Source organism: Thalassospira tepidiphila MCCC 1A03514, from assembly GCF_001662875.1.
GTDB lineage: Bacteria > Pseudomonadota > Alphaproteobacteria > Rhodospirillales > Thalassospiraceae > Thalassospira > Thalassospira tepidiphila.
In genome coordinates, this window is the sequence record NZ_JPVZ01000001.1 from 115,343 (window position 1) to 230,685 (window position 115,343).

Annotated in this window: 101 protein-coding genes, 6 tRNA genes and 1 other RNA gene (2 of these 108 running past the window's edge); 44 read left to right on the plus strand and 64 right to left on the minus strand. The window is 54.9% G+C overall.

The genetic code is table 11. The features are described 5' to 3' along the window. Nucleotides 1-1,503, minus strand: the 5' portion of a protein-coding gene (locus TH4_RS00525) for a CYTH and CHAD domain-containing protein (protein ID WP_064779528.1). 45 nt of this gene lie to the left of the window's left edge; 1,503 of the gene's 1,548 nt are visible here — the first part of the coding sequence; its start codon is at nucleotides 1,501-1,503; its stop codon lies off the left edge, out of view. Between the two features lie 419 nt (nucleotides 1,504-1,922). On the opposite strand from TH4_RS00525, the gene TH4_RS00535 reads away from it, so the two are divergent. Beyond that, a complete protein-coding gene (locus TH4_RS00535; protein WP_157097678.1) occupies nucleotides 1,923-2,378 on the plus strand; it encodes a hypothetical protein in 456 nt (151 codons plus the stop codon). A gap of 70 nt (nucleotides 2,379-2,448) precedes the next feature. Here the strand turns inward: TH4_RS00535 and TH4_RS00540 are convergent. From TH4_RS00540 to infA, 5 genes are all read right to left on the minus strand, one after another. Beyond that, nucleotides 2,449-2,524: transfer RNA gene (locus TH4_RS00540), tRNA-Phe, on the minus strand. A gap of 117 nt (nucleotides 2,525-2,641) precedes the next feature. Continuing rightward, nucleotides 2,642-2,842, minus strand: a complete 201-nt coding sequence (locus TH4_RS00545) for a DNA gyrase inhibitor YacG (protein WP_008891756.1) — start codon at nucleotides 2,840-2,842, stop codon at nucleotides 2,642-2,644. Continuing rightward, nucleotides 2,835-4,244 (minus strand): ribonuclease E/G, encoded by a 1,410-nt coding sequence (locus TH4_RS00550; RefSeq protein WP_064779531.1) that lies wholly within the window; start codon nucleotides 4,242-4,244, stop codon nucleotides 2,835-2,837. The genes TH4_RS00545 and TH4_RS00550 overlap by 8 nt, the downstream gene beginning before the upstream one ends. Before the next feature lie 2 nt (nucleotides 4,245-4,246). After that, nucleotides 4,247-4,828 (minus strand): Maf family protein, encoded by a 582-nt coding sequence (locus TH4_RS00555; RefSeq protein ID WP_064779532.1) that lies wholly within the window; start codon nucleotides 4,826-4,828, stop codon nucleotides 4,247-4,249. A 149-nt stretch (nucleotides 4,829-4,977) separates the two neighbouring features. Then, nucleotides 4,978-5,196, minus strand: a complete 219-nt coding sequence (gene infA, locus TH4_RS00560; RefSeq protein ID WP_007092059.1) for a translation initiation factor IF-1 — start codon at nucleotides 5,194-5,196, stop codon at nucleotides 4,978-4,980. Between the two features lie 254 nt (nucleotides 5,197-5,450). Between infA and TH4_RS00565 the strand changes: the two genes are divergently transcribed. Continuing rightward, a complete protein-coding gene (locus TH4_RS00565) occupies nucleotides 5,451-5,945 on the plus strand; it encodes a GNAT family N-acetyltransferase (protein WP_064779533.1) in 495 nt (164 codons plus the stop codon). A 9-nt stretch (nucleotides 5,946-5,954) separates the two neighbouring features. On the opposite strand, the gene TH4_RS00570 is transcribed toward TH4_RS00565, so the two are convergent. The 7 genes from TH4_RS00570 to TH4_RS20575 all read right to left on the minus strand — a co-directional run bounded on the left by TH4_RS00570 (nucleotide 5,955) and on the right by TH4_RS20575 (nucleotide 11,138). Further along, on the minus strand, nucleotides 5,955-6,401 hold the full coding sequence (locus TH4_RS00570) for an arsenate reductase ArsC (protein ID WP_064779534.1): 447 nt from the start codon (nucleotides 6,399-6,401) through the stop codon (nucleotides 5,955-5,957). Nucleotides 6,402-6,407: 6 nt separating this feature from the next. Then, complete coding sequence (locus tag TH4_RS00575; RefSeq protein WP_008891761.1) at nucleotides 6,408-6,884, minus strand: UPF0262 family protein; 477 nt, start codon at nucleotides 6,882-6,884, stop codon at nucleotides 6,408-6,410. A gap of 43 nt (nucleotides 6,885-6,927) precedes the next feature. Beyond that, entirely contained in the window at nucleotides 6,928-8,223 is a 1,296-nt protein-coding gene (hisD, locus tag TH4_RS00580) for a histidinol dehydrogenase (RefSeq protein WP_064779535.1), read from the minus strand. Continuing rightward, nucleotides 8,213-8,872 (minus strand): ATP phosphoribosyltransferase, encoded by a 660-nt coding sequence (gene hisG, locus TH4_RS00585; protein WP_008891763.1) that lies wholly within the window; start codon nucleotides 8,870-8,872, stop codon nucleotides 8,213-8,215. The genes hisD and hisG overlap by 11 nt, the downstream gene beginning before the upstream one ends. Nucleotides 8,873-8,917: 45 nt before the next feature. Then, on the minus strand, nucleotides 8,918-10,210 hold the full coding sequence (gene murA / locus TH4_RS00590; RefSeq protein WP_064779536.1) for a UDP-N-acetylglucosamine 1-carboxyvinyltransferase: 1,293 nt from the start codon (nucleotides 10,208-10,210) through the stop codon (nucleotides 8,918-8,920). Between the two features lie 81 nt (nucleotides 10,211-10,291). Continuing rightward, nucleotides 10,292-10,846, minus strand: a complete 555-nt coding sequence (dcd, locus tag TH4_RS00595; protein ID WP_062956196.1) for a dCTP deaminase — start codon at nucleotides 10,844-10,846, stop codon at nucleotides 10,292-10,294. Between the two features lie 130 nt (nucleotides 10,847-10,976). Further along, nucleotides 10,977-11,138, minus strand: coding sequence for a hypothetical protein (locus TH4_RS20575; protein WP_157097679.1), 162 nt, complete (start codon nucleotides 11,136-11,138; stop codon nucleotides 10,977-10,979). 201 nt (nucleotides 11,139-11,339) lie between these two features. On the opposite strand from TH4_RS20575, the gene TH4_RS00600 reads away from it, so the two are divergent. The 4 genes from TH4_RS00600 (at nucleotide 11,340) to TH4_RS00615 (ending at nucleotide 12,662) form a co-directional block, all read left to right on the plus strand. After that, nucleotides 11,340-11,414: transfer RNA gene (locus TH4_RS00600), tRNA-Thr, on the plus strand. A 28-nt stretch (nucleotides 11,415-11,442) separates the two neighbouring features. Beyond that, nucleotides 11,443-11,517, plus strand: a tRNA-Thr gene (locus TH4_RS00605). Between the two features lie 28 nt (nucleotides 11,518-11,545). After that, a tRNA-Thr gene (locus TH4_RS00610) sits at nucleotides 11,546-11,620 on the plus strand. 226 nt (nucleotides 11,621-11,846) lie between these two features. Next, nucleotides 11,847-12,662: a hypothetical protein gene (locus TH4_RS00615; protein WP_157097680.1), complete on the plus strand. Its 816-nt coding sequence runs from the start codon at nucleotides 11,847-11,849 to the stop codon at nucleotides 12,660-12,662. 42 nt (nucleotides 12,663-12,704) lie between these two features. Here TH4_RS00615 and TH4_RS00620 read toward each other — a convergent pair whose 3' ends face one another. Next, nucleotides 12,705-13,736, minus strand: coding sequence for an NAD-dependent epimerase (locus TH4_RS00620; RefSeq protein WP_064779538.1), 1,032 nt, complete (start codon nucleotides 13,734-13,736; stop codon nucleotides 12,705-12,707). A gap of 236 nt (nucleotides 13,737-13,972) precedes the next feature. Here TH4_RS00620 and TH4_RS00625 point away from each other — a divergent pair, with 236 nt between their 5' ends. Together TH4_RS00625 and TH4_RS00635 are read left to right on the plus strand one after the other, a co-directional pair. Further along, nucleotides 13,973-14,716 (plus strand): putative metalloprotease CJM1_0395 family protein, encoded by a 744-nt coding sequence (locus tag TH4_RS00625; protein ID WP_064779539.1) that lies wholly within the window; start codon nucleotides 13,973-13,975, stop codon nucleotides 14,714-14,716. Between the two features lie 297 nt (nucleotides 14,717-15,013). Continuing rightward, nucleotides 15,014-15,667, plus strand: coding sequence for a response regulator (locus TH4_RS00635; RefSeq protein WP_008891795.1), 654 nt, complete (start codon nucleotides 15,014-15,016; stop codon nucleotides 15,665-15,667). A gap of 115 nt (nucleotides 15,668-15,782) precedes the next feature. On the opposite strand, the gene TH4_RS00640 is transcribed toward TH4_RS00635, so the two are convergent. From TH4_RS00640 to TH4_RS00680, 9 genes are all read right to left on the minus strand, one after another. Then, entirely contained in the window at nucleotides 15,783-17,747 is a 1,965-nt protein-coding gene (locus TH4_RS00640) for a hybrid sensor histidine kinase/response regulator (protein WP_064779975.1), read from the minus strand. Nucleotides 17,748-17,836: 89 nt separating this feature from the next. Further along, complete coding sequence (acuI, locus tag TH4_RS00645; protein ID WP_064779541.1) at nucleotides 17,837-18,835, minus strand: acrylyl-CoA reductase (NADPH); 999 nt, start codon at nucleotides 18,833-18,835, stop codon at nucleotides 17,837-17,839. Nucleotides 18,836-18,929: 94 nt separating this feature from the next. Continuing rightward, nucleotides 18,930-19,289 carry a YkvA family protein gene (locus TH4_RS00650; protein ID WP_064779542.1) on the minus strand — a complete coding sequence of 120 codons (360 nt, stop codon included), beginning with the start codon at nucleotides 19,287-19,289 and terminating at the stop codon, nucleotides 18,930-18,932. Nucleotides 19,290-19,325: 36 nt separating this feature from the next. Further along, nucleotides 19,326-19,634 carry a hypothetical protein gene (locus TH4_RS00655; RefSeq protein ID WP_064779543.1) on the minus strand — a complete coding sequence of 103 codons (309 nt, stop codon included), beginning with the start codon at nucleotides 19,632-19,634 and terminating at the stop codon, nucleotides 19,326-19,328. A gap of 91 nt (nucleotides 19,635-19,725) precedes the next feature. After that, nucleotides 19,726-21,498, minus strand: a complete 1,773-nt coding sequence (asnB, locus tag TH4_RS00660; RefSeq protein ID WP_064779544.1) for an asparagine synthase (glutamine-hydrolyzing) — start codon at nucleotides 21,496-21,498, stop codon at nucleotides 19,726-19,728. Then, nucleotides 21,498-22,523 (minus strand): glycosyltransferase, encoded by a 1,026-nt coding sequence (locus TH4_RS00665; RefSeq protein ID WP_064779545.1) that lies wholly within the window; start codon nucleotides 22,521-22,523, stop codon nucleotides 21,498-21,500. The genes asnB (TH4_RS00660) and TH4_RS00665 overlap by 1 nt, the downstream gene beginning before the upstream one ends. 24 nt (nucleotides 22,524-22,547) lie before the next feature. Further along, entirely contained in the window at nucleotides 22,548-23,312 is a 765-nt protein-coding gene (locus TH4_RS00670; protein ID WP_064779546.1) for a glycosyltransferase family 2 protein, read from the minus strand. Continuing rightward, a complete protein-coding gene (locus TH4_RS00675; RefSeq protein ID WP_245227659.1) occupies nucleotides 23,305-24,159 on the minus strand; it encodes a glycosyltransferase family 9 protein in 855 nt (284 codons plus the stop codon). The genes TH4_RS00670 and TH4_RS00675 overlap by 8 nt, the downstream gene beginning before the upstream one ends. 120 nt (nucleotides 24,160-24,279) lie before the next feature. Beyond that, the gene (locus TH4_RS00680) at nucleotides 24,280-25,320 is read right to left on the minus strand and encodes a glycosyltransferase (protein WP_064779548.1); all 1,041 of its coding nucleotides are present in this window, start codon (nucleotides 25,318-25,320) and stop codon (nucleotides 24,280-24,282) included. Between the two features lie 149 nt (nucleotides 25,321-25,469). Between TH4_RS00680 and ygfZ the strand changes: the two genes are divergently transcribed. Continuing rightward, nucleotides 25,470-26,384: a CAF17-like 4Fe-4S cluster assembly/insertion protein YgfZ gene (ygfZ, locus tag TH4_RS00685; protein WP_064779549.1), complete on the plus strand. Its 915-nt coding sequence runs from the start codon at nucleotides 25,470-25,472 to the stop codon at nucleotides 26,382-26,384. A 125-nt stretch (nucleotides 26,385-26,509) separates the two neighbouring features. Further along, entirely contained in the window at nucleotides 26,510-27,187 is a 678-nt protein-coding gene (locus tag TH4_RS00690) for a hypothetical protein (RefSeq protein WP_157097681.1), read from the plus strand. Between the two features lie 62 nt (nucleotides 27,188-27,249). Here the strand turns inward: TH4_RS00690 and ppdK are convergent, their stop codons facing one another. From ppdK to TH4_RS00720, 6 genes are all read right to left on the minus strand, one after another. After that, on the minus strand, nucleotides 27,250-29,910 hold the full coding sequence (gene ppdK, locus TH4_RS00695) for a pyruvate, phosphate dikinase (RefSeq protein WP_064779551.1): 2,661 nt from the start codon (nucleotides 29,908-29,910) through the stop codon (nucleotides 27,250-27,252). 75 nt (nucleotides 29,911-29,985) lie between these two features. Further along, nucleotides 29,986-32,049 (minus strand): glycine--tRNA ligase subunit beta, encoded by a 2,064-nt coding sequence (glyS, locus tag TH4_RS00700; RefSeq protein WP_064779552.1) that lies wholly within the window; start codon nucleotides 32,047-32,049, stop codon nucleotides 29,986-29,988. 3 nt (nucleotides 32,050-32,052) lie between these two features. Then, nucleotides 32,053-32,943 (minus strand): glycine--tRNA ligase subunit alpha, encoded by an 891-nt coding sequence (locus TH4_RS00705; protein ID WP_064779553.1) that lies wholly within the window; start codon nucleotides 32,941-32,943, stop codon nucleotides 32,053-32,055. Nucleotides 32,944-33,469: 526 nt separating this feature from the next. Then, nucleotides 33,470-33,694: a hypothetical protein gene (locus TH4_RS00710; protein WP_064779554.1), complete on the minus strand. Its 225-nt coding sequence runs from the start codon at nucleotides 33,692-33,694 to the stop codon at nucleotides 33,470-33,472. Between the two features lie 75 nt (nucleotides 33,695-33,769). Then, on the minus strand, nucleotides 33,770-34,555 hold the full coding sequence (locus tag TH4_RS00715; protein WP_064779555.1) for a tRNA1(Val) (adenine(37)-N6)-methyltransferase: 786 nt from the start codon (nucleotides 34,553-34,555) through the stop codon (nucleotides 33,770-33,772). A gap of 38 nt (nucleotides 34,556-34,593) precedes the next feature. Next, nucleotides 34,594-34,851, minus strand: coding sequence for a putative signal transducing protein (locus TH4_RS00720; protein WP_064779976.1), 258 nt, complete (start codon nucleotides 34,849-34,851; stop codon nucleotides 34,594-34,596). 253 nt (nucleotides 34,852-35,104) lie between these two features. Here TH4_RS00720 and TH4_RS00725 point away from each other — a divergent pair, with 253 nt between their 5' ends. The 6 genes from TH4_RS00725 to TH4_RS00750 all read left to right on the plus strand — a co-directional run bounded on the left by TH4_RS00725 (nucleotide 35,105) and on the right by TH4_RS00750 (nucleotide 40,304). Further along, the gene (locus TH4_RS00725) at nucleotides 35,105-36,142 is read left to right on the plus strand and encodes a polyprenyl synthetase family protein (RefSeq protein WP_157097682.1); all 1,038 of its coding nucleotides are present in this window, start codon (nucleotides 35,105-35,107) and stop codon (nucleotides 36,140-36,142) included. 99 nt (nucleotides 36,143-36,241) lie between these two features. Further along, nucleotides 36,242-36,318: transfer RNA gene (locus TH4_RS00730), tRNA-Pro, on the plus strand. Between the two features lie 211 nt (nucleotides 36,319-36,529). Then, nucleotides 36,530-36,606 (plus strand) — tRNA-Pro (locus tag TH4_RS00735). Nucleotides 36,607-37,134: 528 nt separating this feature from the next. Beyond that, nucleotides 37,135-38,196, plus strand: a complete 1,062-nt coding sequence (locus TH4_RS00740; protein WP_174713873.1) for a TRAP transporter substrate-binding protein — start codon at nucleotides 37,135-37,137, stop codon at nucleotides 38,194-38,196. A 110-nt stretch (nucleotides 38,197-38,306) separates the two neighbouring features. Beyond that, entirely contained in the window at nucleotides 38,307-38,891 is a 585-nt protein-coding gene (locus TH4_RS00745; RefSeq protein ID WP_008889658.1) for a TRAP transporter small permease subunit, read from the plus strand. 21 nt (nucleotides 38,892-38,912) lie between these two features. After that, entirely contained in the window at nucleotides 38,913-40,304 is a 1,392-nt protein-coding gene (locus TH4_RS00750; protein ID WP_064779556.1) for a TRAP transporter large permease, read from the plus strand. A gap of 144 nt (nucleotides 40,305-40,448) precedes the next feature. Here TH4_RS00750 and spbR read toward each other — a convergent pair whose 3' ends face one another. Then, nucleotides 40,449-41,585 carry a SpbR family protein gene (gene spbR, locus TH4_RS00755; protein WP_008889656.1) on the minus strand — a complete coding sequence of 379 codons (1,137 nt, stop codon included), beginning with the start codon at nucleotides 41,583-41,585 and terminating at the stop codon, nucleotides 40,449-40,451. 473 nt (nucleotides 41,586-42,058) lie between these two features. Here spbR and TH4_RS00760 point away from each other — a divergent pair, with 473 nt between their 5' ends. Next, on the plus strand, nucleotides 42,059-42,457 hold the full coding sequence (locus TH4_RS00760) for a c-type cytochrome (RefSeq protein ID WP_064779557.1): 399 nt from the start codon (nucleotides 42,059-42,061) through the stop codon (nucleotides 42,455-42,457). A 127-nt stretch (nucleotides 42,458-42,584) separates the two neighbouring features. On the opposite strand, the gene TH4_RS00765 is transcribed toward TH4_RS00760, so the two are convergent. The 9 genes from TH4_RS00765 to TH4_RS00805 form a co-directional block, all read right to left on the minus strand. Beyond that, complete coding sequence (locus tag TH4_RS00765) at nucleotides 42,585-43,325, minus strand: DUF6969 family protein (protein WP_064779978.1); 741 nt, start codon at nucleotides 43,323-43,325, stop codon at nucleotides 42,585-42,587. 135 nt (nucleotides 43,326-43,460) lie between these two features. After that, nucleotides 43,461-44,327, minus strand: a complete 867-nt coding sequence (locus TH4_RS00770) for a formylglycine-generating enzyme family protein (protein WP_063088883.1) — start codon at nucleotides 44,325-44,327, stop codon at nucleotides 43,461-43,463. A gap of 208 nt (nucleotides 44,328-44,535) precedes the next feature. Further along, the gene (locus tag TH4_RS20580; RefSeq protein WP_064779558.1) at nucleotides 44,536-45,036 is read right to left on the minus strand and encodes a hypothetical protein; all 501 of its coding nucleotides are present in this window, start codon (nucleotides 45,034-45,036) and stop codon (nucleotides 44,536-44,538) included. 39 nt (nucleotides 45,037-45,075) lie between these two features. Beyond that, complete coding sequence (locus tag TH4_RS00780; RefSeq protein ID WP_064779559.1) at nucleotides 45,076-45,504, minus strand: universal stress protein; 429 nt, start codon at nucleotides 45,502-45,504, stop codon at nucleotides 45,076-45,078. Nucleotides 45,505-45,518: 14 nt separating this feature from the next. Further along, on the minus strand, nucleotides 45,519-48,122 hold the full coding sequence (locus TH4_RS00785; protein WP_008889650.1) for a TRAP transporter permease: 2,604 nt from the start codon (nucleotides 48,120-48,122) through the stop codon (nucleotides 45,519-45,521). Between the two features lie 198 nt (nucleotides 48,123-48,320). Continuing rightward, nucleotides 48,321-49,298, minus strand: coding sequence for a TAXI family TRAP transporter solute-binding subunit (locus tag TH4_RS00790; RefSeq protein WP_008889649.1), 978 nt, complete (start codon nucleotides 49,296-49,298; stop codon nucleotides 48,321-48,323). Between the two features lie 206 nt (nucleotides 49,299-49,504). Further along, a complete protein-coding gene (locus TH4_RS00795; protein WP_064779560.1) occupies nucleotides 49,505-50,335 on the minus strand; it encodes a beta-keto acid cleavage family enzyme in 831 nt (276 codons plus the stop codon). Beyond that, nucleotides 50,335-51,723, minus strand: coding sequence for an aspartate aminotransferase family protein (locus TH4_RS00800; protein WP_064779561.1), 1,389 nt, complete (start codon nucleotides 51,721-51,723; stop codon nucleotides 50,335-50,337). The genes TH4_RS00795 and TH4_RS00800 overlap by 1 nt, the downstream gene beginning before the upstream one ends. A gap of 22 nt (nucleotides 51,724-51,745) precedes the next feature. After that, nucleotides 51,746-52,621, minus strand: a complete 876-nt coding sequence (locus tag TH4_RS00805; protein WP_064779979.1) for a MurR/RpiR family transcriptional regulator — start codon at nucleotides 52,619-52,621, stop codon at nucleotides 51,746-51,748. Between the two features lie 279 nt (nucleotides 52,622-52,900). On the opposite strand from TH4_RS00805, the gene TH4_RS00810 reads away from it, so the two are divergent. Further along, the gene (locus TH4_RS00810; RefSeq protein ID WP_064779562.1) at nucleotides 52,901-53,980 is read left to right on the plus strand and encodes a response regulator; all 1,080 of its coding nucleotides are present in this window, start codon (nucleotides 52,901-52,903) and stop codon (nucleotides 53,978-53,980) included. On the opposite strand, the gene asnB (TH4_RS00815) is transcribed toward TH4_RS00810, so the two are convergent. Then, nucleotides 53,948-55,807: an asparagine synthase (glutamine-hydrolyzing) gene (asnB, locus tag TH4_RS00815; RefSeq protein WP_064779563.1), complete on the minus strand. Its 1,860-nt coding sequence runs from the start codon at nucleotides 55,805-55,807 to the stop codon at nucleotides 53,948-53,950. The two genes, TH4_RS00810 and asnB (TH4_RS00815), sit on opposite strands and share 33 nt — an antisense overlap. 11 nt (nucleotides 55,808-55,818) lie before the next feature. After that, nucleotides 55,819-56,091, minus strand: a complete 273-nt coding sequence (locus TH4_RS00820) for a ribbon-helix-helix domain-containing protein (RefSeq protein ID WP_064779564.1) — start codon at nucleotides 56,089-56,091, stop codon at nucleotides 55,819-55,821. A gap of 75 nt (nucleotides 56,092-56,166) precedes the next feature. On the opposite strand from TH4_RS00820, the gene TH4_RS00825 reads away from it, so the two are divergent. Then, the gene (locus tag TH4_RS00825) at nucleotides 56,167-56,952 is read left to right on the plus strand and encodes a phosphodiesterase (RefSeq protein WP_064779565.1); all 786 of its coding nucleotides are present in this window, start codon (nucleotides 56,167-56,169) and stop codon (nucleotides 56,950-56,952) included. Here the strand turns inward: TH4_RS00825 and queG are convergent, their stop codons facing one another. The 7 genes from queG to TH4_RS00860 all read right to left on the minus strand — a co-directional run bounded on the left by queG (nucleotide 56,953) and on the right by TH4_RS00860 (nucleotide 67,071). Further along, a complete protein-coding gene (gene queG / locus TH4_RS00830; protein WP_245227660.1) occupies nucleotides 56,953-58,119 on the minus strand; it encodes a tRNA epoxyqueuosine(34) reductase QueG in 1,167 nt (388 codons plus the stop codon). A 103-nt stretch (nucleotides 58,120-58,222) separates the two neighbouring features. Further along, entirely contained in the window at nucleotides 58,223-58,690 is a 468-nt protein-coding gene (queF, locus tag TH4_RS00835; RefSeq protein ID WP_064779566.1) for a preQ(1) synthase, read from the minus strand. A 3-nt stretch (nucleotides 58,691-58,693) separates the two neighbouring features. After that, on the minus strand, nucleotides 58,694-59,836 hold the full coding sequence (gene tgt, locus TH4_RS00840; protein ID WP_064779567.1) for a tRNA guanosine(34) transglycosylase Tgt: 1,143 nt from the start codon (nucleotides 59,834-59,836) through the stop codon (nucleotides 58,694-58,696). 6 nt (nucleotides 59,837-59,842) lie between these two features. After that, entirely contained in the window at nucleotides 59,843-60,895 is a 1,053-nt protein-coding gene (gene queA / locus TH4_RS00845) for a tRNA preQ1(34) S-adenosylmethionine ribosyltransferase-isomerase QueA (protein WP_064779568.1), read from the minus strand. Between the two features lie 123 nt (nucleotides 60,896-61,018). Beyond that, on the minus strand, nucleotides 61,019-61,564 hold the full coding sequence (locus TH4_RS00850; protein WP_064779569.1) for a VUT family protein: 546 nt from the start codon (nucleotides 61,562-61,564) through the stop codon (nucleotides 61,019-61,021). A gap of 231 nt (nucleotides 61,565-61,795) precedes the next feature. Then, nucleotides 61,796-63,322, minus strand: coding sequence for an inorganic phosphate transporter (locus TH4_RS00855; protein WP_040822812.1), 1,527 nt, complete (start codon nucleotides 63,320-63,322; stop codon nucleotides 61,796-61,798). 170 nt (nucleotides 63,323-63,492) lie between these two features. Next, nucleotides 63,493-67,071: an AsmA family protein gene (locus TH4_RS00860; protein ID WP_064779570.1), complete on the minus strand. Its 3,579-nt coding sequence runs from the start codon at nucleotides 67,069-67,071 to the stop codon at nucleotides 63,493-63,495. A gap of 467 nt (nucleotides 67,072-67,538) precedes the next feature. On the opposite strand from TH4_RS00860, the gene TH4_RS00865 reads away from it, so the two are divergent. Continuing rightward, nucleotides 67,539-68,375 (plus strand): DUF2189 domain-containing protein, encoded by an 837-nt coding sequence (locus TH4_RS00865; RefSeq protein WP_064779571.1) that lies wholly within the window; start codon nucleotides 67,539-67,541, stop codon nucleotides 68,373-68,375. A gap of 272 nt (nucleotides 68,376-68,647) precedes the next feature. After that, on the plus strand, nucleotides 68,648-69,736 hold the full coding sequence (locus TH4_RS00870) for a lipid A deacylase LpxR family protein (RefSeq protein ID WP_064779572.1): 1,089 nt from the start codon (nucleotides 68,648-68,650) through the stop codon (nucleotides 69,734-69,736). Between the two features lie 66 nt (nucleotides 69,737-69,802). On the opposite strand, the gene TH4_RS00875 is transcribed toward TH4_RS00870, so the two are convergent. Both TH4_RS00875 and TH4_RS00885 read right to left on the minus strand, forming a co-directional pair. Then, entirely contained in the window at nucleotides 69,803-71,206 is a 1,404-nt protein-coding gene (locus TH4_RS00875; protein WP_064779573.1) for an FAD-linked oxidase C-terminal domain-containing protein, read from the minus strand. A 275-nt stretch (nucleotides 71,207-71,481) separates the two neighbouring features. Next, nucleotides 71,482-72,189: a TIGR00266 family protein gene (locus TH4_RS00885; RefSeq protein ID WP_063088864.1), complete on the minus strand. Its 708-nt coding sequence runs from the start codon at nucleotides 72,187-72,189 to the stop codon at nucleotides 71,482-71,484. A 282-nt stretch (nucleotides 72,190-72,471) separates the two neighbouring features. On the opposite strand from TH4_RS00885, the gene TH4_RS00890 reads away from it, so the two are divergent. The 3 genes from TH4_RS00890 to TH4_RS00900 all read left to right on the plus strand — a co-directional run bounded on the left by TH4_RS00890 (nucleotide 72,472) and on the right by TH4_RS00900 (nucleotide 74,598). After that, on the plus strand, nucleotides 72,472-73,473 hold the full coding sequence (locus TH4_RS00890; protein ID WP_245227661.1) for a sensor domain-containing diguanylate cyclase: 1,002 nt from the start codon (nucleotides 72,472-72,474) through the stop codon (nucleotides 73,471-73,473). Nucleotides 73,474-73,630: 157 nt separating this feature from the next. Next, nucleotides 73,631-74,107, plus strand: a complete 477-nt coding sequence (locus tag TH4_RS00895; protein WP_064779575.1) for a GNAT family N-acetyltransferase — start codon at nucleotides 73,631-73,633, stop codon at nucleotides 74,105-74,107. A gap of 233 nt (nucleotides 74,108-74,340) precedes the next feature. Further along, nucleotides 74,341-74,598 (plus strand): YjhX family toxin, encoded by a 258-nt coding sequence (locus TH4_RS00900; RefSeq protein ID WP_063088860.1) that lies wholly within the window; start codon nucleotides 74,341-74,343, stop codon nucleotides 74,596-74,598. A gap of 51 nt (nucleotides 74,599-74,649) precedes the next feature. Here TH4_RS00900 and TH4_RS00905 read toward each other — a convergent pair whose 3' ends face one another. From TH4_RS00905 to TH4_RS00935, 7 genes are all read right to left on the minus strand, one after another. Then, nucleotides 74,650-75,753 (minus strand): XRE family transcriptional regulator, encoded by a 1,104-nt coding sequence (locus tag TH4_RS00905; protein ID WP_083996918.1) that lies wholly within the window; start codon nucleotides 75,751-75,753, stop codon nucleotides 74,650-74,652. Then, a complete protein-coding gene (locus tag TH4_RS00910; RefSeq protein ID WP_064779577.1) occupies nucleotides 75,728-76,342 on the minus strand; it encodes a hypothetical protein in 615 nt (204 codons plus the stop codon). Before TH4_RS00910 ends, TH4_RS00905 begins: the two co-directional genes overlap by 26 nt. A 178-nt stretch (nucleotides 76,343-76,520) precedes the next feature. Next, nucleotides 76,521-78,197, minus strand: a complete 1,677-nt coding sequence (locus tag TH4_RS00915; protein WP_143588657.1) for an FMN-binding glutamate synthase family protein — start codon at nucleotides 78,195-78,197, stop codon at nucleotides 76,521-76,523. Nucleotides 78,198-78,525: 328 nt separating this feature from the next. Beyond that, complete coding sequence (locus TH4_RS00920; protein WP_064779578.1) at nucleotides 78,526-82,167, minus strand: hydantoinase B/oxoprolinase family protein; 3,642 nt, start codon at nucleotides 82,165-82,167, stop codon at nucleotides 78,526-78,528. Between the two features lie 69 nt (nucleotides 82,168-82,236). Beyond that, a complete protein-coding gene (locus TH4_RS00925) occupies nucleotides 82,237-83,538 on the minus strand; it encodes a TRAP transporter large permease (protein WP_008889618.1) in 1,302 nt (433 codons plus the stop codon). A gap of 9 nt (nucleotides 83,539-83,547) precedes the next feature. Continuing rightward, nucleotides 83,548-84,060 carry a TRAP transporter small permease gene (locus TH4_RS00930; protein WP_008889617.1) on the minus strand — a complete coding sequence of 171 codons (513 nt, stop codon included), beginning with the start codon at nucleotides 84,058-84,060 and terminating at the stop codon, nucleotides 83,548-83,550. A 141-nt stretch (nucleotides 84,061-84,201) separates the two neighbouring features. After that, complete coding sequence (locus TH4_RS00935; RefSeq protein ID WP_008889616.1) at nucleotides 84,202-85,176, minus strand: TRAP transporter substrate-binding protein; 975 nt, start codon at nucleotides 85,174-85,176, stop codon at nucleotides 84,202-84,204. Nucleotides 85,177-85,445: 269 nt separating this feature from the next. On the opposite strand from TH4_RS00935, the gene TH4_RS00940 reads away from it, so the two are divergent. Beyond that, complete coding sequence (locus TH4_RS00940) at nucleotides 85,446-86,198, plus strand: SDR family oxidoreductase (RefSeq protein WP_064779579.1); 753 nt, start codon at nucleotides 85,446-85,448, stop codon at nucleotides 86,196-86,198. 64 nt (nucleotides 86,199-86,262) lie between these two features. Here TH4_RS00940 and TH4_RS00945 read toward each other — a convergent pair whose 3' ends face one another. From TH4_RS00945 to TH4_RS00955, 3 genes are all read right to left on the minus strand, one after another. Continuing rightward, nucleotides 86,263-86,772, minus strand: a complete 510-nt coding sequence (locus tag TH4_RS00945) for a winged helix DNA-binding protein (protein ID WP_008889614.1) — start codon at nucleotides 86,770-86,772, stop codon at nucleotides 86,263-86,265. A gap of 139 nt (nucleotides 86,773-86,911) precedes the next feature. Continuing rightward, the gene (locus TH4_RS00950; protein ID WP_064779580.1) at nucleotides 86,912-88,855 is read right to left on the minus strand and encodes a methyl-accepting chemotaxis protein; all 1,944 of its coding nucleotides are present in this window, start codon (nucleotides 88,853-88,855) and stop codon (nucleotides 86,912-86,914) included. A 328-nt stretch (nucleotides 88,856-89,183) separates the two neighbouring features. Then, nucleotides 89,184-91,181 carry a methyl-accepting chemotaxis protein gene (locus tag TH4_RS00955; RefSeq protein ID WP_083996920.1) on the minus strand — a complete coding sequence of 666 codons (1,998 nt, stop codon included), beginning with the start codon at nucleotides 91,179-91,181 and terminating at the stop codon, nucleotides 89,184-89,186. A 270-nt stretch (nucleotides 91,182-91,451) separates the two neighbouring features. Here TH4_RS00955 and TH4_RS00960 point away from each other — a divergent pair, with 270 nt between their 5' ends. The 5 genes from TH4_RS00960 to rnpB all read left to right on the plus strand — a co-directional run bounded on the left by TH4_RS00960 (nucleotide 91,452) and on the right by rnpB (nucleotide 96,401). Beyond that, on the plus strand, nucleotides 91,452-92,189 hold the full coding sequence (locus TH4_RS00960; RefSeq protein ID WP_064779582.1) for a TerB family tellurite resistance protein: 738 nt from the start codon (nucleotides 91,452-91,454) through the stop codon (nucleotides 92,187-92,189). A 123-nt stretch (nucleotides 92,190-92,312) separates the two neighbouring features. Beyond that, the gene (locus tag TH4_RS00965; protein ID WP_064779583.1) at nucleotides 92,313-94,136 is read left to right on the plus strand and encodes an ATP-binding cassette domain-containing protein; all 1,824 of its coding nucleotides are present in this window, start codon (nucleotides 92,313-92,315) and stop codon (nucleotides 94,134-94,136) included. A gap of 177 nt (nucleotides 94,137-94,313) precedes the next feature. Continuing rightward, on the plus strand, nucleotides 94,314-95,186 hold the full coding sequence (locus tag TH4_RS00970; protein ID WP_008889609.1) for a DMT family transporter: 873 nt from the start codon (nucleotides 94,314-94,316) through the stop codon (nucleotides 95,184-95,186). A 5-nt stretch (nucleotides 95,187-95,191) separates the two neighbouring features. Then, entirely contained in the window at nucleotides 95,192-95,944 is a 753-nt protein-coding gene (locus TH4_RS00975) for an N-acetylmuramoyl-L-alanine amidase (protein WP_064779584.1), read from the plus strand. A 61-nt stretch (nucleotides 95,945-96,005) separates the two neighbouring features. After that, nucleotides 96,006-96,401: RNase P RNA component class A (rnpB, locus tag TH4_RS00980), an RNA gene on the plus strand. A gap of 78 nt (nucleotides 96,402-96,479) precedes the next feature. Here the strand turns inward: rnpB and TH4_RS00985 are convergent. From TH4_RS00985 to TH4_RS01000, 4 genes are all read right to left on the minus strand, one after another. Continuing rightward, complete coding sequence (locus TH4_RS00985) at nucleotides 96,480-97,100, minus strand: pyridoxamine 5'-phosphate oxidase family protein (protein ID WP_064779585.1); 621 nt, start codon at nucleotides 97,098-97,100, stop codon at nucleotides 96,480-96,482. Nucleotides 97,101-97,168: 68 nt separating this feature from the next. Beyond that, on the minus strand, nucleotides 97,169-97,717 hold the full coding sequence (locus TH4_RS00990) for a cysteine hydrolase family protein (RefSeq protein WP_064779586.1): 549 nt from the start codon (nucleotides 97,715-97,717) through the stop codon (nucleotides 97,169-97,171). Nucleotides 97,718-97,812: 95 nt separating this feature from the next. Next, nucleotides 97,813-98,874: a magnesium/cobalt transporter CorA gene (gene corA / locus TH4_RS00995; protein ID WP_064779587.1), complete on the minus strand. Its 1,062-nt coding sequence runs from the start codon at nucleotides 98,872-98,874 to the stop codon at nucleotides 97,813-97,815. Between the two features lie 94 nt (nucleotides 98,875-98,968). After that, on the minus strand, nucleotides 98,969-99,658 hold the full coding sequence (locus tag TH4_RS01000) for an EF-hand domain-containing protein (protein WP_245227662.1): 690 nt from the start codon (nucleotides 99,656-99,658) through the stop codon (nucleotides 98,969-98,971). 633 nt (nucleotides 99,659-100,291) lie between these two features. Here TH4_RS01000 and TH4_RS01010 point away from each other — a divergent pair. The 14 genes from TH4_RS01010 to TH4_RS01075 all read left to right on the plus strand — a co-directional run. Next, nucleotides 100,292-100,795 carry a division/cell wall cluster transcriptional repressor MraZ gene (locus TH4_RS01010; RefSeq protein ID WP_064779590.1) on the plus strand — a complete coding sequence of 168 codons (504 nt, stop codon included), beginning with the start codon at nucleotides 100,292-100,294 and terminating at the stop codon, nucleotides 100,793-100,795. Then, nucleotides 100,792-101,778, plus strand: coding sequence for a 16S rRNA (cytosine(1402)-N(4))-methyltransferase RsmH (gene rsmH / locus TH4_RS01015; RefSeq protein WP_064779591.1), 987 nt, complete (start codon nucleotides 100,792-100,794; stop codon nucleotides 101,776-101,778). The genes TH4_RS01010 and rsmH overlap by 4 nt, the downstream gene beginning before the upstream one ends. Further along, a complete protein-coding gene (gene ftsL, locus TH4_RS01020; RefSeq protein WP_064779592.1) occupies nucleotides 101,775-102,206 on the plus strand; it encodes a cell division protein FtsL in 432 nt (143 codons plus the stop codon). The genes rsmH and ftsL overlap by 4 nt, the downstream gene beginning before the upstream one ends. Further along, nucleotides 102,203-103,921, plus strand: coding sequence for a peptidoglycan D,D-transpeptidase FtsI family protein (locus tag TH4_RS01025; protein ID WP_008889600.1), 1,719 nt, complete (start codon nucleotides 102,203-102,205; stop codon nucleotides 103,919-103,921). Before ftsL ends, TH4_RS01025 begins: the two co-directional genes overlap by 4 nt. After that, entirely contained in the window at nucleotides 103,908-105,368 is a 1,461-nt protein-coding gene (locus TH4_RS01030) for a UDP-N-acetylmuramoyl-L-alanyl-D-glutamate--2,6-diaminopimelate ligase (RefSeq protein ID WP_064779593.1), read from the plus strand. The genes TH4_RS01025 and TH4_RS01030 overlap by 14 nt, the downstream gene beginning before the upstream one ends. A 59-nt stretch (nucleotides 105,369-105,427) precedes the next feature. Beyond that, nucleotides 105,428-106,837 (plus strand): UDP-N-acetylmuramoyl-tripeptide--D-alanyl-D-alanine ligase, encoded by a 1,410-nt coding sequence (locus TH4_RS01035; protein WP_064779594.1) that lies wholly within the window; start codon nucleotides 105,428-105,430, stop codon nucleotides 106,835-106,837. A 45-nt stretch (nucleotides 106,838-106,882) separates the two neighbouring features. Next, on the plus strand, nucleotides 106,883-107,971 hold the full coding sequence (gene mraY / locus TH4_RS01040; RefSeq protein ID WP_063088838.1) for a phospho-N-acetylmuramoyl-pentapeptide-transferase: 1,089 nt from the start codon (nucleotides 106,883-106,885) through the stop codon (nucleotides 107,969-107,971). Nucleotides 107,972-107,983: 12 nt separating this feature from the next. After that, nucleotides 107,984-109,390 (plus strand): UDP-N-acetylmuramoyl-L-alanine--D-glutamate ligase, encoded by a 1,407-nt coding sequence (murD, locus tag TH4_RS01045; RefSeq protein WP_064779595.1) that lies wholly within the window; start codon nucleotides 107,984-107,986, stop codon nucleotides 109,388-109,390. Next, complete coding sequence (ftsW, locus tag TH4_RS01050) at nucleotides 109,387-110,526, plus strand: putative lipid II flippase FtsW (RefSeq protein WP_008889595.1); 1,140 nt, start codon at nucleotides 109,387-109,389, stop codon at nucleotides 110,524-110,526. Before murD ends, ftsW begins: the two co-directional genes overlap by 4 nt. A 154-nt stretch (nucleotides 110,527-110,680) precedes the next feature. Beyond that, nucleotides 110,681-111,880, plus strand: coding sequence for an undecaprenyldiphospho-muramoylpentapeptide beta-N-acetylglucosaminyltransferase (gene murG, locus TH4_RS01055; protein ID WP_064779596.1), 1,200 nt, complete (start codon nucleotides 110,681-110,683; stop codon nucleotides 111,878-111,880). Continuing rightward, nucleotides 111,877-113,286 (plus strand): UDP-N-acetylmuramate--L-alanine ligase, encoded by a 1,410-nt coding sequence (gene murC, locus TH4_RS01060; protein ID WP_064779597.1) that lies wholly within the window; start codon nucleotides 111,877-111,879, stop codon nucleotides 113,284-113,286. Before murG ends, murC begins: the two co-directional genes overlap by 4 nt. Nucleotides 113,287-113,293: 7 nt before the next feature. Continuing rightward, nucleotides 113,294-114,238, plus strand: coding sequence for a UDP-N-acetylmuramate dehydrogenase (gene murB / locus TH4_RS01065; RefSeq protein WP_064779598.1), 945 nt, complete (start codon nucleotides 113,294-113,296; stop codon nucleotides 114,236-114,238). Further along, a complete protein-coding gene (locus TH4_RS01070) occupies nucleotides 114,235-115,149 on the plus strand; it encodes a D-alanine--D-alanine ligase (RefSeq protein WP_064779599.1) in 915 nt (304 codons plus the stop codon). Before murB ends, TH4_RS01070 begins: the two co-directional genes overlap by 4 nt. Beyond that, a protein-coding gene (locus tag TH4_RS01075) for a cell division protein FtsQ/DivIB (RefSeq protein ID WP_083996921.1) crosses the window boundary here: on the plus strand, nucleotides 115,137-115,343 show its 5' portion. Its footprint extends 657 nt past the window's final position; the window shows 207 of its 864 coding nt (coding positions 1-207); it begins with the start codon at nucleotides 115,137-115,139; its stop codon lies beyond the right edge, outside the window. The genes TH4_RS01070 and TH4_RS01075 overlap by 13 nt, the downstream gene beginning before the upstream one ends.

Here is a 115,343-nt window from a genome sequence, read left to right on the forward strand (position 1 = left end):
TTCGATCCCCTCAAGACGATGATCAGCACGTGCGCCGAACCAGCCCGATATCAGACCGACCGCAATCATCCCGTCCTTTGAAAGTTGTGGTGCCAATGCCATCAAACGCGCTTCGGCAACGGCAGCGTCCTGAAGCTGGCCGAGGATTTCCTGCATCGTCGTCAATTTACTGCGGAACTTCTTGACCTTCTTCGGCCCGTAAATGGCCCCGAAGAACTCCGTCCCATAGCGCATCTGCTTCACATCAAGACGAAGCGCATGAAGCTGCGGCGTCGTCAGCCCCGCAACGTGGTCACCGCGTTTGGTGACCCGTTTATAGGCCTGCTCCAGAAGCGGTTCTGCCATTTCCGACACAGGTGCGGCCATCGCCTTCATTTGCGCGGCGCTGGCACCGGATGCCCAGCGCGAATAGCTTGCCCACGCGCCAAGCAGCAAAAGCAACTGTCCGTATTCCGGCTGATCGAGCATATGCCGCGCGTTGGCAAGGGCGGCTTCGCGTTGCTTTTCAGCCGCCTTGCGCAGCTCCGCCACACCTGCATGGTCCGGGAAGCGTTCCTCGATCATCGGCAGTGTTTCGGTCAGGAACACATCCCAATCGCGCAGGCCATCAAGCCCCTTGCTGCACAGTTTCAGCAACCGGCGGAGCAATACGGCCTCGCCCGCAGGCAGGTTTTTCTTAAACAGGTTCAGGGCAACACGCAGGCGGCGCATGCCAACCCGCATCTGATGGCACCCTTCGATATCAAGGTCCTGACGTACGCAGACCTCGTTACTCAGGATCATGCGAAGCCCCTGCGCGATCACGGCACGAAACGCGGTTTCCGCCGACATATCCGGGGTCAGTTGCACCGCCGCCGCCCGATAGGCCCCCGGCCCATTGCCAAGATAGAGGTCGCGTCCGCGCGATGCCTTGGACCGCATGCTCAGCAACAGCGGCACGGTGCGTTGCAGCTCAAGTGCAAGGTCAAACAGGGCTGCCGGGTGGCCTTCCTTGAGCTCGAACTCGACCTCGGAGATCGGCACTTCCTTCTCGCCGGATCGGACAACACCCTGATCGATGGCAAGTTCAATCACCGCATCACGATAGGTCAGATCCACGGCCCCGCGTTTAAGGTCGCTTTCGAAAATGCGGTCGATCTTCTTTTTCTTCACAAACTTCTTCAGAAGTTTTTTGACGTCCTTGTCGGTGAAACGGTCAAGATCAAGAACACCTTCTTCAAGCTCGACCGTCCATTCATTGCGTTCGGGAAGCGCCTCGCGCAGGCCGTTGGTCGCCTTGATGGTCTGCTCCCAACCATTTGTACCCTTCTTGCGCAGACGGACCGCCATGCCCTTTTCAGCCAGCGAGAGTTTCGGCGTGTCATGATAGATGGAGACAAGGTGGGTGGTCACCAGACGACGACCTTCCTTGACCTCGCGCAGGACCGGCGCGTTTTTAAGACGCGCGACATGTTTCGGATCGATGCGAAGTTTTAGTTCGATCTCGATCTGCTTCTCGGCCATCTGGTTCCCCTAAGCGAGTTATTGTCACAGCGCGACGTCGCGCTGTTCCGCCACCAAGTAGTAACCAATTTTATGTTTCAGCGGGTTGAAACAAGAAGCGGGAATGATGGTAGCGGAATGTAAGATTTTCGCAACAAAAGGCAGAAACGCCCCCAAAATCAAGCCTTAAAAGACCGATCAGTATTTTGCACAACCCTCTGTTTTCATTTGAAAACAAATATGGGCTATCAGGTTCATTTGATACAGGTTGCTTACACATACCTTACGCATTCACCCCTGACACAGGCCCTATCAAGTCGTTGATGCAAGGGCGATTCTGAACGGTTGCACCGTCATATATTGATAACAGTTTCGCACCGTTTGCGAATTGCGTTTTGTCAGTTACAGTCTGTTCAAATTCAATCTGCCAGAGGGCGAAGATGCTTAGCCGTAGCCACAATTTCAAGACCACCCTGATCATGGGGATTGCCATGCTGATCAGCGGCTGCAAAACCACAACCACCACAAGCGCCCCTGAAATCAGCTATGACGCCTGGCAGGCCAAACAATCGGCATCGACTGTGCCCTACAGCACCAACACCATGGTCAAAATCAATCTGAACTGGTCACGGATCGGGCCGTTTTCGCGCTATGACACCTGGGTGCGGGCCAATGCCTTTGGCGGGATGTTTGATGTTTATGGCGCCCAGACCTGCCTTGGCAAATTTGTCCGCGATGATCGACTGGCCCCTGCCCATGGCTGGTGGGAACTGATTTGCCAGGATGACAGTTACGCCGCCGGGAAATTTCAGCTGACCGAACAGGGAAGCATTCTGGGCATCGGTAATGCGATCAATGGGGAAAAGGTCGGGTTTGACCTGCCCATCCCGAATTAAATCGACCGGAAAATGAGATGAAAAACAAAAAACCCGGCCAGAAGGCCGGGTTTTTTTGGCTACCGAAAGATGGTGCCCAGGGGCGGACTCGAACCACCGACACGCGGATTTTCAGTCCACTGCTCTACCAACTGAGCTACCTGGGCAAATCCGACTTTCGTCTCCGTTTCCGGAGTGTTCCCTGCGGAACGAGCGGGGTTATACAAACTCCTTTGGGGCTTGTCCAGCCTCAAATCGCATTTTTTTTGCGATCACGCGTCGGATTAAAATTCTTCTTCATCTTCAAGGTCTTCGAGATACTCGGGCGGCTCGGCGGCGGGGATGGCGTAGCTTTCATTCATCCATTTGCCAAGGTCGAGATCCGCACAGCGTTTGGAGCAAAATGGCGTGTATTTTTCATCAGCCGGTTTGCCGCAAACCACGCAGTCGGAGCTGGCTGTTTTCGTTATCTTTTTTTCATTCATGGTGGTTTTTCTCCAACCGATAGGCATCGTCTTCAAGGGTCGGGTCCGCGACAATTTTCGGCGTACCCCCAAATGCATTTGTCAGGATCTGGATCGCATCGGCCTGATCCGCAAGTGCCTTCGCCACACCGGGGTTTACGGACAGATTTACCATCCCGGTCACCCCGTTTCGGCTTTCGGCGACAACGGCGCGTACAACAGCATTCAGCGCAGCATCGCGCAAAAGAGGGGCGCGTTCCTGTTTGGCAAACAGCGTGGCACGAAGCGATTCGCCCGCCCGCTGGCGGCTGAATTCATAAAGGCCCAATCGCGTAAAGCCACCAATCTGAACCGCACCGTCAAGCTCACTGCCAAAGGCATCACGGATTGCGGCATCAAACTTGTCGCGCCCTGCCCGTGATTTCATGCGAAGCGGATCAATCACCACAAGACCACCGATGTTGCGAAGGCGGATTTGATGCACGATTTCGGCTGCGGCCCGAAGGTTGACTTCGACCGCGCGGGTTTCGCTATCACGCCCGGCATCTGCCCCGGCAGCATTGACGTCAATGGCACAAAGTGCGGTTGCCGGGTCAATCGCAACCCAGCCGCCGCCTTGCAACTCGACACGCGGCGCCAAGGCAGCGGCAATCTCGTCTTCGATATCCTGATCATGGAACAACAGTCGGCTGCCGACATGACGCGCAAGATTGTCATCGGACTTGCCAAGCATGGTCAGCAAGCCACGCAGCCACACGAATTCGTTTGTACCATCGACAACGCATTGCCCACCCGCCATCAGATGCCGTTCGATCACCTGATCGGTTTCTGATTGCGCCTTGCTGACCAGTTGCGGCTTCGATGCCTCGGACAGGGCCTTTTCGGCCTTTTGCAATTGTGATTTCAGAAGCTTGTATTCAGCCGTGATGGCATCCCGCGTCCAGTCGAGTGCGACGGAACGCAGCATGATGCCGTCCTGACCGGCCTGAAGAGAGCTCAGCAATTCATGCAGTTCGGTACGCCGGTCCCCGTCCTTAAGCTTGCGCGGCAATTCAATATGGTTGGCCCCCGGTCGCAGGATCATGCCGACACCTTCAATCGCGATCCGGCCGGTAAGCTTCACCCCCTTGTCGTCAAAACCAAGGCGGGAGATCTGCACCAGAACCCACTGCCCTTCGTGCAGCGGGCCGTTATAGCGATCAAACGGCAAAAGCCCGTCAGGCAGACCGTCGAGCGCAACCATGGCGGCGGCCATTTCAGGCATCATTTTGGAAACACGGCCAAGATGGATATCAAAACGTGCCGGACCGCCGCGATCAATCCACAGACGGGTCAGGCGGTCATTTTCGATCAGGGCCACCCTGCGCTCAAGCGCAACGGCATCAATCAGCAGGCGGGAGTTATGGGTGCCGCCAACTGCCATGATCAAACCTCTTTGGGGTGATAGCCAAGACCGCGCAAAAGACCGTCCACCTCGCACAGCGACAGCCCGACAACGTTGGAGTACGATCCCGAGATCGCCTTCACAAAGGTCGCGGCAAAGCCCTGAATGGCGTATGCCCCCGCCTTGCCCTGCCACTCGTCATGGGAAAGATAACGTTTCAGGTCATCGGAACCAAGGGTTCGGAATTTCACCTGTGTCTCGATCACGCGCGATCGTTCGGTCCCGTCCGGTGCAATTACACACATGCCACCATAAACACGATGGCGACGCCCGGAAAGCAGCTCAAGAAACTTGCGTGCCTCGGACACGTCTTCGGCCTTGCCCAATGCACGCCTGCCACAGGCAACAACCGTATCCGCGGCAAGCACAAAGGCCCCGCCGTTGGATTTGGCAACAAAACGCGCCTTTTCCTCGGCAAGGCGAAGCGCCAGCCGACGCGGACTTTCATCGCGCATGGGTGTTTCATCGATATCTGCGGGAACGACCTGATCTGGCACAATTCCGATCTGCGCAAGCAGCTCAAGACGGCGCGGCGATGCAGATGCCAATATCAGTTTCGACAAGATGTGGCTCCCGGATATCCGTCCCAGACCATTCCGACCAAAAATGTGACGAATGCTCACATTTCGATGCAGGCAGCAAAATGCACCCTGACGGCAAGGGTAAACGCCCCGCCAGACAAGGTCAATTTGCGCTTGGTCGTGGTTTCAGATTACTTGAAACGGAAGGTAATACGACCTTTGGTCAGGTCATAAGGGGTCATTTCGACGCTGACACGGTCACCTGCGAGAACGCGGATACGGTTCTTGCGCATTTTGCCCGATGTGTGGGCAAGGATTTCGTGGTCATTGTCCAGCTTCACGCGAAACATCGCATTGGGCAGAAGTTCAACGACAGTGCCCTGAAACTCGATAACGTCTTCTTTAGCCATGTGACTCCTAGCTTTCGTATTGCAATATCAAAATACCGGTGGGCGGCAAACTGCTCTGAACCGGGCAAAAGGTCAAGTCCTTTCACGTGTCAGGCGTGGCGTTCCAGCACTGCGTTAAACGAATGGCGAAGTATCTGTGCTACCAAACTGTGCGGAATAAGGATTGCGCGAAAAGAACCGGGTGAACCCTTTTCGAATGCCGGTATGCGCCCTAAGATGCCGCTATCTTTCCGGCCTTTCATGAAAGCCCCCGCATGACCAATCCTCATACCATTGAAATACGCCTTGCAGAACGCGTTGACGCACCGGCACTCCACGCCATGATTTGCGAAATCGGCAAGGCAACAGGATGTGCAGATAAAATCGCAAGCACGCCCGAAGATCTGGCGCGGGATGGCTTTGGCAAAGACCGTGCGTTTGACGCGCTGATTGCGATTGCCGATGACACGCCGGTGGCCATGTGCCTGTTTTTCCCAAGCTATTCGACATTTCGCGGACGGCCCGGGCTTTATATTCAAGATCTTTATGTCGCGCCAGGCCATCGTGGTGGCGGCTTTGCCAAACGTCTGGTGGCTGCAGTCGCCAAACATGCCCGTGCGCACGGCAAATCCTATATCCGGTTGTCGGTCGATGCGGAAAACATGATTGGCCAGCGGTTTTACGAAAAGCTTGGCATGCGCCATGCCGAGGATGAGAAGATCTATGTGCTTGATGGTGCTGCGTTCGAAGCCCTCAGCAGCGCGGACTAAGCCAAGCAATCACATGGTGGGTGCGGGACCGACCGGGAAGCGATCAAGAATGCGTTTCTTGATCTGGTCGCGCACCTGTCGATAGGCCTCAAGGCGGATTTCACGCGCCCCTTCGACGATTGTCGCATCAAAGGTATTCCAGAATTCCACGTCACACGCCATGGTGCGGGTCATTTCGACCGCACGGTGCTGGGCCTCAGGAGACATCGTGATGATCAGATCAAAGAAGCCGTCTTCAAGCTGATCAAAGGTTTTGGAATTGTATGAGGAAATATCAAGACCGATTTCCTCCATCACCGCAACGGCAAAGCCATCAAGCTCACCGGCACGCACCCCGCAACTTTCAACATAGATGCGGGTTCCGTGATAGTGACGCATCAAGGCAGCAGCCATCACCGAACGCACGGCATTATAGCTGCAGGCAAAAAGAACCGAGCCGGGGAGTTCTTCTGCCACCGTGCCTTAACCCCGGATGTGAAGGACACAAATCAACGTAAACAGGCGACGCGCGGTATTTTCATCAATCGTCACCTTGTCGGCCAGAAGCTCTCGCAATTGCTCGGAGCCCTCGTTGTGAAGACCACGTCTCGCCATATCGATGGTTTCGATCTGGGCGGCGCTGGCCTTTTTGATGGCGTCATAATAGCTTTCGCAGATCATGAAATAGTCTTTGACGATCCGGCGAAACGGCGACAGCGGCACGGGAATGGTCGTCAGGTTTTCGGTATCATCGTCGCCGCGCACATCCATATAGATGCGGTTTTCCTCGATGCGCATATGCACCGAATACGGACCTTCGAAACCGCCAGCCGGTTCGAAATGGTTTTCTTCGAGAAGGTCATAGATCGCCACCGCCTGCTCATGCTCGACCTCAGGACGGCGTCTTACCTTGTATTTCTCGTCAAGATAGATACCGGCAATACACTGGTTTTCTGCCATGGCTCTCTCGCTCCGGTCCCTTCACACGCTGCATTGCAACAGCTTACATCTGGTTTGAACGGATCGCTACCGAAAGTCCATGTGCCTGCAGACCTTCGCTTTCTGCAAGGGCGATTGCCGCCGGGCCGATTTTTGCCAGACTTTCGGGTGTGCACTTGATCAGCGACGAACGCTTGATGAAGTCCAGAACCCCAAGGCCGGACGAGAAACGCGCCGAGCGGGCCGTCGGCAGGACATGGTTCGGGCCGGCAACATAATCGCCGATGGCCTCTGGCGTATAACGGCCCAGGAAAATCGCGCCAGCATGGTGAATGTCTTCTGCCAGTGCGTCCGGGTCGTCGACCGCCAATTCAAGATGTTCCGGTGCGATCCGATCCACAAGGGCCGGAGCCTGCGACAAATTTTCGACCAAAACAATTGCACCAAAGTCGCGCCAGCTTGCCCCGGCGATTTCTGCACGCGGCAGTTTTTCGAGATGGGCATCAATTGCCACCTGCACCTGATCGGCGAATTTGGCATCATCGGTGATCAGGATCGATTGCGCGACCGGGTCATGTTCGGCCTGCGACAACAGATCTGCTGCCACCCAGCTTGGGTCATTGCTGCCATCGGCAACCACCAGAATTTCAGACGGGCCTGCAATCATATCAATGCCGACCTGACCAAAGACACGGCGTTTGGCCGCGGCAACAAACGCATTGCCCGGACCGACGATCTTGTCGACAGGCTTGATGGTTTCGGTGCCATAAGCAAGGGCCGCAATCGCCTGCGCCCCGCCAATGCGGTAAATCTCGTCAACGCCAGCAATTCGGGCCGCAGCCAGAACCAGCGGGTTCATTTTATTGTCCGGGGTCGGCACCACCATGACAAGGCGTTCGACACCGGCAACCTTGGCCGGAATGGCGTTCATCAGAACCGATGACGGATAAGATGCCAGACCGCCGGGGACATAAAGCCCGGCTGCGGACACCGCGCGCCAGCGCCAGCCAAGCTCAACACCGCTTTCATCGGTATAGCGTTCATCGGCCGGCATCTGCTTTTCGTGGTAGGCACGAATGCGCTTTGCCGCCAGTTCCAGCGATTTGAGAAGGTCTGCATCAATGTCGGCAACCGCGGCATCGACCTCGGCCGCGCTCACCGCCATGCCGGATGCGTCGATACCAAGGCGATCAAATCGGTTGGTGTAGTCGCAAACTGCTTCGTCACCGCGATTACGCACATCGGCGATAATATCGGCAACAGCCGCATCAACATCGGCGTCCGATTCGCGTTTCATGCCCAGAAGCTTGACGAAATCTTCTTCGAAGCTGGCGTCAGTAATCGAAAGCTTAAGCGGCATTGAGCACCTCGGAAAAACGGTCGATCCAGGGCTGGATATCGGTCGGGCGGGTTTTCAGCGCAGCACGGTTGACGATCAGGCGCGACGTCACATCGGCAACATGTTCGATTTCACGCAGGCCATTGGCCTTAAGCGTGTTGCCGGTCGAGACAAGGTCGACGATACGGCGGCACAGACCAAGTGTTGGTGCCAGTTCCATCGCGCCATTCAGCTTGATGCATTCAGCCTGCACGCCCCGTTTGGCAAAATGCGTACGGGTGATGTTGGGATATTTGGTCGCGACCCGGACATGCGACCAGCGTGACGGATCATCGCCTTCGATCATTTCTTCGGGTTCGGCAACGGCGATCCGGCAATGCCCGATATTAAGATCCAGCGGTGCGTAGATATCCGGATAATCAAATTCCATCAGGACGTCATTGCCGCAGACACCGATATGGGCTGCGCCAAAGGCAACGAAGGTTGCGACGTCAAAGCTGCGCACACGGATGATATCGATATGCGGATGGTTGGTGGCGAAACGAAGCGCACGGGATTTCGGATCATCAAATGCCGCTTCCGGTTCGATCCCGGCGGATCGCACCAGTGGCATCACCTCGTCAAGAATGCGCCCCTTGGGCAGGGCAAGCACCAGCTTTTCGTCACTCATCAATCAGTCGCCTTACGCGTTTTTCAGTTATCCGGAAGCCTTATATCAGGCCGGAACCCGGACACGTTCGATCTGCGCCCCGCAGGAGCTCAGTTTTTCTTCAAGCCGCTCATAACCGCGGTCCAGATGGTAGACACGGTTAATAACCGTCTCGCCCTCGGCTGCCAAGCCTGCAAGCACCATTGAAACCGAGGCACGCAGATCGGTTGCCATGACTTCAGCCCCCGAAAGCTTTGCACTGCCGCGGACAATCGCCGAACGGCCATGCACGTTGACATCAGCGCCCATGCGGCTGAGTTCCGGAACGTGCATGAAACGGTTTTCGAAAATGGTTTCGGTGATCATGGATGCACCGTTGGCCACCGACATAAGCGCCATGAACTGGGCCTGCATATCGGTCGGGAAGCCCGGATAGGGTTCGGTCATCACGTCAACACCCTTAAGCGTCGCACGGTTGCCGCGCACCTTAAGGCCATCTTCGGTTTCTTCAACCTCGACCCCGGCTGCGCGCATCGCATCGACAAGGCTATCGATCAGTTCCATACGGGTTCCGGTCAGCTCGATCTCGCCACCGGTGATGGCTGCTGCAATTGCATAGGTCCCGGTTTCAATACGGTCCGGCACAACCGAATATTCCGCACCATGCAAGCGCGGCTTGCCGGTGACTTTCAGGGTATCGGTTCCGATGCCTTCGATCTCGGCCCCCATGGCAACAAGGCAATGCGCCAGGTCAGACACTTCGGGTTCACGCGCGGCGTTGGCAATGGTCACAACACCGTCCGCCAGCGATGCGGCCATCAGCGTGTTTTCAGTTGCGCCCACCGAAACCTGCGGGAACAGGACGTGACCACCTTTCAGGCCGTCGGGTGCGCGGGCTTCGATGTAACCCTCGGTCAGGTGGATTTCCGCACCCATTGCTTCCAGCGCCTTAAGGTGCAGGTCAACCGGACGGTTGCCAATCGCGCACCCACCAGGAAGCGACACACGGGCAACACCACAGCGCGCGACAATCGGACCAAGCACCAACACAGACGCACGCATCTTGCGGACCAGATCATAGGGTGCCGTGGTCGAGGTGATTTCCTTGGCAGTCATTTCAAGAACGCGACCGGTATGGCCACCATTGGGGGCATGCCCGTTCAGATGCAACGCGACACCATGCTGGGCCAGAAGATTGGCCATCGATGTGATATCTGCCAGATGCGGCAGGTTCGAAAGGGTCAGGGTTTCATCCGTCAAAAGGCTTGCTGCCATCAACGGCAAAGCCGCGTTTTTGGCACCGCCGATTGCAATTTTGCCCTGCAGCCGGCGACCACCGGAAATCTTGATCTTGTCCATTCAGTCCTCTTTGTACTGCGCGCGATGGCGCAGCGAACGCGTGTCTTGGCGTATCACCGCCAGATTGTTGCCACCCCTTTATCACAGGCGCGGCAATGTGACACCTTTTTGGCCCATATATTTCCCTGCGCGATCCGCATAGGAGGTATCGCATTCACTTTCCGCCTTGAGGAAAATGAACTGACACGCCCCTTCATTGGCATAAATGCGCGCCGGAAGTGGAGTGGTGTTGGAAAATTCAAGGGTCACATGCCCTTCCCATTCGGGTTCAAGCGGTGTGACATTGACGATGATGCCGCACCGGGCATAGGTCGATTTCCCAAGGCAGATCACCAGCGTGTCGCGCGGGATGCGGAAATACTCCACCGTGCGCGCAAGCGCGAAACTGTTGGGCGGGATCACGCAGACGTCGGTCTGGCGGTTAACGAACCCGTCATCGGAAAATTCCTTGGGATCGACAATGGCCGAGTCGACATTGGTGAAAATCTTGAACTCGTCGGCGACGCGGGCGTCATAGCCGTACGAGCTGACACCATAGGAAATCACACCATCGCGTTTGAAACCGTCCACAAACGGTTCGATCATGCCTTTTTCCTGCGCCATCTGGCGTATCCAGTGATCCGGTCTTACCGACATAGTGCCACCCCTGTTTTTGCGAAAATCCCAACCACGTTCAGCACCCACGGTTTTACCCGCCCGCTGGCCTCAAGATCAACCAAACGATGCATGCCGCCATCAAAGCGAAGGTGAAAAATGACGCGCGAGATCAGTCCTCAGATTTTTCGTCTGTAGCCGTAGCTTTGGGATCGCTTTTGCGTGAGCGTTGCTGTTGCTTGCGCTTAGCCAGATTGGCGCGCAGGGCTTTGGCTTCGCGTTTTAAACGTTCCTCGTTTACGGCCGGACGCATGTCAGATTTTTTGGCTGTCATGATGCAATCAAAGTTCCGTCAGATTTATGCGGGTTTGAGCGATTGGCCTGTTATAAAACAGCGCGCGAAAAATTACAGCCGATCTTGACGAAAACAGGGCGAAAAGGCCTGCGACGGGAACAATCGAAAAACTTCGCATAATTCAGGCTTGACCAATTACAGATACGTGGCCTATAACCCGCCCGCACCGCAAGGGCTCATGCTGCTGTAGCTCAGGGGTAGAGCACTCCCTTGGTAAGGGAGAGGCCGGGAGTTCAAATCTCCCCAGCAGCACCATTGCCCACCGGTCCAGCCTGTTTATCGGGCTGCTGTAGCTCAGGGGTAGAGCACTCCCTTGGTAAGGGAGAGGCCGGGAGTTCAAATCTCCCCAGCAGCACCATTGCCCACCGGTCCAGCCTGTTTATCGGGCTGCTGTAGCTCAGGGGTAGAGCACTCCCTTGGTAAGGGAGAGGCCGGGAGTTCAAATCTCCCCAGCAGCACCATTTCCAAATTCCCCATACGATAAACCAAACACGCAGCAGTTATGTTGACTGCGGCAACTTATTCTCTTTGTCGTTGGATAGACTGCAGTTTCTGCCTATTCCTTCGAAAGAGGCACCCTGCTCTTTCGAAGATGCGCGCTTGCCTAAATAGCAACTTTTACGTGCATTTCCCAGGCACATGAATTGCATTGATTGTTTTCACAATCGGCAAAAAAGGAAATGCATCATGACGATCCATATGACTACGTATGGCAGCAGCAACGCATCAATCGCCTCTCATACGACCAAATCGTCGTCGGTAACCACAACCACGCCATCATTTACCCAAGAAATGTATTCGGACCCGGAAATGCGCCCTTACCTAAGGGCGTATTATGAAAAGGCCTATGCACCGATCCGCGAACGCATCGCCGCAATGCGCGAAGAAGGATACGAACCAGTCACATTCGAAGGCTCCAACGGAACGGCCGCGACCGAAATATCCGCCGATCAATATGAAGCCATGATACCGGACTTTGATAGCTGGCTTGACAGTCAAAAGACCATTGTTCCCAAACTTCGCTCGTCTCAGGAACAAATGCTTGAACACGCGCGGGAAAGAGTTCGCAGGGCGGAACAAACCTCGCCAGATGACCAATCAGACGTAAGAGCTATCTTTTCTGTTGGCGATCAGATTCTGGGTTACATGGACAAATACGGTGGTATGGCATCTCATAATATCGGTGGCTACCTGCGCACCTTTGATATTCAGGCCAACGAGCTTGGCCTAACCGGACAAGCGCGCATTGATTATGTCACCGATGCGATTTCGCGACGCTATCCCGATGTCGAAATCACCACCTACAGCAACCAGAATGCCCCGACAGAGCGTCAGTTTAAGCAACGCTGGTATCCGCATCACGATGTGGACCAAGCTTATCAGACCGAGCTTACTGAAGCACGAGAAGCTCTGGCCCGAGCGGAAGAAATTTACCGGAAACAGCAAAGTAACATCCGGGAAATGCAAAGCTTCCTGCTCGGCCTGATGGAACGGGATGCCTAACCTGCACTGACGGCATCTGCTTGAATACCTTGGGGAGGTTTCTTACCCGTAGAACGAACGATACCACTCAACAAAATTGCCGATACCGGTTTCAATTGGGGTTGCTGGCTTGAAGCCAACGGCATCGGTCAGCGCATCAACATCGGCGTAAGTTGCCGGAACGTCTCCATCCTGCATCGGTAGCATGTTTTTCTCTGCCGTCTTGCCCAGTGCCTTTTCGATCGTTTGGATCATATACATCAGTTCGACCGGGCTGTTATTGCCGATATTAAACACCCGATAGGGTGCCGAACTGGTTGCGGGATCGGGCTTGGCCGAATTCCAGTCCGGGTTCGGTTTGGCAACGGTCGAGATGCAGCGATAAACACCTTCGACAATGTCGTCGATATAGGTAAAGTCGCGACGCATCTTGCCTTCGTTAAAGACGTTGATAGGGCGCCCCTCGAGGATCGCCTTGGTAAACAGGAACAGCGCCATGTCCGGGCGCCCCCACGGGCCGTAGACGGTAAAGAAACGAAGACCGGTCGTTGGCAGACGATACAGATGGCTGTAAGTGTGGGCCATCAGTTCATTGGCCTTTTTCGACGCAGCATACAGGCTGATCGGGTGATCAACATTGTGATGAACGGAAAATGGCATTTCGGTATTCATGCCGTAAACCGAACTGCTTGATGCATAGACCAGATGCTTCACATTGTTGTGGCGGCAGCCTTCGAGGATATTGGTGAAACCAACCAGGTTGGCATCGATGTAGGCATGCGGGTTTTCAATCGAATAGCGCACCCCGGCCTGAGCCGCCAGATTGACAACATAGGTCGGCTTTTCAGTAGCGAACAGATCAGCAATGCCTTCGCGATTTTCCAGGTCCATTCTGACAAACTTGTAACCCGGCTTGCCTTCCAACCGTGCGAGACGCGCCTCTTTGAGGTTGACGTCATAATAGTCATTGACGTTATCAAGTCCGACAACGGTCGCCCCCTGTTCCAGCAGTTTCAGACAAAGATGGGAACCGATAAAACCGGCGGCACCCGTGACAAGTACCTTTTCATTGGCCGGAATGATGAAGTCGGACATGCGCGTTGGAATTCCTGATTGAAGTACAGCATGAAGCGCGCCAGGCGCCGGTTGGAAATTCGGGATTTTTGATACCAGCAAGGGTACGGATGCGCAAGCCATCAACCGATGCCATTACGCCTCAAGCGCCTTACACCCAAGACCGTTTATTGCGAGCCGAGACTCCCAGTCATTTTTCTGCTATGGTGTCTTTTCGTATAGGTTTCGTCTTAAGATTACGAGCGACGTAAAGACAGATGATTTCAGCTGGTCAAACCATAGCCAACCCGAATGGGGGCGGTTTGGGCGTTATCCTGAATGTTCGGGAAATCGCACAAACTGCCGATGGGCGTGTTTTGGCCGAATATGAAGCCATTGAAGTCCAGCGTCAGGGCGGAAATGCGTCATCTGTTTCGCCGTATGCCATTGCTGGCGCCGACTCAGACGGCGCACGCACACGGATTGTTGATCCTCGCACCCTGACCGAGGCACAAGCGGTTGCTGGCGGCGTCAGCCGTGCGGAGTACCGCGAGGCACGCGAAACCAATTCGGAAAACGGCAACACCGCAAATGGCGCTTCGTCCAATCAGGATATCGACCCGGCTGAAGAAGCTGTCGTCAATCAGCTGCGCGCCCGAGATTCAGCTGTGCGCCAAGAGGAAAAGGCCCATGCCGCTGCTGCTGGGCCTTATGGCTCTGCGCCGCAATACACATATCAGATTGGTCCGGACGGTAACGCTTATGCGATTGGTGGTCACGTTGATGTAAGCGTATCACTGTCAGGCACTGCGGAAGATCGTGATCGTGCGCTGGCCACCTTGCAAAATGCAGCACTGGCACCAAACGCACCATCAGGTGCCGATATGGCAGCCTTCCGCCAGGCAAGCCTGCAAAGAGCAACCAGTGATGGTATTGATACAAACAATACTACCGAAGAATCCGCACGTAACGAGGCGATGTCTAAAAACGGCGCGCATCAGAATATATCAATTTCTGTGTAACTTTTTCCTATCGCGGTTCCTTCTGATCCCCTGATATACTATTCGATGCGCGATGAAATACTTATCCTTGAGTTCGGATACCTATTCACTTGGATAGATGCTATTATCAAAAACTATCCTGCCGTTTGACAGGGGCACCGTTTTGTTGAATGCTGCGCTCGCGTCCGGGGGGGACGCTTGGATTGAAAATATCAGAATCGCGCGAAACCATATTATTGCAATTGTGGATCGCGTTTCCGAGGTCGCTGTCCCAATTTATTTCAGTGAGCTTTGGACAAGAACAGGTACGGCATAAAAATGAACATCCTGCTAGCAGACGATCACGATCTCGTCAGAGACGGGATCACTTCCTTCCTAAAACTCGCAGCGCCGGAAGTTGAAGTCGCGCAGGCGAAAGACTTCGCAGAAGCACTTGCCGTCGTTGACGGAGAAACCAACGTCGAACTGACCATCCTCGATCTGAACATGCCTGGCATGAATGGATTGTCCGGTTTGACCGTCATGCGCCAGAAACATCCTGAAATTCCCGTGGTTATTCTTTCAGGCTCGGTTAAACGCAGCGACGTTCTGAACGCACTGGAACATGGTGCGTCGGGATATCTGCCCAAGACGCTGTCAGGTAAATCCCTGATCAACGCCCTGCGTTTGATTCTGTCCGGCGAAAAATACATTCCGTCTGCATTGCTCGAAGACGATGGCACGCAGATGCGCCCGGGTGAGATCGACCTTGACGGCCTTGCACCAGACAACCCCTTGCGGCAGTTGACCAACCGCGAGCGTGAAGTGCTGGGTCTTCTGACCAAGGGCCTTTCCAACAAGGAAATCGCCAAACAACTGACCGTTCGCGAAATTACCGTGAAGGTCCATTTGACCGGTATTTTCAAGAAGCTCGGTGCTGCCAACCGTACACAAGCGGTGAAGATTGCCATGCAATTGGGCTGGGAAGCCTGATTGCTGCCAACTCCAGGCAAACAAATCAGAAAAAGCCCGGCATCCTGCCGGGCTTTTTCTTTATCAACTTAAATCATAAATGCATTTGCAGCCAAAAGACGCCTGCGGGGTAAATTTAAGCCGCGAACACTTCACAAAGCTCATCAAGTGTTGCCAGAAGTTCCTTCAAGTTCAGCGGCTTTGACATCACTGTCACCGGAGCATCTGGTCCGTCTTCATCCTCAACCGGTCGGTCAGCATCGCCCGGGTGGCCGGTCATGACAATTACCGGCAGTGCGGGATTGCGTTCCCGAAGTTCCTTGACCAACGCGTTGCCATCCATGTGTGGCATGCGAATGTCGGTAATCAGGATGTCAGGCTGTACAACACCCGCAATCGCCAACGCATCTTCACCGTTGTTTGCGGCGGAAACGTTAAAGCCCTGTGCTTCAAGATATCCCGAGATGATTTCCATGGCATCCACTTCGTCATCGACGACAAGCACGCGAATTTTGCCGCGTGCTTCGGCATTCGGCGGCACCTTGGTCAGCCAGCCATCCTCCTGACCTGCGTCGGAATGATGATCCACCTTCGCGGTGTCCACATCCGCAAGCGGCAGCGTGATTTCAAAGCAGGCCCCGTCACCCTCATTTCGCACATCAATTCGGCCCCCCATAGCCTCGACAATGCCAAAACTGACCGACAGCCCAAGTCCGGTTCCTTTGCCAACATCCTTGGTCGTAAAGAACGGATGAAACAACAAGTCAATGGCCGCTTCCGGAACACCCCCGCCATTGTCGTTGACAGCCAGTTTCAATGACTTCCGCGCTTCGTCAACCATTGCGCTGACACGGATCAAACCCCCGATACTGCCGGCATCCTCGCCGCTTTCGTTGATGGCATCGCGCGCGTTGCTCAGCATATTGACCAGAACCTGTTCCAACTGAACCTGTCGGCCATTGACGAAACAGCACTGCCGTGGAGCAACGACATCAATTGCAATGCCCGACAATCTGCAATCATGTTCGACCATGTCCACAGCACGCTCAACGGCTTTCATGACATCGAACGGCGCAAAATCATCGTCGTCCGGACGGCTATATATCTGAAGATGTTTGATTATTTCGGACATGCGCTCTGTCTGGGAACTGATGAGCGCCAGTCTTTCGCGCTGAAAGGCTGGTTTCACGGCATCCAGATCGTATTGCAGGGCACAGGTATCTGCGGCCATCCGGATGACGTTCAGCGGCTGATTCATTTCGTGGGCAACGGATGCTGCCATTTCGCCAAGCGTTGCCAGTTTGGACGTTTGAACCAATTGACGTTCAACTTTGCGTTTGTCGGTAACATCTTCTGCCAGCATCAGCATGGCTGGCGCCCCCTCGTGGGTGAAGGCAATGGCCGAGACTTCCAGCTCGACATTTTCGCCTTCCGGGCGTTGGCAGATGATTGTGAAGTCCGCACGCCCCGGATACCCGTTTCGATAACGCGAAATGTACTCCTCAAGCGTTTCGCGGCTTGAAGGATGCACCATTTCCATGAAGGATCGTCCGACCAGCTTATCACTGTCGCGCGCGCCCAAAATGCTGACGCCCTGCTGGTTCATATAGACGATCTCTTCACCACTCAGGACAGAGATCAGTTCTGGTGCCAGCTCGACCAGTTTACGGTAACGCTCTTCACTTTCCTTGAGCGCGCGTTCGGCGCGCGACCGTTCGATCGCATACCTGATGGAACGACGGATTGTACGGCCATCGGGAAATTCCTTGGTCAGATAGTCCTCTGCCCCATGTTGAAGGGCTTCGAACGCAAGTTCCTCGTCCTTGTGGCCGGTCAGGACGACGACGGGTGCAGCATTGGCACAACTGCGCACACGGCTGATGGTCTGCACGCCCGATGAGTCCGGCAAGGTCAGATCCAGCAAGACAACATCAAACAGTGCCTCTGGCCCGTCACCATTCAGCACCGCCATCGCGGATGCAAGATCGCTTCGATGCTCGATATCAAACGGCTCGCCGGTTTCTTCCAGCAGAGTGCGCACAAGAAACGCATCCCCGGGATTATCTTCGACAAGAAGAATTCGGAACCGTTGTTCAGGCATCACGTTCATTTCCAGCTTTCAGAGACACGGGTTTTCGTGCCGCATCGCACGGATCGAAAACCCGTTGAGTCTGCATGGTTTTGCGGGTGCTAGCAATCCTGAACATCAACAAGCAGACGTCCCTGCACCTGCCCTTTGAGGATCTTCTCCCCCCATGGCAGAATATCGGACAGTGCAACTTTCGTTGTTGCAGATTGCAGTTGATCCTTCGGCAATTCGCGCGCCAGGCGCTGCCATGCACGCACGCGCGTCTCATAGGGACACATGACCGAATCAATCCCGATCAGTTTCACACCACGCAGCAGGAACGGGATAACAGTTCCGGGCAAATCCGGACCACCGGCAAGACCGCAGGCGGCAACAACACCATGATATTTCATCTCGGATAGAACGTGGGCAAGCGTCGTGCTACCGACACTGTCGATTGCCCCCACCCATCGTTCAGTCAAAAGAGGCTTGCTTGTATCTGTCAGTTCATTGCGGTCAATGATCGTACTGGCGCCGAGATCACGAAGATACTGATGCGTTTCGGCGCGTCCCGTCGATGCGGCAACCCGATAGCCAAGCGCAGAAAGTATTGAAACAGCAACAGAACCGACACCCCCGGCGGCCCCGGTCACAAGGACTTCGCCATCCTGCTTTGTCGACACACCCTGATCTTCCAGTGCCATGACTGCCAGCATTGCGGTGAAGCCCGCCGTACCGATTGCCATTGCCTGCGATGCATCAATTCCGGCGGGCAACGGAACAAGCCAATCGGCCTTCACCCGTGCAAGCTGGGCATATCCGCCCCAATGGGCTTCACCAATCCGCCAACCGGTCAGCACAACTTCATCGCCGGGCTTATAACGATCATCGGTAGATGAAACGACTTCGCCGGAAAAATCGACGCCGGGCACATGGGGATAGGTGCGCACAAGTCGTCCCAATCCGTTCAAGACCATGCCGTCCTTATAGTTGAGAGTTGACCATTTGACCCGAACCAGCACCTCTCCTGCGGGCAAGTCATCTGTGGTCAGGTTCTTGAATTCTGCTGTAACGCTTTTTTCTTTCTGGTCCAGGACCAGTGCGCGAAATGAGTCAGCCATGGGATCCTCCCGATCTGTTCGGATGATCGATCAAGAGTATGGTGCCCACTACCGTGCGTCAAACACGCAGGTTACATCCGACAAGACGGATTGATTAATCAGCCGCGGGAATGCTTGCGGGATCAAGGGAAGCATCCATACCCCCCATCACCGCAACAGCGATGACCACAATCGCCAAAATACCGAGATAGACAAACAAGCGACGCGACCCGGACTGTTTTCCTAGGTCGTCCTGGATGACTTCGCGTTGCACATCGTCAGGCAGGCTTCGATAGGACAGCCATCCCAACAAAGGCACGATCACAAGATCATCCAGCCAGCCAATCCCGACCAAAACATCGGGCAGGAAATCAACAGGACTGACCAGATAGACCAGACCGGTCAGTAAAAGAAGCTTGGATTTCAGCGCCACATCTTTGCGAATTAAAGTGCGCAAGAGGTTGGGTACGATCATCCATACCGAAGCTTTTTTCAAAGGCAGTTACCCGTTTCAACGATGCAGTGGCGTGACATAGGCAGAGTAAGCAATCCGCATTGCGAGGGCAAACTTTTCACTCTGCTCAGCATTGGTCGCCTGCTCAGTCACATCACCCCCGATTGATCCGCAATCAATCGTACATTTGGCATAGACAGAGGTCGGGAGCTTGAATTCATATGTCGCACCCAGTGTCGCACTTTCTTTCAAGGGCAGTGCCTTAATCGATTTCGCGTGTAAATCACTCGGCGGTACAGTCATCCATGCCAGCAACAATGCAAAACCAAGAACCGCCAACATCGCCAGTTTATCAAGATACAGCATCACTCATGTCCCAACAGCATATCTGTTAATTGTTATTTGCAATTAAGAAATGCCGGAGCGAGTAATTTGTTCCCGCAAAAGTTAAGACGTCTTAACTTTTTTGAAAACTGGCGAGTGTTTCGAAAACGTCCGGGTAAGGCGCATGCCCGAGAACATTCGCCTGATGCCAAAGCGCATAGAACAGCAAATGCCAACAAGCCGCACCTTCACGTTTGCCCGGAGTGTTGAAAAGTTTTTCCACCCTGTCGGCATCTGCGATCTCGATAATGCCTGCCTGCCGGGCGACCAGCGGCCCCAACTCCTTGCCGCGCGCTGCAATCCATTCTGAAACCGGAACCGTGAAGCCGCGCTTCCTGGCAAACGGCTTTGCCATTGGCAAACAACGTTCCAGCCAACTGCGCAACAGGAATTTGCCAACGCCTTTTCTAACCTTGAGGCGGTCGGGAAGTTGGTATGCGAACTCAGCGACAACCGGATCAAGGAACGGTGTGCGCCCTTCAAGACTGTGCGCCATCAGCATTCGATCAAGCTTGAGCAACAAATCATTGGGTAACCAGTCGGCGCAATCCACGGCCTGAGCAATCGCCAGACGCGACCGTTTCCCCCGGCTTTCACGACTTTCCGACGCGGCAATGCCATCGCGCCACCCCTCCAGAACACCAGGCCGCAAGACATCAATCTTATCGAACGTCCCCTTGGAGCGCATCACACGACCGCCCAGCAAAAACGGTCGCATGACCGACCGGTACCGACCGTAACCGCCAAACAGCTCGTCACCGCCCTCGCCCGACAGCACAACCTTGAAATCGCGCGCGGCTTCCTTTGCAAGCTTGTAGGTCGGAAGAATGGCATAATCCGCTGCCGGATCATCCATGCGTGCGGCGACCTCTGGCAATAGCGTCCAGAAGTCATTTTCGGAAAACATCACTTCGATATGGTTGGCGTTGCACGCCTTGGCGACCTCTCGGGCGAGTTCGCGTTCGTCATGCACACTGCTGGCTTCAAACGCCGCAGTATAGGCGGTTACCGGTCTCTCATTAAGCCGGTGCATCATACCAAGCAAGGACGCACTATCGACCCCGCCCGACAAGAACATGGCATAATCGACATCAGATCTTTGATGCAGCCGAACCGATTCCTCGAACACCCGGTCCCACTCATAAAGCGCACTTTCCAGATTATTCCCAGTCGCACCTGCATCACTGAGAACCTGACGACGCCGGCGCTCGACAATCCGTCCGTTTTTTAAAACGATGGTTTCACCGGGCTGCAGTCGTTTTATCCCATCCAGGATCATGTCCGCGCCTGTGGTGAATTGCACCTGAAGCAACTCGGACCGGGCATCCTCGCGTACTTGCCGTCCGACAAGTCCGGCAGCGACCAATGCCTGCGCTTCGGACGCGAATGCGAAATATTCAGGGGTTTCAAGGTAGTAGACCTGCTTGACACCAAACGGGTCGCGACACAGAACGACCTGATTATCGACCATATCATGAATGGCAAAGGCATACATACCGCGCAGCTGATCAAACCCACCAATACCATCGCGCGCAAATATGCGAAGTGCGGTTTCACTGTCAGAATGGGTTTTGAAACCCTCTTCACCCAGTTCTTTTCTGAGCTCGAGATAATTGTAAATCTCACCGTTGGCGATCAAAGCACTACCATTTTCGTGGTAAAGCGGCTGGTCACCAGTATTGAGATCGATAATTGCCAAGCGTGTCTGGATGAAACCGACGGGGCCTTTGACATAGCGCCCGTCACCATCTGGACCGCGATGCCCCAAAGCATCACGCAAACGATCAAGGATTTCAGGATCAAGGGATTGCTTGTCCTTGGCGATATAACCGGCAATTCCGCACATTAAGGTGCAACCTCGTCAAAGAAAGCCTTATATCGAGCGACCACGACATCCTCGGTAAAGTTGGCATCAAAAGCCGCACGCCCATTTGCCGACAATGTGTCTGAAAGCGCCTTATCGTCAAGGACTGCGCGTAAATCAGACGCCAGCGCAGAAACATCCTCAAGCGGAGACAGCAATCCGCTCTCGCCCGCTTTGATCAATTGCATTGGTCCCTGACTCGCCTGTGCGACAACCGGTTTGCCATGAGCCCATGCCTCGATCACCATATTGCCGAGCGGTTCATGTCGCGAAGAGGCGCAAAAGACATCACAGGTCGCAAAGAGATTGGCCACGTCGCGACGCCATCCCAAAAACCGGACACGATCCGCCACACCACATTCGGCGGACAGTTTCAGCAGCCCGTCCTTGAGATCGCCTGCCCCTGCGATCCAGAGATAGGCGCCGGGGACATCAACCAAGGCCCTGATCAATGTATCGAAGCCCTTGTTTTCGTGAAGGCGGCCCAGCCCAAGAATTAGCGGTGCGTCGTTTGGAGTGTTGAATTCCGACCGGTCAAGCTGTGTGCCTGGTTTTGCGTCTACAAAGTTCGGTAGATAATGGGTCCGCTCAGCAGGCCACCCTTCACGCACCAGATAGTCACAAATATCGCGCGTGTTGCCAATCAGATGATCGCAATCACTGAAGTTCTTGAGCTTGTAATAACCGCCAAGCCGGGCGACCTTGGTGAAATTGCCTGACGGCGTCATCCGGCTGGCACGGTTCATCCAGCTCAGAACGATCTTTGGCTTGTGCTTTTTGATCTGCTGGCACAACGCCCACGGAGTTCGCAAATCAAAACGCCCGCCAAAAGGCAGTTCATCAAATGAAACACCATTTTCGGCGAGAACGGTGTTCCGGCCTTCATTCGGCCTCACGATACAATGTTGATCGATGCCAGCCCGCTGAAAACCGCAGGCAAGACGCACAAAGAACTCCTCCGCGCCGCCAAATGGGCTTCCGGCCATGGTTTGCAGGAGCATGGTCATTGGCAGTTCTCCGATGCGCCTTTCTTACTCGTCGTCATAGCGCGCCTTGAGATAGGACACCATCGGGAACAAGGCGGCCAGCAACGCGATCAAAAAGCCTAACCCACCTTCCTTATATCCCTTGCGCGACACAAAACAGCGCCAGAAGCGCGAGATGATTCGGCGGAAGTTGTGGGCGAAACTGCCAATCTTTCCGGTGGCCCGCAGGTCGGCAGCGCGTGCAGAGGTATAACTGTCAAATCGACGGATCATGTCTGAGATGTTGCGATCAACAAAATGAACCAACGCACCATTAAGCCGTGGACCTTTTTTACCGGTCAGCTCAAACGAGGGATGAACTCGCTCGTCCCCCCAGTTCTTGCACCCCTTGCGATAAAGCCGCCAGACAGCAGACGTCCCGAAGGATGCCCCCCATCCATAACGCACAAGACGCTTCCCGACATAATTGTCGACCGGGATCAAATATGAGTCGAACTTGTCCGAAAGAACCGCTTCAGGAATGGCCGCTGCCAGCTCTGCATTTATATGCTCGTCGGCATCAAGTTCGAATATCCAGTCACCACTTGCTTCGGCTATTGCGCGGTTGCGACGGTGGCCTTCAATGTCCCAGCTACCGACGACAGTTTTGACGCCAAAGCCCTTGGCGATTTCTTCGGTTCTGTCAGTACATTTATCGCAAATTACGACGATCTCGTCTGCAAAAGTCACTTTTTCAAGGCAGGAAGGAAGTCTTTCCTCCTCGTTATGAGCACAGATCACGACTGAAATACGCGGTTTTTTATCACTCATCGCCGATTTCCTGATTGCGATAGTCTTTAACCAATTGAATTGCCGCCGCGACAACTTTGGCAACCGGCAAGGTTTCCATCAAATTTTCTTTGGATAGGTAACTTTCACGGTTGGCCATGATTTTATCGAATGACCATTCCGTGCGCACCGTCCGTCCCCATTTCGAGCAAGGGCCATAATGTTCCTCACGCGACGGGCCAAAAAGCCCGAGTGTCGGTCGCGTAGAGGCAGCTGCCATGTGCATAAGGCCCGAGTCATTGCCAATATATAGATCGGCTTTTTTCAGACAGGCCATCACAGTTAAAAGATGCTCTGTTCCAAATATTTCTACGCGTCTATCGGGCGGAATACTCTCAATAACAGGCAAGGACGAATCACGTTCACTTGGCGCCCCGACCAGAAGCACACGCGCATTCTCAAGCACCGCACCGGGCTTGGTCAGTTCGGCAATTGTTTCTTCAAACCGTTCGGGATGCCAAGTCTTGCCAATCCAGTTCGCAGATGGTCCGACAGCCAACAACGGTTTGCCATCGTCAGGGATGAGCTCTTTCGCGCGCGCCTCATCCTCAGGACGGGTCCAAACAACTGGTAACGGTGCAGGTTCAACACCAATTAATTTTCCGAGCTGTTCAACACGGTGCAAATCATCATCATTACCCGGCAACACCACCCGCGTTTTGCCCGGCAACACATAAGCTGTCGCACTTCCGCGCAGGTCGACGATGATGTCCCACCAGTTCAGGACAACCGATTTCCAGAGCTTCCACCAATGGCCGCCGCGTTTTTGCTTTGGCATTTTGATGATGCGTTCGAGGTTTGGGACAGCTTCGAAAATCGGTGCTGCCACCGGGCCGCAGGCCACTGTCACGCGGATGCCGGGATAGGTTTCGACATAGTGGCGCAAAACCGATGTCGAAAGCACCGCATCGCCCAGACGGTTTGAGGTTATGAACAGCAGGCGCACGGCTTACAGTTTCTCCAGCTCGCCAGCGACATGGATCCATTCGCGGCGATCATTGCGCGCGGCTTCGGACTGGCTGGCAAAGAAGGAACGGTCGGTCAGAAGCTGCGTTGTGATATTTCCAAATGCGGCCTCGTCCGGAACGATATAGCCCGTCTTGCCATCCTCAACCCGGCTTTTGGCAATACCGCCATAGGACACAACCGGCGTTGCAGCCCCCAGCGCATCGACAATCCACTGCCCGACATGATCCGTGCCGTACTTGCCGTGGTGCAGGAACGCACGGGCATTGGCAACAGTTTCGGCCATGTCGGCCTCTGGTTTCGGATGATGGACCCGAACCCCCTTGTCGATGGCGGATCGCACCATATCAAGCAGGTCGTCCGACACGCTGTCATTTTCGCCTGCCATGGCGCTAAACAGGTCATAGGCATAGACTTCGAGGATCGCATTCGGTGCCTTGGGCGCGACATAGGTTTCCCAGATGCGAATGACCTGGGCGATCCCGGTCGAACTGTTGGCAACTGTAACGGCCAGTTCATCGCGCGATTCAAACGCCCAGTGCATGTTCGATGCCATGACAAAGGATGTTGTCGCACCGGGTTTGACCACGATCGGCTTTTTGGCAAGGTCTGCATCAAAGGCCTTTGCCTGCGCATCATCGGTAAAGATGACCTGAACTTTCTTTTCCTGCAGAACCAGACGCACATCATCGGCATTCAGTCGTGCCGGATCGCCATCGAACCAGAGTGCGACAGTCGCACCCTCGGGCACTGAAGCGTGGCTGAGCAATGCCGGATCACGCCAAACAATCACGGTATTGACCGCATCACCGCCAAAGGGCGGCAGTTCAGCTTCAAGCTGTCGCCAGGCAACGCCATGCATGTCCTTGTCGATGCCGCCATTGCGGCGCGCTTCGACCTTGTGACCACGGGCAACAAGGGACTCTGCCAAGGCAATGAAAGCGCGCTGGCATGTTCCGAGCGGACGGGCTTCGCGATCCTTGGGATCAAAGCCGATGGACTGATCAAGCATCAAGATTTTCATAAGTTTGGTTCTATCCGTTCGACGGCGTTTTATGAAGGGTTTTCTTATAGCTTACCCACCCTGCCTCCGCACAGACAGGTCTTGCGAAATTTGTGTGATTGCCCCACATTTCGCCCAAACAATTCCGATTTACCGGAGCCATAAATATCATGAGTGAGACTTTTTACGCCCTTTTACCGGATCGCGCCGTGATCCGTGTCAGCGGCCCGGACCGGGTCAGCTTTCTGCAAGGGCTGGTATCAAACAATATCGAAACCATTTCAGCCGAGAAATCCGGCTATGGCGCGCTTTTAACGCCGCAGGGCAAATTCCTGTTTGATTTCTTTGTCTATCATCAGGATGAAGACAGCCTGCTGATTGAATGCGAGCGCGGCGAGAATGGCGAGCGTGCGGCCGAACTGTTCAAGAAACTTCGCATGTATAAACTCCGCGCCAAGGCAGAACTATCTGATATCACCGACAGCTACGACGTCATTGCCGTTTTTGGCAAGGATGCGCTTTCCGCCCTGTCGCTGGATGCAACACCCGGTGCGACCGCACATATGGCAGACGGCATCAAGGCGGTTGATCCGCGTCTTGCAGAAATGGGGGCGCGTGTTCTGCTGCCGAAAAATGCACTGACCGAAATGGCGGCAATTGGTGCGGAGGAAAGCGATATCGAAACCTACCACCAGATGCGCGTCTCGCTTGGCATTCCCAATGGCAGCGAGGAACTGGAAATCGAGAAATCCATCCTGCTTGAAAATGGCTTTGAAGAGCTTGGCGGTGTGGATTTCAAAAAGGGCTGTTATATGGGTCAGGAGCTTACCGCCCGGACCAAATATCGCGGTCTTGTGCGCAAACGTCTGCTGCCCATCAAAATCGACGGCCCGGCGCCAGATGCCGGCACGCCGATCATGAATGGCGACAAGGAAGCGGGGATCATTCGATCTGTCCATGGAGACCATGGACTGGCAATGATCCGGCTTGAGCGGGTTGAGGGCGATGCAGAGCTCAGCGCAGGCGATGCAAAGATTACGGTTTCTGTTCCCGATTGGGTTCAGTTGCCGGAAAACGCAGCCTGATCTCAGCACCCGAAGTCAAATTTACGTTTCGAACGGGTCCCGCCTTGCGGGGCCCGTTTTCGTTAAAACCTGTTGCAACGCCGCAAAAGCCCCTATGTTAAAAGAAAAGCAAAACGGGAACTGCGATGAAACTGTGGAATTGGGTCCTTTCTGTCCGGGGCTTGATGGCCGCGCTTTGCGCGCTTGCCATGGTGCCTGCTATGGCCGGGGCACAGCAAGCTGCACCGGACCTGAGTGACGTGCCTGTTTCCGATATGTCGATTGCCGAGGCCGAAAAGGAAATGGCCACAATCACCGAGGCCTATAACCGCAAGGGTCATCAGATCAAACAGATGGCGCTTGGTACGCTGCTTCGATTTTATCCCCAGAAGATCGTGCCGTGTGGCGCGATTGTCACCAATGTTCGCGACTGTCTGGACAATCACTGGCCTGATCTTAAAAACTATCCTGGGCACTTTCTTGGACCGAATGAAAAACCGGCACTGAGGCCCTCAATCGAACAGGCCCGCATGACCGAGGAAAACTACCTCGATGCAGTTGAACGCCTGAACATGTTGCTGCGTGCCGTGCGCTATGAAAGTACGCTTGCGCCCGAAGAACGTTACCGTCCACAGCTTGATGCCGTGATTACCCACCTGACAGAGATGCGCGAGGCGGAATATCACAACCGCCTTCTTTACGAGAAGCTTTTCAAGATCGGCGGCATCATCTTGCTGCTTCTTGGTCTGTCGGTTGGCGGGATGCTGGTGATGAAACATCTTGCCCAGCGCAATGATCCGTCATCACCATCAGGCGAAAAATAACGGCAACGGGCATCCCGTTGCCGTTATTATCATCATTCGCAAACTGAGTTCACATGCTGCGATTACTTGCCAAGCACGGCCTGTGCAGCGGCAAGGCGCGCAATCGGCACGCGGTACGGCGAACAGGACACGTAATCAAGTCCCTGTGCCTCGCAAAACGCGATGGATGCCGGGTCGCCACCATGTTCACCACAAATGCCAAGCTTGATGTCCGCGCGAGTCGCACGACCGCGTTCGGCGGCAATGCTGACCAGTTCGCCAACCCCTTCCTGATCAAGCGATACGAACGGATCACCGGCAAAGATATCCTTGGAGATATAAGTATCAAGGAAGCGCGATGCGTCGTCACGTGACAGACCAAACGTGGTCTGGGTGAGGTCGTTGGTGCCAAAGCTGAAGAATTCGGCTTCTTCGGCGATTTCACCCGCCCGAAGTGCCGCACGCGGCAATTCGATCATGGTGCCAACCAGATATTTCAGCTTGGCACCCTTTTCGTCTTCGACCTGGGCGGCAACCTTGATGATCGCGGCTTTGAGGATTTCGAGTTCCTTCTTGCCGACAATCAACGGGATCATGATTTCCGGAATGACCGGATCGCCACCATCCTTGGAAACCTCGATCGCGGCTTCGAAAATGGCGCGTGCCTGCATTTCATAGATTTCCGGATAGCTGATGCCCAAACGGCACCCGCGATGGCCCAGCATCGGGTTGGCTTCGGCAAGATCAAGCAAGCGGCGCTTGACGATGGCTTCTGACACACCGGCAGCCTTGGCCACATCGGCGATTTCGGCATCGCCATGCGGCAGGAATTCATGAAGCGGCGGATCGAGCAAACGAATGGTAACCGGAAGCCCCTTCATGATGCGGAACAGGTCGATAAAGTCCTGACGCTGATAGGGAAGAAGCTTTGCCAGTGCAGCACGGCGGCCCTTCTCGGTTTCGGCCAGGATCATTTCGCGCATTGAGACAATGCGTTCCGGATCAAAGAACATGTGTTCTGTGCGGCAAAGACCGATGCCCTCTGCCCCGAAACCACGTGCGGTTTCGGCTTCTTCCGGGGTTTCGGCGTTGGTACGGATTTTAAGGCGACGCAAGGCATCGGCCCATTCCATCAGCTGCGAGAAATCACCGGAAAGATCGGGCTTCAGGGTCGCAACTTCACCCAGCATGACTTCGCCCGTGGCGCCATCAAGGGTGATGACGTCCCCTTCTTTCAGGGTCACGCCGCCAGACATCATGGTCTTGTTGGCATAATCGATCTTGACCGCACCTGCACCGCAAACACATGGTGTGCCCATGCCGCGTGCAACCACGGCGGCATGGCTGGTCATGCCACCGCGTGATGTCAGAATACCCTGCGCGGCATGCATGCCGGCAATATCTTCGGGGCTGGTTTCGATACGCACCAGTACAACCTTGCGGCCCTTGCCCGCCCATTCCTCGGCGGCCTCGGCAGAAAAGACGATCTGGCCCGATGCCGCCCCCGGCGACGCCGGAAGGCCCATGCCGACGACCTTGCGATCTGCTTCGGGGTCAAGGGTCGGGTGCAGCAACTGATCAAGCTGTGCGGGATCGACGCGTCTGATCGCATCTTCCTGGGAAATCACACCATCGCGGCACATTTCAACTGCGATCCGCAATGCGGCCTTTGCCGTGCGTTTGCCCGCACGGGTCTGGAGCATGTAAAGCTTGCCGGATTCAACGGTGAATTCCATGTCCTGCATGTCGCGGTAATGGGATTCAAGCTTTTCGCGGATATCGCAAAGTTCCTTGAAGACAACCGGCATGGCCGCTTCCATCGAAATCAGGTCCGAACCGGATTCCTGTTTTTCAATTTCGGTCAGCGGGGCCGGTGTGCGAATACCGGCAACCACATCTTCGCCCTGCGCATTGATCAGGTACTCGCCATAGAACCGGTCTTCACCGGTCGACGGGTTGCGCGAGAAGCAAACACCAGTAGCGCAGTCATCGCCCATATTGCCAAAGACCATCGCCTGTACGTTAACCGCCGTGCCCCAGCTGGCCGGGATATTGTGCAAGCGGCGATAGGTGTTGGCACGCGCGTTCATCCAGCTGCCAAACACGGCACCAATCGCGCCCCACAGCTGTTCGCGCGGATCTTGCGGGAAGGGTTCACCGAGTTCGGTTTTGACTTTTTTCTTGAACGCCTCGACGACTTCGGCCCAGTCGTCTGCACCCATATCGGTATCAAGGCTGACACCCTTGTCTTCCTTGACGGTCTCAAGGATGTCTTCGAAGTGATAGTGATCAACGCCCAGCACGACGTCGCCATACATCTGAATGAAACGGCGGTAGCTGTCATAAGCAAATCGACGGTCGCCTGACACTGTTGCCAAGCCTTCGACCGTCTCGTCATTGAGGCCAAGGTTCAGCACCGTGTCCATCATGCCCGGCATGGATGCGCGGGCGCCGGAACGAACAGAAACTAAAAGCGGGTCCTTGGCATCGCCGAACTTGCGACCAACAAGCTTTTCGACAGACGCCAGTGCGGTTTCGACCTCGGCATTCAGACCATCGGGATAGGCGCGGTCATTGTCATAAAATGCCGTGCAAACTTCGGTTGTAATCGTAAAGCCGGGCGGGACAGGAAGTCCGAGATTGCACATCTCGGCAAGGTTGGCCCCCTTGCCGCCCAGAAGTTCACGCATATCCGAACGGCCCTCGGCGCTACCGCCACCGAAACCGTAAACCCATTTGGTCATCTTGCCTTTTCCTCATCTGGTCGAGGCCCCGATGGGCCTCCCCGGATGGGGAAAGCCCCGCAACCTTGACCTGTTTTATGATTCGATTTTCGAGAAGTCGGCAATATCGTTCAACGCTGTGCGAATTTGTGCCAACAGCTTCAAGCGGTTGGCACGTTCGTCAGCATTGTCGCTATTGACCGTAACCTTTTCGAAGAATGCATCGACCGGTTCACGCAACCGCGCAAATTCGGTCATTGCCGCGGCATAGTCCTCGTCACGCAGAAGTGGCAAGGCCTTATGCCGGACATCAATGAGCGCCTCATACAGCTTGCGTTCTTCTTCCTGGCTCAGAAGATCGGCGGAAACGTCCGCTTTATAGGACGTATCGTCCTTTTTCTCTTCGATGCGCAGGATGTTTGACGCACGCTTGTATCCGGCCATCAGGTTGACGCCGCTTTCGCCAGAGACAAAATCGGAAAGCGCTTCAACACGGGCCAACAGGCGGACAAGATCGTCCTCGCCATCCAGGGCAAACACGGCCGACACCAGATCATGGCGCACACCCTGTTCACGCAGATGGACTTTCAGGCGGTCTGCAAAGAAGGCCAGAAGGTCTTCAACCGCCTCGTCACGACGAATATTTGCCGGGTACTGGGAAACCGCGAATGCGAACAGACGCCGCAGCGGCAAACGCAATCCGTTTTCCAGAACCAGACGAATGACACCCAGTGCCGCACGACGCAAGGCAAACGGGTCTTTTGAACCGGTCGGCTTTTCATCAATCGCAAAGAACCCGGCAAGGGTATCAAGTTTCTCAGCCAAGGCGAGTGCCACCGAAACCGGTGCGGTCGGGCACATGTCCGACGGGCCGGCCGGTGCGTAATGCTCGGCAATGGCGTTGGCGACTTCCGGGGCTTCGCCGTCATTTTCGGCGTAGTATTTCCCCATCAGTCCTTGCAGTTCGGTGAATTCAAACACCATCTGCGACACCAGATCGGCCTTGCCGATTTCTGCGGCGCGGTCGGCCAGTTTGACATCGCACCCCGGAATTTCCGCAGATACTTCACGCGCCAGACCGCGCAGGCGCAGAACGCGCTCTGCCAGCGACCCAAGCTTGGCATGGAAGACGATGTTATCAAGTTTCGGCAGACGCGATTGCAGCGTCACTTTCCGATCCTGATCCCAGAAGAACTTGGCATCATGCAGACGTGCGCGCAAAACACGCTCGTTCCCGGCGATGATTTTTGCGTTATTGTCTGCGGTAACCATGTTTGAAACCGTGATGAAGCGCGCGGCAAGCTTGCCCGCCTTGTCTTCAACCACGAAATATTTCTGATGTTCACGCATGGAGGTTTCAAGAACCTCGCGCGGGATATCCATGAACTGGTCATCAACCTTGCCCATGACCGGAACCGGCCATTCGACCAGACCACAGACTTCTTCCAGAAGACCATTGTCTTCCAGAAGTTCAAAGCCCTCGGACGCGGCAAGTTTCTTGGCACCATCAAGGATGACCTGCTTGCGCTCTTCACGGTCAAGCATGACCTTGGCCGCGCGCAGCTTTTCCTTGTACTCGGCCGCGTTCGATACGCTGAATTCAGCCGGAGCCAGAAAACGATGGCCACGGGTGGTATCGCCTGCGGTGACCGGACCATAACTGACCGGAATAACCTTGCCGTCAAACAAGCAAAGAATGCGGTCAAGCTGACGCACCCAACGGATTTTCTGATCTGCCCAGCGCATGGATTTCGGCCAGGGCAGTTTGTTCATGGCATCTTCGATGATGTCCTTGATGACCTCGGACGCAGCACGGCCTTTCTGTTCGACAATGGCAAACAGGAAGACCCCCTTGGGCGTTTCGCGCTTTTCACACTGATCAAGGGTCACACCATTGCCGGCCAAAAAGCCATTGATGGCCTTTTCCGGGGCATCGGCACGTGGACCACGGCGTTCTTCGCGCAGGTCAGGCTGTTTTTCCGGCAGACCATCGACAATCAGGGTCAGGCGACGCGGGGTTACCAGTGCTTCGACCTTGTCAAACCCGAGGTCGGCGGCCTTCAGGCCATCGGTGACCAGTTTGGTCAGGTCTTCGGCCGCACGCGCCTGCATGCGGGCCGGGATTTCTTCGGAGAACAGTTCAAGAAGTAATTCGGCCATGACTTATGCCTCCTCGTTCAGATGGCCGCGCGACCGCAGCCACGCTTCGCAGCAGGATTTCGACATGTCACGAACACGGCCAATATAGGCCGCACGTTCGGTCACGGAAATCACACCGCGCGCATCAAGGAGGTTAAACAGATGGGATGCCTTCATGGCCTGCTCATAGGCCGGCAGGGCCAGACCACGTTCGATATTCACAGCACACTCGGCCTGAGCATCCTTGAAGTGCTGGAACAGCATTTCAGTGTTTGCGACTTCAAAGTTATAGGTCGACTGTTCTTTTTCATTCTGAAGGAACACGTCGCCATAGGTCACGCCATTGCCGTTGTAATCAAGGTCGTAAACGTTTTCGACGCCCTGAATATACATCGCCAAACGTTCCAGACCATAGGTCAGCTCGACCGGGACCGGGTTACATTCAAAACCACCGACTTGCTGGAAATAGGTGAACTGGGTGACTTCCATACCGTCAAGCCACACTTCCCAGCCAAGGCCCCATGCGCCCAATGTCGGGCTTTCCCAGTCATCCTCGACAAAACGGATGTCGTGGGCCATCGGGTCAATGCCCAGATGTTTCAGCGAGCCAAGATACAGATCCTGCGAATTGGCCGGTGACGGCTTCATCAGCACCTGGAACTGGTAATAGTGTTGCAGACGGTTCGGGTTCTCGCCGTAGCGACCATCGGTCGGGCGACGGGACGGCTGCACATAGGCTGCATTCCAGGTTTCCGGACCAAGCGCGCGCAGGGTTGTCGCGGTGTGGAAGGTACCGGCACCGACTTCCAAGTCATAAGGCTGCAGGATGACACATCCCTGATCGGCCCAATAGCTTTGCAGTCGAAGAATGATTTCCTGGAATGAAGGGGGACGTTGCGACCCGTCGAGCGCCATGGCGCGAACTCTCTATTACTGTTGTCTATGAACCAGAGCATGGAGCGTTAAATCTGTTCCACTTTGCCGGAGGCATCCTTTTGCCCAGCAAGGAAACGTCCGTAAAGCGTAGCGGCGCTACGGTCAAGGACGTTGACGCTGCGGGGCGGAAGGATGTTCCGGCCCGCAGGGTTTGTTTTTGGCGACGTCTTGCAGCGTTACACCGCTTGAACGATGCTCCGCATCGCCCTGCACAGTGTGCCTTGCCAGACGGCACGCCAAAAACAAACAAAGTGGAGCAGATTTAACGCACCATGCTCTTGGGCGGCAAGCTACCGCCCTGCCCCCGCGCGGTCAAGAAGGCAAAAGCCCTGAGACGCGCTGAATTTGCAACCCTTGTATCCCGCCCTTCGCGATCATGCCGCATTGCAGCAACATAGATCATCGATTATCGGGAAAAATCCAAGCCAAATTCGTGCGGATTGCCCCAAAGTCGAATGCCGCAAAGGCGATCTGATCGGAGCCCCGATTTTGTCGTTAAAAAGGCTTACGTATCGCAGCGATGTGCATTGCCTTCGGCATGGTAAACGCCGCAATGCGGGCATTTTTCAAGCTCGTGGGCAATCGGCTTGGTTTGCTTTTTCTTTTCCTGGCCGGTTTGTTTGGGCTGTTCGTTACTTGAAACCTGTTTGCCGCGATTAAACAGCTTGAAGCCTTGCCAGACGACAACGATGATCAGCGCGGTGAAGAGGATTTTCGAAAAACTCAGCATATCAGGTCCCAAAGCACGGATTTATCTGCGACATCTGTCGCAGGCATGTCGCTGTTATATTGAAGTTTGACCGATTTAGAAACCGGGCAATGCCATAGGGTTGCGCAAAAGGGTATTGGTTTGCGGCAAATAGGCCCCGCCTTCATCGTGCAAAACGATCCCGCGCCGCATGGTTAATGGCGATGCAACGCCTTTACGCGCCGAGACGATCACACGCAAGGGCGCCTCGGCATCCGCCTTGCTCCAGATCGGATAAACCGTCATGTCACCGGCCCGTCCATGCAACAGACCAATGATCCGGTCCAAATGGTCCGCACGATGCACAAGCGTGATCCGTCCCTTTTGCCGCACCATCTTAAGACAAAAGGCAATCCAGTCCTTGAGGTCTGCAGTACCTTCCTGATGGGCCTTGGCGCGGCTTTCATTGCTGGGCCGCGTGCCCCCGGCATAATAGGGCGGGTTGGAAATGACCTGATCAAAGCTTTCAGCCACCAGCGGCAGGCTACCATCATTGATGTCGCCATGAATTGGGGTCACACGCCCCGCCAGATCATTTTCCATCACGTTGCGGCAAAACAGCGCATACAGATCGTCTTGCAGCTCGACACCGGTCACCTTCGCCGTTTCCAGACGACGGGCAACGCAAAGCCCGGCCGTACCGACAGCCGCACCGACATCAAGGACCTTTTCATCACGACGGGAATTGATCGAAACCGATGCCGCCAGCAACACAGCATCCACCGCCGCCCGATAGCCGTCGACCGGCTGCTTGAGCACCACCGATCCGCCAAGAAGAAAATCATGGCTGATCCGTTCTTCGGGGAAGTCGGGCACTTCAATGCGTGTGGCTGCATTCACCATCGATTGTCCTGATCTGTCGTTCTGATCTGATTGCCCTGTTACTCGGACGTCATCGCGTCCGACGCATCACGCTTTGCGTTATGCTCATCCAATTCGCGTCTGGCAACATCAAGAACGTATTTCGCACGACTTTCCGCATCACCATCCACCATCAGACGCCGTGGCAAGGCACCGATGGACCCCTCGATAATACTGGCGTGATAGTCAAAGATATGGCTGTCGATGCCCTCATCGGCCAGAACAGCCTGTGCCCAGCTCAGTTCGATGGGATCGTTACTGCGAAAAAGTTCGATCATCTGCATTTTCCTTCAAACTGTGATCTGGTTTTGCGTACGTACTGAAATAAGAAGAAATCCAAAAAACGATAATATCTCTATAATGTAGGGGCTTGCGATCATGGTTTACAAAACACTCTGCAAGAAACCCTGAATTATCTGTGGTTCAAGCTTGATCTGAACCGCATTTGTCCACTTGACCACAACAGCTTGGCCTATCTATGTTGAGGCCGCCTGCTGTTATTTGCAATCTTCGCCCACGCAGGCAGCGAAGATGCCATTTGAGAAGTCGGAATACAGCGTGACCAATACCGCACCGCAGCCAAAGACTCAGCCGAGCCTTGATTCACTGGTCAACCTCGTTGATGGCGACATGAAGCGCGTCAATCAGGTGATCATCGACAACATGCACAGCGAAGTCGCCCTGATTCCGCAATTGGCCACCCATCTTGTCGCGGCCGGCGGCAAACGCATGCGCCCGATGCTGACACTGGCATCGGCACGGCTTTGCGGGTATGGCGATGGACCGCATGCAGTGGACCTTGCGGCCTGCGTTGAATTCATTCATACCGCGACCCTTCTGCACGATGATGTCGTCGATGAAAGCCAGCTGCGCCGTGGCCAAGCATCGGCCAACGCCCTGTTTGGCAACGAAGCCAGCGTTCTGGTCGGTGATTTCCTGTTTGCGCGCGCCTTTGTTGTGATGGTCAAAACCGGGTCGCTGCGCGTTCTTGATATTCTGGCACAGGCATCTGCCGTCATTGCCGAGGGCGAAGTTCTTCAACTTTCGACCGCCAATGACATGAGCACCTCTGAAGAGGCCTATCTCGAAGTGATCACCGCCAAGACCGCTGCCCTGTTTGGCGCGGCATCCCAGATTGGTGCGGTGATTGCCGAACGTTCGGCCGAGGATGAAGAAGCGCTTCGCCTGTATGGCATTTACCTTGGCACGGCCTTCCAGCTGATTGACGATGTTCTGGATTATTCCGCCCATCAGGCAACCCTTGGCAAAACCGTTGGCGATGATTTCCGCGACGGCAAGGTGACGCTTCCTGTAATCATTGCGTACGCCAATGGCGATGAAGACGAAAAGGCCTTCTGGCGTCGTTGCATGGAAGATCAGGACTTCCAGGACGGCGATCTTGACCGTGCGCAAACACTGATCCGCAAATATGATGCACTAGATGCATCGATGGACCGCGCCCGCGAATTCGGTGAAAAGGCGATTGCAACCCTGTCCCGCTTTGACGACGGCGCGATCAAGGATGCAATGGTCGAGGCAGTCGAATTCTGCATTTCGCGGCCATACTAATCGATATTCCCTTTGCGCATGCCGGGGTCACACCCGGACGGCGCAAAAATATCTTGCGTCGCCTGCGATAAACCATTATCACCCGGCTTCGCAGAATGACGGAGCGTAGCTCAGCCTGGTAGAGCACTGTCTTCGGGAGGCAGGGGTCGGAGGTTCGAATCCTCTCGCTCCGACCATCATTCAAAGGCCCTGAAACGTTTATGCGTTTCAGGGCCTTTTGCGTTTCAGTCAAAGAAGTGTCGCGCCCTCATCACCTGCAGAGGCAGGATTTTCAATCGCTTGTTAAACTGCCCGTCCCGCGCACGCCTACACTGACATTTTTTCCGCCAAAACGACCGGTTTATGCTTGATCCACGCCAAAAGAAGGGATAAACCTCCGCCCACTGACGGAGCGTAGCTCAGCCTGGTAGAGCACTGTCTTCGGGAGGCAGGGCTCGGAGGTTCGAATCCTCTCGCTCCGACCATCAGTCGGGCGGTCTTTCATTGAAAGGCCGCCCGTTTTCGTTTTCAAACGATTTCTTCCCCTGTGTTACGTCGAAATGACGCCATCTGCTGCATTTGCAATATCGCAAGACAGCATCGTTCGCCTGAATTGCAGCAACAATCACCCGGACATGCCCCTAGCGTAACACAGAATCCCGGGCACGAATCACCCCACAATAATTAGGGTGATAAAACCAAAATCCCCTAAGCCGCGACGATCATGCAGCTTTTTGACGCGGAATTTTCAAACGGCATGAATGAACGCCAAATGCGCATTCCCGTGCGGAATTCCTGCTTTCCACGCCTGACACGAAGTTTTCTTTTTGCACTGCAAAAGGATATTTTCTTTCGCAAACGGTGAAACAAACTTGCTCATACTTGCGAAATACGCTTATGCTTCGCCCTGCAACATAAAAATCGGGGAGAATACCACCCAATAATAAAAGCAAAAGGTGGTGGTCGGCCTCACGTGGTATTACCAATTTCGGACTTCTTAGGGAGGAAGACGAATGACTTTTTCTAAAATGCTTAAATCCGCAACTTGTGCGGCCGTTCTTGCTGCGGTCGCGGTTGCGGCAGTACCTTCTGATGCGGATGCCCAGGATCGCGTTCGCTGGAAAATGGGCTCGACCTATCCGGGCAGCCTGACCCAGCTTGGTACGCTTGGCAAACGCGTCGACGAGAAGATCGACCAAGTTTCTGGCGGCAATATCAACATCAAATTCTATGAGCCGGGCGCACTTGTGCCGGCACTGGAAGTTTTCGATGCGGTTTCGACCGGCTCGATTGATGCCGCCTTCTCCACCCCGGGTTACTGGGCAGGTAAGGTTCCGGCCCTTCAGCTTTTCGGTGCCGTTCCGTTCGGCCCGCAGGCAGGTGAATATCTGGCATGGGTCAAGTTTGGCGGCGGCCAGGAAATCTTTGACAAGCTTTATGCCGAACATGGCATCAAATCGCTGTTCTGTGGCCTGATCGCACCGGAAGCATCTGGTTGGTTCTCCAAGGAGATCAATTCGCCGGAAGACCTTAAGGGTCTGAAAATGCGCTTCTTCGGTCTTGGCGCGAAAGTGATGGAAAAACTTGGTGTTTCCACCCAGCTTTTGGCAGGTGGCGACATCTATCCGGCACTTGAACTTGGCACGATTGACGCGACCGAGTTCTCCATGCCGGCGATTGACTTGAAACTCGGCTTCCACCAGGTCGCGAAGTACTACTACTTCCCGGGTTGGCACCAGCAGTCGACCCTGTTCGATCTGATGATGAACAAGGAAAAATGGGATGCGCTTTCCGATACCCAGCGTGCCCAGATCGAGTCCGTCTGTAATGACAACCTTGCATATGGCTTTGCAGAAGGTGAAGCGATCCAGTTCGACGCCCTGAAAGAACTTCAGGAAAAAGGCGTGAACATCAAGAAATGGTCGCCGGAAATGCTCGATGCCATGCGTGGTGCCTGGGAAGAAGTCGCAGCCGAGCTTTCAGCTGAAGATGCGAACTTCAAAATGGCTTATGAAAGCCTCCAGAGCTTCCGCGAAAACTACAAGATCTGGAAAGACATCGGTTATCTCGATTAATCCAACAGGTCTGAACGACTGTTAAGTCAGTCGACAAAAACAAGTCTCGGCAAGGCCGGGTGCTCCGTGCCCCGGCCTTGACCGCGATAAGAAGACCCGGGAGACCTTCTATGGAAGCGCTACTGAAATTTAGTGACATCATCGATGCCATCGTGACCCGCGTGGGAAAGTGGGCAAGCCTGCTTGCGATACCATTGATGATCGTCATCCTGTACGACGTGATCCAACGTAAATTCGGCGGTCAGGGATCTATCAAGCTCCAGGAGCTTGAATGGCACCTGCATACCGGCCTGTTCATGTTGTGTTTCGGCTTCGCCTATATTCGCGATGCACATGTTCGTATCGAACTTATCCGCGACAACCTTCGCCCCCGCACCCGCGCGATTGTCGAGATGATCGGCGGCATCATTTGCGTGCTGCCATTCTGTGCTTTGGTGCTGTATTTCGGGTTTGATTTTGTCGCCCGTTCCTTTGAAAGCGGCGAAGTATCGGCTTCAACAACGGGTCTGACCCATCGCTGGATCATCAAATCAACCATTCCCATCGGCTTTGGCCTTCTCGCCATGGCGGGGCTTTCGATTTTCCTGAAATGCTTCGTCTATGTCTTTGGCCCGACCAACCTGCACAAGCGCGCAGGCTATTACGTCGGGACCCACCATCTTGAAGAACTTGGCACTGCCAAGATCAAAGACTGAGCGGAACGGGGATAATTCCAAATGGATAACTTCTATATCGAAGACTGGTTTCCGCTGTTCATGTTTGCCTCGCTCGGCATTCTTGTCTTCACGGGACTTCCGGTTGCTTTCGTCATTTCCGGCATCGGGATCGCCTTTGGCTTTCTGGGCATGGCCTATGACGTTTTCTCGTTTATTGAATTTTTCAATATCGTTTCACGTATCTGGGGCGGCATCTCCGAAAACATGGTGATGGTTGCCGTGCCGATGTTCATTTACATGGGCACGATGCTTGAAAAAAGTGGTGTTGCAGAAGACCTTCTGGAATGCCTCAACATGCTACTGCGCAAAGTGCCGGGCGGTCTTGCACTGTCGGTAACCTTAATGGGCACCATCATGGCGGCAACCACCGGTATTATTGGCGCATCGGTTGTGATGATGACCTTGCTGGCGCTGCCGGTGATGATGCGTCGTAATTATGATCCGTCGCTGGCCACCGGGACAATTGCGGCATCGGGGACGCTGGGTATTCTGATCCCGCCATCAATCATGCTGGTTCTGATGTCCGACCTTTTGTCGGTATCGGTTGGTAACCTGTTCCTGGCAGCGATCATTCCGGGTCTGCTCCTTGCAAGCTTGTACACGGTCTATATCTTTGTACGCTGTCAGTTGAACCCGTCGCTTGCGCCGCCGCTTCCAGAAGGCGAAGCCGTACACGGTAAAGACCTTGTCATGATGATGCTGCGCAGCTTCTTGCCACCGGTCTTCCTGATTGTTCTGGTTCTGGGTTCGATCTTTGCTGGTTTTGCCACCCCGACCGAGGCCGCAGGCGTTGGTGCGGTTGGTGCGACCTTCCTGGCACTGGTCAAGGGGCGCCTGAAATGGCCGGTCCTTAAGGATGTCTGCGAACGGTCTGCACTGACCGGCGCGATGCTGTTCTTCCTGTTTGCCGGTGCGACGGTGTTTTCCTATGTGTTCCGTTCGCTGGGCGGCGATGATCTGGTGATTGACCTTGTCGAAGGTGCCGGTCTTGGTCCATGGGGCATCTTGCTTCTGCTGATGCTGATCGTCTTTATCCTTGGCTTCTTCTTTGACTGGGTCGAGATCACCCTGATTGTTCTGCCGATCTTTGCACCGGTCATTGCCCAGCTTGATTTTGGGCATCACCTTGATATCGGCGGCCTCGAAGCCACCGAGGCACAGGTTCTGACCTGGTTTGCGGTCCTTGTGGCGGTGAACCTGCAAACAAGCTTCTTAACGCCACCGTTTGGGTTTGCCCTATTCTATCTCAAGGGTGTGGCGCCGAAATCCATCACCATCCAGCAGATCTACAAAGGCATCATTCCCTTCGTACTTCTGCAGGTTCTGGGTCTTATCCTCGTGATGTACTTCCCGGAACTGGCCTTGTGGATGCCCAATACGCTGCTTGAATAGTGTGGCGTTTGGATAGGAACTGACAAAGGGCGCTGTCGGCATGGCAGCGCCCTTTTTGTTTGCGCAACGAAGGCCGAAAAGAAAACCGCCCGGATTACACATCGGGCGGTTTTGACTGCAAGATCATCGTGCTGACAGGCGAGATCAGTGATGCAACGCCCGTTCACCCGGAAGCTGCAACATACGGCCCATCAGGTAATCGACGTCGTCTGAATCGAACTCGACCCCAAGATCACCGTACTGGGTCAGGACCCGTTCGATCATCCGGCGCGAATAGCGTTCCTTGTCATGTTCTTCACCGTCAAAGGAAGTTTCGCGGGCAACTTCAATCGCCGCACGAACACCGGGGAAGAAATGTTCTGGCATGCCGGCCTTGTTATAGATCGCTTCAAGGCCGAACGGACCACTGTCATGAATAAGAATACGGGTATTGATCAACGAGACACCGGCACGTTTCGCCAAGGCGGCCTCGAAGAAGGATACATCGCCCATGCAAAGTGCGCGCAGGATCAAACCGCTGGTCAGACGCTTGTTATTATAAAGATGTTCGACAAGCAGTTCGACATCGCGTTCCTCGACACCATCCCCAAGAAGCCCGATGGTCGCGCTTTCCTGCGACTGGGTCATCACGGCGTTAACGATCCCTTCGGGGATGTGGCCGCGTGAAATCAGTTGCGAACGCATCCGTTCGGACACCAGTGTCACCATGCGTTCAGCAATCGTGATCGGCAAATGATTGCGTTCGATCATCGGTTTCTGGATGCGTTCATTGTCGCCGAAATCATCAACGACCTTTTGCAGGGAAACCTCGCTGATTTCGGCACCCTGGTTTGACATCAGGTCGACCATCACGTCTTCATGGCCGATATCGACCAGCGTTGCCGAAACGACTTCGGACACATATGACCGTGAGGCGATCGCACGCTGCTTTTCGACACTGTCGGCATTATCGCCAATGATATCGACAAGGTCGTCGTCATTGAGAACTTCGGAAAATTCAAGAACCGGAAGCGCGACTTCGTCGACATCGCGGGCCAGCGTCGCGGCAACGTCGTGTGGCACCAAAGGCGTCTGGGCAAGGTTTTTGGCAAGCGCCTTGCGCACGCGGACTTCCGCGTCACGGATCATCAGACGGAAAATATCTTCGGCCAGAACACGTTCGCTGTCAGTCAGGGTCTCGGTCGTGAATTCACGACTGATCTTGTCTGCCGTGTCCGCGCGATTTTCCCCTGACGGGTCCTGAACCAGCTTGCTCAGATCTTCTTTGGTGATACGTGGCAATAGATATCTCCTGGCACGCTTCTGATATGGCTGCCAAATTTCTGCGCAACATTATACTTCTGGCAGGAATTCGACAAACATATTTTCCTTAGTTGGGGCACAAGGTCCTGATTTTCAACCATCCTGTTGATCAATTGTCGAACCGGGACATTCCGCGTCCCTGATGGATTTCATCAAACCTTCTGCCACAATGGCAAAAACACACTATTTCAGTCTTAGGCCTTACACCAGCAATCAGAAGCATCTGAAATCTGGCAAATTTCGACAGCTCAGTCCAAAAATTGACTAAACTCAAATTTTTCACCATCACACTATGATAGATCTGGTTACCAGTTTTTGAAGATCAAGCGATCTTGTACTTGTTCGACGCATAACAATATTCCGCGTTGACCTTGCGTTTACCCACAGGTGCGCCAGAAAGTGGTGCATTGTCCCGATCACCGGGAACATCGAACTAAGAGAGAGGCTCAATAATGACGTTTTCGCGCAAACTGGTTCTCGTTGCCAGCTCCATCGCCTTCCTGTCTGCCGCCCCTGCGATTGCTGGTGATGCGGAGAAAGGTGAAAAACTTTTCAAGCGCTGTGCTGCTTGCCACAGCCTTGATGCTGGTGTGAACAAGGTTGGCCCAAGCCTTGCGGGTTCGTTCGGTCGTGAATGCGGTACGGTTGAAGGTTTCAAATACGGCAAGGGTTATCTTGCTGCCTGCGAAAAAGGCTTTGTTGCTGACGAAGCGTTCCTGACCGATTACCTCAAGGATCCGTCCGCGAAACTGAGCGAAATCGCAGGTTCCAAGGAGCGTTCCAAAATGGCGTTCAAACTCAACAAAGATGAAGATGTTGCCGACATCATCGAGTTCCTGAAAGCTCAGTAACACTTTCACGATCTCGCAATACGAAATGGCCGGAGCAAACTGCCCCGGCCATTTTTGTTATTTGCACTCTGTTTACAATCTCTGGCGATGCGTCCTGGGTATTGCAGATACCTGTTGCGCAGGCACCCTATGCCGCCTCGCGCCGACGCAGAAGTTCTTCGCCAACCGCACGCATCTGCTCCACCGTTGCGACATCCAGGGTCGCGGTGACTTCAAGATCACGATCTTCATAGACGTCACGGTCAGGGTGTTTTTGCGCCCAGTCTGCAACGGTCTGATCGCGTTCGCGGATCAGCTGTTCAATCTGTGGCCGGAAAAGCACCATCATGCCCGACACCCACCGATTGACCGGCCAGGAGGGCTGGGCATGGTCGATGACAAAACCATCAAGCATGCCGATGACGTCTTCGGCGTCATACCAGACTTCGCCGGTGACCCAACGGTTGGTGGTAAACAATCTCTGGCAAAAGCCAAACTCATCCATCGAGAACGCGATCAGGTGCGAAAGTGCGTCGTTCGGTCCCTCGGGATAGGCAAAGCCTTCGATCTGTTTGGGTTTGCAGCCATCGGGCATGCCGCGCAGGCGCATGAATGTATGGAAGTGTCCGTGCTCGTCCCAGTCCCGGCGTTCTTCCTTGGGATGGGCATGATAATAGAACTGCGCATGTGACTGGCGATCATAGACATCGCCCTCGGGGTAGTGGTTCCATTCATAGAACGTCCCCGACCCCTTGATCAGTTCACCGACGATGTTATCGCCCGTCGCCGTCAGAACGCGGTGACATTCCATAACATCGCGTCCCGCGGCCAACATCTTTTCAAGCTTATCTGTCGGGATAGACGCCAAATCGAGTTTGTCTTCAGTCATTTCTTTACCAACATCGTTGCGATCCACCCGTTATTCCGTTTGCACAGAATAAGGCGGTTTGCGACCGATCACGCCAATAAACCCCTTTCAACAGTTAGTGATTTGATGGCGCTTTGCAACAATCGTCTCGGACGATCAGTGATCGCGCATTACCCGAAAACCAATCAGGATGTGCTTGAGATATTCCGGGCGGGCGTGACGGGCGGCCGGGCGACAAACCCCGCACCCGCGATCATCCCATGATCCGCCTTTAACCGTGCGATAGCCTGGCTGAGAAGACGAAGACGTCCATTCAAACACCTGCCCGACACCGTCAAGCACACCATATGGCCCGGCTTCGAACTGGCCGACCGGCATGGTATCAAACGGCCCGCTATCGGCACTGTTCAAGCGGCTTGCATCGAAAATATTTCCCCAAGGGTAGAACGTACCATCCGGGCCGCGCGTCGCCTTTTCCCAATAGAGCTCGTCGGGCAAGTGCCAGCTTTCACCCGTCTTTTCGCTCAGCCAACGGGTATAGGCGTTGGCATCCTGCCACGACACCAGAACGACCGGATGATTGCCACGCCCGCGCGGGGGGCGACCATCGTTCCAAAGGAACGGCACGATGGTGTCATAGTTATAAATCAGCCCCTGACGTTCCCAGTCTTCCTGGCTGATCGTTGGTGCGGGATGGCCGGTTTCTTCGACAAAAACCGCATACTGATCATTGGTTACCGGCGTTTTGCCGATATCATAACCCAAAAGATGGACGCGCCATTTATCGGCTTCGAGATCATACCAACGGTTACGACGGCTGATGTCATGGCCATAGACCTGCTCGTCAATCTGATAGGCATATTGCCGTTCGACTGAATCGGATCCCTGCCAGAACCAGCCAGACGGAATGTCGACCGTCTCGGGAATTCCATTACCTGCCGCCTCTGCGTTTCCCGCAAGGCCAACAACGCACGCAACAGCGCAGAACTTCCAGATTTCTGCGATACGATCCCCGACTATCATACAAACTTCCGTCCTGATGGGCGGTGGGGCTCACGCTTTATTCAAACGAAACCCCAACTTAAGCCCCCTTTATAACTGCCCCCAAGATGCTGAACTTTTGTCGCACTTTCAATCGGTTTGACAGGTTTCAACCGGTATTTCTGACATGCATTTTATCTAATGGGCTTCTAATCAATTGTAGGCAAACACCTTTTTGAACACGACGGTCTCACACAACAGTGAAACCATGTGACGCCGCTTCGGTGAAGAATTGGATCATAGTGCGCTTACCGATGGGCGATGGAACGCCCCGGATTGAACTTACCGGATCTTCAGAGAGGCACGACATGACCAAGAAATCCATGACTTTCGCACAAAAGGCACTCATCCCGGCGATGGCAATCGGCACCAGCCTTGCCATGGCAACACCGATGGCGATGGCCGACCCGCTTCCGGCCCCAACCGCCGAAGTGGCAAGTTGCGCACCGTGCAGCCCATGTGCAGCCAATCCTTGTGCCGCGAACCCTTGCGCTGCGAACCCTTGCGCTGCGAACCCGTGTGCAGCCAAAAAAGTGGTTAACCCGTGCAGCCCGTGCGCGGCAAACCCGTGCGCAGCTAATCCATGTGCTGCGAAAAACCCGTGTGCGGCCAATCCATGTGCTGCGAACCCGTGCGCAGCAAAGTGATGATTTGATCCGTCCCAACGACAACGGGGGCGATGCAGTTGCATCGCCCCCGTTTTCTATTCAAGCAGAAAGGCCTTCAAAGCCTACTCGCGAACAACCATCACCGAGCAATCGGCATGGCGCACAACGCGCGCGGCATTCGGCCCCAGAAGGTAATCCTTCAGTTCCGGACGGTGGGATCCGATCACGATCAGGTCGCAATCGGTTTTCTTCGCGATCTGAAGGATGACCTCGTAAACCGTTCCCTGGCCCACGATGTGCTGCACCTTGATGTCTGACGGAATATGTTCAGCGACAAATTGGTGGAGACGTTCGTTATAAGCTTCAAGAACCTTGGTTTCGTAACCCTTCGGGAAGAATTGACCAACCATCGACATTCCAACCGAGGGCACCACGGTCAGAACATGCAGGCGCGCGCCAAAGCTTTGCGCCTGCTTGATCGCAACCGGTACGGCCTTCTTCCAGGAAGACTCATGATCAAGATCTACTGTGACCAGAATATCCTTGTACATGTTCAATCTCCCAGTCAGGCCGTACCAAGCGCGTCTTCACTGCGCTTGCGTCGGCGTTGAAGAACAATAATCCCACCCAGCAACAGGAAGGCCGGGATAAAGAAGACTTCCTTGGCCGGACGATCAGCCTCGACCTTTACCGCGGTGATTTCAAAGTCGAAATCAAGACCGGCTTTCTCGGCCGGACCAGCAAAGACCAGATCGTCGATATAGATACGACCATCCTCATTCCGGATACCGATACCGGCGTGATAAAGGCGATCCTCACCCGCGCCTGCCGGACCAAGCGGCAGCATCACGGATTTGGAAACCTCATCCCCTTCGATGCTGATGCCTTCGACATCCAGAAGGATGTTGGATTCAGGCGGCATGTTGGCAGCATCTTCGACGATGGTTGTCGCCGGCAGGTTTTCATAAGGCGGCGCAATCATGTCGAGCCAGAAACCCGGACGGAACAAGGTGAATGCGATCAACAGCAGTGCCGCACTTTCCCACAGCTTGGACCGGGCAAAGAAATACCCCTGCGTCGCTGCGGCAAAGACCAGCATGGCGATTGTCGAAACAATGATCACCATCACCACATCCAGCGGATGATCCAGACCGATCATCAGAAGTTGCGTGTTGAACAGGAACAAGAACGGCAGGACGGCTGTGCGCATCGAATAGAAGAATGCGACCAGACCCGTCTTCATCGGATCAGCCCCCGATACGGCGGCTGCGGCAAAGGATGCCAAACCGACCGGCGGGGTCACATCGGCCATGATACCGAAATAGAAGACGAACAGGTGAACCGCAATTAACGGCACGATCAGTCCGTTTGCCGCGCCAAGTTCGACAATCACCGGTGCCATCAGGCTCGAAACCACGATGTAGTTTGCCGTGGTAGGAAGCCCCATGCCAAGGATCAGGCTGATCACGGCGGTGAAGATCAGGATCAGCATCAAATTGCCGCCCGAAATCAGTTCGACGAATTCAACCATCACCTGACCGATACCGGTCAGCGAAACCGTGCCAACGATGATCCCGGCAGCGGCAGTTGCCACACCGATACCGATCATGTTGCGGGCACCGGTGGCAAAACCGTCAATCACGTCGATCAAGCCAAGCTTAAGATCGTTGGAGACATTACGGCTTTTGCGGAAGATGCCCTTGGCCGCATGCTGGGTCAGCATGATGAAGATCATCAGAACCGTTGCCCAGAAGGCCGACAGCCCCGGTGATTTCAATTCGATCATCAGGAACCAGACCAGAACCACAACCGGCAGCAGATAATGCAGACCAGCCTTGGCGGTTTCACCCAAAGCCGGCAACTCGACCACCGGCTGGTTGGGATCATCCATTTCAAGGTCGGGATATCTTGCCGCGTAATAAAGCCCTGCCAGATAGATCGCAGCGCACTCGAGTGCGACAATCCAACCAACGGCATCACCAAATAGCTGCTTCTGGAAGACAATGGCGTAGTAAACCAGCCCCGAAAGCACGACGAGTGACAGCACGAACAGAAGCGATCTGATCAGCGTTTGACCAAGGGTCGAGGTCACCCGTTTCGGCAGGCCCTTCATGTTCGCCTTAAGTGCCTCAAGGTGAACAATGTAGATCAGCGCGATATAGGAAATCGTGGCTGGCAGGAAGGCATGCTTGATGACTTCCGGGTACGGAATGCCGACATATTCCACCATCAGGAAGGCCGCAGCCCCCATCACAGGCGGCATGATCTGACCATTGACCGAGGATGCGACTTCCACCGCACCGGCCTTCTCGCCCGAGAAACCAACGCGCTTCATCAGCGGAATGGTAAAGGTACCGGTCGTCACAACGTTGGCAATCGAGGACCCGGAAATCAGGCCGGTCATCGCCGATGACAAAACAGCGGCCTTTGCCGGGCCACCGCGCATGTGACCGAGGGCGGCAAATGCAACCTTAATGAAATAGTTGCCGGCCCCCGCCTTATCGAGAAGCGAGCCAAACAGGACAAACAGAAACACAAAGCTGGTTGATACGCCAAGCGCGATACCAAACACGCCCTCGGTGGTGATCCACTGATGCGACATCGCCTTGGAGAAGCTTGCACCGCTCCATTGCAGAACGTCGGGCACCCACGGTGCATTGCCAAAGAAGACATATGCCAGGAACACCATCGCAACGATCATCAAGGGCGGGCCAAGTGCGCGACGGGTTGCCTCAAGCAACATGACAAGGCCAACGCCAGCCGCAACAAGGTCGCCCGTCGTCGGAAGCCCGGGACGATCCGAGATTTCACGATAGAAAATGTAAATATAGGCCGCGCAAAACGCGCCAACCGCCGCCAGCACCCAATCCATAATCGGGATATAACTGCGCGGCGAATTCTTGAAGGCCGGATAGGCCATAAAGGCCAGGAAAATTGCAAAAGCGAGATGGATCGACCGTGCCTCGGTCGAGTTCAAAACGCCGAAATTAAAGATAAATGGCAATGGCGAGGCCAGCCAAAGCTGGAACAGTGACCATGCAACCGCAAGCCACAGTAATATTTTCGCCGTCAAACCACTTGGCTGACGGGCCCCTGTATCATTTTCCGCAATCAGGTCCTGCAGCCCCTGATCGACGGACACATTTTCCGTATTCTTGTCGTCAGTCATCACAAACTCCCGGTCACTACGAAAGCCATTTGAACTGGGGGTCCAGAAACAAAAAGCCTCCGTCGACACACACCCGGTCCCCTACGGAGTACTCCAACACCTAAATGACGGTGTTCATTTTCTTCAATTTTTGTGAGCAAACCCGTCGGGCGCAAAAGAAAAACGGAGGGCGATAAACGCCCTCCGTCCCAAGCCTGATTACATCAGGCCAGCTTCTTTGTAGTACTGAGCTGCGCCGTCATGCAGCGGAGCCGACAGGCCGTCCTTGATCATTTCTTCTTTTTTCAGGACTTCAAATGCCGGATGCAGCTTTTTGAAGTCGTCGAAGTTTTCAAAGACTGCTTTGACAACGTTGTAGACGATGTCGGCATCGGTGTTGGTCGAGGACACAAAGGTCGCACCGACACCAAAGGTAACAACATCATCCGGGTTACCACGGTACATGCCGCCCGGGATGGTGGCTGCACGGTAGTAGGGGTTGTCAGCGATCAGCTTTTCAATTTCCGGGCCAGCAACTTCAACCAGAACCGAATCACAGGCAGTGGTTGCTTCCTGGATCGAACCGGACGGATGACCAACGGTGTAGATCATCGCGTCGATCTTGTTGTCGCAAAGCGCCTGGGACTGCTCAGCCGGCTTCAGTTCGGATGCCAGCGAGAAGTCATCAAGGGTCCAGCCTTTGGCAGCAAGAACGATGTCCATGGTGCCGCGCTGACCGGAACCCGGGTTACCGATGTTCACGCGCTTGCCTTTGAGGTCGTCAAAGGTCTTGATGCCGGCATCTGCACGGGCAACAACGGTGAACGGCTCCGGATGGACGGAGAATACAGCGCGCAGGTCTTCGAACGGACCCTGGTCTTCGAATTTCGAAGTCCCGTTATAGGCATGGTACTGCCAGTCAGACTGGGCAACACCCATGTCCAGCTCGCCGGTACGAATGGTGTTGATGTTGTAGACCGAACCACCCGTGGATTCGACCGAGCAACGAATGCCGTGCTCTTTGCGATCCTTGTTGACCAGACGGCAGATCGCGCCACCGGTCGGATAGTACACACCAGTCACACCACCGGTACCGATGGTGATGAAACGGTTTTCCTGTGCCGAGGCCTGACCGGCAAACAGCGAGGCGCCAGCAATCGCAGCGACTGCACCCGCTACAGCGATAAGTTTTTTCATTAGGATTCGCTCCCTTTTTACACCCTATTATCAGGCATTCAAATGTTCGACATCGAACAACTGAATCAAACGGAAACATCAGAAAAATCAGATGTTTCGACGATGGGGATTATAGTGTCCGACTTGGCGGAATAAAACCCTATAACCCCGAAACCTCCTGAGGAAATTCAGTATTTGTGCGTATTGTCCGGTTCTTTTTGCCCCTCCTACCACATGGGTTGCATAATCTGGCGGGCCTGTTCACCTGTCGCGATCTTCCGCCCCATCAGGATCGAACCATCATGTGCCTGGGCAATAAGATCAGCATTGTTCGAAGCAGCCGATCCGTCAACCCTAAGGTGATTATTTTCAAATCCGATACGCGCGTGACCACCCAGTCCAGCACCCGTCAGAATGCAGGCGTTTTCATAAGGCCCAAACGCACATAGCATCCATTCCGAGACATAAGGACTGGCACCGATAAACGGCAAAAGTTCGATGGGTTGCAACACCTGCCCTGCGGTGTAGCGCCCCAGCACGAACAAGACCGGGAATTTGTCGCCGGGCAGAACGCCGATTTCAACAAGCTGATTGAAGCGCGCCACATCTTCGGGCGCATACAGGATCAGTTGCGGCGCGATTTTGGCTTCGCGCATGAATTCGAAAAACGATTTCAATGCATTGAGGTCCGCATCGACGGGTGCAATTTCACGTACAGCGATTGATACCGCCTCTGGCAGCAGGTTTCTGATCATTTCCATCTGCTGCTGGGCTGTATAGATGCCAACCGCCTCGGTCGTGACCTGCAACAACATATCGTCACCAACCGATGATCTGACCTCGGTCAGCATTTCGCGATAACGACCAACATCCAGACTGTGTTTCTGATCCTCATCACGAACATGCAGATGCATCATTGATGCACCGGCGGCCTTGCATTCCAAAGCCGTCCTTGCGACTTCGGCTGGCGTGATCGGGATGTTTGGCAAATCGGCCTTTGTTTTGCGCGCACCATTTGGGGCCGAGGCAATCAGAAACGGTTTGTCACCATATCCCATCACGCCAGTCCCTCGGCCTTAAAGACATCATCAAGCGCACCGGCAAACAGATCGACAATCTTGGCGACATCGTTTTCATCAATGATGAAGGCCGGGGCAAACAACACATGGTCACCGCGAACGCCATCAATCGTGCCGCCCATCGGATAGGCCATCAGACCGAGTGCAAAGGCCGCCTTCTTGATCTTGGCATTGATTTTAAGGGTAGGATCAAACGGGTCCTTGGTTTCACGGTCCGCGACAAGCTCCACCCCGCGAAACAGGCCGCGTCCACGGATATCACCAACAAACGGATGCTGGCCGAGTTTTGCCTCAAGTGCCGCGACAAGGTTTTCCCCCTGTTTGACGACATTGGTCAGAAGGTTGCGTTCCTTGATGGCGCGTTGGGTCGCAAGCGCAGCCGCACATGCTGTTGCATGCCCCTGATACGTGTGACCGTGCTGGAAGAAACCCGATCCATTGGCAATGGCATCGTTGATTTTCTTTGACACAAGCACGGCACCAATCGGCTGGTAACCTGCCCCAAGTCCCTTGGCGATGGTTTGCAGATCGCCAGAAATGCCTTCCTGCTCAATCGCATGCAGGGTGCCGGTGCGTCCCATGCCGCACATGACCTCATCAAGGATCAGCAACACACCATACTGATCACAAATTTCGCGAACGCGCTTGAAGTAGCCCGGCACCGGTGCCAGTGCCCCTACCGTTGCCCCGACAACCGGTTCGGCCACGAATGCCGCCACGCTTTCCGCCCCAAGTTCAAGGATCGCGGTTTCCAGTTCATTGGCAACACGCAGGCCATAGGCCTCTGGCGTTTCATCGTCACGCTGATCGCGATACTGATAAACAGGTGCGATGTGACTTGCGGTGATCAAAAGTGGCTCAAACTGTTTGCGCCGCCACATATTGCCACCAACCGACAACGCGCCAAGTGTATTGCCGTGATAGGATTGGCGACGGGCAATGACGTATTTACGGTCCGGCTGCCCGATTTCGAGAAAATACTGGCGCGCCATTTTAAGCGCGGCCTCAGTGGCCTCCGACCCGCCAGAAACAAAATAGACTTTGTCGATGCCTTCGGGCGCCGATGCGACCAGTTCATCGGCCAGTTCTTCCATCGCATCGGATGAAAAGAACCCGGAATGGGCATAGGCAATCTGATCAATCTGCGCATGCATGGCAGCACGGACATCCGGGTCAGAATGACCAAGGCATGACACAGCCGCCCCACCGCAAGCATCAAGATAACTCTTTCCGTTCTGGTCAAAAATATAGATCCCCTCGCCCCTGACGGCGCGCGGCGGAATGGATGTGCTCGTGCGGTGCAGAACACGGGTTCCGGCATTCGGGACCGGGGCAGAGGATTGGGCAGAGTTTGACGCGTTGGTCATGATCGGGCGTTCCGTGAAGTGACTAGTCTTCGAGATATGTATCAAAGACAGCGAGTTGTTCTTCTGCAGCGGCAATCCGTTGCAGGGCCTTGGGGCCACCCCGCGCAACCAGCAGGGCAACAAGGGCCTGCATCACGGAAAGGGCGGCGGTAAAACTTTGGAAGAAGGACTGCGAGGTGTCGCGCACCACAAGTTTGCAATGCGCATCCATCGCAATCGGTGAAACATCAGAGTCTGTCACTGCGATGACCGGGCAGTGTTGGGAGCGGGCAAACTCAACCGCACGCACCGTATCGCGGATATAGGGTTTTGCCCCGACAGCAATCATGATGTCACGTCGCCCGATACCGCGCAGTTCATCGCCAAAAGTACCGGAATGGCCATCGACCAGGACGCCATTGTCGCAAAACAGCCGGTAGGCATAGGCAAACTGGAAGGCAGCCGGGTATGCCGCACCCCGCCCGACGATGAAGACCTGCCGGGCGTTTTCAATCGCCTCGCAGGTGGCAATCATGCGTGACACAAGATCCGGCGCGTAAGCGTCGCTGATATTGTCGATTTCGGTGCGGCAAATGCTTTCAAGAAGATGCTGGTCCCGGTCGACATCATTGTCGGTCTTTTGCGTTTCGCGCGCGCGCCGGGCGTAGCTTGCGGGCTGATCAAGCAACCGGCTTTGATAATGATCCCGGAAGTCCTGCCAGGTTTCGACGCCAATCGCAGTCATCAACCGGGTGACCGTACTTGGCGGCACATTTGCCGCACGGGCCAGTGCCCGCATGGAACGCAAGGCGACATCATTTGGATGATCCAGGATATAGCGCGCAGCCTTTTGCATTTGCGGACTAAGCTTTGCGTAATCCGAAATAAGCTTTTCACGCAGATCAGTTTGCAAACCCATCACCCGAATATCCATGCCCTGTCAGGAAGACCAAGATTACGCCACAGGCTGCCGCCACACACAACAGATGTTTCAAAAAATAAAACGTACGAAACATATGTTTCGCATCTCTGTTTCATCTTTGGGACCGGGACATTAGGTGTGACGCCTAAAAAACATGGACTTATTAGAAAAAACTGTAAAAATAACTGGACTCACAAATGAAACCTTTGCGTTTCATACGGAAAATTCAAATGCGCCCTTTGATGGAAACCGGGGCGCCGAATCGGTCGATGTCCAATGGAAACGAAGATCATCGAGGCCCTTAATCAGGCACAGACAGGCATTGCGCTGTTTGATGCAGACGAACGGATTGTCTTTGCCAATCCGGCTTGGGAACAATTGATCTCCGGAATTGCCGAGGAAGACCTGATCTTCAATGAGACCGAACTTGCCGATGGCGGCATGCTTTCAGTGTGCTTCGTCAAGCCGCAAGTCCCTCAGTCCGAACGTCTTGAAGCTGCCAGCTCTGCCAATGATGCCAAAATCGGCACCGTCATCATTGCCGATGACAGCGAAAGCAACCGCATGGTGGCACGCCGCATTCTGCAGGCCGAGGGATATGGCATTGTCGAGGCCAGCAATGGCCAGACGGTGCTGAACATGCTCAAGCGCGGGGTGAATGCCGACCTGATCCTGATGGATGTCGAAATGCCCGATATGGACGGGCTGCACACCACCCGCCGCATCCGCCATATGAGTGGTCCGGTTTCGCGCACGCCGATCATTGCATTATCCGCCCATCAGTCGCGTGACTGGAATGTTATTGCCCGCCAGTCGGGTGTTGATGATTTCATCAACAAGCCCATCCAGCGGCAAAAACTGATCAAAACCATGCAGGAACTGATCACCCGGCGCAGCGGCACCACAGGCGATCCGAACGCAGCCCAAAAACGCAGCAAGGGCGCACGGATCGGTCGTCCGTATCGCCCAGAATCCCTGACCAGTCCGGTTCTTGATGTGCGTATTCTTGAACAGCTTTACACCGATGCCGGGGATGAAGGTGCGGGATGCGGCATCGAGATTTTCATCAATGAAACGGAATCCCGTCTGGTCAAGATCGACAAGGCCCTGTCAGAAGACGACATGACCACGGTGCGCAACGAAGTTCATGCGCTTAAAAGCACATCCGGCACCTTTGGACTGCGCCAGCTTTCCGAACTTTGCGAAACCACCCAATCCGTATTCGAAGACAATGATCCGGATGAAGACCGCCTGCTGTCACTCTCGCGCCAAGTGGTGCAACTGGCCCCGACGGCCCTGACTGCGCTCAATCTGTATCGCAGATCACGCAGTATCAGCAGCGCGCCCCATATCTGATCCATCCAGTCCAAGCCAGATTTGCCAGACCATCAGCGCCCAGACACTAAGCGCCATATCCAGATCCTTGCCCGAAACGGCACGCTTCCAATACGCCGTCTTGTGACCCTGCGTAATGGCGACATCGGCGAAGATCGCCTCAAGAATTCGGTTCTCATCCCCCCACAGATATCGGGCAACACCCAAAAGCCACGTCGCGACGGGCGGATTAAACCCGATTTTGTGGTGTTGAACATGCCCCGCTGGCAGATAGGGGGTGATTGCCTGACGCCACAGGGGTTTGGGACCGTATTTAAGGTGTTGCTTGGCTGGCACTGCCGCGGCGATGCGCACAACATCGTGCCCCAAAAGCGGCAAGCGATATTCAAGCCCATGGGCCATCCCGCAACGATCCGACATCAAAAGCTGATTGCCCGGAAGCGTCACATCGCGATCAAAATGCATCATCGCGTCTGTCAGGCTGCCACCTATATCAGGATGCTGCGCAATTCTGGCGTCGCATTCGGGTATCACACACCGGTTGTTCCAGACGGCAAAGGCATGATTGCGCGCCCCTGAACCGCCAGCAAGAAAGCGATGGATTTCCCGTCGATTGCCCGCGCCATACATCTTTGCCGTCAGTCGCCGCAAAGGTCTTGGCACATGACGCCAATAGGTCTCGTAATGCTGTGCGGCCCGATATCGTGGATAGCCACCAAACAGCTCATCCCCGCCATCGCCCGACAGACATACTTTGACATCACCACTCACCGCTTTTGCAAGGCACCGCATCAGAACAATCGACGGATTGGCAAAGGGCCCGCCGACACTGCGCAAGGCCGCTACAAGCTCCTGATAGATGTCGCTTGGCTGCGTCGGGGCTGCAACGACATGCAGTTCTTGCCCGAGATGCCGACACAGTTTTTGCGCAGCTTCCGTTTCATCAAGGGCCGGATCATCAAACCCCATCACGAATGCCTTGGGAATATTCTGTCCGCGTTCGCGCGCAATATCGCACGCCAAGGCAGCAACACCCGCGCTATCCAACCCACCCGAAACCAGACATCCCACTTCGCAATCCGCATCCATCGCATCGGCAACCGATTGACGAACAGCAGACAACAGGTCGCCCGCCGTCGGCAACTGCGAAGCCTTGTCGGCCCGATATGCCGGGTGCGCGATGTGGCCTGTGGAAACCTCGCCCGCCTGCCAGCGCATGAGCGTACCGGGTGGAAGAAGTTCGACGGCGTCTATCCCGGTTTTGGGTGAAGGGACAAACAGATGGGCCAGATATGCCGGTTTGATAGTGACGTCATCCACAAGCGGAGAAACTGCTGAAAACGCAGATATCTCTGACGCAAAGGCAATGTGACCGACTGGACGGCTCAAAACATAAAGCGGTTTGATGCCCAGCGGATCACGCGCCAGCCACAGACAGGATTGCGCAACATCCCACAAGGCAATTGCATATTGCCCCGACAACGTTTGGAGCACCCGTGCAGGATCATTTCCCTGCCGAATTGCGTCGGACATCAATTGCAGAACAAGTTCCGCATCATTCCGGGTTTGGAATGTCATGCCGTTGCGGGTTGCCGCCTGTATCTTGCGCCGATGTCCCGCGATATAGCCGTTGAAAACCAGAACAAATCGCCCGTCCGTGCTCACAAGCGGTTGGTTGGCCGGCGCCGTCAGATCTGTGGTTGCAAGGCGTGCGCAGCCAAGGGCGATCTTTCCATTTGGGTCAGACCAGACACCCGAACCGTCCGGCCCCCGATGGGCAAGGCGTTGGAGCATCGCATCGACGGCACTGTAATCGTCTGGTTGGGTTGAGCCCGTAATGCCACACATGGATGTCCTGCTTAATTCTGGTCGCTGAGGCTTTCAGGATCGGACGGTTCAACTTCGCCCGCGCCCCCTGCCAACCGATTTTGCAGATCGCGCAGGACAAACAGCCGCAGTGCACTCGACAAGTTGCCTTCGCGGTCGGTATCGATTTCGACAACCAGTTCAGCCAATGTCATAGCGCGACGCTGTGCAATGCCGACCAGCTCTTCCCAGAAGGCATCTTCAAGCGAAAAACTCGTCCGGTGCCCGGCAATTGTCACTGATCTTTTACGAACGGCATCTTCCATCGGCGTTTATATCTTTTCACGAATGGCAAAAACGACCATGATTTCAAAAGCTTTCCGCCATGATAGGGCATCGACATGAAATTCATACATCTTTCCGACCTTCATATTCTGGCGCGAAATGATGTGTCGCGCCTGCCCGTTGCGGCCGCGACGCTGCGCAAGGTCATTGACGAGGTAAACACTTATCACGTGGATGCTGAAGTTTGCATCATCACGGGTGACATCACCCACCGCGGCACGCCGGAACAGTATGAAAATGCTGTCGATATTTTATCTGATCTTGCCATTCCCTATCTGATCATTCCGGGCAATCACGACATCCGCGAAGCATTTTGCGATGCCTTCCCGACAACAGAAACCGACACCCACGGCTTTGTCAATTTCGGGCAAACCTTCAATGGTGTGCGTTTTGTCATGATGGATAGTGTTGTTCCCGGCCATCATCACGGCACGCTTTGTGCGCAACGCCTTGACTGGCTGCGCGATGAATTGACGGCACATCGGGATACGCCAACCTTCCTGTTCATGCATCATCCGCCAATGGCAATGGGCCTGCCGTTCATGGATACCATCCGCTTGGATGCCGAAGACGCACTTGGTGAAATCGTATCGAGCAACCCGCAGATCAAACATCTGTTCTTTGGCCATCTGCATCGCCCGGCAACGGGCACCTGGCTGGGCGTCCCGTTTGTTTTGGGCAACAGCACCCAGTCGGGTGAACCGCTTGATTTTCGCCATGAAAAAGAAGAAGAGCTTCAGGACCCCAACCCGCTTGGGCCGGGCTATGGCATTGCCTTTGCCGATGCCAAGGGCGGGCTTCGTTATCACTTCAATTTCGTGAAGTTCGATATGCAATTGTGATCAGTCGGCGTTACTGGCCTGATCCCATTCCGCCAGAACAACCGGGTCACTTTCGATTTTAGCGTGAATGTCCTTGAGACTGGCAAATTCAGCAGCACTCATCAGTTGCGACAGGGCCCAGACCGCACTGGCACGGATCAGGGCACTTTCATCTGATAGCAGATTTTCAATGCGCGGGATCAGGCGCGGAGCCCCGCTATTGCCTGCCGCAACCAGAACATTGCGCAGGAACTTCGCCCGACCGATGCGCTTGATCGGCGATCCGGTAAAGAAGGCCCGAAATCCGGCGTCATCCAGATCAAGGAAGTCCGCCAATCTTGGTGCCGTCAGTTCGACACGCGGAATAAAAGCCAGTTCTTCGGTCCGGGTCGCAAACTTGTTCCACGGGCAAACGGCCAGACAATCGTCACAGCCATAAATGCGATTGCCCATGGGTTTGCGAAATTTCTGCGGGATCGGCCCGTCATGTTCAATCGTCAGATACGAAATGCACTTGCGCGCATCAAGCTTATAGGGGGCCGGAAAGGCATCAGTCGGACAGGCCGACAGGCATTTGGAGCACGACCCGCAATGATCGATTTCCGGTTCAGCTTCCGGCAGATCAAGGGTCGTAAAAATCTCGCCCAGAAACAACCAACTGCCAAATTCGCGCGATACAAGATTGGTGTGCTTTCCCTGCCAGCCAATTCCCGATGCCTGCCCCAACGGCTTTTCCAGAACCGGGGCGGTATCGACGAAAACCTTGACCTGTTCCGCCCCGCCCGACTGTTCAACAACCCAGCGTGCGAGCTGTTTCAGGCGCTTTTTGATCAGGTCGTGATAATCCTTGTTCTTGGCATAAACCGAAATCATCGCCCTGTCGGGATGATCCAGCAGTGCCATCGGGTTTTCCGCCGGGCCATAATTGCTGCCAAGGACAATCACTGATTTGACATCGGGCCACAACATTTCCGGGTCGCGCCGACGCGGCAGGCGTTCAGGATCATTCATCCACGCCATAGAACCGTATTCACCACCCGCGACAAATTCATCAAGACGTTGCTGATTACGCGCATCAATTTTCGGACGCGCCACACCACAGACATCAAAGCCGATTTCACGGGCTTTGGCCTGAAGCATTTCAAACGTGATATTTTGGCGCGTCCTGGTGGTCATCCGTTCAGTCATTCTGCCTGTTTGTTCTTTGGCGCGTTATATCGCCTCACGATCATAACGCAAAAGGCCGCAACATGATGCTGCGGCCTTTTTAACAAACTCATAAACGCAAGTTCTAGCCGCGCCCGCGATACGGGGCTACGCCCTGATCGGGGATCCAGACACCCTCGGGTGCCGGGCCGGTCTGGTAGAACACGTCAATCGGAATGCCGCCGCGCGGATACCAGTATCCACCGATACGCAGCCATTTCGGATCAAGGGTTTCGACAATGCGCTTGCCGACCTTGATCGTGCAATCTTCATGGAAAGATCCGTGGTTACGGAACGAGGTCAGGAAAAGCTTCAGCGACTTGCTTTCAACCAGCCAGTCACCGGGCACGTAGTCAATCACCAGATGGGCAAAGTCCGGCTGGCCGGTGATCGGGCAAAGCGATGTGAATTCCGGTGCGACAAACCGCACACAGTAATCGGTTCCGGCCTGCGGGTTTTGTACCCGTTCCAGAACCGCTTCGTCTGGCGATGCCGGCTGTTGGGTGTCGCCGCCCAGCATGGTCAGGTTGTCGTAGATGGTTTGATCGGCCATAGCTTAGTCCTCGATAATCGGCATGGGATCGATGTCCCCGCCTTCCTGTCCGGCATGGAAATCACGCGCAAAGACGTCCATGCGGCCTTTGGCAATCGCTTCGCGCATGCCACGCATCAAATCCTGATAATAGGCAAGATTGTGCCAGGTCAGCAGAACCGCACCGAGGATTTCCCCAGCCTTGATCAGGTGATGCAGATAGGCACGCGAATATTTCGTGCAGGCTGGGCAACCACATTGATCATCCAGCGGACGATCATCATCGCGATGCCGCCCGTTTTTAAGGTTCAGCGTCCCGCGATGGGTAAAGGCCTGTGCATTGCGCCCGGATCGCGTCGGCAGCACGCAGTCAAACTGATCAATCCCGCGCATCACCGCCCCGACAAGGTCAGACGGCTTACCAACGCCCATCAAATAGCGCGGCTTGTTGGCAGGCAGCATATCAACGCAGAAATCAAGCGTATCAAACATGATCTGCTGGCCTTCGCCAACCGCAAGACCACCAACCGAATGGCCGGGAAGATCCAGCTCAGCCAACTTTTCGGAGCTCTCACGCCGCAGGTTTTCAAACACACTGCCCTGCTGAATGCCGTAAAGCGCATAACCTTCGCGGTTAACAAACGCATCCTTGGACCGTTTCGCCCAACGCATCGACATCTGCATGCTTTCGCGCGCCTGCTGTTCGGTTGCCGGGAATGGGGTGCATTCATCAAACGCCATGGTGATGGTCGATCCCAGCAGATGCTGGATTTCCATGGAGCGTTCGGGTGTCAGGTTGAACTTGCGGCCATCGATATGGCTTTTAAACGTCACACCTTCTTCGGTGATCTTGCGCAGTTTTGCCAGCGACATGACCTGATACCCGCCGCTATCGGTCAGGATCGGCTTGTCCCAGTTCATGAATTTGTGCAGGCCACCCAGACGTGCGATGCGTTCTGCACCCGGACGCAGCATCAAATGGTAAGTATTGCCCAAAAGGATCTGCGCACCCGTGTCGGCAACGTTTTCCGGCAACATGCCCTTAACCGTGGCGGCCGTACCCACCGGCATAAAAGTCGGCGTATCAATCACGCCGTGGGCGGTGTGAATGCGCCCCAAACGGGCCTTGCCATCCTGAGCAAGCAGTTCATAGCGAAATTCGGTCATCGGTTCTTATGTCCGTGCATCAATTTTGTTGGCGCATTCAAGCAGGCTGCAATCGCCATAGGAATAAAAACGGTATTCGTTTTCGATGGCGTGCTGATAGGCCGCCTTCATGCGTTCAAACCCGGCAAAGGCCGACACCAGCATAAACAGCGTCGAGCGCGGCAGGTGGAAGTTGGTTAGCAACATATCCACTGCGCGGAATTTATAGCCCGGCGTGATAAAGATGTCGGTCTCCGCCTCGAACGGTTCAACCACCCCGTCTTCGCGCGCCGCACTTTCAAGCAGACGCAGCGACGTGGTCCCCACCGCAACCACACGACCGCCATTGGCGCGGGTTTCGTTGATCAGATCGGCGATTTCCTTGCTGATCGAACCCCATTCGGCATGCATCTTGTGATCATCGGTATCGTCGACCTTGACCGGCAGGAAGGTGCCCGCCCCGACATGAAGCGTAATCGTGCGGCGATTGATCCCGCGCGCATCCAGATTGGCCAGAAGTTCCGGGGTGAAATGCAAACCCGCCGTCGGGGCCGCCACAGCACCGTCCTTTTGCGCAAAGATGGTCTGATAATCGGATTTATCCTGATCATCACCGCCCGCCTCGCGACGGATATAGGGCGGCAGCGGCATGACGCCGTATTTTTCAAGTGCGGCAATGAGGTCTGCACCGGATTTGTTAAAGCGCAGGGTCACTTCGCCGCCGTCCTTCTTGGCAAGAACTTCGGCTTCGAATTCGTCATTGACCTTGAAGGTTTCCCCGATGCGCAGCTTCTTGGCCGGTTTGGCAAATGCCACCCATGTACCAAGGCCTTCCTGTTTATGCAGGGTCACCTCAACCTTGGCATCCCCGCGTTTACCAAACAGGCGGGCCGGGATCACGCGCGTATCATTGGATATCAGCAGATCACCGGGACGCAAAATATCGGGCAATTCGCGCACGATGCGGTCCTGCATCCCTTTGCCTGACAAATCAAGCATACGGGCAGCATCACGCGGGTTGGCCGGATGTTCGGCAATGCGTTCGCGCGGCAATTCAAAATCGAACAGATCGACTTTCATGGATCAGGGAAATTCCGCTCAATTAAAAAACAAATGAAGGGGCGTGTTATGCGCCCCTTCAGAAGAAATCACAAGGCCACGGACGGCATATCTGATGCGCCCAGGCTTTGTATCAAACCGATATCAGCCGCGGGCCGGTTCCGCATCAGTGCGCGGTGTGATCACCGTCATCAAAAGACGGAACGGAGCCAGACAGGTCAGCGCCATGATCATCTTGGCTGCGAAATCACCCATCGCCCACGTATCCCACGGAAGCCCCGTACCGGCAAACGCAATCGAGAAGAACAAGGCGGTATCAACCGCCGATCCGATGCCAGACGACACCAGCGGTGCTTTCCACCAGCTTGCACGGCGCAGTTTGTCAAACACGGTCACATCAAGCATCTGGGCAATCAGAAAAGCCGAACCCGATGCGATGGCAATGCGCGTATCCGCAACGATCAGCGACAGAACAACCGCAAGCGCAAACCCGGCCAGCACAACAACCCGTGCCGCCGCCGCACCGCGGGCACGGTTGGTCAGGTCGGTAACAAGGAAAGCGACCGGATAGGTAAAAGCACCATAGGTCAGCCAGTCCGCCAGAACGCCGGGCAGCGGGTATTCGACCAGAATGTTCGATGCGACAACGGTCACCGCCATGGCGAGGACACCGAAAATGATCGCTTTCATCTGTTAGCCCTTCTCATCAAATGAACCCACGCATAACAAATCTCGCGGCCCACCATACTGGGCGACGATCACGAACGGATTCTGTGTAACTTTGGTGCGGCTGTTTACGCGCAGACCAAGGCCCGGTCAAGGAAAAACGGCGATCAGGAAAACCTGATCGCCGCTGCAGATCGCTGCATGTCGCCCCGGGGAAAATGGGGCGCCGCGCCGCGAAACCATATTCGTTTTAAGTTACAGCATGATGCCACGAATGGTGAAGAACAGAAGCGCGCCGAGGAAGGCACCGGCCGGAACCGTCACCACCCACGCGGTTGCAATCGTCACCGCATAGCGACGACGCACCAGAAGACGCTTGCGCATTTTCTTCTCAGCCTTTTCGGCCTCACTCGGGTCAATCTGACGAAGCGCTTCGATATGTTCATCGCCCTGTTCGTTTTCGGGACGATCCACCAACATAGGCGATGCAACCTTACGACGACGATGCGACAGGCTTTCACGCAGGAAACCAACCCCGAACACAGCACCAACCGCAATGTGGGTCGAACTGACCGGAAGACCCAGTGCAGATGCGACAATCACCGTAAGGGCCGCCGACAATGCCACGGTATAGGCACGGATCGGATCAAGCTTGGTGATCTTTGATCCAACCGTCTTGATCAGTTTCGGACCAAACAGGATCAGACCGGCAGAAATACCAAGCGCGCCGATGACCATCACCCAGATCGGGATCGGGGCCGAGGTCACGATCTGACCGCTATCAACTCCGGAAACAATGGCAGCCAGCGGACCAATCGCGTTGGCAACATCGTTCGAGCCATGCGCGAATGACAGCAGGGCTGCTGAGACAACAAGCGGAATGCGAAACAGCGATGCGATTTCCTTGCGACGGCCGGTCATGCTGGCCGAAGCACGGAAGACGGCCTTGCGGACCGGGATCACGGTCAGGAAGAACGCGGCAACACCAATGGCGATCACAACCGGTGTTTCGGCCTTCCAGATTTTCTTCACACCCTTCATCATCAGATACATCGTAAAGGCCGAGACCATAACGCCGACCAAGATCGGAACCCACTTGCGTGCAGCAGTCACGCGGTCTTCGGTGTAAAGAATGCGGAATTTGATAAAGGCCAGGAACCCGGCAGCAATCAAGCCACCCAGAACCGGCGAGATCACCCAACTTGCGGCGATTGTGCCCATGGTCGGCCAGTTCACGGCCCCGATGCCAACGGCGGCCATACCAGCCCCCATGACACCACCAACAATCGAGTGCGTGGTTGAGACCGGTGCGCCAAACCAGGTGGCCAGGTTCAGCCAAAGGGCCGCGGCCAGAAGGGCTGCCATCATCGCCCAGACAAAGGTTTGGGCATCAGGCATCTGGGTGGGATCAATAATGCCGTTCTTGATCGTGCCGACAACATCGCCACCAGCAATGATCGCGCCGGCAGCCTCGAAGATGGCCGCAATCAAAAGGGCACCAACCATGGTCAGCGCCTTGGAACCCACCGCCGGACCAACATTGTTGGCAACGTCGTTGGCCCCGATATTCAGCGCCATATAACCACCGATAACGGCGGCGGCGATCAGGAAGCCACTTTGCGGCAGTCCGCCCATGTGAAAGGCGACAAACGCACTACAGGCAAGCAGGAAGACAAGTGCCAGACCAAGCTTCGCACTGATCGATGCTGTTTCACCCAGCCCCGCATCCATGCGTTTTTGCCACTTGAGATCCTTATCCAGAGCAGTTTTCTTTACCGACATAATCAACCGTTACCATCAAAGGGAATCGACGGGCGGATCATGTCGAAGCCGGACCTCTTTGTTAAGGTTTTTTTGCTGTTTTATGACGACCTTCGGTCAAGTCGTTGAAGATAAAGAAAAACGGCCCCACAAAACGGGGCCGTTTTCCAACATTTTCAAGGGTTTTGATATCAGCGACCGAACTGGTTCAAAAGCCCCTTCAGCAGGCCTTTGGCCGCATCCTCGGCAGAGCCGCCACCAGAGCCACCCGTTCCCGATGAATCATTGCTTGATCCGCTGCCGCCCAGTGCCTTGTCGATCAGGTTATCGAGAACCCGAACGGCAACCTTGTCCATGCGTCCGGTGATAACCGGATCATCGATCTTGCCTTTGGCATAGACGCTGAACGGCGGCAATTCTTCGATCTTTTCAGAGAAATCGAAATCAGCCTGCGTATCCATCACCCAGCGCGGCAAATCAAGGGTCGCATCCGCATCTGCTGTACCCACCCGCGACAGTGCTTCGACACGGGTGGTTTTGGCAATGCCGTTGGTGATTGTCATGTCGGCTTCAAGCGATTGCATGAGATCGTTGTTGCCAACCCCTTCAACCACCATGGCCTGCGGGCCCTGACGCAGAAGTGCTTCGATATTCAGGCGCGGATCCGGCGACCGTTTATCGGCATTACTGAACCGCACATTGTTCAGAACCAGATTGGCTGTACCATTCAGGGCCGACACCAAACGGCGGGATGTATTTCCCTGGGCATTGGCATCAAATGTCAGTCCCAATCCGCCAAGGATGGTGTCACTTGCCACCCGGATCGGCACCAGGCTTTCGATCCGCGCACTGTCCAAACGACCGGCAAGGGCCAGTTTGGGCACATCGGTATTACGCGCATCAAAGGTGCCGTTAATCGCAAGGTCACCCTGCCCCAGAAGCCCGGTAAAGCTTGGAATGCTGAGAAGCCCGTTAACCAACGTTGCCTTCAGGTCCGGATTGATCAGGCTATAGGTATCGAAATCAAGCTGATCCAGGGCAACCGCAATATCAGCATCAATCGAACGAAGGGCCGAAACATCAATTACGGTGTCATCCCACGGCGTGCCGTCGCGGGCATCAACGCGGGTAACCATCGTGGTTTTCGGCAGATTGAACGCTGCCTTGCGCGGGCCACTGCCCATACCGGGCATCAGGCTTGCGCGCTTTTCTGCTGGCAGGAACGGATCTACCACAAGCTTGCCACCCGATAGTGCGACAGAAAGCTTGGGCTGTGCCTGTGAACCATCAAAGCGCACGTTGCCCGACGTTTCAAATGCGCCGAGGATAAGCTTCAGGCCATCGAGCGCGACATTCTGCGCATTGCCCTTCACAGTGCCGGAAACCGCCAGTCGGCCAAGATTGCCCGATGGTGTGTAGGTGGGTGCCAAAAGCTCCAGCGCACGGTTCAGGCTGGATGCCTGGACAGCAAGCTTGCCATCAATGCCCGGATTGCTGCCCAGCATCTCTGAAACAACACCATCAAGCGCAACCTGCAACAGCGGGTTGGACACATCAAGCGCAACCGTCGGTCCGGTGACCGGGCCATTCAGATCCAGATTTGCCTGAACACTCTTGTAACTGCTGGCCGGTGCCGGAAGGGTAATGCCGGTCAGCTTCGCCAGCGGCTCCAGCGTTTTGGCGGTGATACGCACGGACAAATTATCAAACGCCGGAACATCGGCCGAACCGTTGAATGCGCCCTTTGCACTGGCGCCAAGGCCTGCTGCATCGGCAACCGCAAAATTGGTCAGGGTAATGTTCGGACCATTGAGGCTGCCATCAATTGAAATGCCACGCACCGACACGCCAGAGGAGATGATCTCATCAGCGGCCAGTCGGTAATTGGCGGCCATGCCTTCAAGGGGTGCCAGCGCATCCTTGATGATCTTGACCATATCCTGCTTGGCAGCAGACGTGTTGCCCGCATCCGATGAAGATGATGCAGCACCGGTCGATGTATTGCCGCCCGCCTCAGAAGTCATAGAGACGGAAACGTCCGCATCCGGCGCAGCTGCGATATACTGATCAAGGTTGATCCGGTCGAGCTTCAGACCAATGCCCAAGGCAGGCAGGCCCGATCCACCAAGATTGGCAACAACAGCCCCGCGAATGGCGGTATCATCGACGCGAAGATCAAGATCGGAAATATTGAGTTGTTCGGATGTGCCCTTGATCCCGCCGGTCAAGGAGAACCGGCGAAGACGGTCGGCACGAATGCCGTCGACATCGACACCCAACCAACGCATGACCGCACGAATGTTTTCGGACGCCACCTCATAACTAAGTGCGGCACTCAAGTCCGGCGTATTACCGGAAATGCTGCCAAAGACAGATACATCTGTCCCGCCGGGAAGACCGGCAGAAACTTCGTTCAGCGTGATCTTGCTATTGGCGATTGCCGCATTGATCCGCGCATTATGGACCGGCGTCTGGTTATAGATCAGGGTTTCAACTTCGAAATCAATCGACGCCTTCAGATCCGCCGGGATCGCCGGTGCATTGGCAGCACCGTTTTTCTTGACCGAGCTTTGCGACGGGATCGATTGTGCGCCACCTGTTGCGTCGCTTGATGCTTCCGGCGCGCTGTTGGCGTCACTGGACGCAGGCGATGCGCCTGTATTGCCCATATCGGCCAGAACAAGGATGCTATCAAGATCAAGCTGATTGAAGCGAAGCGCGACATCGGCATTGAGGCTCGGTTCCTGATCAATGGCAATCGCGCCAGACCCGCGGGTTTCACCAAACCGGATCGAAAGATCATTGAGCGTCACCGATTTGGCATTGGCCGTGATGTGCCCGCCAAGATCAAACGGCTTGGCCGCTATATCGGGAATGTCGGCATCGTCGCCTGCAATCCGAAGGGCGGCTTCGCGCAGGTCATCGAAATTGCCATCAATCTCGCCGTCGAAACCGGGGTTATCCGTTGAAAGATCGACACGTCCGGCAACGGTGACACCGCCGTCGACCTCGTCAATGCCCAGTTTCAGGCTGACCGGGAACGGTGCAGTCTGGCTGATCTGCCCGACATTCATCGCAAATGTCAGCGGAATACCGCGATAGAAAACATACCCTTCACCCTCCATCGGGCCATTCAGGGTCTCTGCCGATATACCAAGGGTAAGCCCCTCGATCCGTTCTTCGGAGCCCGGCGCGCGATAGATGATGGTCGCGTTTTCAATTTCCAGACGGTCGACCTGAATGGTGCTGGCGAAATCACTGTCGGTGCTCTCAGCCGCATCAGCCGTGCCCTCGGCACTCTCGGTTGGTGCCGGTGTGCTTTCAGTACCCGTACCCGGCGTGCTGATTGTTCCCGCGTCCGGGCCGGAACGTGCGGCCTGCGCTGGATCAAATACCAGATTGTTCGAACCATCTTCAAAGGTCTCAATCGCGATCACCGGATTGATCAGGCTGACTTCGGTCACCTGTACATTGCCGGTCAAAAGCGGCATCAGCGCAACGGAAACCCGGACCTCGTCAATCGACACCATTTCGGCATCCTGTGCGCCCGGTACATTGCCAAGGCTGACATCCGTTGCCGACAGGGATGGTGACGGGATCAGCGACATCGACAAATCGCCCGCAAGATCAAGCTCCCGTCCGGTCGCCTCGCGAACAGCCTGGCTGACCTCGGCCTTATAGCCATTCCAGTCAATCAATGACGGAATGATCAGCAACGCGGCAACAAGAACCACGAGAAGTGCACCAATTGCGACAAGGATTTTTTTCAACAGTCAGGCTCCGCTAGATCGCATGGTCGCCCCGCCAAAAAAAGGCTGCGACCCACAAAGGTTTGATTTCTTGTTCGAAAGCATAAGGCTCGTGATGACTCTCGCAACAGAAAATGGCCAAAGATTAAAGCTAATTTCAGGCAAGCTTGATCCATCCGTAACGCCGGGATCGTGCGATGAGTTCCATCGGCACCATCTTCATGTGTGTCAAAGCAGGGCTTTGATCAAGCATCCGGCAGATATTGCACTGTTTTGAAACATTAAAAATAGAACCGGAATACCCGGAAAGAAAACCTTTAACGCCATTTGCGAATTTACCAAACGGCGAAATACGTAGTTTAAAATCAATTGGATGGTGGAAATCGGCCTCCGAAATGATACATTTTATAAAACAGAAAAAGAATTCAATCCTGACTTTCATTCCACCCGGATGATCGTTGTACGCAATCGCGACAGGGAGGATTAAAATGACCGATACAATAATCGAAACGCCGGAAAAAGCGGTCGACGCCGGTCAACGCGGAATCGTTGTACGCACCATCACCACCGACCAATCAGGCGCCTGGCTGCAAGCAGGTTGGCGCGATTTCAAACGAACCCCGGCCATCGGCCTCACCTATGGGGCGTTTTGCACCATTGCCGGTTGGCTGATCGTGCTCAGCATTTTCCGTTCTGGCGAACCTTATCTGACCTTGCCGCTTGCGGCGGGCTTTATGCTTTTGGCACCTGTGCTTGCGGTTGGACTTTATGAAACCAGTCGCCGACTTGAGATGGGCGAAAACGTTACCCTGTGGCACAGCCTTAATGGTTTTCGTCGCAATCCCGGCCAAATCGGTGCCATCGGTGTTTTACTGATGCTGTTCTTTTTGGCGTGGACGCGCATTGCGATGTTGCTTTTTGCGCTGTTTTACAACGGCACCATGCCGTCGCTTGATGTTCTGGTCTGGCAAACCTTCTTCTCGCGCGATGCGATCACCTTCCTGATTACCGGCGGTTTGCTGGGTGGTGTGTTGGCGGTGATTGCCTTTGCGGTATCGGTGGTATCGATCCCGCTTCTGGTTGATCGCGATGTCGATGTGATTACCGCCGTTATCATCAGCGTTTCGGCGTTTCGCAAAAACTGGAAGGTTTTGATTGGCTGGGGGGCCGTGATTGCCATCCTGTCTGCTTGCGGGATGGTCGTCTTCCTGTTCGGGCTTGCCATCACGATGCCGCTTCTGGGCTTTTCAAGCTGGCATGCCTATCGCGGGATCATCGATGAAAGTCAGGCCGATGTCGCCCGCCTGCGCCGTCAGGTTCCCTGAACATCTCCCTGCTAACTGATCTGTAAACGCCGCCCTTGGAACGGGCGGCGTTTTTTGTTGCGCAAATAATTTGCGGGGCACCGATGCATGCATGGGAACAAATATCGCGACCAGCAGTTTAAGCTTTGTGGCGATTGACCTGCGTATAAGGCAGCGAGATATCGATCACGCATCCGCAAACTTCACTGGCGTCGTTGCCATAAATTGTCCAAGATCAGTCGGCAACAGATCAGCATCTGGCAACCATCTGCATTTACGAGTTATTTTTGATCATGCATCAAGCCCGTGCGCTCCGCCACGTTATCGCCGTTTCCGCGTCCCTGTTCGCGCTGCTTGCGGGTACCCAAGGAGCTTTTGCGCAAACCAATACGGCCGATGGCCCGCAATCGACCCGGACCCCGGATGACAAGTGGGGTGTGTCGCTGTCAGTTGAAAACGATCTGTTCACGCCGACAAACAGTGACCAGCATTACACCAACGGTGTGCGGCTTGCCTTTATCTCGCCCGAAGACGATGCCCCGGCGAGCTTTCTGAACGTTGCCAAGAAAGTCCCGTTCTTCGCATCCGAAGGGCGCATTCGCACCAGCTATTCGCTGGGCCAGACCATGTACACGCCAGACGACATCACGATTGCGGAAAATCAGCCCAATGACCGCCCATGGGCAGGCATGCTGTATGGCACGGCCGGGCTTTTGTCGGATACCGGCCTGCAGAAAAATGGGACGGATAGTAATTATTCGCGCATTGATACGCTGGAACTGACCCTTGGCGTGGTTGGTCCGGCTTCCCTTGCCGATGAAACGCAATCCTTTGTCCATAAACAAATCAATAGCCCCCACCCCGAAGGCTGGGACAATCAGATCAAGAACGAACCGATCATCGGCCTGACCTATGAACGGAAATATCGTGGCTGGTTCGAAGCAGACCTTTTGGGTGTCGAATTTGATGCCACCCCACACGGAGCAGTGACGCTGGGCAACGCCTTTACCAATGCGGAACTGGGCACGATGTTCCGGATGGGCTTTGACCTGCCGGCGGATTACGGCCCGCCGCGCATCCGCCCAAGCCTGCCGGGATCGGATTTCTTTGTCCCCGACACCGATGGCTTCCCGCTAAGCGGTTATGTCTTTGCCGGTTTTGCCGGGCGCTATGTCGCACGCGACATCACCCTTGATGGCAACACCTTTGCCGACAGTGCATCGGTCGATAAGGAGCCATGGGTTGGCGATTTGCAGATCGGTCTTGCCGTGATCATCGGCCAGGCGCGCCTGACCTACACCCATGTTTATCGCACCCCGGAATTCACCGCCCAAAGCGGGGCGGACCAGTTCGGGTCGCTTTCGCTTTCCTTCCGGTTCTGATCCGAAAACAAAAACGGGGCCAAATGGCCCCGTTTTCAATGAGATATCCCTATTGGTCTGATGATATCAAAGACCCGGGATCAGCTTGCCCGGATTCATCAGACCTTTGGGATCAAGCGCGTTTTTGATCGCCCGCATGACGGCAATGGTGTCTTCACCATGCTCGGTCACCATGAAATCAAGCTTGCCATAACCAATGCCATGTTCGCCGGTGCAGGTGCCACCAAGTTTAAGCGCCCGTTCGACCATGCGTTTGTGCAGACGGTTGGCTTCTTCCATCTGGGCCGGATCCTCGGGATCCAGCAGGATCAGGGTGTGGAAGTTGCCATCACCAACATGACCGATGATCGTGCAGGTCAGCGGACTGGCATCGCAATCAGCACGGGTTTCGGAAATCGCCTCTGCCAGCTTTGAAATCGGCACACAGACATCGGTCGGCATGCCGGCCTTGCCCGGTTCAAGCTGAAGCGACGCGTAATAGGCCTTGTGGCGCGCGGCCCAAAGCTTGTTGCGGTCTTCCTGGCGGGTGGCCCACTGGAATTCCTCGGCACCAAATTCCTCGGCAACTGATTGCACGAATTCGGCCTGTTCCTTCACACCGGCTTCGGTGCCATGGAATTCAAAGAACAGGGTCGGGGCTTCCTTGTGATCCAGCTTGGAATAGTTATTCACTGCACGGACCTGCAACGGATCAAGGAACTCGATACGGGCGACCGGAATACCGGCCTGAATGGTCAGGATGACGGTATTAACCGCATCTTCCACCGTCGGGAAAGCACAGACGGCGGCCGACATCGCCTCTGGGATACCATACAGCTTCAGGCCGATTTCGGTAATGACACCCAGCGTCCCTTCGGAACCAACGAACAGACGGGTCAGGTCATAACCCGCCGATGATTTACGCGCGCGGTTGGCCGTTTTGATGATTTTACCATCCGGGGTCACGACGGTCAGGCTAAGGACGTTTTCACGCATGGTGCCATACCGCACGGCGTTGGTGCCCGAGGCACGGGTCGCGGTCATGCCCCCGATGGAGGCATTGGCCCCCGGATCAATCGGGAAGAACAACCCGGTATCACGCAGATGATCATTAAGCTGTTCACGGGTCACACCGGCCTGAACGCGGCAATCAAGATCCTCGTTATTAACTTCAAGGATGTTGTTCATCTGTGAAACGTCAATACAGATGCCACCACGCAGGGCGGCAACATGCCCTTCAAGCGACGATCCGGTACCAAACGGCACAATCGGTACTTCGTGCGCAGCACAGAGCTTGACCACCTCGGCCACTTCCTCGGTCGAGTGGGCAAAGACCACCGCATCGGGTGGCGATGCTTCATGCCAGCTTTCGTCCTTGCCATGTTGTTCAAGCACGGATGTGGCCGTTGAAAGCCGATCACCAAGCATTTCGCGCAAGGCGTTGATCAGACTTTCCGGGGTTTCGATACGTTCATATTCACGAACTGACATGATTTTACTCTTTCGGCCTGTGTGGTCCTGATGGCGGCTGTCGCTTCCCGGTGCGCCTCATATCTGTGGGGAAGACAGCACCGGACAGAAATTTGGCAAACACCCTACGCCGAGATGCCCGAAATTGGTATTACCTTTTGCCAAAACTTTGCAAAAATTCTCACGGTCGGGATCTGCAAAGGATGCAGAGATATCGCGCAGGCCCAAGTTCTGGCGATATCTCCACCCGTTTTTGACAGCATGAAATGGCATCGGATTACGCAGGGCCCGATGCCCTAGCCCTTGTTGCGATCCTGTGGCAGGGCGGCGGCAATCCGGTCCGCCAGACGTGCGAAGGGCAGACTTTGCAGCCAGACCGTCCCCGGCCCTTCCAGGGTCGTGACGAACAGACCTTCGCCGCCAAACAGCGCGTTGGTGAACCCGCCGACAAACTTGATCGAATAATCAACCGATGGCGTCATCGCGACCAATGCACCGGTATCCACCCGAAGCGTCTGGCCCGGCTTAAGGTCCTTGCGAATAATCGTGCCGCCCGCATGCATGAAGGCCAGGCCATCGCCGCTCAGACGTTGAAGGATAAAGCCCTCGCCGCCGAAAAGACCTGCGCCGAGCTTTTTGGAAAAGGCGATATCAATATCAATGCCCGATGCCGCACAGAGAAACGCATCCTTCTGACAGATAATCTCGCCACCATGTTCACCCAGATCAAGCGGCACCACCTTGCCCGGATAGGGGGCAGCAAAGGCAACATGCCCCTTGCCCGATCCTTCATGGACGAAGCTTGTTATAAAGAACCCCTCGCCCGTCAGCATGCGCTTGAAGCCGGAAAACAGCCCGCCGCCGGTACCGGTCTGCATGGCGATGCCATCGCTCATATACATCATGGCCCCGGCTTCTGCCCGGACGCCTTCGCCCGGATCGAGTTCGATTTCAACCAGCTGCATCTCTTCGCCATGGATCGTATAATCGATCACGTCTGCCATCTGGGCGTCTCCTGTTTTTCTGAATTAACCGTGCTTTACGGCCAAGTTTGGAACCTCGCGGTTTCAATCGCAAGAAAAAGGGGCGAAAACACGACAAGCGCACCCAAACCCAGCGAAGACCCTCAATTTTGCAGAACTATACGTGAGACTGAAACACCATCGTCAAGATGTTGAAGTGAAAGCATTTTGTTAAGAGGTTTCGTATAGTCCTAATAATACCAAGCTATAATGTATATTATAGCGATCAATTTGACTGATCGGTCTCGGACAAAGGCGCTTGCGATGGTCTTGCTTAGGAAATTCGACTGGATCACTCAGGACGAGGTCATGAAGGCGTCGCTTGATAAGTGGCAGCGTGTCGTCGATCTGATGACGCAGCTTCTTGGTGCCACGGCCGGATATGTTGTCGAATATAATGACAAGATCGGTTTTCGCGCCGCCCTTACAAGCAAGAACCCGGAAAATCCGTTTCCCGAAGTTTCGGGAAAACCGCAATCGCTTGACGCCAATTTGTATTGCCGGCGGGTGGTCGCCACAAAGTCAGCCTTTTACGAACCCGACGCCAGCAACAAGCCCGAATGGGCTGACAACCCCGAAGTCGTCGAAGAAGGCTATATTTCCTATTTCGGGGTGCCGCTTTTGTGGCCAAACGGCCTGGTCTTCGGGACACTTTGCGTGTTTGACACCAAGGCCACACACTATGAAAACCCGTTGCAGGAATTGATGGAGGTCTTTCGCGACCTGATCGAAGCCGATTTGCGCCTGTATGAGCAATACGAAATCATGCGCAACCTTTCGATGACCGATCCGCTGACCGGCATGAACAACCGCGCCGGGTTTGAGATGCTGGCCCATCAGAAAATCCGCATCGCCAAGCGCTATCACCACAATATCGGGATCATCTTTATCGATCTTGATGACATGAAACACTGGAACGATGATTACGGCCATGCCGCCGGGGACGCTGCCCTTCGTGCCGTTGGCAAGGCCATCACAGACAGCATCCGCGAAGTTGATATTTGCGGGCGCATCGGCGGGGATGAATTCGCCGTTCTTGGCTATGTGCGCAATCGCGGCGATCTGACGACCATTGTTACCCGTGTGCGCAACGCCCTTGATCATGTCAAACTTACCGTGCCGACCGCGAAATCGCCGATCCGCGAAACACCGAAAATCAGTTCTGGTGCTTCGGTCTTCTTCGAGCCGCTTGATAAAAGCCTTGAGGACATGATGGCGATTGCCGATCTCGAGATGTATCGCGATAAAAAAAGTCGCCGCAAATAATCACCCACCAACGCTTGGCCCAGCGACTGCCCGTGCATATCAGAACTGGCATCCCCACCCTTGAGGGCAGTGTGCCATTAACCTCCCGGTATTGTTTTTGAGTGAAACTGATCTCAAAGGGTCAGACCCGAAAGAACAATGACTTAGAGCGCACGACATGCAAATACGCAAAGGCACCGCAGACGATCTGCCTGAAATACGTGCGATTTCCGAACGCACGATAGAGCTCGGCTGTCTGGTCGAAGACCTTGATGAGACAACCAGCATCCATGCCCGCAGTGTGATTGAAATGGCGGTTGATGCCTTTTCCGCCAGTGTGCAGTCTGACAATCACTCGGTCTATGTCGCCGCCCGCGACGATAATCTTCTGGGCTATGTCGTTGCCATCCATGATGCCCCTGAAATCCGCTGGATCGTTGTTGATCCATCAGCGCAAGGCACTGGTGCGGGCAAGGCATTGATGATTGCCGCCCTTGATGCCCTGGCCGAACGCGGGGTGCGCAGCAATGTGCGCCTGACCGTCCCGGCGGCCAATGAACGCGCCAAGGCGTTTTACCGCAAATTCGGCTTTATGGTCACAGGCCCGATCAATGACCAGAAAGTGCCGATGATTGAAATGCAGCGTGCGGCTTGACAAATGCGCGCAATCGGACAATTTTTCGTCCGAACCTTAATCGGAGATTTTATGTCAGAGTCCCGGCACAGCCGCTGATCTCGGTTTGACAGCCTAGCGTCTTTCCTGCTTCCAGACCGCTGATCAGCAGATCGGACCGCCTGCCCGACCTTAAACCGGGTGCGCGTGACCGGTGCTGTTGTGCCCGTCCCGATCGAAAACCGTTTTCCCAACTGGTTTTCGGACTCTGACCGATGAATATTTCAAAGAATGAACAGCGCGTGCTGCATGCACTCGCACAAGGCGGCCTGATCAAAGTGATCAAGGACGACAAAAACCATGTTCTTGAAGCAGATTGCATCACCCGCGACGGCTGGTTTCTGACCGCCTGTACGCTTGATGTCTTCAAGAAGCTGCGCAAACGCCGACTGATCCGATCACAAGGCGGCGGACCTTACCGCATTACCCGTGAAGGGTTGCTCGCAGTTCGCGCAGAACTATGTCAACGCTGACAGCAAAGCCCGGCCCCAAAAGCCGGGCTTTGAAGCTAGCAACAGGCAATGTTAGAGGAATCTGATATTGCTCAACTGAGAGCTTACAATATCTGGCAACTTTATGCCCGTCAGCTTTTCGACCGAGGAAGAGTTGAGCCCTGTATATTCATAAAACCTGCCCAATTCCACAGGATCTCTGCTTACGTCATTTAGTGCGTCAGCTAGAAGAGTTGGCACTTCTGAATCACCAACATCATCCAACTTCTCTGACTTACTCTGGCCAGTTTTCGAAAAATGGATGTGTGCAGTTCGGTACTGAATCGCATTAATCACGCCCAGATCAAACGCCCGTCTGATGATTGCTTTTGCACTAACTTTCCACCGCAGTTTAAGTTCAAAAACCTTCTGCCAGTCAATTCTATGACCACGCGGAAACTCATTCACAAACGCATGCCTCGGCAGTAAGAGAGCACTTGCGAAACGGTTGGCCTCAGCCTCTGTCTCTTTGTCCCCCGTGTCTACCCCCAGATGAAGAACCCTATGTCCAATCTCGTGTGCGATATCGAAGCGTTGTCTATACAATGAACGAATAGCTGTACTACGGACAATTAAGGGTCTCTCTTCATTAGTGGACAATGCGTCCACCTTTTCTGAGACACCTTTGAAATACGCGACAAGCCCCCCGTTCGCTTCCACTGCATCGGTTAGATTGCCAATAGGAGCATTTTGGGGTAGCCCCCAATAACTTCGCGTCAATTCAGCCGCCTCTTCGATTTCAACGGCACTTTTAGCGATTACATCAGGGAAGTTTGGCAAAGGGAACTCATAGTACTTTTCAAGAAAATCTATGATCTTCTTGAAAAGAGTAATCGCAGCAATCGCCTGATGAGCAAACTTCTGAGGTGCAGTCCTTTGCTTCCGAAAGTGGATTTGATCAATTCCCGGCTCTTGGCCGACAGAGCGATAAAAGTAGGACACATCAACATCAAAAACTTCTGCTAAGGCAAGAGCGAACTCTTCTGCAGGATAGTCCTTCGCAGCTTCGAGTTTATTTAGATATTGCCGTGTTACAGATAGACGTTGAGCCACCTCCGGTTGCGACATTCCGTGAAACAGCCTCAGAATTCTTAAGCTCTCACCAACGAACTCATGTTTTTGATGATCCCTTAGCATCTACTTGTTCGCCATCTTTTCTTCTTCTCGCCGCAGTACGCGAAACTTCTGCCGGTTGTTCTTCTTCATAGTGCGTGTCAATTCTAGTTAGCACATGCTCGTCGTTCGCAGGAACATCATACCTGGACACCACCTTGCCATCTTCTCCGGTCAGTCCAACGAAACTGACTTGGACTACCTCTCCAGTGTCAGCGGTGTAAACAGCGAAACGCCATATTGGTGACAATACTTCGTCTTCGAATATCAGAGACCCCTGCTGCAGTTCGTCGTTCGTCCTGCGCATTGTTCGTTGATTAGGATTCTCTGCTTCACCCCGGTAAAATCCACACGGGACACCATTAATCGAAAAACGAAACTGTGCATTTCTCTTAGCTTCCAGCCAATCAACCTCACCTTTCTCCGCAAGCATGATTATGCGATTTTTTGTTCTGTCATAACTTCGGCACCCAAGGCCCCAAGAACTGTCTCCTGCGTCAACATCATGCGAAGCAAGTGCTTCCAATCTCGTATCAATTATAATTTTGGCAATAACTTCGATGCTGTCTTTATGCAGTCTCTGATTCAGAACCCAAGGCAAGAGAGTTGGCATTATTCTGCTCCATGTTTGCTCACAAGCATGAAATGGCATTTTTGCAGAAATGTCAACTTAACACCTTTTCGTCAACCTACATTGAAGATGTAAACGACTGGTAAACAACAAACAAGCAGGATGATCCCGAACCATGAAGTGGCTCGACCAAATACTTTGGAGGCTGCGACTCCAGTAGTTATTGCGCGGCCTTCTCGCCCGCAATCGCCTGCGCCCGTTTATAGGGGCCGAACGGGATTTCCTTGGGATCGAAGGTTTCAGCGGATGCGCGTTCCCAACGGGAATGCCATTCGTGGAGTTCCGGAAGTTCGGTATCTTGCAACAGGAAGCCTTCCGGCAGGTAGGGATAGGCTTCGTTGCCATCGACAAACTCGTTGTCTTTCTGGCGCACCATGAAGTGATAGGGCATGAAGTTGCGCGGGTCGGTCAAACCTGCCGCCCCGGTGATTTCCGCCAAGGCATGCATGGTATTTTTATGGAAGCGTGCGACACGTTCGCTTTTGTCACCCGGATCAAGGGCGCGTTGGCGGATTTTATCCTGTGTTGCGATCCCGACCGGGCAGCAGTTGGTATGGCAGCTTTGGGCCTGAATACAGCCCAGCGCAAACATGAAGCCACGCGCGGCATTACACCAGTCCGCCCCCAACGCCAGGGTACGGGCAATATCAAAGGCCGAGACGATCTTGCCGGCCGCGCCAATTTTGATCTGATCGCGGACACCAGCCCCACGCAGCGCATTATGGACAAAGGTCAGGCCTTCTTGCATCGGCATGCCAACCCGGTTGGCAAATTCGACCGGGGCGGCACCAGTGCCACCTTCCTTGCCATCAACGACGATGAAATCCGGGGTGATGCCAGTTTTCAGCATCGCCTTGATGATAGACATGAATTCGCGGCGGTGTCCGATGCAGAGCTTGAACCCGACCGGCTTGCCCCCCGAAAGATCGCGCAGACGGCCAATGAATTCCATCAGGCCAATCGGGGTTGAGAAAACACTGTGGGCCGCGGGCGACACGCAATCCTGCCCCATCGGGATGCCGCGGGCTTCGGCAATTTCGGCGGTGATTTTGGCCGATGGCAACATGCCACCATGGCCGGGCTTTGCGCCCTGACTGAGCTTGACCTCGATCATTTTGACCTGCGGGTCGGCGGCGGTTATGGCAAATTTTTCTTCGGAGAAACTGCCATCTTCGTTGCGCGCCCCGAAATAGCCCGAAGCAACCTGATAGATCAGATCGCCGCCCCCTTCGCGGTGATAACGTGAAATGCTGCCTTCGCCGGTATCATGGGCAAATCCGCCCTTCTTGGCCCCCTTATTGAGCGCCAAGATCGCGTTGCCGGAAAGCGCACCGAAGCTCATGGCTGAGATATTATACAGGCTGCAATCATAGGGCTGCTTGCAATGCGGTCCGCCAACACGCACCCGAAAATCGGTATCGGTGATGTGCTTGGGCGCGACGGAATGGGTAATCCACGAATAGCCGGATTTATAGACTTCCTCGATCGTGCCGAACGGGCGTTTGTCTTCGACACCCTTGGCGCGCTGATAAACAAGACCGCGTGCCTGGCGGCTGAACGGGATTTCGTCCTGATCGCTTTCAAGAAGGTACTGGCGGATTTCCGGACGGAAGCTCTCGAGGATGAAGCGGATATGCGCACTGATCGGATAGTTGCGCAGGATGGAATGCTTGTTCTGATAAAGGTCATGAATACCAACCAGCACCAGCAACCCGAAAATGACCGCAGGCACCCAGAACCAGACATCAACGGCCGTCGCCAAGATTACAGAGGCCAAAGCCAAAACCACAACACCCGTCATTACGAAGTAGCGCTGGTTCAAAATGAAGAATTTCACGGTGCTCTCTTCCTGTCCTGTTCAGGCCGATCTGATCCACGAAAAGCCGCCTTGTGCGGGGAGGCATCTGACCCTTCGTATCCGAGATAGCAGCAACATCCATGATCATCGTTGATTTGATCACGGGCCTCAATGGCAATGTCGTTGATTTCAGGGTCTAAACCCTAATTGCCCCCCATTTGATCTGAATGTGGGAACGTTTGAACCAACATCAAGAAAAAGCCGCCTTGCAACAAGGAAGCAAGGCGGCTTTGGGGACCGGAAACAAACAGGTGTTTAAGGGGGGAACACGTTCCCGGTCCGCGACATCTGGTAATGCAGGGGCCGATCAGGCCTTGCCGTAGCCCCCGCCACCCGGGGTTTCGATGACAAAGACATCACCCCGATGCATTTCTGCACCGTCGGTGCCCTTAAGCTCGATCACGGTGCCATCGATGCGTTCGACGGCATTGCGGCCAAGCTGACCGGGCTCCCCGCCCGCACAGGCCTGAACCGGTACGCGACGGTGGTTGGACAGGATTGATGCGGTCATGTCTTCAAGGAAGCGCACACGACGGATCGCACCATCGCCACCCTTGTGTTTGCCTTTACCACCCGATCCTTTGCGAATTTCAAAGCTTTCGAGCAGGACCGGGAAGCGCCATTCAAGAACTTCGGGGTCGGTCAGTCGCGAGTTGGTCATGTGCGAATGAACAGCTGCCGTACCATCAAAGTCGGGACCGGCACCGGTACCGCCACAGATGGTTTCGTAATACTGGTGCGTATCATTGCCCCAAGTGAAGTTGTTCATCGTTCCCTGACCACCCGACAGTACGCCAAGGGCGGCATACAGCGTATCGGTGACGTGCATGCTGGTTTCAACGTTACCGGCAACAACGGCGGCCGGATAACGCGGATTAAGCATCGATCCCTCGGGCACGATCAGATTGACCGGCTTCAGGCACCCGGCATTGAGCGGAATGTCATCATCAACAAGCGTTCTGAAGACATAAAGCACAGCCGCACGGGTCACCGCCGACGGGGCGTTGAAGTTGTTATCAAGCTGATCGGACGTACCGGTGAAATCAACTGTGGCCGAACGGGTTGCCTTATCAATGGTGACCTTGACGCGGACAACCGCGCCATTGTCCATTTCATAGGCATATTCACCGTCCTTCAGGACATCAATCACACGACGTACGCTTTCTTCGGCGTTGTCCTGGACGTGCTGCATATAGGCATGCACGACATCAAGACCAAAGTGATCGACCATCTTGCGCAGTTCCTGCACGCCCTTTTCATTGGCCGCGATCTGGGCGCGCAGATCGGCGATGTTCTGATAGGGGTTACGTGCCGGATATTTGGCACCTTCCAGAAGCTCGGTCAGGCCTTTTTCATCGAACGTGCCCTGATCAACCAGTTTGAAGTTGTTGATCAGAACGCCTTCTTCTTCAAGGACGCGCGAGTTTGGCGCCATGGAGCCCGGCGTGATACCGCCAACATCGGCATGGTGACCACGTGATGCGACATAGAACAGCACTTCCTTGCCATCATCACCAAACACCGGGGTGATCAGCGTGATGTCTGGCAGGTGCGTACCACCGTTATACGGGTCATTGAGCATATAAACATCGCCCGGCTTCATTTTGCCGTCGTTGTTTTTGATCACTGCCTGAACGGACTCACCCATCGAGCCAAGGTGGACGGGCATATGCGGGGCGTTAGCGATCAGAAGGCCTTCCTGATCAAACACCGCACACGAGAAGTCCAGACGTTCCTTGATGTTGACCGAGTATGAGGTGTTGGCAAGGGTCACACCCATCTGTTCGGCAATGTTCATGAACAGGTTGTTGAACACTTCAAGCATCACCGGATCGGCTTGGGTGCCAATCGCCTCGGAGCGTTTCATCGGCACGACACGGTTCAGGATCAGATGATCAAGGCCGTTGACCTTGGCTTCCCAGCCCGGATCGATCACGGTGGTGCCAACCGGCTCCACAATCACGGCCGGGCCGCGGACGGTCGCGCCGGGTTTCAGGTTTTCGCGTTTGTAGAACGGGGTCTGTTCGGTTTTGCCATCAAAGACAACCGGACGGGTCGCAAGCGGCTTGAGCATAACTTCCGCACCATCGAGTTCAGCCGACGACGCCGGAAGGCTTTGGGTTTCGCCAATCGCCTCGACCGCGACGGCCTCAACCACCAGCGGCTTTCCGTTCATGACAAAGCCGTAGCGCTGTTTGTGCTGTTCTTCGAACTGGGCCGTGATGGCATCGACATCACCGAAATCAACAATCAGCGGGGTGTCAGTACCGTCATAACGCAGATGCAGGCGTTTCAGCAGGCTGATCTTGTCATCCGAAATGCCCTGCTCTTTCAGTTCCGCCAAGGCATCGACGGCCAGAGCATCAAGTTGCTTATCGAGGTCAGCAAGGCCTTCGGCGGCAAGTTTGCCCTCAACCGCCTGTTCACGCATCGCACGGATATCGGCAAGGCCCATGCCGTATGCCGACAGAACACCAGCGAACGGATGAACAAAGACCTTGGTCATGCCAAGGGTATCGGCAACCTGACAGGCGTGCTGACCACCGGCACCGCCGAAGCATTGCAGGATATAGTCGCTGACGTCATAGCCGCGCTGAACCGAGATCTGCTTGATGGCGTTTGCCATGTTTTCAACAGCAATGCGCAGGAAGCCTTCGGCGACTTCTTCGGGGGTGCGGATCTGGCCGGTGTTCTTTTCGATGTCAGCCGCCATTTCCTCAAAGCCCTTGCGCACGGCATCGGCATTCAGCGGCTCGTCCCCTTCGGGGCCAAAGACATTCGGGAAGAAGTCCGGCTGGACCTTACCCAGCATGACGTTGATATCAGTCACCGCCAGCGGACCACCACGGCGATAGGCCGCAGGACCCGGGTTTGCACCGGCACTGTCCGGACCAACACGGAAACGCGCACCATCGAAATGCAGGATCGAGCCGCCACCGGCCGCAACCGTGTGGATTTTCATCATCGGAGCGCGCATGCGCACACCAGCGACCTGAGTTTCGAAATCACGTTCGTATTCGCCGTCATAGTGCGAAACGTCGGTCGATGTGCCGCCCATATCAAAACCGATGACCTGTTTGAAGCCATCCATTTCAGCCGTACGGACCATGCCGACAACACCGCCAGCCGGACCGGACAGGATTGCATCCTTGCCCTGGAACTTGACCGCATCGGTCAAACCGCCATTGGACTGCATGAACATCAGTTTCACACCGCCCAGCTCGGATGCGACCTGATCAACGTAACGGCGCAGGATCGGCGACAAATAGGCATCAACCACCGTGGTATCGCCGCGCGACACCAGCTTCATCAACGGACTGACCTGATGGCTGACGGAAACCTGGGTAAAGCCGATGTCACGGGCGACCTTTTCGGCGGCCAGTTCGTGCGCGGTGTAACGATAACCGTGCATGAAAACGATGGCACAGGCACGAATGCCGCTGTCATAGACCTTTTGCAGGTCGGCCCGCAGGGTATCGAGGTCCATCCCTTCGAGTTCATGACCCTGTGCGTCAAAACGGCCAGCGGTTTCGATCACGGTTTCATAGAGCGTTTCGGGCAGAATGATGTTGCGATCAAACAGGCGCGGGCGGTTCTGATAGGCCAGACGCAGCGCATCGCGGAAGCCCTTGTTGGTGACCAGGACTGTGCGGTCGCCTTTGCGTTCAAGCAGGGCGTTGGTCGCAACCGTGGTGCCCATTTTGACGGCTTCGATTTTCTCGGCCGGGATTTTCTCGCCATCGGCGACCTCAAGCAGTTCGCGGATGCCCTGAATGGCGGCGTCCTTATACCGTTCGGGGTTTTCCGACAGCAGTTTGTGGGTGACAAGCGCGCCATTGGGTTTGCGGGCAACGATATCGGTAAATGTGCCGCCGCGATCGATCCAGAACTGCCATTTCGGCTGTCCGGTGGTCTGCGAGGCGGGCGAATTTTGGTCGAGCGGGGCCATGATGCTCACTCCTTCAGGCATCTGTAGTCAGAAAATTCGAGTATTTTGGTCAGTTCAAATCATGAACCGTTAGCCACTCATTTGCGTTGGCAGCCATGTGACGATCCCCGGAAATACGGTGATCAGAAGAGCGGCAAACAACAGCAGGAAGAAGAATGGCAAGGCAGCAACTGCAATCTTGAACAGGTTCTTGCCTGTCAGGCCTTGCAGAACGAAAAGGTTAAAGCCGACCGGTGGTGTGATCTGTGACATTTCGACCACCAGCACGACATAGATGCCGAACCACAACAGGTCGATGCCAGCAGCCTGCACCATCGGCAGGATCACAGAGGTTGTCAGAACCACCACCGAAATACCGTCAAGGAAACATCCCAGAACGATAAAGAAGATCGTCAGCGCACCGAGCAACGCATAGGGCGACAGCTCCATCTGGGCGATCCATGCGGCCAGTTCACGCGGCACACCGGTAAAGCCCATGGCAACCGTCAGCACCGCGGCACCCGCAAGGATAAAGCAGATCATGCAGGATGTCCGGGTTGCCCCCATGATGCCATCAAGCAAGCTTTCCTTGGAAAGCGACCCGCTAAGGGCTGAGAGGATCAACGCACCGACCACACCAAATGCCGCGGCCTCTGTCGGGGTTGCCACCCCGCCATAGATCGAACCGATGACAGCCGCAATCAGAACGATGACCGGGATCAGGCGACCCGATGCACGGATCTTTTCAGCAAACGGAATGCTGGGGGCCGCTTCGGGCATCTTGTCCTTATTGATCGTGGCCCAGATGCCAACGAAGCTCATGAACATGATGATCAGCATGACACCGGGGATCACGCCGGCAATGAAAAGACGGGCAATCGAAAGTTCGGCCGAAACCCCATAGACAATCAAAATGATCGACGGCGGGATCAGAAGACCCAGCGTACCGGACCCGGCAAGGGTTCCGAGGATCAGGCTATCGGCATAGCCCTGTTTACGCAGTTCGGGGATCGACATGCGCCCGATGGTGGCCGCCGTTGCCGCCGACGACCCCGACACCGCGGCAAAGATACCGCAGCCCAGAATATTGACATGCAACAACCGACCCGGAAGCTTGTTCAGCCACGGGGCAAGCCCGGTGAACATGTCTTCGGACAGGCGGGACCGAAACAGGATTTCACCCATCCAGATAAACAGTGGCAGCGGTGCCAGCGACCAGGTCGCAAGGCTTGACCATGCTGTGGTCGCGATGATCGGACCGGTTTGCGCACTGGTGAAAACATCAATGGCAAAGACGCCAATGGCAAAAAGTGCAAGTGCAACCCACAGACCAGCGCCCAGAAACAGGAACAGCAGGCCCATCAGGATAAGACCGATTTGAAGTACGTCCATGACCGCCCCCTACTCGTTCAGATCGTTCGCTTCGCCGCCGACAAAAGCGGGTTCGCGGCCAGCCAGAAGATCAACAAATGCTTCGAGCAGGGCGATGGTAAAGACAACCAGTCCAAAGGCCATGGCGGTTTGCGGGATCCACAGCGGGAAGGCCAGAACGCCGGGCGATGTATCGCCATACGAAAAGCTTTCCTCGGCCAGAACCGCCATCCACCAGGCGAAGTAACCGGCAAGATAAATCGCAGCCAACAGCGTGATCGCTTCCATTGTCCGGCGGACACGACCTTTGAGGTGCGAAAGGACGATCATGACCCGGATGTGGGTGCCCGCGCGAAGGGCCGGGCCAAGGGCAAGGAACGTACCGGCAGCAAGCGAGAACCCGGCCAGTTCATTGGCATCGTGGACGGCGATCCCGACAAGACGCCCCAAGGACTGGGCGAGGATCAGCAGCGCAATGATTACCAGGAACGCGGCCGCCAAAACGGCACTGAATTTGAATAAATAATCTAGCAGTCTGCGCACAGCAGTCCCCCTTTCCGCCAACGATCATCCCCAAAGCGACGTATCGTACCTAACGGACAGTAACATTAAAATGTGCGGATTGTCCGGGACCGAACGGAGGACGACAGCCGTCCGGCCCCGACAATTGGCAAGAACTAGTGCTTAGTTCTTGAACGCGTCGATGATGGCCTGGCCTTCATCGCCGGTTTTTTCCAGCCAACCAGCGACCATTTTGTCACCGGCTGCTGCCAGACCGTCTTTGAGTTCTGCACTCGGTGCAGCAACGTTCATGCCGTTTTCAGAGAGAATTTTCTTTTTCTCTTCGGCTTCTGCCATGCTCATTTCCCAGCCGCGGGTTTCGGCTTTGGCAGCGGCTTCAAGAACAGCAGCCTGAACGTCAGCAGACAGGCCATCGAATGCGCTTTCGCTTACGATAACCATGTTTTTCGGAAGCCATGCCTGAACGTCATAGAAGTTCGAAACAAAGTCCCATGCCTTGGAGTTGGCACCGGTCGACGGCGAGGTGATCATCGCTTCGACAATGCCGGTTGCAAAGGCGGTCGGGATTTCCGGAACTTCAACCTGGGTCGCGACCATGCCGGTCAGCGATGCCAGTTCGGACGTGGTGGCGTTATAGGCGCGGAACTTGACACCATCGAGGTCTGCAACGCTGTTGACTTCGTTTGCGGTGTAAAGGCCCTGTGCCGGCCACGGAACAGCATACAGAACTTTAAGACCGTCTTTTGCGAGGGCTGCTTCGATGCCTTCGCGCGATACTTCCCAAAGTTTCTTGGCGTCTTCGTAAGAAGTCGCAAGGAACGGGATCGCGTCAACGGTGTAGATCGGGTTTTCGTTGGCCAGCAGCGAAATCAGGGTTTCGCCGATCGGCACCAGGCCGCGCTGAACCGAACGTTTGATGTCAGCATGCTTAAACAGCGAACCACCGGAATGAACGGTGATGCTCAGCTCACCGCCAGATGCTTCATTCACATCCTTGGCAAATTCAATGATGTTCTGGGTGTGGAAAGTCGCGTCAGGATAAGGCGTTGCCATGTCCCAGGTTTCTTCAGCGGATGCAAAGCCGGCTGACATGGTGATCGCTGCGACTGCGACAGTCGAAAGTGCTTTTTTCAACATTTTTCAAGTCTCCCTGTGTGTGATGCAAGCCGATACACGCTATCGCGTATCGAGACTCCAAAGTAGCCTCCCGACACATTGATCACATTTTGCCGACAAATTGTCAACTTTAATTCATAGCAGATATGCGAAATCCGGGAAACAACACTTAGAACCCCACCTGCGTGAACCCGCAAAAACCAACCATTCGTCTGATATTTTTGTTGTTATTGTTGCCTGCCGGGGGCATTCAACTAGCGATCAAACAAATAACAAGTGGGGAAAATCCAATGTCAGATCTTTCGGGGAAGTCTGTCTGGATTACAGGTGCCGGTAGCGGCATCGGTGAAGCAATTGCCAAATCTCTGGCGGCTTGTGGGGCGCACGTTGCCCTTTCGGCGCGGCGCGAAGAGACACTTCGGCAAGTTGCAGATGACATTGCGGCAAGCGGGGGAAAAGTTGAAATTTACCCGCTCGACATCAGTGACAGCGACAAGGTTATTGAAACGGTCGCGAAAATCAAAAGCGCGATGGGCAAAATTGATGTGCTGATCAACTGTGCTGGTGTGAACACCCCGAAACGGCATTGGCGCGATCTTGATATCAAAGACTGGCAGCATATCGTCGCTGTCAATCTGAACGGTGTCGCCAACACCGTTTGCGCGACCCTGCCCTTGATGCGCGATCAGCAAGACGGACTTATCATCAATATTGCGTCCTGGGCCGCAAAGCATGAATTCCCGGTCGCAGGTCCTGCCTATATTGCATCCAAGCGCGGTGTCGTCGATCTTTCGCACAGCATCAATCAGGAAGAACTGCACAACAACATCCGCTGTTGCTGCATTTCGCCGGGCGAAGTTGCCACCCCGATCCTTCAGCAACGCCCGGTACCGATAGAACAGGAAGAGCTTGATCGTCTTTTAAAGCCAAGCGATCTAGCAGAAATCGTGACTTATGTGGTCGGGGCCCCCAAGCGGGTCTGCTTCAACGAGATCGTGATGTCCCCGACCTACAATCGTACCCTGTTGCCAATTCAGCCCTAGGTGCTGTCCCGAGACATCGCGGATGCCTGGGGACAAGCCTTGGCAGCGGTATCAGCGGCGCGAGTTACATCGCGCTTGCTGCACGTGATGCCTGGTCATAGACACCGGAAATTGCGCGAAGGGTCTTGGCGACATCCCCGACTTCCTCGCTATTGACGCCAAGCCGCTGGAAAGTCTCAATCAGGCAATCCTCGCGGACCTGACGGTATTTCTCACACATTTCACGGCCTTCCTTGGTGGTCGCGTAATGCACTTCCTTGCCGCGTTTGACACCCTCAACCAGTCCAAGCTTGCGGAGCTTTTTAAGGGAATAGTTCACAAGATGGCTGTCCTCGACATTCAGAACAAAGCACACTTCAGACAGGCTTTTTTCCCGTTCACGGGAATTGACATTGTGCAGTACCAGAATATCGAGAACCGACACATCGGGCATACCTGCCGCACGCATGCACCGCACCATCCAGCGGTTAAATGCGTTACCTGACAGGATCAACGCAAATTCAAGTTCCGACAGTTCGGCTGCGCGTTCCGAGACAAGATGTGACGATGAGACGATACGTGTTTTATCAGCCATCCGACGTTCCCTGTAATGCAATATTCCCGGTCACCAACATAGGTTCCGACCAGGTTCATTGGAAGTTTGTCGGCATTTTATCGCGATAAAGGCGACAAGGTAAAGCCCCTGCCGCCTTATACTTATCGGCAATTCACCGTTAAAGTGTGCGCATCCGTTCGAGAAAACCATCAATCTGCGACCGCAAATCACCGCTTTGTTGACCAAGATTATTGGCCGAAACATTGACGTTGCCAGCGGCCTCGTTGGTTTCATTGACAGCTGCAGACACCCCTTGCATGGCAGCCGAGATTTCCTCTGTCCCGGCGGCGGCCTGTTCGACGTTCTGCGAAATCTCGCTGGTGGCGACAGTTTGCTGCTCAACCGCTGCCGCCACCGCAGCTGCGCGTTCGCTAATGTCGGAGATCATTTTGACAATCTCGTCGATTGCATCGACGGCAAGGCTTGTCGCCTGCTGGATATCGTTGATCTGGGATGTGATTTCCTCGGTTGCCTTGCCGGTCTGATTGGCAAGGTTTTTCACCTCGCTTGCGACGACGGCAAAGCCTTTGCCTGCATCCCCCGCCCGGGCGGCCTCAATCGTTGCGTTGAGTGCAAGAAGGTTGGTTTGTTCGGCAATGTCACTGATCAGGCTGATGACTTCGCCGATTTTGATCGCAGAATCATTAAGCCCCTGAATATTGTCATTGGTATTGCGCGCCCGCTCGGTTGCGGACTGTGCCATGGTTGACGTTTCAGTGACCTGACCGGAAATCTCGTTGATAGAAGCCGAAAGTTCGGTTGCAGCCGTAGCAACCAACTGCACATTCGAAGACGCCTCTTCCGCACCGGACGAAACCGCCATCGACTGGTTGGTCGCAGTTTCAGCACTGTTACGCAACACATTCGACACCTGATGGAGTTGCTCCACCGCTATTCCGACATCGGCCATGACGGCAACCACCGCCTGATCAAATTCCTGAATATAGCGTTCCTGAGTCTCCATGCGTTTGCGGCGTTTTTCGTCTTCTGCCTTTTGCGCTGCTTCAAGCTTGATGCGTTCGATACCGTTTTCGCGGAACACCAGAACCGCACGCCCCATCTCGCCGATTTCGTCCGCCCGCTTCACTTCGTTGATATCGACATCAAAGTCGTTTTCAGCCAGTCGGGTCATTTTGTTGGTCAAACCGCTGATCGCGCTGACAATGGCGCGCGCCAACAAGAACGAAAGCCCCATCAACGCAAGAACACCGATTGAATACATGATGACCGAGACCGTCAGACTGGTTTCTGCAATGCTGTCAGCTCTTTGCTTTTGGGTCTGTGCGATTGCGCCAATCGACTGACTGAGTTCATTAAGGATGGGTTCAGCCTCGGCATAATAGTCGGACAAAAAGCCGAGCTCTGCTTCGCGTTGCAGGATCTTTTCAGACAGGGCCTTGAAGTCAGCGACATATGACTTCATCAAGTCGGTGATTTTATCCTGCTCGTCGGCGGGAATGTTTGATGCGGCCAATGCCGCTCCGAACTCGGCAAGGCGGTCATCGATCCGACCGATATACTTTGGATCAAGTCGCGCGAGAAAGTCCTTCTCGTGGCGGCGCATCATCAACATGATTACCGTAAGGTTGTCGGCGTTATATTTCTTGAGCGCCTCTTCGACATTGTGCACCGAGGAACGTAGCCGTCCCAGAAGTCCTTCTTCCTCGTTCAACCCGATTTCTCGCTGCAAACCGACAACCACCGCGAACTTCGCGTCATAGTTGGCAAAGGCTGTCACGATTTCCTGGAGCTGCGCATCAAACGCGTTTAGTTGCGGTGCCTGTTCAAGTTGCTCGAGGCCGGCATTGACGTCTTGGACGACACTGGCATGCTCGGAAACATATTTTTCATCCATGCGCAGCAGGAAATCCTTTTCCCGCCGACGTGCATTCAGAAATTCACGCGAAACAGCGTCAGCAACCAGTTTGTTTTCCAGCGCACTTTCTGCGACCTCTTCGGCGGCCCGTCTTTGTTGCTCGGCAATGAATTGCACGGCACCAACAACAATAAAGATCAAAAGTGCAACCCCGCCGATCAGCGATATTTGATAGAGAAGTCTCATTCGGGAAAGAAAATTCATCTTGGCCCCCAAGCAGTTGCCCCGCCTTTGCCATAGCTTCTCGCCCGCTGGCATCAGCGCAGGTTTCTATTCAACAACGAAATGAAGACACCTATCGCGCCCGCCAGATCAAATCGGGGGAACCTTGCCCCTTATGTCGGGAAACCATTTCGGCCTCTAAGCCGTGGCAAAACATAATTGATGCTTGCCCGGTGCCTGTCTCTTACTCAACTGAATCACATTTGGTGTGAGGCACAACAAAACAAGAGGAAAGATTGCTCTTTCCTCTTGTTGCAGTTGCAGACGTGAATTGATGCCTGTTGCAGGCGGCCTATGAAATCGAGCGCATCCTTGCAAGGAAGTTATCGATACGTTCACTCAGACCATCACTTTGGCGACCCAGATTATCGGCGGAACCACGCACATCATCGGCAGCCTCGGTGGTTTCTGCCACCGCCGACGAAACCCCCTGCATGGCGTTCGAGATTTCGGTGGTTGCCGATGCGGCCTGTTCGACATTCTGGGAAATCTCGCTGGTCGCAACGGTCTGTTGTTCGACGGCCGCGGCCACCGCAGATGCCCGCTCGCTGATATCCTTGATCATCTGAACAATGCTATCAATCGCATCGACGGCCGACTGTGTCGCTTGCTGGATATCATTGATCTGGCTTGAAATGTCCTCGGTCGCCTTGGCGGTCTGATTGGCAAGGTTTTTCACCTCGCTTGCGACCACGGCAAATCCCTTGCCGGCATCACCGGCACGGGCGGCTTCGATCGTGGCGTTCAGTGCCAGAAGGTTGGTTTGTTCGGCGATATCGCTGATCAGATTGATGACTTCGCCAATGCGGACGGCAGCCGCATTCAGGCCCTGGATGTCATCGTTGGTTGTCTGGGCACGATCACTCGCCGTCGCCGCCATTTTCGAAGTATCGCTGATCTGCCCGGCAATTTCGTGGATAGAGGCCGAAAGCTCCGTCGCCGCCGTTGCAACAAGTTGCACGTTTGACGATGCTTCTTCACTGCCCGCAGAAACAGTTGTCGACTGTTCATTGGCTGTGGCTGCACTGTTGCGCAGAACTTCGGAGACGGAATGCAGCTGTTGAACGGCAGTCCCCACTTCGCTCATCATTGCGACGACATCATCGTCAAATTCGCGAATGTGCTGTTCCTGCTTTTCAATGCGCTGGCGCTGTTTTTCGTCAAGTTCGCGTTGCTGTGCTTCAAGCTTTTGCCGCTCCAGACCGTTTTCGCGGAAGACAACCACAGACCGGCCCATTTCGCCGATTTCATCCTTGCGGTCGGCTTCATCCAGTTTGACGTCAAAGTCGTTCTTGGCCAACCGGGCCATCTTGTCGGTCAACCCGGTGATGGCCCGCACGATGGCACGCGCAAGAACCATCGACATCAGGATCATGATGATCGCACCGGCGATAAAGATGGCAAAGGTGACTTGAACGCCGGTATGGGCAATTTCCTCTGCCCGGCGCTGCATGTTTTCGGCTACCGTGCGCACCTCATTGCCCAATGTTTCCAGAACCGGCTCGACGGCGGCGTAATATGCGCTGAGGCGTTCCAGGGATTCTTCACGTTCAAGAACGGCATCGGCAAGGGTTTTGAAATCCGCCAGATATGAATCCATCAACTTGCCAAGCTGCTGTTTCTTTTCATCCTGAATGCTGCCGGCGCGCTCAAGCGCATCCGAGAACTGCTTGGAAGTTGCTTCGACACTTTCGACATAGGCCGGATCCAGACGGGCAAGAAAATCCTTTTCATCGCGGCGCATCTGCAAAACGGCAATCGAGAGGTCCTTGGTGCCACTCAGTCCCAGCATCGCTTCAAGCTTGGCCACTTCTGCCAAAGCAGTTTCGACTTCGGATGCAGCACTGCGCATTTCGCCAAGCAATCCCGAACTCTCGTCCAGACCAACCTTGCGCTGCAGTTCTACGACAGTGGCGAATTCCGACACATAATTATCGACGGCTGTCTGAACCTGCTCGACCTGCTCAAGAAGGTCACCAAGTTCTTCACGCCCGGAAAGCTTTTCCAGACCGGCCCGGATTTGCGCGGCGGCTTCGGCGTGGGCAGTGACATATTCCTCGCTTCGTCGAATAACAAAGTCTTTCTCGTGCCGACGCGCATCAAGGAATGCGCGCGATACGGTACTTACAGTCCGGGAGTCTTCGCTCGCAGCTTTGGCGATCAATTGCGCGGATTGGCGCTGTTGATCGGCGACGAATTGTGTGATCCCGACAATGGCGAAAATCACCAGAGCAACGATGCTCAGCAGCGAGATCTGGTAAACCAGCTTCATTCGCGACAAGAAAGACATGCTTCCACCCCTTATTTTCCGGTTCTTGGTTTTATATTTTGTTTTTCAGAACCATAAAACATTCTACCATCAGTAGATATATAAATACTAAAGTATAGACTAATTACTAATCCACTCTACCTTTGGCGAAAATTCCCGCAAATTAGGTCATTTCTTTTCATCATCTGCGCACTATGTTTGTGCTTTGCGCGGGTATTGGTACCGATTAATCACCTATCCATTCAGCCAATCGACCGCGCCGGATTACAACAAACAGGATGAAGATCACCCATGAGCATCTGGGGCAAAATTATTGGCGGAACTGCAGGCTTTGCCCTGGGCGGACCATTGGGTGCAATTCTCGGCGCGGCGGCCGGTCATGTCGTTGACAAGATCAAAAGCAATGCACGCGGGCCGCAAATTGGCGGGCATGATCCCCGCCAGATCGCCTTTGCAACCGGTGTGGTCGTGCTGGCCGCCAAGATGGCGAAGGTTGACGGGCATGTCAGCCGCGATGAAGTCAACGCCTTCAAACGCGTGTTCCATATCCCGCCGGGCGAAGAAAAGAATGTCGGCCGCATCTTTGACATGGCGCGGTCGTCGTCAGACGGGTTTGAGGTTTATGCCCATCAGATAGCCACCATGTTTCGCGGTGAACGTGCCATCCTTGAAGGTGTGCTTGAGGCACTTTATCAAATCGCCATGGCCGACGGCGAACTGCACCCGGCCGAACAGGATTACCTTAAAAAGGTCGCCAATATCTTTGGCTTTGCCGAGGTCGACTTTGAACGGGTTCATCATGCCTTCACCGCGTCAGACGGCCCGGATCCCTATGAGCAGCTTGGCCTGACGCGTGATGCCAGTGACGATGACCTGAAATCGGCCCATCGGAAATTGTCGCGCGAAAACCATCCTGACACCCTGATGGCCAAGGGCATGCCGCCGGAATTCATCGAACAGGCCAACGAGAAGATGGCGCGGATCAATGCGGCCTGGGATCAAATCCGCAAAGAGCGCGGTATCCGCTAGCGCGTTCGATCTTCGCGATTATCTCTGTCAAAGTTGATTTCCCTTGCAACGGTGCGCGAATTGCTGTTTGCAGGGGGCCGGTCACTGTGACCCTGTTTTGTTTTCAAACTTGTCGGTTTTTCCATGGCGCCACCGCTGATCAATATTAATGACATTCACCTGACCTTTGGCGGGAATGATCTGTTTTCTGATGTGTCATTTGCCATTGGCGACCGTGATCGCCTGTGCCTTGTCGGGCGCAATGGTGGTGGCAAATCGACTCTTTTGAAAATCATCGCTGGTGAAATCGAACCCGATGGCGGCGAACGCTTTGTTCAGCCAGGCTGCAAGGTGGCCTACCTTAATCAGGAACCGAAATTCGACGGCTATGACACGGTCGAGGATTTTGTGCTTTCGGCCCTTGATGACCATGAACAGGATTATGCCTATCGATCCGACATGTTGCTGGCATCGGTTGATATTGATCCGAAGTCGGACCCCAAACAGCTTTCAGGTGGTGAAGGCCGCCGGGCCGCGATTGCGCGTGCACTGATTGCCGATCCGCAGGTTCTGTTGCTTGACGAGCCCACCAACCACCTTGATTTGCCGACGATTGAATGGCTTGAGGGCGAAATCAAGAATTTCCGCGGTGCTGTTGTGGTGATCTCGCACGACCGTGCATTCCTGAATGCCGTATCGAATGGTGTGCTGTGGCTTGATCGTGGTGTGATGCATCAGGGTGCGATCAACTTTTCCCAGTTCGAGGAATGGTCCGAGGAAATCTATCGCAAGGAAGCCGAGGAACGCGCCAAGCTTGATAAACTGATTGCGCAGGAAACCGTCTGGTCGGTGCAGGGTATTTCAGCCCGCCGCAAACGGAACCAGGGCCGTCTGCGCCGTCTTTATGACATGCGCGCCCAGCGTTCCCAACAGGTTGACCGCATCGGCAACGTGTCGCTTGCGGCCGATGCCGGTGAGACATCCGGCAAGGTCGTGATCGAAGCGACCGATATCGCCAAATCATTTGGCGACCGTCAGATCATCGCTAATTTCTCGACCCGTATTTTACGTGGCGACAAGGTTGGCATTATCGGCCCGAACGGGGCTGGGAAAACCACGCTTTTGAAAATGCTGACCGGTCAGATCGAACCTGACAGCGGCACGATCAAGATCGGCACCAACCTTAATCCAAGCTATTTCGATCAGAAACGCGCCGCCCTTGATGACAGCAAGACCCTTTGGGATACGCTGTGTGATGTTGGTGGCGATCAGGTCATGGTGCGCGGCAATCCGCGCCATGTTGTCAGCTATCTGCGTGATTTCCTGTTTGATGAAAAACAGGCCAGAAGCCCGGTCGGCGCGCTTTCAGGCGGTGAACGCAATCGTCTGTTGCTGGCCAAACAATTGGCCAAGCCGACCAACCTTCTGATCATGGATGAGCCGACCAACGATCTGGATATGGATACGCTCGATCTGCTTCAGGAAATGCTGAGCGACTATGAAGGCACGCTGCTTCTGGTCAGCCACGATCGTGACTTCCTTGATCGCGTTGTGACATCATCCATCGTCATGGAAGGCGATGGGACTGCAATCGAGTATGCAGGTGGCTATTCCGATTACATCGCCCAACGCAGACTTTCACGCGCCGAGGCCGCCAAGGAAGAAAAGGCCGCTGCCAAACAGGTCAAGAAGGCCGCACAGGCATCGGCACCAAAATCCAAGCCCACAGGCAAGCTGAGCTATAAAGATCAGCGCGAGTACGACAATCTGCCTGCTGCGATGGCCAAACTGGAAGCGGAAATCGCCACCCTTGAGGATGCCCTTTCTGACAGCAGCCTGTTCACCAAGGACCCGAACGGTTTCCAGAAAAAGGTGGATCGACTTGATGCGGCGCGCTCAGAACTTGAAGCATCCGAGGAACGCTGGCTGGAACTTGAAATGCTGCGCGAGGAACTTGGTCAGGGCTGACCAAGCTTAAGCGAATTTCAAGACAGTTTAGGCATGAGTTGAGAACAACTCATTTGTACTTTGGGCTGAAACATCGGATCAAGGGAGTGGAACCCGTCCAAAAAACTTGGACGGGGCTGCGTATCTATCTGATATTCTTGGGGTCATTATTGCCCCCTTTTGCCGAAAGGCCCCGCCATGCCGATCAAAGCCGTAATTATGGCCTTTTCCGTCGCCGTCATTTGGGGCGTGAACATGCTGACCGTCAAAGGGGCGGTTGGTGAAATCCCGCCCTTCATCCTGACGGCGATGCGTTTTGCGGCTGTGGCGATCCTGTTGATCCCGTTTACGCAAGTTCCGCGCGGCCGTTTTGGCAAGCTGGCCCTGATCTCGGTGACCTTTGGCGGCCTGCATTTCGGGGTTCTGTTCTATGCCCTTTCGATGATTGATGCCGGGCCGGTTGCCATCATCATTCTTTTGGGCGTGCCGTTTTCGTCGATGCTTGCGACCTATTTCTTTAATGACCGGCTGGGCTGGAAACGGCTTTCGGGTATGGCACTGGCCTTTATCGGTGTCACCATCATGTTCTGGGACCCGACCATGACCGAACTGCAATTGCCACTACTACTCGTGGTGTTTGCATCCTTCATGTGGGCGGTTGCAAATGTCATGATCAAGAAGCTCGGCGATATTGATACCTTCCAGCTGAATGGCTGGATGGCGCTGATGGCGGCCCCGCAACTGCTGATCATGTCCCTGATTTTTGAACCGAACGGGTTTGAAGCGGTGATGAACGCAAGCTGGGTGGCCTATGCAAACCTTGCCTTCACGGTCGTGATGTCGTCGATTGTGGCTTATGGCTTCTGGTATCATTTGCTAAAGACGCAGGATGTAAATGTTGTTGTGCCCTGGACCCTGTTGGCGCCGGTGATCAGTGTGATGGGCTCCTTCCTTGTGTTTGACGAGCCGTTTTCGCTGCTTAAAATCATTGGGGGCACAGTCGTTCTGTGCGGTGTCGCGGTCATCATGCTGCGCAAGCCGGTCCAACGCAAAGCACAGGGAATGGATTGATCCGCATGGGGGAAAAGATCACCAGAACGCGATCAGCAGGAAACATCATTTCCCGTCCCTCCCCCAATTTCGGTGATCGTCCGGAAGGATGCCCGACTGATATTCTGGTCCTGCATTACACCGGCATGCAATCGGGTGCCGACGCACTTGAACGCCTGTGTGATCCGGAAAGTTCTGTCTCAAGCCATTACCTGATCGAGGAAGATGGCCGTATCTTTCAGCTGGTTGATGAAGAAAAGCGCGCATGGCATGCCGGGCTTGGCATTTGGCAAGGCTGCCAAGACGTGAATTCCCACTCCATCGGGATCGAGATCGTCAATCCGGGACATGAATATGGCTATCGCCCGTTTCCGGACATCCAGATCAAATCCGTGATAGAGCTGGCGCAAGACATCCTCAAACGCCATGAGATCCCGGCCAGCCGCATTATCGCTCATTCCGATATGGCCCCGGACCGCAAGGAAGACCCGGGCGAACTGTTCCCGTGGCAGCAACTGGCAGAAAACGGCATCGGGCTATGGCCCGGATGCAGTGGTGTTCCGGCTATGCCATCGAACATGGTCGACGCGCCGACAACCCCAGATGAGTTTCATGCTTTACTGGATGCCATCGGCTATGGCGCGGCAACCAGCGACGAAGATAAAGCCAAACGCACCATCGCGTTCCAGCGTCATTGGCGGCAAAACGACATTTCAGGCGATGTCGATAGCGAATGCATTGCCGTCGCCAAGGTGCTAGCCAGTGCGATCATCCGCTAGGCATCCCTGCCCGCACTGCTTTTTCTTGACGCCACCATGGATGTGACCTACATCCCGATCACCAGATGGCCGGATGGCTGCCCTGATTGCTTGCAATCGGGGAGGAAAGTCCGGGCTCCACGGAAACACGGTGCCAGATAACGTCTGGCGGGGGCGACCCTAGGGAAAGTGCCACAGAGAGGATACCGCCGGATCGCGCAAGCCATCCGGTAAGGGTGAAAGGGTGCGGTAAGAGCGCACCGGTCCTTCAGCAATGCGGGACGCATGGTAAACCCCACCGGGAGCAAAACCTAATAGGAATGGTCGGCCGGATGCTTCGGCATTGTCGGCAGGTGAGTTTTCGCACCACCATTCGGGTTGGTTGCAGGAGGCGTTCGGCGACGGACGTCCCAGATGAATAGTCATCCAGTGCGGTTCGCCGCATGGACAGAACCCGGCTTACAGGCCATCTGGTATTATCTTTTCAGACAGAAAAAAGGCGATGACCGTTTCCCGTCATCGCCCGGATCAAATGCGTTCAATCATGAACAGCAGATCAGCCGCGCTCGGCAATGGATTGCGCGAAATACTTGTCTACTTCTTCCTGCGTGCTTTCGGGGATATCGGACGCTGTCTGATCCTTGATCATCTTGCCCAAGGTCGGAAGCGTCTTGCGTTCGATCCGGGTTTCCGGATCCCAAAGCTTGGAACGCATCAGCGCCTTTGCGCAATGCAGGAAGGCTTCCTCGACCGTGATCTTGATTGCGGTTATCGGTGCCTTGGGCGTGTCGGTAAACAGCCCAAGCAGCTCCGGGTCGGTGCTGACTTCAGCAACACCATTGATGCGCAGCGTTTCGTTCACGCCCGGCACGAAAAACAGCATCCCGACTTTCGGGTTGTCGACGATGTTTGACAAGGTATCGACCCGGTTATTCCCGGGACGATCGGGCATGACCAGCGTTTTGTCATCAACAACCTTGATGAAACCCGGGCCATCCCCGCGCGGGCTGACATCTGCATTGCCATTGGTATCTGACGAGGAAATGACCGCAAAGGGCGCAAGCGAAATGAAGTGCTTGCAGTGCGGATCAAGCGCCGGCAAACATTTGCTGACAGCAAGTCCAAGCGGTTCTCCGTAAATGGCACGGAGCTTTTCCTGAGTATCGATTTTGGTCATTGCAGATTACCTTTGGCGAGAAACGAGGGCAGAAACTGCTTTAGTTGCGAACGCAAGTCAATTGCCGATTAACCCGCAATAATTTCCGCGACTGTTTTCACCGCTGCAAACTCGCCATTCAGGCTGGCAAGCGCAACATCATGGACCATTTGAGCCGGGAAAACCCGCCCGTCTGGCAAGCTGCGATCAAAGGTTGCACAGGCATCCGCCGCAATGGTGGCATCAAATCCAAGATTGGCCGCCATGCGGGTGGTTGTGTTCACGCAATGATCCGTGGTTATCCCGCTCAGAACCAGTTTTGAAATGCCTTGCGCACGCAGATCGGCCTCAAGGTCCGTGCCGATCAGGGCGGAATTTACGTTCTTGCCATAGACCGGCTCATCATCCTTGGGCGCAAAACCCGGCTTGAAAGCGTTACCGGGATGTTCGGGATGCAGGCGCGATTGCGGCTCTGTGGAATTATGCTTGGCATGAAACACAGGCCAACCTTTGGCGCGCCAGTGTGCGAGAAGTTTTTCGCCGTTGGCTTCGGCGTCGGGGTTATTGCGATTTCCCCAGTAATTGAGGTCATCAAATCCCTTCTGCCAATCAATCAGGATCAAGGCGGTCTTGCTCATTTGTGGGGCTCCGATATTTGGTGAATGTGCCGGTCAATCTAGCAGCGCAAAGACTGTCTAAAAGGACAGAAGCCCCACGCATTTCGCCATTTGGCTTATAGCCATCCTTTGCGCTTGAAATACAGCAGCGGCAGGACGGCAGACAAAACCATCAGGCCGATTGCGACCGGATAGCCGAACTTCCAACCCAGTTCCGGCATGAATTCGAAGTTCATGCCATAGATGCTGGCAATCAGGGTCGGCGGCAGGAAGGCGGCGGCTGCGACCGAGAAAATCTTGATGATGTTGTTCTGCTCAAGACTGATCATGCCAAGCGTCGCATCCAGCAGGAAGGTCACCTTGTTGGCGATGAAATTGGCGTGCTCGGTAATCGAGACAATATCGCGCGACAGGATCTTGAGCCGTGCCTTGGCATCCTTTTTAAGCCGCGCCTGTGTTGAGAGGAATAATCCCAAGCGATGCAGGTTCAAAAGGCTGTCCTTGGCCTTGCCCGACAGGTTACCGGTACGCCCGATCTGACGCAGGGTTTCGCGGTGATCCGCATCCGAGCTATTCTCGTCGGGGCTGATAAAGACCTGATTGGACAGGCCTTCAAGATCGGTCGCTGTTTGCTCCATCAGGTCGGCAAGTCGATCAACAATCTGTTCGAGCAGACCAAACAGAACGGCCTCGGCGCTATTGGCAAGCGACGGGCTGCGTTTCACACGACGGATAAAGGTCTTGAACGGCACCGGATCGGCATAACGCACGGTGATCAGGGTCTTTTTGACCAGAATAAATGTCACCGCCGTGGTTTGCGGTGCATCGGTGGTTGCCTTGGTCAGAACAGAAACCGTCATGAACAACGCACCGTCTTCGTCATACAAGCGCGATGACAGTTCGATTTCCTGCATTTCTTCGCGCGTCGGTATTTCAATGCCAAAGCGTTCTTCAATCTCGTGAATTTCATCGGGCGTCGGGGCATGCAAATCGACCCAAACCGGAAGGCGTTCGGCCTTGGCAGCAGCCGGTTTGGCGGCAGATTGTTCAGATGGCGTGTTTGCGACCTCGGCTGCCTGCCCGCCGTCGGTGACAGCGCTATTAGAAGCAGCCGGACTGGCGGTATTGCCATTGTCGGTGTTTGCGCGCACCGGGGCAAAGAATTCGTTGGTGTCCATGAGCCTCTCCGTCTCTTCCGGCTTGCCGATGGTTACGGATGCCAGTTTATTGAATGCTTGTCATGTGATGAATGCGTTTCCAAGTAGCACAGCCCTAGAATGGCAAAACCGTCTGGAACGAAAACGGATCAATATCCGCCTCCGCTCCGCGCTTTTCATCATAGGTCGCGTGCACCTGTGCCATGAATTCTTCCTTGCTGATCATCTTGTCACCATCGGCATCAAATTCCGGAAACAGCAATTCAAGTCTGCGGCTTTCGGTACGCAACCTTTGTCGATTGGCATCCGAAGAACCCGGCAATTTTTCAACCGCGGCAAATTCGCGCGCCACCAAAACATTATCGCCCGTGATATCGCGCCGCCGAAACATCCAGCTGGCATAGGCGGCAGCCTCGTCCGCGCTGATCCGGCCATCCTGGTCGATATCAACCGGGTGGTATTGTTCGCGATAGACTTTGACCTGTTCGGGAATGCCCGATGGGGCGACGCCCGCGCCACCATTTTGCTGGGCAAGCGCCTTTGCGATTGCCTCGTTCAGTCCGGGGATGTTCGACACACCGTCGCCTGTCATACCGGGAACGCCGGCACCTCCACCGGAACCATCCCCATTCAGGCCATTCAGCCCCGAAAGCCCACCCAGTCCAAACTGAGACATCAGTTCCGGATTGTTTTGCAGTTGTTGCATGATCAAGGGCAGTAATTCACGCATCTGTGGTGATGAAACTTCTGGCGAATTTGATCCGCCACCGGCCGGGTCAAGACTAAGCCCCTGTGCAGCGGCCACGCCACCCGTGACCGGGTTTACCCCGGGAACCAACGCGGCCCAGGAAAATGCACAACCCATTAATAGAATGGCAGCTTTTATCCGCAACAATCGCTTCCTTCGTTTCACTGACGCTGCCCCGCGCCAGAAGACAACGTCCCATTTGGGGACATTTTCATTCGCGATGGCCGATCAAAACCATCAGAGATCATTTTGACATTTTGCAGGAGTTTGCCCGCGCATCAAACCCGATTGGCCATCAAATCGCAAATTGTCTTCGACGACCCCATTCAAATCCAATTCTTGAACGGGTCCATCAAAACCCAAATTTCGGTTTTTCGATGGTCTTCCCATGGGTCCCCATGGAACGGAATTGGGATTTTATGGGCAGAAGATGGATCGCCGCTGGTTTTCCCGCATTTTTGGCCGATTTCAGCCTTTCTGCATATACCGCGGAAACCCTCGGGAAGTGCCAAAACGTCACATTCTTGCCCATCAAATCCCATTGACCCCCATGATTTCCCATGGTACCCCATAAAGAGGCACAAATTCCGTGCCACGCGGGGCATATCCATTTCAGACACACGACAGTCGCAAGACAGCCCATGAGGGCCAGTGTTCTGAGATCGGTTTTTTGATCAGGGGAATGGCGAAGTGCTGTTCACAGGGACGCACATTCACAAGCTGGACCGGAAGGGACGCGTATCCGTCCCCAAACGGTTCCGTGCGGCCCTCGATACCGAAGAATTCGCCGGCATCTACCTGTATCAATCCCACAAGGAAAGCGCACTTGAAGGCTGCAGCCACAGCCATATGGAGCGCATTGCCGCATCGCTTGATGAACTCGACATGTTTTCTGACGAGGCCGACGATCTGGCAGACACCATCCTTGGCTCCTCGCATATGCTTCCTTACGACGGCGAAGGCCGCATCATTCTGCCCGCAGAATTGATCGAGTTCGCCCGCATCGAAGATCAGGTCGCCTTTGTCGGCCGTGGTCGCACCTTCCGCCTGTGGAACCCTGACATCTTCAAGCCCCTGCAAGAAGCCAGCCGGACCCGCACGCTTAACCGTGGTGCGACATTGAAGCTCAAACCGATGACTGAACTCCCCAGAGGTGCACGTCCCGGCACCGCAACGGAGGAGGACGCATCATGAGCAGCAATGACCTAAGCTTTGCCACTGAAGATCGTCCGCACAAGCCGGTCCTGCTCCGCGAGGTCCTAGAAGCCCTTGCACCGCGTGACGGCGAGATCATGGTTGACGGTACCTTTGGCGCAGGCGGTTACTCCCGCGCCATTCTTGACTCTGCCAACTGCGAACTTTACGGCATCGACCGCGACCCGACCGCTGTTGCCACCGGCAAAAAGCTTGAAGCCGAATATGACCGCCGCTTCCACATGGTCGAGGGCTGCTTTGGCGATATGGCCAAACTTGTCCCGGCGGCAGGTGCGCAGCAGGTCGATGGTATCGTTCTTGATATCGGCGTTTCGTCGATGCAGCTTGATCAGGCCGATCGCGGATTTTCGTTCCGCGAAGACGGTCCGCTTGATATGCGCATGTCGATGTCTGGACCGACGGCGGCCGATTTCGTCAACACCGCCGAAGAAGAAGACATCGCCAACGTCGTTTACCGCTATGGCGAGGAACGCGCATCGCGCAAGGTCGCGCGCAAGATTATCGAAATGCGCGCAGAGGAACCCTTTACCACCACATCCCAGCTCGCCCGTGCGGTGCGTTCTGTGGTGCGCAAATCCAAGGACGGCATTGATCCCGCCACACGGACGTTCCAGGCGCTGCGTATTTACGTCAATGATGAGCTTGGCGAACTTGAACGCGCCATGGATGCCGCTGAAACGCTGCTGAAACCGGGCGGCCGTCTGGTGGTTGTGACTTTCCATTCGCTTGAAGACCGGCAGGTCAAAACATTCATGAAGGAACGCTCTGGCGATCCGAACAAGATGTCACGTCGCCTGCCCGGTGAACCGGAAGTCGCCATTCCGACCTTTACGACAATTACACGCAAGGCCGTCACCGGTCAGAAAGATGAAATTCGCGCCAACCCGCGCGCACGTTCGGCAAAACTGCGCGCTGTTGCGCGCAACGACCAACCGGCTACATCGCAGGGAGGTCGCAAATGACCCGTGCGGTAACCATCATTGGCCTTGTTCTGACCATCCTGATCGGCACCGGCACCTATTGGGTCAGCCATCAGGTCGAACGTCTTGAAAAACGTTATGCAGATATTCAGTCCGACATTCTGGCCGAACAGGAAAGCATCCATGTTCTTCAGGCCGAATGGAGCTATCTGAACAATCCGGAACGTATCGAACGCCTGTCCAGACAGTATCTGAGCCTTGCCCAGATTGACGTGCTTCAGATGGCAAGCATCGACGATCTGCCCGAAGACGCCGATCTGCATCAGTATCGCATCAACAAGTTCGGCGAGGCGGTTGCCTTCATGCCCGTCCCGCGCGCCCGTCCGGGTGATCTGATGTATGACGAGGCGGCTGATACCATGATCATTGATGCCCCGTCCGTCGCGACCGAAACGGGAGGCGCACAATGAGCCTGACCCGTTTTTCATACTGGCTGCGTGGCGACCGTCCGGAACTGGGCCCGGATCAGCGCGAACGTCTTGCGCTTGAAACCGCGCGCAACCGTATCTTTATCACCGGCGCGATGTTCATCATCGGTTTTTGCTGGATCACCTATGGCCTGATTGATGCATCGGTTCTGCGTCAGGGCAATGAACCGGCTGTCGCATCCGGAACCGATACCCGTGAACTCAAGACCGAGCGCGCCGATATCGTTGATCGCAACGGTATGTTGCTGGCGACCGACCTTCCGACCAATTCGCTTTATGCCGATGCCCGTGTCGTCAAGGACCCGGTTGAGTCCGCCGACCTTTTGTTGACCGTATTGCCTGATCTGGACCGCGATTCACTGATCCGTCATCTGAGTTCGCGCAAGGCATTCGTATGGCTGCGCCGTAACCTGACGCCGGAACAGCAATATGACGTCAACTCGCTTGGCATTCCGGGATTGAATTTCCAGCGTGAAGAACGCCGCGTTTATCCGCACGGGCGTCTTCTGTCACATGTTCTGGGCTTCACCGACATCGACAATAACGGCATCGCCGGGGCTGAGCGCGAATTTGACAACGAATTGCGCATCAACAACGGTCCACTGGAACTTTCGCTTGATACCCGCGTGCAATACGCGCTTGCCGAAGAAGTCGAAAACGCGATGGAAACCTACAGCGCGGTTGGGGCGGCAGGCCTTGTGATGGATGTTTATACCGGCGAAGTCGTTGCGATGACATCGCTTCCGAACTTTGACCCCCATCGCCCGGGCCAGGCACCAGCCGATGCACGCTTTAACCGGTCCACGCTTGGCGTTTACGAAATGGGTTCGGTGTTCAAACTGTTTAACACGGCCATCGCCCTTGAAACCGGCACATCGACGCTGAATTCGGTCTATGACGCGACCGAACCGCTGGCAATTGGCGGGTTCCGCATTCGTGACTATCACGGCGAGAATCGCTGGCTGACCCTGCCGGAAATCCTTGTTCACAGCTCGAACATCGGATCAGCCCGCATGGCAATGGCCTTTGGCGGCGAGACACAGCAAAAATACCTTAAAAAGCTTGGCATGCTCGACAAACCGCAGATCGAGCTTCCTGAAGTTGGCGGACCGCTTGTGCCCAATCCGTGGCGCGACATCAACACCATGACGATTTCATTCGGTCATGGTCTGGCCGTGACCCCGCTTCAGGTTGTCAGTGGCATTTCCACCCTTGTGAATGGTGGTATTCGCCGCCCTGCGACCATCCTCAAACAGGACGGCGCACCGGCAGGCGAACGTGTATTTTCCCAGAAAACGTCGGAACTGCTGCGTCGCCTGATGCGACTGGTCGTTACCGACGGTTCTGGCAAGAACGCCGAAGTGGCGGGTTACTTCCTTGGAGGGAAGACCGGCACTTCGGAAAAACTCGTGAACGGGCGCTATGTCAAGAACGCCCGCATGTCGACCTTTGTCGCCGCCTTCCCGATGCAGGACCCGAAATATGTGGTTCTGGTGACGTTGGACGAGCCCAAGGGCACTAAAGAAACTTATGGATTTGCCACAGCAGGCTGGGTGTCCGCCCCTGCAGTTGGCAAGGTTGTGACACGTATTGCTCCCCTTTTGGGCATTGAACCGGCGAATGCGAAGGCGCCGGAGATTGAGCAAGCGCTGCAGATCGAACTTCGCAAGGGGGAACGCAAACTTGCGTCTTTCTGAGCTCATGGCAGGTGATCAAGCGGCATTGAAACATGCCGAAGGACAGGACCCGGATATCACGGGCCTGACAGCAGACTCACGCACCGTGAAGGATGGCTATATGTTTGCCGCCCTGTCCGGTGCACGTGATGACGGCTCCAAGTATATCGCCGATGCGATCAAGCTTGGTGCCGCGGCCATCCTTGCAAAGGATGGAACGCCAAGACCGGCAGCCCCCACGGTTCCGCTGATCCCGGTGGAAAACCCGCGCAAACGTTATGCCCAGCTTGCCGCCCGTTTCTATGGCAAGCAGCCGGCAAACATCGCGGCGATCACCGGCACCAACGGTAAAACATCCACGGCGATCTTTACCGAGCAGCTCTGGACGATCCTTGGCAACATGTCGGGATCGATCGGAACGCTTGGCATCCGGGCCGCTGGCGCAAAGATCCCCGGTTCACTGACCACGCCGGATCCGGTTGCCCTGCATCAAAGCCTTGATGAAATGTGTGGCATTGGTGTTACCCATGTCGCGATGGAGGCAAGCTCGCACGGGTTGGATCAATACCGCCTGGATGGCGTAAAGGTCACCGTTGCCGCCTTCACCAACCTGTCGCGTGATCATCTTGATTATCACGGCACGTTCGAAAAATATTTCGCCGCCAAGGCCCGGCTGTTCTCCGACCTTCTGGTTGCCGATGGCACGGCTGTGCTGAATGCTGATGTTGAACAGTTCGATCTTTTGAAAAAACTTTGCGCCAAGCGCGGTGTGAATGTTCTTTCCTACGGCGAGAACGCCGATGACATCAAACTGATCAAGGCAACACCGGACAGCACCGGCACCAAGCTCCGCCTGATGGCAAACAAGGGCGAATACAACATTCACCTGCCGCTGATGGGAAGCTTCCAGGTGATGAACGCACTGGCAGCCCTTTCCATCGTGGTTGCATCAGGTGCCGATCTTGATCAGGCGGTTCTGGCCCTTGAAAAACTTGAAGGTGTCCGCGGTCGTCTGGAACTGGTTGGCAAGACAAGCTTCGGCGCACCGGTATTTGTTGATTACGCCCACACGCCAGATGCCCTTGAAACCGTGATCAAGGCGGTCCGTCCGCATTGCAAAGGCCGTATCGTTTGTGTATTCGGGGCCGGTGGAGACCGTGATACCGGCAAACGCCCGTTGATGGGGCAGGTTGCGCACGATTTTGCCGATATTGCCATCATCACCGATGACAATCCGCGCAGCGAGGACCCGGCAGCCATTCGTGCCGCCATCAAGGCAAAGTGCGAAGGTGCTGTTGAGATCGGTGATCGCGCCGAGGCCATCAAACGCGGCATTGGCATCCTGCAGCGTAACGATGTCCTTATTATTGCCGGAAAAGGCCATGAAAGAGGCCAAGTTGTCGGCGATACGGTTCTTCCATTCGATGATGCATCTGTCGCCCGCAGTATCCTTGCAGGTGGCAACTGAACATAAATACCGTTACGGCGCTTTGGCCGTGACGGCCTGACCGGAAAGAAAGTGACGTTATGACGAAGGCTGTTTTATGGACGGCAAAGGATGCCGAAACCGCAACCGGTGGCAAAACCACCGGAGACTGGACGGTAGCCGGCATTTCAATCGACAGCCGCAAAGTCAGCGAAGGCGATCTTTTCATCGCCCTTAAAGGCCCGAATTTCGACGGTCACAAATTCGCCCAGGCCGCCCTTGATGCCGGCGCACATGCCGTCATGGTCTCGGATGCCAAAGGCATCACCGATACCGACAAGGTTCTTCTGGTCGATGACACGATGGCAGCCCTTGAGCGCCTTGGCCTCGCCGGTCGCGCGCGTAGCAAAGCCAAAATCGTTGCCATCACCGGCAGTGTCGGCAAGACCGGCACCAAGGAAGCACTTAAATACGTGCTGTCCCAGCAGGGAAAAACCCATGCCAGCCCGGCCAGCTTCAACAACCATTGGGGTGTGCCGATCACCTTGGCAACCCTGCCCGCCGATGCCGACTTTGGTGTTTTTGAAATCGGCATGAACCATCCGGGCGAAATCAGCAAGCTTGTCAAAATGGTCAAGCCAAGTGTTGCCGTGATCACAACGGTGGTCGGCGCACATACCGAATTCTTCAAGGACGAAGCCGAAATTGCCATGGCCAAGGCCGAGATTTTCGATGGCCTTGATAAGGATGGCACGGTCATTCTGAACCGTGACAACATGCATTACTTCGCCCTTGCCCGCCGTGCCAAGGAACTTGGCCTTGGCAACATCAAATGCTTTGGCACCGATGCCATGGCGAACTATCGCCTGTTTGAAGCCAACATCGTCACCGATGGCAGTGCCGTTCGCGCACGTGTCGGTGGATGCGACCTTGAATATTTCATCGGCTGCCCCGGCGAACACTGGGTTCTGAATTCACTTGCGGTGCTGGGATGTGTTGACGCGATTGGCGCGGACCCTGTAAGTGCCGCTCAGGATCTGGCGGATGTTACGCCGCCTGCCGGTCGCGGTGAAACGCACACGGTCAAGCTGCCCTCCGGTGATGGTACCTTTACGCTGATTGATGATGCCTATAACGCCAACCCGACCTCGATGATGGCGGGGATCAAGGTCCTGTCACAGACCAAACCGGGTGACGGCGGACGCAAGATTGCTGTTTTGGGCGAGATGCGCGAACTCGGCGATATCGCACCCAAAATGCATGCCGATTTGCATCATCCGCTGACCGCACTTGAAATTGATCGGGTTTATTCGGTCGGGCCGATGATGGCTGAACTCTACAAAACCCTGCCTTCCGAACGAAATGCCGGCCATTTTGACACTGCCGAGGACGCAATTGAGCCGATTAAGGCCGATTTGCGCGATGGCGATGTGGTTTTGGTCAAAGGATCGCTTGGCATTTACGTTTCGAAAATTGTATCGGCCTTAAAATCCTGTGGCGTGGTGGAATAATCCACAACCGCAACAGGATAAGTCGCAAAAGGAACGACCAGAGCAATGCTCTATAATCTGCTTTATCAATTTGCTGATCAGATGCCGGTACTTAACCTGTTTCGGTATATCACCTTCCGTACGGGTGGTGCGATCATCACGTCGCTTGTGCTTGCCTTTGTGATCGGTCCGCACCTGATCAACTGGTTGCGTTCCAAACAAAGCGAAGGCCAGCCGATCCGCGAAGACGGCCCTGAAAGCCACCTTTTGACCAAAAAAGGCACGCCGACCATGGGCGGGCTTTTGTTGTTGCTGTCAACATCGATTGCCACCCTGCTGTGGGCCGATTTGACCAACCCTTATGTCTGGGCGGTTTTGCTGGTTACCATCGGCTATGGATTCCTTGGTTTCCTTGACGACTTCCTGAAAGTTTCCAAGCGCAACACCAAAGGCCTTCCGGGAAAGCTCAAACTTCTCGGGCAGTTTTCCATCGCAGCCCTTGCCGCCTGGTGGATTTCGTATAACACCGCCGATCCGCTTTCGACCGCACTTGCCTTCCCGTTCTTCAAGAATTTCCTTTTGGATCTGGGCTGGTTCTTTGTCCCGTTTGCCATGTTTGTCATGGTTGGCGCTTCAAACTCGGTGAACCTGACCGATGGTCTTGATGGTCTGGCGATTGTCCCAGTGATGATTGCGGCCGCCAGCTTTGCGCTGATTACCTATCTGATCGGTAACGTTCAGTTCGCCGAATACCTGCAGGTCCATTACGTTGCCGGTTCTGGTGAGTTGACCATTTTCCTTGGCGCACTGGTCGGTGCTGGCCTTGGTTTCCTTTGGTACAACGCGCCGCCAGCGATGGTGTTCATGGGTGATACCGGATCCCTCGCCCTTGGTGGCGCATTGGGTGCGGTTTCGGTTGTCACGAAACATGAACTGGTTCTGGCGATCATCGGTGGTCTGTTTGTTCTGGAAACCCTGTCGGTGATCATTCAGGTCGGATCCTACAAACTGACCGGCAAGCGGGTATTCCGCATGGCGCCGCTTCATCACCATTTCGAGAAAAAGGGCTGGCAGGAACCGACCATCGTGATCCGGTTCTGGATCATTGCCGTGATCCTTGCCCTGGTTGGACTTGCAACCCTGAAACTTCGTTAAGGACATACTGAATTGATTGATCTTTCACACCTGCGCGGCAAAACCATCGCGGTTCTGGGTCTTGGGAAATCCGGACTTGCCAGTGTGAAGGCATTGATCAATGCAGGCGCCGTGGTCTGGGCGTGGGATGACAACGCATCGTCGCGTGAACAGCTTGAACCGCTTGGTCTTGCCCCGATCAATCTGGCGGAATGTGACTGGACAGAACCCGACATGCTGGTGATCAGCCCGGGTATTCCGTCCACCTTCCCGACCCCGCATCCGGCGGCTGAAAAGGCACGCCGTGCGAGCAAACCGATCATTTGCGACGTCGAACTGCTGTGTGTGGCGCAGCCTGATGTCCCGACGCTGGCGATCACCGGCACCAACGGCAAATCAACCACCACAGCGCTGACCGCCCACATCATCGGGCAGGCCGGGATCAAGACGCAGGCGGGCGGCAACCTTGGCAATGCAGCCCTTGGGCTTTCCCCCTCCACCGCTGATGATTGTTTGGTGCTTGAGCTATCATCCTATCAGCTTGAGCTGCTTGAACATGCGGCCTTTGATGCCTGTGCGCTTTTGAACATCACACCAGATCATCTGGATCGCCATGGTGGACTGGACGGCTATATCGGCGCCAAGCACCTGATCTTTGCCCGTGCAAAAGGCCCGAAATGGGCGATCATTTCCATTGATGACGAGCCATGCGCGAAAATGGCGGTTGAACTGGCCCGTGAAGGCGGTCGTCACATCATCGAGGTTTCTGTCAAACAACCGGTCGATCACGGCATCTATGTTGATGCGGATGGCTGGCTGATTGATGACATGACCGGCGAGCAAACCCGTATTCTGGACCTTGCGACCGTCACCCATATGCCCGGACGCCATAACTGGCAAAACATTGCCTTTGCCTATGGTCTGTGCCGTGCGCGCGGTGTGGATGCCACCCGGATCATTGACGGGATCATGTCCTTCCCGGGTCTGGCCCATCGACAGGAATTGCTCGGCACCATTGACGGTGTTGTGTTTGTCAATGACAGCAAGGCCACCAATGCCGAGGCATCAGCAAAGGCGCTTTCGGCTTATAAAAACATTTACTGGATTGCCGGTGGCAAACCCAAGGAAGGCGGGATTGAGGGATTACAAGAATTCTATCCCCACATCAAGAAGGCCTATCTGATTGGTGCTGCGACCAACGAATTTGCCGAAACCCTTGGCGCTGATCTGCCATGGGAGAAATGCGAAACCCTTGATGTCGCAACCAAAAAGGCCTTTACCGATGCCAAGGCAAGTGGCGATGAAAAACCGGTGGTGATGCTCACCCCGGCCTGTGCATCGTTTGATCAGTTCAAAAGCTTTGAGGCGCGCGGCGATGCCTTCCGCGATCTGTACAATGCATTGGCGGGTGGTGAATTGACCAGGAAGGCAAACGCATGAAGTCCCTGTTTGGTCATAACACGAATATCGCCTTTTCGCGTGCCGATACCTCGGTTCTGGGGATCTGGTGGTGGACGGTCGATCGATGGTTGCTGGCGGCCATCATCCTTCTGATGGGGATTGGCGCGCTTCTGGTGATGTCGGCAAGTCCGCCGGTTGCTGATCGCATCAATGTTGACAGTTTCCACTTCGTCACCCGCCAGTTTGTTTTCCTTGGCATGGCGACAGTCTGCATGTTTGCCATTTCGCTGTTGCCGGTGAAATGGGTGCGGCGTTTAGCGTCCTTCATGTTTCTGGGTGTGCTCTTTTTGCTGATCATCACCCCGTTCATCGGATCAGACATCAAGGGTGCAGTACGCTGGATCAACGTTGCCGGGATTAACCTGCAACCGTCCGAATTCCTCAAACCGGCCTTTGCAGTTGTCATTGCCTGGATGTTTGCCGAAGGACGTTTGAACCCGAACTTCCCGGGATACATCGTTTCCAGCCTGATGTTGGCGGTGTGCATCTTCCTTCTGATGATCCAGCCGGACTTTGGTCAGACTGTTGTTATTACCTCGATCTGGTCGGTGCAGATCTTCCTGGCCGGACTTCCGATCATTCTGGTGTTTTGCTTGGGGCTTGGCGCCGTTGGACTGGCCGTCACGGCCTATCTGATCCTGCCGCACGTTCAGTCGCGTGTGGATCGCTTCCTTGATCCGGCATCTGGTGACAGCTATCAGATCGAACGATCAATGGAAGCCTTCATGAGCGGCGGCATCATGGGCCGTGGCCCGGGTGAAGGCTGGGTGAAGAACTCCATCCCGGATGCCCATTCCGACTTCATCTTTGCTGTTGCGGGCGAGGAATTCGGCCTTCTGTTCTGCGTGTTGGTTGTCGGTGTCTTTACCTTTATCATCATGCGCGGTCTCTCGCGCCTGATGGGGGAACGCAACCTTTTCGTGGTTCTGGCCGTCACAGGCATTCTGGTTCAGTTCGGATTGCAGGCCGTGATCAACATGGCATCGACCCTGCAGCTGGTCCCGCCAAAGGGCATGACGTTGCCGTTCGTATCCTACGGTGGGTCGGCCACGATCGGGATTGCGATTGGCATGGGCTTTGTTCTGGCGTTGACACGAAAACGGCCCGGCGAATAATCGTCATCACCCGTTTAAAACTTTCTGCATCAAAACGACAAAATCAGGTGTTATTCCACGCCCGGTTTGAAGGGATATTAACCTTTGTCGGGTTCTGATGGGGGTAACTGTCGGGGACCCTCCCCGCACTGCCGTCGTTTTAGATGTGGACAAGATGACTGACTTCGCTAACCCAGAACTTACTGCCGTCGAAACACCGCTCGCAGGTCAGGTGATCGCCGTAACATCCGGTGGCACTGGCGGGCATATGTTTCCGGCTGTTGCCTTGTCCAAATCGCTGGTGCGTCGTGGTGCAAAGGTCCTGTTTTTCACCGACGCCCGTGCCGCACGCTATACCGAGGGCGTTGAGGGCGTCGAAACCGTCATCCTGCCGGCCGGCGGCATTGCCGGCAAAGGCATCAAGGGCCGCCTGATCGGTGCCGCCCGGCTTGGTCTTGGCACACTTAAGGCGCGCAAACGGATCAAAAATACCAAACCCGCCGCCGTCATCGGCTTTGGTGGTTATGCCTCTATCCCGGCGACCATGTCGGCAAAGTGGCTTGGCATCCCCTATGCCATTCATGAACAAAACGCGGTGTTGGGTCGCGCCAACCGTCTGGTTGCCAGCAACGCACAGCGCATCGCGACATCCTTTGCCAAGGTCACGATGATCGCACCAAGTGACGAGGCCAAAGTGATCTGGACGGGCAATCCTGTCCGTGCCGAAGTCGCCGCCCTTGCCGCAACCGAGTACGAGGCCCCGACCAGCGACGGTCCAATCCGCCTTCTGATCACCGGCGGATCACAAGGCGCACGCATCCTGTCCGAAGTTCTGCCAACCGCGCTGGTAAACCTGCCGGAAGCCATCCGCAAACGCCTGATCGTCACCCAGCAGGCGCGCGAAGAAGATATCGATACAGTACGCAAGACCTATGACGGATCGCAGATTGACGTGACGCTGGCATCCTTCATCAATGACATCCCCGAACGCCTGCGTGATTGCCATCTGGTGATTGCCCGTTCAGGGGCGTCAACCGTGGCGGAACTGACGGCGGCTGGACGTCCGGGTTTTCTGGTCCCCCTGCCCCATGCCATTGATGATCATCAGCGTTACAATGCCCAGCAGATCGAAGACGCCGGTGGTGCATGGCTGATGCCACAAGAACGTTTTAGCAGCGAGGCCGTCACTGATCGCCTGGCAAAAATTTTAACCAATCCCGCGGCGCTTACCCGTGCGGCAAAAGCCGCCAAAAGCAGCGGGCGTGCCAACGCCGCGGAGCGATTGGCTGACATGGTGCTTGATATGCTGGGCCTGAACCCGGCCGGAAGCCCGGATAACAAAAATATGACGCAAGACCGAGGAGACTCTCAATGAACACCCTGCCGCTCAACATCGGCACCATCCACTTTGTCGGTATTGGTGGCATCGGCATGTCCGGTATTGCCGAAATCCTCAATAACCTTGGCTACTCCGTTCAGGGGTCGGACATTTCAGACAATGCCAATGTGCAGCGCCTGCGCGCCCTTGGCATCAAGGTCTTTGTCGGCCACAAGGAAGAAAACGTCGAAGACGCCAAGGTTGTTGTGATTTCAACTGCTGTCAAACCAACCAACCCTGAAGTTGTTGCCGCGCGCGCCGCAATGATCCCGGTCGTGCGTCGTGCTGAAATGCTGGCCGAATTGATGCGCCTTAAGGCGGCCATTGCGATTGGCGGCACGCACGGCAAAACCACGACAACGTCGCTGGTTGCAACAATGCTGGATGCGGCCGGTCTTGATCCGACTGTGATCAATGGCGGGATCATTAATTCATACGGCACCAACGCACGTTTGGGCGAAAGTGACTGGATGGTGGTCGAAGCCGATGAATCTGATGGTACCTTTGTCAAAGTACCGTCGACGATTTCAGTCGTGACCAACATTGACCCGGAACATCTGGATCACTGGAAAGATTTCGATCAACTGCGCGAAGCCTTCAAGAACTTCGTTCAGAACATCCCGTTCTATGGCTTTGCCGTTCTGTGCATCGACCATCCCGAGGTTCAGGCTCTTATCGGGCGCGTCACGGATCGTCGCATTTTCACGTTCGGCTTTTCACCGCAGGCCGATGTCCGTGCTGTTAATGTCCGCACCAATATCGGCGACACGGTCTTTGATGTCGTGATCCGCGAACGCGTCGATAGCGAAGAACGCGTGATCAAGGACGTCCGTTTGCCGATGGTGGGGGATCATAACGTTTCCAACTCGCTGGCGGCGATTACGGTCGCGCTTGAACTTGGCATCCCGGATGAGAAAATCGTCTCCGCCTTTGATGGCTTTACGGGCGTTAAACGCCGATTCACCAAAACCGGTGAAGTCGATGGTGTCACCATTATCGACGATTACGGTCACCACCCTGTGGAAATCAAGGCGGTACTGAAGGCCGCCCGTCAGGCAACCCAGAACAACGTGATTGCTGTGGTTCAGCCGCACCGTTATTCGCGCCTGCATGACCTGTTTGAAGATTTCTGCACCTGCTTTAACGATGCTGACAGCGTGATCGTCGCCGACGTTTACGAAGCCGGTGAAACCCCGATTGAAGGCGCATCGCGTGATGCTCTAGTAGAAGGCCTGCGCAACCGTGGCCATCGCCATGTCAGCGCACTTGAAGGGCCGGAAAAACTGGCCGAAGTCATCAAAGCCGAAGCAAAGCCGGGCGATCTTGTCGTTTGCCTTGGCGCTGGTTCCATCAGCGCATGGGCAAATGCCCTGCCCGCCCAACTTGAAGCGATCAAGAACTGAGGCAGACATGAGCACGCCGAAACACCATACGCCGCTGATCGACCGCCTGCCCAAGGTGCGTGGCAAGCTGCGTGAAGGCGCACAACTTGCCAAAGTCACCTGGTTTCAGGTTGGCGGCCCGGCAGACGTGATGTTTCGCCCAGAAGACGAAGCCGACCTTGCTGCCTTCCTGAAAGGAAAACCGGCAGATATGCCAGTAACCGTGATCGGGGTTGGCTCTAACCTGTTGGTGCGCGATGGCGGTATTCGTGGCGTTGTCATCCGCCTTGGCCGCCCGTTTACCAATGTGGTGGTTGAAGATGGCGCGGTTCACGCCGGTGCCGGTGCGCTTGATCTTAATGTTGCACAAACTGCACAGATGAACGGCATTGCCGGTCTGGAATTTCTGTCTGGCATTCCCGGCACGATCGGCGGGGCGTTACGCATGAATGCCGGGGCCTATGGCACCGAAATCAAGGATGTCCTTGTATCGGCAACCGCAATTGACGGCAGCGGTAATATCCATACCGTCACCCCCGATGAAATGAACATGACCTATCGGCATTGTGGCGTTCCAGAGGACTGGATTTTCACGTCTGCAATCTTGCGCGCATCGTCTGGTGATCCTGAAGACATCGCCAAACGCATGGATGAAATCCAGAAGTCGCGGGCAGAATCGCAACCGATCAAATCGCGTACCGGTGGCTCAACCTTTGCCAATCCGGTCCCAAAACGCGCATGGGAAGTCATTGATGCGGCCGGGTGTCGCGGACTTAAAATCGGCGGTGCGCAAATGTCCGAGCAGCACTGCAATTTCATGATCAATACGGGCAACGCCACAGCCCTTGATCTTGAACAGCTTGGCGATGAAGTCCGCAGACGTGTCAAAGAACATAGCGGCGTTGAGCTGCGCTGGGAAATTCGGCGCATCGGTGAGCGCCTTGGCCACTCGATCATAGGAAAAGACGCATGAGCAAACATGTCGCTGTCATTCTGGGCGGTTGGTCAGCAGAACGGGAAGTTTCCCTGTCCTCAGGGCACGAATGCGCCAAAGCGCTGCGTGAAAAAGGTTATCAGGTTACCGAGATCGATGCGACGCGTGACCTTGCAAGCCAACTTGTGGCGATTGATCCCAAACCCGATGTGATCTTTAACGCCCTGCATGGCCGCTGGGGTGAAGACGGCGCGGTTCAGGGCCTGCTTGAAATCATGAACATCCCCTATACCCATTCCGGTGTTCGGGCATCGGCAATCGCCATGGACAAGATGTCCGCCAAGGCAATGTTTGCCGAATATGAAATTCCCTGCGCCCACCATGTCTGGGTCACGCGCGAAGACATCGCATCGGGCAAGGCATTGCCACCGCCCTATGTTTTGAAACCCAATAACGAGGGATCCTCGGTCGGGGTTGAAATCATCCTGACGGCCGAGGAAGAACAAAATATGCTGGCCCGTGATTGGGTCCATGGTGAAGGCGTCATGCAGGAAGAATTCATTCCCGGGCGCGAAATGACCGTAGCCGTCAAGGATGGCGAGGCGATGGAAGTCATCGAAATCCTGACCGGCAATCACGCCTTTTATGACTTTGAATCCAAGTATGCCCAGGGCGGCTCCGAACATATCGTTCCTGCCGACATCGAAGGTGATTTGCGCGATCGACTGCAACGTCACGCCGAAGAAGCTTATAAGGCGCTTGGCTGCCGGGGTGTAGCACGGGCTGATTTCCGCTATGACCCAGAAAACGACCGTTTGGTGATCCTTGAGATTAACACCCAACCGGGGATGACGCCGACATCACTGGTACCGGATGCCGCACGCCATGACGGCATGAGCTTTGCCGATATCGTTGCATGGATGGTGGAGGATGCATCGTGCGAACGCTAGAAGAACAGGCCCGCGAACGGCGCGAGAAGCTTGATAAACAACATAGCGTTGGCACCAACGTCAAAAAGATCGCGCGGGTCATGTGGTGGACCGGTTTTATTGGTGCCATCGTGATTGTTCCGACTGCCCTTGTATATACCGGCAAGGCCGATAAATGGATGAGCATCGCGACGCAGGAAAGTGTTCGGCTTTCT

Excerpts from the sequence above, each read along its gene's own strand:
- TH4_RS00670 (WP_064779546.1), bottom strand. The coding sequence starts at position 23,312 with ATGAGTGATAAAAAACCGCGTATTTCAGTCGTGATCTGTGCTCATAAC.
- dcd (WP_062956196.1), bottom strand. The coding sequence starts at position 10,846 with ATGTCGGTAAGACCGGATCACTGGATACGCCAGATGGCGCAGGAAAAA.
- TH4_RS00850 (WP_064779569.1), bottom strand. The coding sequence starts at position 61,564 with ATGAAAGCGATCATTTTCGGTGTCCTCGCCATGGCGGTGACCGTTGTC.
- TH4_RS00765 (WP_064779978.1), bottom strand. The coding sequence starts at position 43,325 with ATGACTGAAGACAAACTCGATTTGGCGTCTATCCCGACAGATAAGCTT.
- TH4_RS00545 (WP_008891756.1), bottom strand. The coding sequence starts at position 2,842 with ATGAATGAAAAAAAGATAACGAAAACAGCCAGCTCCGACTGCGTGGTT.
- TH4_RS00740 (WP_174713873.1), top strand. The coding sequence starts at position 37,135 with ATGACTTTTTCTAAAATGCTTAAATCCGCAACTTGTGCGGCCGTTCTT.
- queG (WP_245227660.1), bottom strand. The coding sequence starts at position 58,119 with ATGACTGAACGGATGACCACCAGGACGCGCCAAAATATCACGTTTGAA.
- TH4_RS00810 (WP_064779562.1), top strand. The coding sequence starts at position 52,901 with ATGGAAACGAAGATCATCGAGGCCCTTAATCAGGCACAGACAGGCATT.
- TH4_RS00890 (WP_245227661.1), top strand. The coding sequence starts at position 72,472 with ATGGTCTTGCTTAGGAAATTCGACTGGATCACTCAGGACGAGGTCATG.
- glyS (WP_064779552.1), bottom strand. The coding sequence starts at position 32,049 with ATGGCCGAATTACTTCTTGAACTGTTCTCCGAAGAAATCCCGGCCCGC.
- TH4_RS00785 (WP_008889650.1), bottom strand. The coding sequence starts at position 48,122 with ATGACTGACGACAAGAATACGGAAAATGTGTCCGTCGATCAGGGGCTG.
- TH4_RS00935 (WP_008889616.1), bottom strand. The coding sequence starts at position 85,176 with ATGTTGAAAAAAGCACTTTCGACTGTCGCAGTCGCAGCGATCACCATG.
- corA (WP_064779587.1), bottom strand. The coding sequence starts at position 98,874 with ATGGACACCAACGAATTCTTTGCCCCGGTGCGCGCAAACACCGACAAT.
- TH4_RS00625 (WP_064779539.1), top strand. The coding sequence starts at position 13,973 with ATGATTTCAGCTGGTCAAACCATAGCCAACCCGAATGGGGGCGGTTTG.
- tgt (WP_064779567.1), bottom strand. The coding sequence starts at position 59,836 with ATGACCGAATTTCGCTATGAACTGCTTGCTCAGGATGGCAAGGCCCGT.
- asnB (WP_064779563.1), bottom strand. The coding sequence starts at position 55,807 with ATGTGTGGCATTACGGGCTCAACCCAACCAGACGATTACAGTGCCGTC.
- TH4_RS00960 (WP_064779582.1), top strand. The coding sequence starts at position 91,452 with ATGAGCATCTGGGGCAAAATTATTGGCGGAACTGCAGGCTTTGCCCTG.
- TH4_RS00855 (WP_040822812.1), bottom strand. The coding sequence starts at position 63,322 with ATGTCGGTAAAGAAAACTGCTCTGGATAAGGATCTCAAGTGGCAAAAA.
- TH4_RS00895 (WP_064779575.1), top strand. The coding sequence starts at position 73,631 with ATGCAAATACGCAAAGGCACCGCAGACGATCTGCCTGAAATACGTGCG.
- TH4_RS00620 (WP_064779538.1), bottom strand. The coding sequence starts at position 13,736 with ATGTCCGACTTCATCATTCCGGCCAATGAAAAGGTACTTGTCACGGGT.
- TH4_RS00770 (WP_063088883.1), bottom strand. The coding sequence starts at position 44,327 with ATGATAGTCGGGGATCGTATCGCAGAAATCTGGAAGTTCTGCGCTGTT.
- TH4_RS00970 (WP_008889609.1), top strand. The coding sequence starts at position 94,314 with ATGCCGATCAAAGCCGTAATTATGGCCTTTTCCGTCGCCGTCATTTGG.
- TH4_RS00615 (WP_157097680.1), top strand. The coding sequence starts at position 11,847 with ATGACGATCCATATGACTACGTATGGCAGCAGCAACGCATCAATCGCC.
- TH4_RS00885 (WP_063088864.1), bottom strand. The coding sequence starts at position 72,189 with ATGGCAGACGTGATCGATTATACGATCCATGGCGAAGAGATGCAGCTG.
- infA (WP_007092059.1), bottom strand. The coding sequence starts at position 5,196 with ATGGCTAAAGAAGACGTTATCGAGTTTCAGGGCACTGTCGTTGAACTT.
- TH4_RS00990 (WP_064779586.1), bottom strand. The coding sequence starts at position 97,717 with ATGAGCAAGACCGCCTTGATCCTGATTGATTGGCAGAAGGGATTTGAT.
- TH4_RS00865 (WP_064779571.1), top strand. The coding sequence starts at position 67,539 with ATGACCGATACAATAATCGAAACGCCGGAAAAAGCGGTCGACGCCGGT.
- TH4_RS00635 (WP_008891795.1), top strand. The coding sequence starts at position 15,014 with ATGAACATCCTGCTAGCAGACGATCACGATCTCGTCAGAGACGGGATC.
- TH4_RS00905 (WP_083996918.1), bottom strand. The coding sequence starts at position 75,753 with ATGCTAAGGGATCATCAAAAACATGAGTTCGTTGGTGAGAGCTTAAGA.
- TH4_RS00875 (WP_064779573.1), bottom strand. The coding sequence starts at position 71,206 with ATGTCAGTTCGTGAATATGAACGTATCGAAACCCCGGAAAGTCTGATC.
- hisG (WP_008891763.1), bottom strand. The coding sequence starts at position 8,872 with ATGAGTGACGAAAAGCTGGTGCTTGCCCTGCCCAAGGGGCGCATTCTT.
- TH4_RS00705 (WP_064779553.1), bottom strand. The coding sequence starts at position 32,943 with ATGGCGCTCGACGGGTCGCAACGTCCCCCTTCATTCCAGGAAATCATT.
- TH4_RS00805 (WP_064779979.1), bottom strand. The coding sequence starts at position 52,621 with ATGGGTTTGCAAACTGATCTGCGTGAAAAGCTTATTTCGGATTACGCA.
- acuI (WP_064779541.1), bottom strand. The coding sequence starts at position 18,835 with ATGGCTGACTCATTTCGCGCACTGGTCCTGGACCAGAAAGAAAAAAGC.
- murB (WP_064779598.1), top strand. The coding sequence starts at position 113,294 with ATGAGCACGCCGAAACACCATACGCCGCTGATCGACCGCCTGCCCAAG.
- TH4_RS00965 (WP_064779583.1), top strand. The coding sequence starts at position 92,313 with ATGGCGCCACCGCTGATCAATATTAATGACATTCACCTGACCTTTGGC.
- TH4_RS00650 (WP_064779542.1), bottom strand. The coding sequence starts at position 19,289 with ATGATCGTACCCAACCTCTTGCGCACTTTAATTCGCAAAGATGTGGCG.
- TH4_RS20580 (WP_064779558.1), bottom strand. The coding sequence starts at position 45,036 with ATGCAACTGCATCGCCCCCGTTGTCGTTGGGACGGATCAAATCATCAC.
- TH4_RS00550 (WP_064779531.1), bottom strand. The coding sequence starts at position 4,244 with ATGGCAGTTGGCGGCACCCATAACTCCCGCCTGCTGATTGATGCCGTT.
- ygfZ (WP_064779549.1), top strand. The coding sequence starts at position 25,470 with ATGAGTGAGACTTTTTACGCCCTTTTACCGGATCGCGCCGTGATCCGT.
- TH4_RS00715 (WP_064779555.1), bottom strand. The coding sequence starts at position 34,555 with ATGGTGAATGCAGCCACACGCATTGAAGTGCCCGACTTCCCCGAAGAA.
- TH4_RS00710 (WP_064779554.1), bottom strand. The coding sequence starts at position 33,694 with ATGCTGAGTTTTTCGAAAATCCTCTTCACCGCGCTGATCATCGTTGTC.
- TH4_RS20575 (WP_157097679.1), bottom strand. The coding sequence starts at position 11,138 with ATGACAGCCAAAAAATCTGACATGCGTCCGGCCGTAAACGAGGAACGT.
- TH4_RS00945 (WP_008889614.1), bottom strand. The coding sequence starts at position 86,772 with ATGGCTGATAAAACACGTATCGTCTCATCGTCACATCTTGTCTCGGAA.
- TH4_RS00825 (WP_064779565.1), top strand. The coding sequence starts at position 56,167 with ATGAAATTCATACATCTTTCCGACCTTCATATTCTGGCGCGAAATGAT.
- TH4_RS00665 (WP_064779545.1), bottom strand. The coding sequence starts at position 22,523 with ATGACCATGCTCCTGCAAACCATGGCCGGAAGCCCATTTGGCGGCGCG.
- TH4_RS00690 (WP_157097681.1), top strand. The coding sequence starts at position 26,510 with ATGAAACTGTGGAATTGGGTCCTTTCTGTCCGGGGCTTGATGGCCGCG.
- TH4_RS00920 (WP_064779578.1), bottom strand. The coding sequence starts at position 82,167 with ATGGCCCCGCTCGACCAAAATTCGCCCGCCTCGCAGACCACCGGACAG.
- TH4_RS00940 (WP_064779579.1), top strand. The coding sequence starts at position 85,446 with ATGTCAGATCTTTCGGGGAAGTCTGTCTGGATTACAGGTGCCGGTAGC.
- TH4_RS01070 (WP_064779599.1), top strand. The coding sequence starts at position 114,235 with ATGAGCAAACATGTCGCTGTCATTCTGGGCGGTTGGTCAGCAGAACGG.
- TH4_RS00790 (WP_008889649.1), bottom strand. The coding sequence starts at position 49,298 with ATGAAAAAACTTATCGCTGTAGCGGGTGCAGTCGCTGCGATTGCTGGC.
- ppdK (WP_064779551.1), bottom strand. The coding sequence starts at position 29,910 with ATGACCAAATGGGTTTACGGTTTCGGTGGCGGTAGCGCCGAGGGCCGT.
- TH4_RS00870 (WP_064779572.1), top strand. The coding sequence starts at position 68,648 with ATGCATCAAGCCCGTGCGCTCCGCCACGTTATCGCCGTTTCCGCGTCC.
- TH4_RS00985 (WP_064779585.1), bottom strand. The coding sequence starts at position 97,100 with ATGACCAAAATCGATACTCAGGAAAAGCTCCGTGCCATTTACGGAGAA.
- asnB (WP_064779544.1), bottom strand. The coding sequence starts at position 21,498 with ATGTGCGGAATTGCCGGTTATATCGCCAAGGACAAGCAATCCCTTGAT.
- TH4_RS00910 (WP_064779577.1), bottom strand. The coding sequence starts at position 76,342 with ATGCCAACTCTCTTGCCTTGGGTTCTGAATCAGAGACTGCATAAAGAC.
- TH4_RS00565 (WP_064779533.1), top strand. The coding sequence starts at position 5,451 with ATGACCAATCCTCATACCATTGAAATACGCCTTGCAGAACGCGTTGAC.
- TH4_RS00900 (WP_063088860.1), top strand. The coding sequence starts at position 74,341 with ATGAATATTTCAAAGAATGAACAGCGCGTGCTGCATGCACTCGCACAA.
- ftsW (WP_008889595.1), top strand. The coding sequence starts at position 109,387 with ATGAAGTCCCTGTTTGGTCATAACACGAATATCGCCTTTTCGCGTGCC.
- TH4_RS00760 (WP_064779557.1), top strand. The coding sequence starts at position 42,059 with ATGACGTTTTCGCGCAAACTGGTTCTCGTTGCCAGCTCCATCGCCTTC.
- murG (WP_064779596.1), top strand. The coding sequence starts at position 110,681 with ATGACTGACTTCGCTAACCCAGAACTTACTGCCGTCGAAACACCGCTC.
- murA (WP_064779536.1), bottom strand. The coding sequence starts at position 10,210 with ATGGACAAGATCAAGATTTCCGGTGGTCGCCGGCTGCAGGGCAAAATT.
- queF (WP_064779566.1), bottom strand. The coding sequence starts at position 58,690 with ATGGCCGATCAAACCATCTACGACAACCTGACCATGCTGGGCGGCGAC.
- TH4_RS00640 (WP_064779975.1), bottom strand. The coding sequence starts at position 17,747 with ATGCCTGAACAACGGTTCCGAATTCTTCTTGTCGAAGATAATCCCGGG.
- mraY (WP_063088838.1), top strand. The coding sequence starts at position 106,883 with ATGCTCTATAATCTGCTTTATCAATTTGCTGATCAGATGCCGGTACTT.
- TH4_RS00950 (WP_064779580.1), bottom strand. The coding sequence starts at position 88,855 with ATGAGACTTCTCTATCAAATATCGCTGATCGGCGGGGTTGCACTTTTG.
- TH4_RS00820 (WP_064779564.1), bottom strand. The coding sequence starts at position 56,091 with ATGGAAGATGCCGTTCGTAAAAGATCAGTGACAATTGCCGGGCACCGG.
- TH4_RS00780 (WP_064779559.1), bottom strand. The coding sequence starts at position 45,504 with ATGTACAAGGATATTCTGGTCACAGTAGATCTTGATCATGAGTCTTCC.
- TH4_RS00750 (WP_064779556.1), top strand. The coding sequence starts at position 38,913 with ATGGATAACTTCTATATCGAAGACTGGTTTCCGCTGTTCATGTTTGCC.
- TH4_RS01035 (WP_064779594.1), top strand. The coding sequence starts at position 105,428 with ATGACGAAGGCTGTTTTATGGACGGCAAAGGATGCCGAAACCGCAACC.
- TH4_RS00655 (WP_064779543.1), bottom strand. The coding sequence starts at position 19,634 with ATGCTGTATCTTGATAAACTGGCGATGTTGGCGGTTCTTGGTTTTGCA.
- TH4_RS00720 (WP_064779976.1), bottom strand. The coding sequence starts at position 34,851 with ATGATCGAACTTTTTCGCAGTAACGATCCCATCGAACTGAGCTGGGCA.
- TH4_RS00925 (WP_008889618.1), bottom strand. The coding sequence starts at position 83,538 with ATGGACGTACTTCAAATCGGTCTTATCCTGATGGGCCTGCTGTTCCTG.
- rsmH (WP_064779591.1), top strand. The coding sequence starts at position 100,792 with ATGAGCAGCAATGACCTAAGCTTTGCCACTGAAGATCGTCCGCACAAG.
- TH4_RS00955 (WP_083996920.1), bottom strand. The coding sequence starts at position 91,181 with ATGTCTTTCTTGTCGCGAATGAAGCTGGTTTACCAGATCTCGCTGCTG.
- queA (WP_064779568.1), bottom strand. The coding sequence starts at position 60,895 with ATGAAAGTCGATCTGTTCGATTTTGAATTGCCGCGCGAACGCATTGCC.
- murC (WP_064779597.1), top strand. The coding sequence starts at position 111,877 with ATGAACACCCTGCCGCTCAACATCGGCACCATCCACTTTGTCGGTATT.
- TH4_RS00745 (WP_008889658.1), top strand. The coding sequence starts at position 38,307 with ATGGAAGCGCTACTGAAATTTAGTGACATCATCGATGCCATCGTGACC.
- hisD (WP_064779535.1), bottom strand. The coding sequence starts at position 8,223 with ATGCCGCTTAAGCTTTCGATTACTGACGCCAGCTTCGAAGAAGATTTC.
- TH4_RS00800 (WP_064779561.1), bottom strand. The coding sequence starts at position 51,723 with ATGACCAACGCGTCAAACTCTGCCCAATCCTCTGCCCCGGTCCCGAAT.
- TH4_RS00795 (WP_064779560.1), bottom strand. The coding sequence starts at position 50,335 with ATGGGATATGGTGACAAACCGTTTCTGATTGCCTCGGCCCCAAATGGT.
- TH4_RS00975 (WP_064779584.1), top strand. The coding sequence starts at position 95,192 with ATGGGGGAAAAGATCACCAGAACGCGATCAGCAGGAAACATCATTTCC.
- TH4_RS00535 (WP_157097678.1), top strand. The coding sequence starts at position 1,923 with ATGCTTAGCCGTAGCCACAATTTCAAGACCACCCTGATCATGGGGATT.
- TH4_RS00725 (WP_157097682.1), top strand. The coding sequence starts at position 35,105 with ATGCCATTTGAGAAGTCGGAATACAGCGTGACCAATACCGCACCGCAG.
- ftsL (WP_064779592.1), top strand. The coding sequence starts at position 101,775 with ATGACCCGTGCGGTAACCATCATTGGCCTTGTTCTGACCATCCTGATC.
- TH4_RS00575 (WP_008891761.1), bottom strand. The coding sequence starts at position 6,884 with ATGGCAGAAAACCAGTGTATTGCCGGTATCTATCTTGACGAGAAATAC.
- TH4_RS00680 (WP_064779548.1), bottom strand. The coding sequence starts at position 25,320 with ATGAAAATCTTGATGCTTGATCAGTCCATCGGCTTTGATCCCAAGGAT.
- TH4_RS01025 (WP_008889600.1), top strand. The coding sequence starts at position 102,203 with ATGAGCCTGACCCGTTTTTCATACTGGCTGCGTGGCGACCGTCCGGAA.